Raw genomic sequence first — 115,343 nt, 5'->3', positions numbered from 1 at the left:
CCGGCGCCTCCCCAGTTTGTCCCCGGGCTGGCACTTCTCCGGAGGCACTTGCCGCCCGCCCGCGGAAGATGTCGTATCCGAGTACCGGCATGAGGATTCGGACCTGGTCGATGAAGTAGTCCATGTCGGAGGCGTCCGCTTCTGGAAGATCCGCTCCCCCGGTTGGCTCGTTGCCGTTCGCCAGTTCTACCCGCCCCACGTCTCTGGCGACCCGAAGCAGGCGGGACTCCAGGTAGCGAACGTGAGCGCTGGTGAGGTTCATGTCCTTGGACGTCACGATGACGACCTCATCCCAGAAGTCCTTCTTCGCGTCGTGGGAGATGAGGCGTTTGGCGACGTTGTCGCTCTCTCCGATGTACGCAAGGCGGTCGCCGTCGGCGCCGGTGCCGAAAAGTATGTAGATCCCGGTGCGCCCGGCCTCCGGTCGCTTGCGAATCTCCCCGAGTTCGATGCGTTTGCCCTTGAGGACATGGCCAGTCCAGTTGCCGATCTCGGCAGTCATCAGCCCGCCGGGTTTCCCATCGACGAGGAACAGTCGTACGTGCTTGCCAGTCATTGCTCGTCTGGCCTGATCAGTCCCAGGAGCTCACTCGGCTCCCGGTTCCACGCCACCGCGAGCTGGTCGCGCGCGCGAGTGGCCCCCACATACAGCAGCGAGCGCTCGTGGAGTTCTGCGGTCTCTCGCGCCTGTTCGTCGTACGCGAGGCGAAGCCCCGGCGCCTTGACGGACTCCTTGTCGATGCCGAAGAGAATCACGCGGGTGAACTCCATGCCCTTGGCGCGGTGAAAGGTCATCACCTGTGGGATCCCTCCGCGACCGACGACGTTACGGTCCACGTTCGCCACGCTGATCCCGCGTTCATCCAGGGCTTTGACCAGCAGGTCGCGGGTCTTTCCCCACCGCGTGAGCAGACCGATCGTGGAGGCACCTTCGCGGGCTTCGCGGTCAGGATCCGCGTTCTCTGCCGCGATCTCATCGATCCAGGTGCGCAGGAGCGCGGCCACCTGCTCGAACTCGTCCGAGAGCGAGTCCGCCTGAAGCCTGGTCACGGTCAGCCCGTTCCGCGCCGAGCGGAACGAGCGGTGATCGGAGACCGTGGACGCTCCCCCGGGGAGGGCTCGCCCGGCCTCGTCCTCATCCATTGCGGCGATGTCGAAGTTGCCGCCCTGCAGCACGGACACTCCGAAGTCGAGAATCTGAGCGGTAGTGCGGTAGTTCAGCTTAAGGCGGCGGGACCGACCTCGGATCGAGATTCCGTAGCGCCCCAGCTTCACGGGATTCGAATAGATGCGTTGGTGGGAATCCTCAGCGATGAACATGTCGTCCGCGCCCTCAGCGACCAAGGCGCGGAGGAACTGCCATTGAGTGGGCCGGAGGTCCTGGCCCTCGTCGATCACGACATGGTCGGCAGGGCGCTGTCCCGTCCCCTCCGCCTGGACATCGAGCACGGCCGCGGCGAGTGCAGAGGTTTCGTCCCAGTCGATCGAGTTCGCACGCCGACCACCGTCCCGGTACGCAGCGACGACTGCCCATACCTCACGGCGTTGTCCTCTTCCCAACCGTGTGCCTCGACCTGTCCGCGGTGCGCGGAGGTATCCGGCCTCATCCGTGATTCGAAGGGGCAGGATGACTTCGCGGTACTCGTCAGCGAGGAAGGCGGGCGTCAAATGCGCTTGGCTCTGGTCACGGACGGCGCCCTGAGCACTCGCCATGGCGACCGCATCGTCCCAGTCCTTCGCGGGACGCGAGAGGCTCGGCGCGCTCGCCTCCCAGCCCAATACGGTGCGCGCCGCGATTTTCAGGTCCGGGGCGCTGCGCAGAACAGCGTTGGCCATCTTGTCGACGCCCGCGACGTGTATGCCTGCCCCGCCGATCTGTTTCGCCCGCGTGACAGTCGGGTCGAGCAGGCGTACCTGATCTTCGAGGGCCTCGGCGAGATTTCTGGTGTAGGTGGTGAGGATGATGCGCGCGGTACGTCCCTCGTTCTCGGCCGCCCGCGCCAAGCGCACCGCACGGTGCACGAGCACGACGGTCTTGCCGGTTCCCGCCCCGCCTGTGAGCCGGTACGGACCACGGGTGCGGACGTTCACGTAGGCCTGCTGCTCGGGATGCAGAAAGACGCGCCATTCGTCAAAGCTGCCGGAGGCGAGCACACGTTCGAGCTCTTCGTCGTTCTCGATGAGATGCACAGTCGCCCCGGACTGCTGTGCCGTGATCGAGTCGACGAGCACATCGGTCTCCGACGGAGTGCCCAGATCGCTGCCACCGCTCACTTCCGTGAAATAGGCGCTGCGCACCTCCTCCAGAGTCTTACCGGTGGCGAGATCAACGAGCGCGAGCCCCTGCCACTTCGGGGCCGAATCGGCGATCTCGAGCAGCGCTTGTTCGTCGGCCTCAGCCGCGCGCCTCGCCAGATCGGCGTCAATGCCCAATTGCTGCATGAGATCGTTGGCGCTGACATCGAGGGCGGGGGCTGAGGGTGTCGGGGGCGCGGCTTTCACACCCGCGGTCGGAGCGTCGCTGTCGGGTTCCTCATCGCGATCGACGGAGTCCTCGTCGGCCGGTTGGTCGCCACCGGCGTCGGGCTCCGACTCCAGAATCTGCGCTACCTGTTCGGCGGCCATCTCGGCGGCGCGACGCTTCACCTCGGCTTCCGAGAGTCCTCCGCCGCCACCCCTCATGGCCTCTTCATCGGTGCGTATCTCGAATGCGCCCGAGATAGGATTCACCCGGAGGTACATCGAACGAGCGAGCCGGTACGTCTCGTCGTGGTCGTAGACCCCTTCGACCATCCAGTAGTCCTGCCCGGACTTATTGAGCCGGAAGGCCAGGATGCGATGCCCACGGGTGACACGGATCGAGCGGATCCGGTCATCCTTGGCCTGCTTGATCGGCTCGACGTGCAATCCGGGCATCTCCGGGTTGGAGCGCAGTTTCGAGAGGGTCGCGGAGACGGTCCCTGTGAGGTCTCGTGGGATCGACTTCAGGAACGTATCCGAGATCGAGATGATTCCTTCGCTCATGGCGACTCCCCTCCAGCTCTGGCCAGCGCCTCGATGGCATTCTCCACGGCGGGGCCGACAATCTGCCAACCATCCGCCTCCAGCGCGGTGCGGTCACGCTCCTCGAGCGGCTCGGCCACGTACGCGACCCTCCGATCCGGCCATGCCACATCGAGCGGGATCCCGCTGCCGAACTCTTCCCCCACGCGCGGAGGTTCGATCTCGAGTCGGGAGGCCTCCAGCACGACCTCGCGTTCCTGTTCGCTGGCCGCCTCGTCGTAGCTGTCCCGCCACGCGGGAGACAGCGTCGCTGGATCGATGTCGAATCCCTGAGTCTGGACGAAGTCCGCCGCGCCGCGGCTACGCGGAGCGGATGCTGCTGGGTCGTCGCCCTTCGGATCCGGCGAAGCCAGCAGCGCATCATGCTCCGGGCGCCCTTCACCGGATTCTGCGGTCACGTCGACGCCGTCGCGAACCAGCGTCCAGGTGGTCTGCCGGACGCTCTCCTCGCGCGGATCCCCTTGAGCGAGATTCGCCAAGCGTCCCCACGTGCGCCACGCCGCCTCGAAGCCGGTGGACTCCATTGCCTCGGGCCGGTCATCGAGCACGACCGTCAGGCACCGTTCTCCCAACCCCAACGCGCCGACCGCGGCAATCTCGCCGTCGCGCCGCGCAACAGCGAGCCGCAGCTGATCCATCGGTGGCAGGTCGCGGGAACCGTCCAAGAGGTCCATCGCACGCGTCTCCGAGGCCGCTGCCGTCGCAGAGGTGAGACCGGGGCCACCGCCGGGCGCGACCATGAGCTGCGGCAGCTCCACGGCGAGCTTCGCCAGGTGCCGGATCGATCCGGTGCCGATCACATGGAGGAGCAGGTCCATGGGGGTTCCCCGCAGGAGAGGAACCAGGTCGCGGTGGACGGCATTCTGCGCCGCCCAGATATCCGCCGTCTGTGCATGGAGGAACGGCGGGAGGTCCCCGAGCTCACCGTCGGCAGACAGCCGCTCGTAGTCGTCGAGGTCGGCATGGGTGACGCTCAGCGGCAGGTACCCGTGCCTGCGCAGTCGCATCCGCTTGATCGCATCGTCAGCAAGTCGATTGTGCGTACTGCTGGCGTGGAACGTTCGCCCATCGGTGAAGATCGCGATGCCTTCCACGTCTGCTCCCTGCCAGGTGAGGAGGAAGTCCGGTCTGGAGCCCGCCACATCAACCTGGGGAGCGAGCTCGAATCGCCGGCCGTTCAGCAGCACGGTCACGACTTCTCCGCCGGTGCTGCTGCGGGCGCTCACGCTGGCCCCGGGCAGTGACCGGACGGCGTCGCGGAACGCGGTCCGGAAACGTCGTTCGAGGTTCGATTCATGGACGCTGGCGGCGGTGAGCTCGCCTGCACGGACGGTCCAGAGCATCTGGCCCACGGTCGCGTCGGAGTCGCCGAGCAGGAGCTCGAGGACATCGATGGCTCGTTCACGCCGTAGCAGAGAATTACGCGTGGAGGGCACGTGCCCAAGCAGGCATCGGTGGCATGCCGGCAGCCCGTCAACCCGGCATGGGCACTCGCGCAGCTGTTCCAGCGCCCCCGCAAGAATGTCCCACACGACCTGCTCGGTAGCCAGCTCCATCAGGTATCCGGTACCGCCGGGAATCTGGTCGCTCAGGAGCAGGGCCTTCTCGCCGCTACGGCTCGGGTGCGAGATGACATCGGTGTCGATGCTCCCAATGCTCCCGCCGAAAAGCCTGGTGATTCCGAGCTGGAGGGCAGCCATCAGGTTCCAGATCAATTCGTCGTCACGGGAGGCCTGCAGGTCGGGCGGCAGTGTCAGCAACACGGTCTCGGTGGTCATCTCCCGGGCGAGCAGCACCGCACGGTTGTCGCCCTCCTTGGCCAGTCGCAGGCGACACCACGCCTGGTGGTCCATGGGGTGGTTGCCGGCGGTGTCGCCGTCGAGGTGGCCGCATTCGGCGCAGACCTGGAACCCGGGCGCGGAGCGCTCCTCCCCCGCGATGTGGATCTTCTCGGCGACCTGCCCGGGACGCCCCAGGTTCAAGCGAGTCAGCGTGGTGCCGCGGTCGAGCGCGACGGCGAAGCCGGTTCCGGGCACGCTCCACCGGCGCAGAGGCCGCGCCTGGTGGGCGGAGACGGACAGGGCCGTCTCGTAGCGGGTGGAGACGCGATCCTCGCGGCTGTCGGTGATGCGGGCGCGGTGACGCTGCATCGTCGAGTACACACGGTTGAGAGTGATGACGTCACGGTGCTGGCCGGCGTCGGCGATCTCGGCGGACGAGCAGGTGGCGCACTGCCGGGGCGGCCGGTCGCGGTCGAAGGTCTGCACGTGGCCGCAGTTCGGGCAGAAGGCGGTGGGTCGGAGGGCGTTGCCGTCCACGCCGATGTCCACGCCGTCGACGACGAGCTCGTGGCCGTGGGCGTAGAAGTGGGCCCCGGGGGCGAGTTCGGTCAGGGCGTGAGCGCCGCCGCGTTCGAAGGTGGCGCCGTCGTGCTGCCAGTGGCCGTCGTCGTCCTGCCAGATCACGGTGGCCTCGAGCGCGACGGAGTCGTCGACGAGGGTGAAGTTCGGCAGCAGGCCGTAGCGTTCCAGCACCGAGATCCAGTGCGCGGTGTCCAGGCCGGAGACCTCGGCGCGCAGGCGGGATGCGCTGGCACGCAGGCGCCGCTCGTGGTCGGCGCGCTCCTCGGCGGTGAGGGCCTGCTCCGAGCCGATGTCGAGCTGTTCTCCGTGGATGAGCCGGTCCTCGGCGCGCAGCTGCTCGAGCTGCTGGAGGTGCTCGTCGGTGGAGGGAAGCTGCTGGAGCTCGTCCATCCGCATGCCGATCTCGTGGCGGCGGCGCCAGAGCTCCTCGCGGGTGGCGTTCCAGTCCTGGACGGCTGCGTGCACGGTCTGTTCGAGGCCGCTGGAGCCGTCGTCTCCGGGCAGCGCCCAGGCGCGCAGGTCCTCGCGGGCCTGGTCGGTGAGTCCGTCCCAGGCGTGGGTGCCGGTGACGAAACGCGCGAGGAACCGGTCCAGGTGCGCGGCGCCGCGGCTGCGCACCTCCTCGAGGACGTGCCCGAGGAATGTCCCGGGGGCGGCCGAGCGCAGCACGGGCTGCTGCGGTGTCGGCGGGTCGATCCGGTCGTCGCCGGCGAGGGTGTCGATCACGGAGGCGAGGAACTGGCGGCGCAGGATCTCCTCGGCGGACAGGTACGCGCCGGGGGCGCGGACGGTGCCGCCGACGATGTCGAGCGGATCGGTGAAGATCCCGCCTGCCCGGCCGCGGCCCGAGACGAACGTGACGTCGAGGGCGTTGCCGGTGAGCCGCCCGGCCCGGCCGACACGCTGGAGGTAGTTGGCGACGGTACGGGGCACGGAGGCCAGCAGCACCGTGGAGAGGTCGCCGATGTCGATGCCCATCTCGAGCGTGGGCGTGGCGACGAGGACGTTGGGCGATCCGGGCGTCTGATCGCTGGCGGTGAAAGCCTTCTCGTACGTCAGCCGGTCATCGGCCTCCAGCAGCGAGGTGTGCTCGCGGGCGACGACGCGACGCATGTCCCCGCGGTAGAGCCGACGGTAGTAGGTCGCCTCGAGGTGGTGGCCGCGCAGGGTCCCTCGGCAGCGGTGGCGCAGGCACGGTCCGCCGCGCAGCTGGTCCAGGACGCTCTGGGCTCCGGTGACGACCTCGTGGCAGTCGGGGCACTGCAGCGCGGGGGTGGCCTCCTGCCCCGGGAGGCTCGCCTCCACGCGCGCGGGGTCGAGGGCGAAGCTGCGCAGGTTCTCGTCCTTGCTGGAGGGGACGACGTCGACGAGCCCTTTGTCGGCGAGAGCGTCGAACAGCGGGCGGATCGTGGCGGAGGCCCGCCCCCTGTCGAGGCCGAGAGTGCGGACGGTCCAGTCGGTGTACCAGCTTCCCCGGTCGGTGACGGGCTCGAGTTCGCTGGTGGCGGGACGCTGACCGATGCTGGGCAGGCCGGGTGCGGCGCGATCGGACGGGAAGGCGGGCATGACGTCCTTGTCGGGGCGGCCGCCCCAGAGCCGGTACCGTCTGCCGCCGTCCTTGCGGAACAGGTCGAGCCAGGTGTGGCTGAGTGCGCCGCGGATGCGCATCCGTTCGAGCACGCCGCGCACCCAGCGCCGACGGATCTGGGCGGTGTCCCCGAGCAGGGAGGATTCCGCGGCGCCGAGGGCGCGATCGGCGATCTGGTCGAGCTCGGCGTCGGTGGCCCGCACATGGGCGACGGCGGACCCGGTCAGCAGCAGGGTGCGCCCGACCTGCCCGGTCAGACCCATCTCCAGGCCCAGGTCGAAGCGGAGCCGGTCGGCGACGAGCCGTGTGGCTCGTTCCCGCTGGGCCGGTGTGTATCGCCGTGCGCCGTGGTCGGGCCGGGTCCTCCAGAACGGGAGCAGCCGCTGGGAGTCGGCGATGCTCGGGTGGAGGAGGCGGTATCGCATCTCGCCCGTTTCGGCGGCGTCGATCATGCGGCGGGCGATGGTCTCGACGGTCGCCGGCTCGTCGGTGAGGGCGTCATGGATGACGGAGCGCAGGGTGAGGCTGTGGGAGCGCGATTCGACGAAACCGGCGCGGTGGGCGGCGTCCTGCACCGAGTCGGTGAACACGAGCGCCTTCTTCTCGGCCACGTCCAGACCGGGGGTCCCGAAGAGGCTGGTGAGGCTGACGGACAGGAGGGTGGCGAGGCTGGTGCCGAGGTAGCGGATGCCGTTGGTGCGTTCGCAGGCGGGGCAGTCCTCGTCGCTGGCGTGCTTGGCCGCCTCCGTCCCGGTGAAGGCGAGGACCCACACGCCGTTCGATGCCTCGTCGCCCTCGTCCTCGTCGGTGGGCCCGTCCCGGTCCAGGGTCGCCGAATGCAGGTTCAGGAAGCGCCGGCGCGCGGAGTCCTCGGGCCCGCCCGTCTCGGCGGCACCGCGCTCGATCGGCGTGACGTCGAGGATCGCGGCGCGGACGCGTTCTGTGTGGTGGATCGAGTCCGAGCGGATCGTATCGGGGGTGAGGTCGAGGTCGTCCCCGACGGCACGGGTGGTCACCGCCCAGCCGGAGCGGCCGCAGTGGCGGCAGTAGATGGCCGGCAGCGCTTTGTCGCCGTCCTCGGGGGCCGCGTCGCTCCACACGAAGGTCGGGGAGGTGGCGACCACTCTGTCGACGCGGGAGACCTCGCGGATCCACAGGTGCGCCTCGATCGACGGGAAGGTGTTGCGGCTGGCTGTGGCGCGCTGGTGGGACAGGGCGGCGAGCAGCGCGGCGGTGAAGGAGCGAGCGGCCTGGTCGTCGGGGACGTGGGGGAACAGCGACCGCGCCAGGTCGGCCAGGCTGGTGGCCGCGCGTGTGCGCTCGAGCAGCATCCGGGTCAGCGGGTGGGCGAGCAGCAGGTCTCGTGCGGGCAGATCGTGCCGCGCCGCCAGTGCGCTCGCCGTGTCGGCGGATGATTCGTGTGCGACGCCGACGTGCCAGAGCACGTCGATCACATCAGAGGTGAGACGCTCGGGATCGAGGACCCGGCCGGGTTCGAGGTGCGGCTCGGCGGCATCCTCCAGGGCGCGTGCGCCCGGTGCCTCGAGGGCCTCGATGAGTGGTACGCCCTGGTCGTCGCTGAGCGTCGCCGCCGATGAGGACTGTTCGATGAACGCGTCGAGCTCGACCCGGGTCTCGGTGATGACGGCGTCCTCGTCGATGTCGGTGCCGAAGACGGTGCGGGCGAAGTCCAGCATGGCGCCGGCGGCGTCGTCCCCGTCGCCGAGGGTGGCGGAGGTCGCCACGGGGGTGAGGTGCACGCGGCCGGGCGCGATCGTCTCGAGGACGAGGCGCAGGCGCCGCAGGAGCATGGCGACGTCGGTGCCCTGGGCGCCGTCGTAGGTGTGGAACTCGTCCAGGACGAGGTAGCGCAGTGACTGGGCGGAGTTCTCCCAGAGCCGGCGGTCGGCCTTCCGCAGCAGCAGCTGGTCGAGCATCTTGTAGTTGGTCAGCAGCACGTCGGGGGCGCTGTCGCGGATCGTCTCGCGGGAGGTGATGAGGCCGTCCGCGCTCACGGTCGTGGATGGCTGCGTGCCCGCCTCCCCCGTGTACAGCGCCGCGGTGATGCCCTGATAGGCGGGGCTGTCGGTCAGCAGTGTGGCGAGGCGCCCCGCCTGGTCGTTGGCGAGCGCGTTCATGGGGTAGAGGATCAGTGCCTTGACCCCGCCGATGCCCTGCTCCCGGGTGCGGACGACGTGATCGAGCACCGGGTGGAGGAAGGACTCGGTCTTCCCGGAGCCGGTGCCGGTGGTGACGATGGCGGGCTGGGGCAGGCGCAGGCCGTGCTCGTCCTGTGCGCCGGGGACCGCGGGGTTGGTGGTCAGGCGCGCGAAGGCTGCGGCCTGGTGGGCGTAGGGCGCGAATCCGTCCGGGAGGGTGGGCAGCAGTTCCTGCGCGGCCGCGGCCCCGGCGCCGGCAGCGAAGGGCAGACGGGTTCGCACGTAGGGGCCCAGGAAGATCCCGGTCTGGTCATGGCCGAGGAAGGCATCGAGTGCGGTCTCCACCGACGGGTCCGCGAGGGACATGGCGGTGGTGACGTAGTCGGTGATGGCGCGGCGCAGATCCGCGGCCTGCCGAGTGGGCAGCAGTTCGGCCATGACTCAGGCCTCCTTCCCGGCCAGGCGGCCCTGGAACGCGGCGTAGGCGCGGCGCAGGTCCGCCTCGCGGTCGAGGATGCGGAAGGGCTGCTCGTAGACGATGGTGCGGCCCTCCCCCGTGGCGCTCGGGTGCACGGCGGTGCGGTCCTCGACCGGCAGGCCCGTCTCGGGGCGACCGGCCTTGTTCCAGACGGTACGGACGGCGCTGGGGATCTGCCGGCCATTGGCGTCGAAGATGTAGGCCTTCTTGCCCTCGCCGCGGTCGTAGTCGTTCAGCACACCGAACTGGGTGCGGTAGATCGTCACCAGGTCGTCGATCGAGATGCCGGTGACGATCGCCATGATCGCATCGATCTCCACGAGCGCCTGCCGACGGTCCTCGTCGACGCGCAGCGGCGTGGCCGACGACCACTCGGGGCCGACGTCGCCGAGGAGGGGGCGACCCGCACGGTCGCAGCCGCCGGTCCAGGAGTCGGCGGTGAAGGCCTGGTCGTAGCAGTCGCGCCAGAGGTCCGCGTAGGCGGTGGTGAGGGCGTTGAGCCGGAGGGTGCGGAGGATCGCGGCGGGGGCAAGCGGGTGGTTGGGGTCGAGGAGCGGTATACGCCGAGCCTCCGGCTCGCGGATGTTCGCACCCGCTGTCGAGCGGAGGAAGAAGTCAGCGAGCAGGGTGGACATGGACGCAGCGAGAAGCGCAACGTGCCGCGGTCCCGCCGTGGGAACTCCGAACGACGCCACGCCGTCGATATGGGCCACACCGGGAGGGAAAATCGCCGAGATGAAGGTCCGCTCACCGGTCGTGGCCGCCATCTTCCGCCACATCACCCGATAGTGGTCCCGCACCCGTGTGGTCTCGATGGGCCTGCCCTCGGCGTCGGTGGTGAGCGCCCACTCGCCATAGTCACGGTCGTAGCGGTGCGTGTCCGGCACCTCCCGACCGTCGCCGTCGACCGTGGTGTCGTAGATCGGCTTGTACTCGGTGATCGGCAGGGCATCCGCCGCGAGCTCCTCAAGGTCCACGGCGGAGTAGTCCAGATTGTTCGCCATGGACTCGTTGCGCGCACCGAAGAACGGGTTTCCGATGTGGAAGTACGGGCCCTGAAGGATGACGTCGCGCCACGAATCGGGGCTGCCCCAGCGACTCTCGAAGTAGCCTTTGGCGCGATCGATGGACTCGTCCCATCCTCGACTGAATTGCGGGCGGAGGCTACGAACCTGTGGGAGAACCGACAATTTCTCGAGCACGTTCGCGGACGCAGCGTTTACGCTCGACAGCATCCGGCTCGAGTGCGGCGCGACCTCCTCGTCTCCGGACTCCATCAACGCGTGCCACAGCCGCAACTGAGCCTGTCCGACCCGTTGTACGCGCGCTCGATGCGGGGCTAGGTCCCAGTTACCTTCCTTGTCCTTGAAGCCGGGCTGTGGACCGGACCCATCGTGACGGAGCGACCCTTCGAGCACTGTCGGATGGAAGATTGCCACAGCACTCAGGAAGTCCACGTCTCGGGCCGTGCCGTACACGTTGATCGAGTAACTCACCAGATGGTGTATTTCACTGAAGAGCTGCATCTCGTTGATGAATCGCCAATGCCGCCGCAGTCGCGGGTAGGTCGCGGAACGGAGGGTGTAGCCACGAGCGTCGGTGAGGTGGGAGGCGGGGTGGATCAGCGTCACGACGCCGCTATCACCCCGGTGGCTCCAGGTCCGCGCCATGAAGTTCCGGTAGAGATCCGGCTGGGTTCCCGCCATCTCCGGGTAAGTTGAACCCGACCCCACGAACGCCGCGAGTGATTCGACATCCCGGGAACCGAGCAGAACGGACTCAGTAGCGCCCTCTCGCGCGAGAGTCTCTTGGCGTCGCTCCTTCTTCAGCTTCTCACTCGGCTTGTTCGTCAGCACCCACCACGGATCGAACTCGGCGAGCAGCGCTGCGACGTCCGGACGGGGCCGCACCCACGGCGGGTTCCCCACCTGCAGGTCGAAGCCGCCGCGGTCGAAGGCGGCGGCGAAGTCGAGCTCCCAGTGGAAGAAGCGCTGATCCGCGGAGATGTCCCGGACGCGCTGCAGCCACGGCGTGCGGGCAATGAGCTGGTCGATGTCCGCCGCGCCGCCGGCGACGAACATGGCTTCGGTGGCGTTGAGCTCGTACCACTCCCCTGTGTCGCCGAAGCCCGGCTGCGCCTGGTTTAGCGGTTTCTTGCCCTGATGGGCGATGACCTCGAACGACCGGCCCAGGATCTGTTCGAGCGTGTCGATCCACTCGCCCAGCGTCGGCGGAGCGATGTCGTCGTCCTCGAGCACGGGCCAGAACCACATCGCGCACCAGGCATCCATCACCAGTCGCAGCCGCTGATACGCGGAGTTCGGGTCGTTCAGGCTCTCCTCGATCTCATCGCGCGTCACCTCTCCGCCTTCGGTGGTCTCGGTGCCCCAGACGGGGATCGCGCGGCGGGACGCTGCCTCGGCGGCGACGATGCGGCGCAGCGCCAGGCTCCAGAGGTCCTCGACCCGCTGAGTGAGGACCTCCAGCCGGTCCAGTTCCTTCGTGGTCGGCTTCTTCGCCCAGCCCTTCGCGTGGTCGCGCAGGGCCTTCGCCGACTCGGGTGCGAGGGTCTTGATCTCCTTGTCATTCGCAGCGGCGAGCCAGCCCTCCCCCGGCAGCAGGAAGTGGAAAACGCCGCCGGAGACGCTCGCCCGATTCCCGTCGGCCGCGGGCTGCTCGTGTACGGTGCCCAGCGACAGCGGCGTCGGCGCCGTCTCCGCGGTGTTCTTCAGCCGCTGCTTCTCCAGCGCGGCGCGGGAGTAGACACTGTGGCGGGCGCCGATGAGGGAGTTACCGGCGCGCAGGCGCAGCCCGAACCAGGGGGCCTTCAGGCCCGGGGCCATGGTGTCCAGCCACAGCGAGACCTCCGCCAGCTCCACCGCCGTGGGGTTGAGGTCCACGCCGTAGACGTTGTGCAGGGCGATGTAGGCCTTGACCCGCTGCAGCTCCTCCGCGTACTGCTCGGGGTCGATGCGCTCGCCCAGCTCCTGCTGCCTGCGGTCCAGGTACTCGGTGGCGAGCTGCCGCACCGCCTCGATGGCGAAGGCACCCGAGCCGAGGGCCGGCTCGCAGATCGACATGCTCAGGATCTCCGCGGCGGTAGTGCGCCGGCGGCGGATCGGCTGATGGTCGAAGTCCTCGTCGTCGAAGACCTCGGTGCCGTCCGGCAGGGAGGATTCGTCGGTGACCTGCGGGTCCAGCAGCTCCGCGAGGCCTTGCGAGACCGTGAAGCGGGTGATGACCTCCGGTGAGTAGTAGGAGGCCGACTGCTGGCGGGCCCGGCCCGAGAGCCGGAAGACGAACTCGCCGTGGCGATAGCGGCGCGGGGTCGGTTCCCCGTACTCGTCCTCGACCATCACCAGGTGCTTGCGCAGCGACTCATCGACCACGCTCTCCGGCACCACCCACGAGCCTTCCCTGGGGTTGCCGTTCTTGGCGACCTCCACGAGCTCCTGCTCCGCGAAGGAACCCGTGTAGCTCATGAGGGACTCGTACACCGCGCCCAGCTGGTTGATGCCGAGCGCGACGTAGCTGATGAAGCCGCGCGTTCTGCCCTTGGTCTCCTTGGACAGCAGCAGGTTCTCCAGCACCTTCTGCAACGCGGTATTGCCGAGCTGCACCTCGTCGATCAGTGCGGTCCGTTCCGGGGCGAAGAGATCCGCGTCGAGCTTCTCGAAGGTGAGGGTGCCCGCGCCGTGCTGGGCAGGCGGTGCCTCGGCTGCGGTCGCTAGCGCGTCGGAGGTACGTTCACCGCTTGCGGCTCGCGGGGAGTGACCCCGGTCCACCAGGTCGAACAGCAGGGCAAGGGATTCGTACAGGTACGTGCCGTGCTGCTTCTCCAGCGGTACCTCCCGCTGGACGAGGTCGCGCAAGCGGTCCACGGAGTATCCGGACTGGTACTCGGGCGCCAGAGCCGGCAGCACGCCCAGCTCCGGCGAGGCCTCCGCATATAGCAGGAACAGGATCCGGTACAGGTAGCGCAAGGACTGCAGCGCGAGCGGCTGCGCCTGGTCGGCGGGCAACGAGTCGCGGCCCTGGCGCCGACGGCGATCGATCACCTCGTTGGCGATGATCTCGATCGAATCCCGCACACCGTCGCGCAGGTCCGCGGAGACCCCGACGGCGTTGTCGATGGATTCCTTGATGGTCTCGGTCCACCAGATCTGCGAGTTCGCGTCCGGGGCGAGCGAATCGGCGGACAGGGCGGCGAGCATCCTGTCGACCTCACCGCCGCGCTTCGTGTCGGCGCGTTCGGCGATCGTCTGCACGTCGGCGACCAGGTAGCGGCCCTGTGGCCACAGTGCCGAGGAGGTGAGGACCGCGTACCGGCCGGCGAGGACGAGGAGGAACTCCGGGGCGTCGCGGCGGACCGCCAGCGCCGAGAGCACCTGCGGGACCGTGGTGAGGGTGCGTTCGACCTCGGTGCCTTCGTCGAGGATCACGTCATCGGGCAGATGCCCGGCGTCCTTGGACAGCACGTCCTCGACGTCCGCGGCCGCGAGCGCATCGAGCATCGCCAGGGGCGCCTCATCGACGCCGCGGGCTGCGACGAGGCGCAAGGGGCCGTGGCTCGTGACGTCCCAGCGGCCGGCGTCGGTCCCGTCCTCCTCTGTGTAGCCCAGCATGCTGCGCATGGCGTCGGCGAGGGCGACGGAGTCCTCGCCGAGCGCTTCGCGGCGGGTGTGCGTATCCGTCGCCTCGAGCGCGGCGGCCTCGGCCTGCAGGGCGAGCAGGGCGCTGAGCAGGCCGGTGCGGTGCGCTGTGAAGCGTTCGCGGGGGCTGCGCCATGCGGTCTCATCGTCGGCCGCGGCCCGCCACTGGTCCAGCAGTGCCTTGGTACGGGCGGCGAAGGTGCCGGCCTTGTCGTCGGAGGTGAAGTAGTGCTCACTGATCCAGTCGTCGACGACGTACAGCGCATCGCTCGTGGGCAATGGGGCTCCTCAGACTTCCGTGCGGGGGACGACGACCAGCAGGGGACGCACGAAGGTCCGCTCCGGCAGCAGGTCCGTGACGAGCTGCTTCTCGACCGCGATCGCCTCGCGGGTGGCCGCGAAGAGCGCGGAGTGGCCACGTGTCCCCTCCGCCTGCGCCTCCCAGCGGGCCTGTTCCTCGCGCCAGCGGTCGGCGCGCGCATGCGCGGTCTCGATGGTCGCGGGGGCGACCTGCCGCTCCATGTACTCCCGGGCCGTGGGCACGGCGGCGCGCAGCAGGCTCTGGTACTGCTCCGGCTCGGCGACGCGGGTGCCGATGGACTGCGGGCCCAGGCCGATCTCGGCGAACAGGGCCGAGGGGTCCATGTGCTCGAGGGCTCGGGGCGTGCCGTCGTCGTCGGCGATGCCGAGAACGGTCGAGGAGACGATCTGGCCGGTCGAGGTGGTGAGCGTTCCCTGGAAGATAACCCACGGCCGGTCCACAGCGCCGTGGATCGCGAAGACCTCCCCGCTGGGCAGGGTCGCGAGCATGCGGTCGCTCATCCAGTCCAGCACCGGGTGCAGGGGGCCTAAGTAGTGCACGTCCGGCCAGTTCGTGCCGGTGTCGTCCGTCAGGGCAGCGCGGAGGCGTTCGCCGGCGACCTCGCGGCGCGAGGTCAGTTTCATCGTCTCCTTCACGCCGCGGTCCTTCAGGTACGACTGGGGCAGATGGTCGAGCCTGCGCTTCAGGTCCTCATTCGGCGTGAACTGGATCAGGCCGCTCTCATCATCGACCTCCAGGTCGACGCCACCACTAGCTGGTGGCCGACCCGGCTCGGTGTGCAGTTCGGTCAGGCCGCTGAGCAGGAAATCCGCGTCGGAGCGGAACAGCCCGGAGGTGCCGGTCTTCGTCGTGCGGGCGCGGTGCCCCTCGCGGCGCCGCGGCGGGGCGGCGTCCATGGCCAGCAGAGCGTCGAGGAAGGAGTTGTCGGCCTGGAGCGCATCGACGCTCGGCAGGACCTCGTCGAGCTCTTTCGCGCTGCGCAGGACGTCGACCAGCTCCTTCTCCTCGGAAGCGACGTCGTACTTCTGCATGAGCGAGGCGGCATCGCCGAGCTGCTCGTGAGCCTCCCGTTCCCGATCGAGCAGACGCCGCAGCACGTAGATGTCTCCGTCGAAGCCCTCGATCTCCGACAGGTCCAGCAACAGCGCGGTGATCTGGGCCGGGGTGCGCTGACCGTAGCGGTCGATACGCCCGTTGCGCTGCTCGATACGGATCAGCGACCACGGCACGTCGAAGTGCACTAGTTCATGGCACTGGGCGTGGAGGTTCACGCCCTCGGAGGCGATATCCCCGGTCACCAGCACGCGGATCGGCGAGCTCGACTGCTTGAAGGATTCGACGACCTTCTGCTGGTCGACATCGGTCAGTCCGCCATGGAGGGTGGCGATCTGCTCGGGACGCAGCCCGAGGTCCGTCAGCAGGTGCTCGCGCAACCAGCTCAGCGTGGCCACTCGCTCGGCGAACACGACGACGCGCTCGGGCGAGGTCGAGGCGACGCCCTTGGATCTAAGCAGCCGCACCAGGTGCTGGTACTTACCGGAGCGGGGTGCGCCGTCGGGCGGGATGCATGCCTGGTTCAGCGCGGTGAGACGCTCGATGGCCTCAGCCTCACCAGCCAGGCTGCTCGTCGGCGCGATCTCGGAGAGTCCGTTCACCCTGGCCCGGGCCAGGAGCTTGCGTGTGCGTTCCTCGAGGGTCTCCCGCAGAGCGACCGGTGAGGACAGGAACGACTTCGCCAGGGTCCACGGGAACAGATGCGCCCCGCGTCCCGACGCCGGGCCGTGGCCGTGCTCGGGGTGGGTCCAGGTCGAGGAGATCTCCTCGGCGACCGCTCGCTCCTCCGGCGAGGGTTCGACCGGCAGCATCAGCGGCGGGCGTCGCTCTGCCCAGTTCTCGCCCACCACGTCTTTCACCGAATCCGAGTAACGGTGACGGCGGATCATCAACCGCTGGGTGGCGTCCTCGGCGATGCGCCGGCCCGGAGAGACGGCGGTGGGCTCAAGCAGGCTGATCAACTGAGCGAAGGATTCGTTACTACCGTTGTGCGGGGTCGCCGAGGCGAGAATCAGGGCATCCGTGTTCGGCGCCAGCACGCGGGCGAGCTGATTGTTCTGCGTGGCCTGGTTGGTCGCGTTGTGGGATTCGTCGATGACCACGGCATCCCAGCGGTGGTGGCGCAGGTCGTGGACGAATCGATCCTGCTTGAGAGTGTCCATCGAGATGATCGCCTTCTCGAAGAACGTGAAGGGATTCCGCGACGCGGGAAGCTTCTGCTTGACCTGCTGGACGCCTTCGGAATCCAGGCGCACGAAGGGGATCGCGAAGCGGGTCCACAGTTCATGCTGCATCTGCTCCAGCACGTGCCGCGGACAGACCACCAGCACACGGCGGCCACGCCCCCGGCGGATCAGCTCGGCGAGGATCATCCCGATCTCGAGAGTCTTGCCCAGGCCCACCGCGTCGGCGATCAGCACGCGCGGCCGGACGCGCTCGGGATCCAGCGCCAGCTCCACGGCCTCCCGCTGATAAGGCAAGTCGTCGCAGAGCATCTGCGGGGCGACAGTCAAATCCGGATGGTCGATCGGGACGGGAGTCTTGCGCAACGTCGACTCGATCCACAATCGCGTGCGACGGTACCGCGGGGAGTCGTCGGCGACGATTCGCGCATCCTCCGGGGCGAGCGCCACGATCCGGTCGATCGACGCGTAGAACTGCGCGGAGGTGTGCTTGACGAAGTCGCTCACTCCGCGGACCGTGTACAGCGGCCCGTCGGGCGTGTCCTCCACTGCAGTGACCAGCCACGTCTCGTCGCGGACGGTAACGAGCGAACCGGGAGCGATCTCGCTTGCGGCCTCTGGCGGGGCGATGGCACTCACTGGGACCTCCGAGTCGGACTTGATACACGCACCTTAATTGACACATGGACATGATGTTCGTCGGGGCTGACGAATCTAGGGTGGAACCGCGCCAGTACGCCGTGATCCGCGACCGGCGTGGCGTCGGCGGGGCTCGGTGCCTGTGCTGGCGACAGCGTGATGGACGCAATGTCCGATCCCATTCGTAGCACCCTGCCATGAAGGCCTCGCCTCACGCCGCTCAGAACTTCACAGCCATCGATTTCGAGACTGCGAATCCGAGTCGTGCCTCCGTATGCGCAGTTGGCCTCGCGAAAGGTCGAAGTGGTGAGATCGTCGACGAGCTCTCCCTCGTCCTCGCCCCTCCCGAGGGGCACGCCACATTCCCGACGCGCTCAAGCGCGCTGCGAAGCGAGCATGGACGAAGGCCGGCATCGCACGCCCAGATGCCCCGAGCTACGCGGAGTCGTACGGGCTCCGCTAAGCATCCGTACGACAGAACAGTTTGCGCCCGCTCGATGACCGGGATGCCGAAGATGCACCTGACCCGAAGGCCTCGGCGGATAATGCATAGACCCCAATATCCTGCTGTCCCGACGCCTCATGCTCGCGCGAACCGTCGCTCCGGGTCGGTACAGTCTCGGACATGGCGATACGTGAGGATGAGCTCGGATTCGCGTCGGTCGGCGAACTGCTCGGCGTCGATGCTCCCCCGCTGCGCATCCCGGACTTCCAGCGGCCTTACTCGTGGTCTGCCGACAATGCACGCCAGCTCTTCACGGACGTCAAGAACGCTGCACGGCAGGACAAGCCGTACATCCTCGGAACGATCATCCTTCTGCAACGTGCTCGGGAGCAACACCTCGAGATCGTCGACGGGCAGCAGCGGCTGCTGACTTTGCATCTGCTGCGCGGCCTCCTCCGCGACGGTCGGGAGCCGGTCCTCGGCAACGGGAACACGCCAATTCACAGAGCGCACCGGGAGCTTGCCGCCCAAGTAGGAGAGCTGGCCGCTCCCGGCGGCGACCCGAATCAGCTCGACCGCAATCGATTCCGCCTCTTCCTGGAGTCGAAGACCCTGCTGCTGCGGATCGTCACCGGCGACGAGGACGAGGCGTTCCAGTTCTTCGACTCCCAGAATTTTCGCGGCAAGGCTCTGCGCCCGCATGACCTGCTGAAGGCGTATCACCTCCGCGAGATGACCGGATCGAGCCGAGCCGAGCAGCGCGCGGTCGTCGAACAGTGGGAGGCGGCGGATGAGAACGAGCTCGACCGGCTCTTCGGCACGTACCTGGCACGGATCCACTGGTGGAGCAGGAATCTGCCTGCACACGAGTTCACCACCGCAGATCTCGCCCTCTTCAAGGGCATCAGTCGCTCCACTCCTCGGCTGCCCGGATTGGAATACCACCGGGCAGCCAAGGCGGTACTGCCCGGCATCCAGGAGTGGGCGCGGCCAAACGCCGACAGCCCTGCTGAACGTGACCTCAATCGCTCCCGGCACCAGCTGGACACTCCGCTGTCGGCCGGAAGACCCTTCTTCGACTTCGCCGCATTCATGCTCGAGGAGTCCCGGCGACTGGAGAAGGAGCTCTTCGACACCGATGATGCTCCGGCCGCTACCCAGCGACCGGACTCGAGCCCGTTCCGTGATGGGCCGCGATTCCGCTTCTGCCGAGAGCTCTACCTCGCCGCGGCCCTGTATTACACGAACAAGTACTCCGACGCCGGCCTGGCGGCGGTGCGCCGGCACCTCTTCCGGTGGGCATACGGGCCGCGCCTGGCGTACGAGCGGCTGACGTGGAGAACGATCGACAACTATGCCCGCGGGATCGATCCGAATCGGGACGGCCTCACCGCCGTGAACCTCTTCGCGATCATCCGCGACACCCTCGATCCCGCCGACGTCCCGCTCACCGACGTCACCGCGCCAACCACGGCCCGCGCCAGCAACACCGACGACGACACGCTCCTGAATCTGCTCACAGAGGAGTCCTGACGTGACGCGAACCGAGAAAGACGTGCATGCGATCCCCGTGGGCGACCTCTTCACCTCCACGAAGGACCGGTACTCGGTCCCGCTGTACCAGCGGAACTACACCTGGGGCGAGGAGCAGATCGAGCGACTCATCCACGATGTCCTGGACGAGGCCTCGCAGCCTGACCGGAAGGAGTACTTCCTAGGGAACCTGGTCGTCGCGCCGCCCGAACATGGCGCGACCCCGGAGTCCGTCTTCGACGTGATCGACGGGCAGCAGCGCCTGACTACGCTGTACATCCTGCTGACGAAGCTCCGGGACCGTCCCGAGTGGTCCGACCGGATCGGCGAACTGCACCCGCTCACCTATGAGTCACGGGAGAAGGCCACGCGCGCTCTCCGGGGCGTTGCCGACCCGGTCGACGAGGACGAGGAGCGCGAGCGAGAAGACGCCGGGATCCTCCGTGCCGGCCAGATCATCGGCAAGCAGCTCAATTCGCCCGAACTGGCCCAGCGCATCGCGCAGTTCGGGTTCGTCGATTACCTGCTGACCTCGGTCAAGCTCATCCGGATGCCGATCGACCGGTCGACGGACCTGAACCGCTACTTCGAGATCATGAACACTCGGGGTACTCAGTTGAGCCCCGTCGATATCGTCAAAGCGCGCCTGCTTCGCTGCCTCACGGTTCGCAGCGACCGCGCCCTGCTCAACCACGTGTGGACGGCGTGCGCCGACATGGATCACTACGTCGTCATGACGGCGACTCCAGGTGACACCTCCTGGCGCACCACTGTGTTCGGAGACTCATGGGATGAGGCCCCGACGTCGGACTTCTCCATCCTGCGAACGCAGCTGATCGACCGGGATGCAGAAGCCGCCATTGACACCACGGCGGCCAGCCCAATCGGAGCTTTGACCTTCGACGATGCGATAAGTCGCTACGCACAGACGCCTACCTCGGACGAGGACGACGAGATTCGCGATTCCGAACGCTTCACCTCGCAGATCACGTTCCCCACCTTGCTTCTGCATGTCCTTGCGATCCGCCATGAAGCTGGCACTTGGCACCAGGATCGCCAGCTCGACGACAAGCAGCTGGTGAGGAGGTTCGCTGAGCAGCTCGCGAACGAGGACGTCGCGGCACGGGAGCAGTGGGTACAGAACTTCACCACTGACCTGCTCCGCGTCCGCTTCTTCTTCGACCAGTACATCCTCAAGCGCGATGCGACGCTCACCAGCGGGCACGAATCCACCAGTGAGGACGAGCCCGGCGGCTGGTCGCTGTCCCGAGTCGAGAAGGGTGAGTCCACCAAGAAGAACAAGGTGGCCCATTCTCCGCGTTACCGGCCCACGTTCGCCGCCGATGATTCCGGAGCGGGACCGCGCAGCGTGCAACGCCGTATCCTCCTGCTGCAGTCAGCGCTACGTATCACCTACACGTCCCCACGCACCATGCACTGGATGACCGATGTCCTGCGGTACGTCACCGAACGCGCTGACCGCGGTGAGGCCATCACAGGACCGGGGCTCCTCGACCGCCTCGAAGCGCATACCCTCGAGCGTCTGGACGCCGCCCTCCACCCCGATCCCGCGCTGCACGACGAGCTGGACCCCGACGGTCATCCCGTCGGCTTCGCGATCCCCCGTATCGTCTTCACGTACCTCGATTACCTGCTGGTTCAGGCCGAGGGTCGCTGGGACTTCACCTTCAGCTACCGCACGTCGATCGAGCACTTCTCCCCGCGTACGGAAGATGCCGAGCATGCCTCGCCAGCGTTCCACGTCGATGACGACAGGCTTCTCGAGTGGCTAGGGAACCTTGCCCTCGTCACCGTGAGCGCGAACTCGAAGTTCTCGAACTACCAGCCGACCACGAAGGCGAACAACCAGGCAGCGCGTCGGCAGAGCGTGAAGCTCGCGCTCATGGCAGAGAAGGTGAGCTCGGGGGAAGGAGCCAGCTGGAACGACGGGGACATCCGTGAGCACCACTCTAAGATGATGAGCTTGCTGCACCGTGGTCTCACGCAGTCCTCGTGCACGTACGGACAGTAGGAGCGCAAGACACTCCGTCGTGAGGGCGTCTCAGTGACGACCCTTTTGGCCCGCGGAGCGTGGCTCAGGCACAACTGGCATGCGTCGAGGCCACCAAGGAGCGCACTGGCTTCGTCGGCCAGGGTTTCGCAGGGCCACGTCCTCAGCTGTCGGACGCCGTCCATACGGTGCGTTCCGTAGCACTATTGACGACGATCGGAACGCGCTCGGCGGTCCCGCAGTACTTTTCCGAAAGACCCACCGGCCCGGCGCAGCGGTCAGTACATTCTCCTCATCCGCGACGCACTCATCCTGCGAGGACGCCATCATGAGCCAAAGGAACACGCGCAACAATTCAGCCAGCACCCCGACCCAACCTGACCACGCCGATCTCTTCGAGACGCTGCCTGCCTCACTCCGGTACGACCCGGAGACCGTGCGCGCGGCGCTGCCGCGGTTCACCCCCGCCATGCGAGCCGATATGGCGAAGCAGCTGCGCATCGACCTCCGGAGAACCCATCGGCGCGGCCTGCCACAGGACCAGATCCGGGCCGTGGTGAAACGCGCGCGCCACCTGCTCGAGCTACTCGAAGAGCGAGTCATTCGAGGCCCCATCGTCGATGACCTCGCTGTGCCAGCGCCCGAGCGGACGTCCGCGAAGCCGGCCCACACCACGGAGAAGAAGCCGGCAGTCAAGCGCAAGAAGGGCAAGAAGCAGGCAGCGAAGTCCGGGACGCAGAAGAAGCAGACCGCCACGAGCATGACGAAGGCACGCAGCAAGAAGCAGGCCGACAAGCCAGCCAGTTCGACCAAATTTCGTTCCGTTCGGACCTATCGACCCTCGTCACCGTACTTGTACCCGGTGCGCGGACGCACGGTGAGTGGAGGGCTTCCGACCCTGGGTCGTCGGGGCTGAGCTGTCCGGAGAGTCGCTCCACACCGTGCACCAGTGCGTCGCGTTAAATTGCACCTCCCGCAAGCGGGCGAGCCACCTCTGCCCACACTCGAGCCCCCGGTAGCCTCGCGAGATGCCCACCTCTCGCCGATCCAGTACGCGTCGACGCAGCAGGTCCCCGCGCCGGAAAGCGTCGAGCCAGTCGCAGCGGCCACTGCCGTTCGTCGGCCCGGGCGAGCGGTTCTGGGTGCTCGACGTCCCCTACGGCACCCAGGTCGAGAACGCCGCCTGGCATCCCGCGGTGAAGATGCACCTCTACGTCGGCCGCGCACTCCCCGAGCATCTCGCGCCCTACGCTCCCGGCCCGCACACCCCCGGCCGGTTCCTCGAGAACACCCTCAACCCCGACGATCCCGCACCCACCGCCGAGCCGGCCGAGGACTTCGAACCTCGCCAGAACCAGTACGAGGCCGCCGATGCGATCGCGGAGTGCGCCGCAGCTGGCGGGCGACAGTTCCTGCTGGCCGACGAGCCCGGCGTCGGCAAGACGATCTCCGCCGTTCTCGGAGCGACAGCTGTCGGCGATCTGCGCGGCGCACAGCGCGTGCTCGTCGTCGCCGACCGGCCCGCGGCGATCACGATCGGGCACTGGTGCCGCACCATCTCAGCGCTGGGAGACGGCGGCCTGGAGTGGGTGGTGATCACGTGGGACCGGCTGGAGAAGATCACCGGCCACACGTGGGACGTGATCATCGCGGACGAGGCCCACGCGCTGCGTCGGACCACGACGAAGCGGTGGAAGCTCTGGGCACGGATCTCTGGGCACGGGAAGCCGCACGACAAGGCACCGTTCGTCATCGCGACCACCGCGACTCCCGGTCACACGCCGCTCGAGCTGACCTACCTGGCTCCGGCCTACGCGCAGGCGCACGGCGAGACCATGAAGGAGTGGACCTCGGCGTCCCAGCCCGGCGCCACGTTCGCCGCCGCGCTCGAACGCCACGGGGTCGGCGTGGAGCGGGGACGCTACGGCGCGACGTGGACCACCGACGCGGAGCGTCGCGCCGCGGACCTCGCGCGCGTGCGCGGCTGGCTCGAGGACCAGCGCCCGCCGTCCATGCTGCACCGCGCGGCGCCGTGGGGGCCGGTGCCGATCTCCGGGATGCCGGTGACGCTCACCCCGGCGGAGCGGGAGGCCTACGAGACCGAATGGGGAGAGTTCTGCCGCGAGATGGACATCGTTCGGCGCGGACGCAACACCGCCAAGGGCCGGGCGGCACTGCTGCGCTTTAGGCAGAAGGCCGGGCTGATCCGCGTCGACTCCACGGTCGCCTGGATCGTCCAGCAGGTCGAGGCCGGTCGCCAGGTGGCCTGCTCGGTCGAGTTCGTCGGCACCGCTGCCGACCCGATCGCCGAGCGGCTGCGCGATGCCAGCCTCAAGGTGGCCACGATCTACGGCCAGGACCGCTTCGACGTCGAAGCCGAACGCCTCCGCTTCCAGACCGGCCAGGCGAAGGTCTGCGTCTTCACCACAGTCGCCTCCATCAGCCTGCACGCCGGCGAGACTCTCGAAGGCGGACGTCAGGCGAGCACCGAGCCGCGGGTGGGCGTGTTCCACCAGGCCCGCTTCTCGGGCATCGCCGGCCGGCAAGTCACCGGCCGCACCCACCGCGACCAGCAGGTCTCGCCCTGGCACATCGCCTACGCCCAGGGCACCGTGGAGGAACAGGTCAGTAAGGCGATGATGGAGCGTATCGCCGCGGCCTCGGACACCGTGGGCGGTGACACGGACGGGCTTACCGACATCGCCCAACTGCTTGGGGCCGACTGGCTGCCGCCCGCGAGCATTACTGCGGGGGATGCGTGATCGAGCGGGACAGGTAGAGGACCTACCGTCACAGCCCATCAGGCCACTACTCATCTCGCCGCGGTAGCCGTCAGCGCGTACTCTCGTGCCGAGCTCGGGAGGGATGACGGGATGCACCGCCGGTCCGCGCTCACCCGGCCACACGGGGCCCCCAGCGCCCCCGACATGTCACCCAACGCACCCCGGAGGCCCTGTTGATCGACCCCATCGACCTCGCTGCGGATCTGGTCCGCATCCCCAGCCCCTCCACCGATGCCGACGGCATGCGCGCGGTCCAGCAGCGCGTCTCGAGCCTCCTCTGCGAGCACGTTCCCGACACCCACATCCGCACCGGCGGGGACGATCGACCGTGGACCCTGATATCTCTCGGATCGGATGGCCCTGCCCCGCTGTTCGCCTGCCACACCGACACCGTGCCCGTCGGGGACCCGCAGAGCTGGTCCCGCGACCCGCACAGCGGCGAGACCGATGGCACCCATCTGCACGGGCGGGGCGCGGTGGACATGAAGGGCGGGCTCGCCGCGGGGACGGCCGCGCTGGTGCGTGCCGCAGCACAGGGCGCGGGCGGGCACCTGCTGCTCACCGCTGATGAGGAGATCGGATCGCTCGGTGCGCAGCGCACCGAGGAGGCGATTGCGGATCTGGACCTGACGGGGATCATCGTGCCCGAGGCAACCGCTCTGGATGTGCGATGCGCGCATCGCGGCGCCAGCTGGCTGCGGCTGATCGCCCGGGGTCGCGCCGCGCACGGCTCCGCCCCGGCGCGCGGGGTCAATGCCGTGCTCCGGCTCTCCAAGGCCTTGGGGCCCGCCCTGGCCGCCGCGCCTCTGCGCCATGACACGGTGCTCGGCGAGGAGACCGCCTCGATCGGCACATTCGAGGGCGGCGATGCCACGAACATCGTCCCCGCCACGGCGTTCGCGACCGTGGACCAGCGGACCGTCGCGGGCTCGGCTCCCCTGCTGGAGCACTGGCGACAGGTCGACGGCATCGACGAGGTGGAGACGATCCTCGATCTCGCCGCGCTGCGCACCGATCCCCAGGCACCCTTCGTCCGCTCGCTGCCCGCACCCCTGGACCCGACTCCGGTCACATATTTCACCGACGGGTCGGTGCTGCAGGGTTTCTGTCCGGATATCCCGATCGTCGTCTGGGGGCCGGGCGATGCGACGCAGATGCACTCCGTGGACGAGCGTGTCGAGCTCGCTCAGCTCACGACCGCCACCGACCTGTTCACCCAGGTGCTGCTCTCACGCCGGTGAGGTCGCGTTCGCGCTGACGGACTCAGCGATCTTCAGGTCCATCGGCAGCAGGTGCGTCGCTGGCTCCCTACTGCTGCCGGCGGCCTCGACGAGGTCCAGCGCCTGCCGCGCGATCTCGGCCAGCGGCTGCACGACGGTGCTCAGCCGAGGCGTCACCCAGGAGCCCTGCTCGATCCCGTCGAACCCGATCAGCGAGAGGTCCTCGGGGATGCGCAGGCCGTGCATGGGCGCGGCTGCGGCCAGGCCGACCGCGACGATGTCACTCGCGGCGAAGACCGCCGTGGGCGGATCCTCAAGGCGCAGGACGCGGGAGAGGGCGCTGGCCCCGAACGACTCGGAGTACGTCCCCTCGAGCACCAGATGCGGATCCACCTCGAGGTGGGCGTCGCGCAACGCCCGCAGGTGACCTCGCAGCCGGTCCCGGGCCGAGTCGAGGCGGCCCGGACCGGCGAGGTGCGCAATACGACGATGCCCCTTGCTCAGCAGGAAGGTGGTCGCCCGGTAGGCGCCCTCGAAGTTGTCGGCGCCCACGAACGGTCGGTTCTCGGCCAGCGACCCGTCGAGCTTCTCGTCGACCACGACGAAGGGGAAATCGTCGGGCACCTCGGCGAGCAGGGCTCCGCTCCCAGTCATCGAGACGAAGAGGACGGCATCGGCTCCCAGGCCGCGGCCCTGGGTGCAGGCGGTTACGATCTTGCGTTCCCGGGCCTCCAGCCCGTCCGAGACGAGCACTGAGACCTCGAGGCCACGGTGGTGAGCGGCGTCGGTCAGGGCTTGGGTCAGCTGCGCGAAGTAGGGATTGGACAGCTCCGGGATGACCAGCGCGACGTGCTCTACCTTGCTGCGCGGCGCAACGAATCCGGTGGCCTCCATCGCCGCCCTGATACGGCTCTCGGTGTCTCCGCTGAGCCGGAGCTGCCCCTTGAGGAAGCGCGAGACGGTCGAGGTCGAGACACCCGCTTCCCGGGCGACGGCGGATATCGACATGGGTTCCCTTCCGGTGGCGATGCCTGGACAGGCTACGCGGGAGTGGCTTGCGATCCGAACGCCACCGCTCTAGTGTCAGGGCACACAATCATTGCGCAAGCGTTGCGCAACGCAGACACGGACGAGTCCGAGGAGGACCACATGGCGAAGGTGCTGTTGGCAGGAGAGTCGTGGGTCAGCGCGACCATCGACCACAAGGGGTACGACCCCTTCCCCCACACCCAGGTGCAGATCGGGTGCGCTCGACTTCTCGATGCACTGGGCTCCGAGGGGCACGACGTCACCCACCTGCGCTCCCACGATGTGGCCGAGTTCTTCCCCCAGACCCGCGAGGAGCTCGATGCCTACGACGTCGTCCTGCTCTCCGACATCGGCGCCAACACGCTGCTGCTGCCGCCGCGGGTCTTCGACCAGGGCCGCCCCGCTCCCAACCGTCTGCACCTGCTGCGTGACTGGGTCCGTGACGGCGGCGGGCTGATGATGGCCGGTGGCTACCTCTCCTTCCAGGGCTTCGGCGCCAAGGCGAACTACGCCGGCACCGCCGTCGAGGAGGTCCTGCCGGTGAGCATCCACCGCTGGGATGACCGCGTGGAGTCCCCGCAAGGCGTGCAGGGCACGCTGACCGGCACCGACCACCCCGTCGTCGCCGGCCTCGACGCGACCTGGCCAATCCTGCTCGGGTACCAGGAGCTGGTCGCCACGGACGACGCGACCGTGCTCGCCGAGGTCGAGGGCCACCCGCTGCTTGCGGTCCGCGCCGTCGGCGCCGGGCGCACCCTGGCCTTCGCCTCGGACATCTCCCCGCACTGGGCCCCCCAGGAGTTCATGGACTGGGCCGGCTATGCGACGCTGTTCAGCCAGGCCATGACCTGGCTGGCCGGCGACGACTCGGACGAGGTGGCGTGAGATGAACACGACCTCCGACGACGTCGTCCACGATCGCCCGCCCGTCGCGAAGACGGCCTCCCTGGGCCTGTTCGTTCTGTTCACCGTGCTCGCCGGGACACTGGGGCCGATGCAATCCGCCGTCAACGGGCGCCTCGGCGCCGATCTCGGTGACGGTCACCTCGCCTCGATCGTCTCCTTCGGCAGCGGCCTGCTGCTGATGTTCGTGATCATCCTTCCGCGGGCCTCGACGCGCCGCGCCTTCGCGAGCCTCCCCGGCCATCTGCGTCGGGGCACCATCCCGTGGCCGAATTTCTTCGCCGGGCTGTGCGGGGCGGTGATCGTCCTGTCCGAGGGAATCTCGGCAGGGCCACTGGGCGTCGCGACCTTCCAGACCGCGCTGATCTCCGGCATGGTCATCTCCGGCGTGGTGTGCGACCGCCTCGCCATCGGTGTCCAGTTCAAGCAGGCCGTGAGCTTCTTCCGGATCCTCGGTGCCGCTCTCGCCGTCGTGGCGACCGTGCTGGTCGTCTCCCCGAACTTCGAGACGCCCCACGCCCTGGCACTCGTCGCGCTGCCCTTCGCCGGCGGCCTGCTCGCCGGCTGGCAGCCCGCAGGTAACTCGAACGTCGGCAAGCTGGCCGGATCGATGCTGGTCTCGATCACGTGGAACTTCCTGATCGGTTTCGTGTTCCTCACCGCGGCGTACCTCATCCGCCTGGGCACGGGCCATGCGAGCTTCGCGCTGCCGGACACCTGGTGGATGTATCTGGGCGGCCCGCTGGGACTGGCCTCGATCGCTCTGATGGCGATCCTGGTGAGACGTCTGGGACTGCTGCTGCTCGCTCTGGCCTCGACGGCAGGGCAGCTGGTGGGCTCCATCCTCATCGACGCACTGATCCCGGGGATGGGCACCGTGCACGGCGTGACGATCCTCGGTGCCCTGGTGGCGCTGTGCGCCTCCGCGATCGCCATGATCCCCTCGAAACAGGTGCGCACGCAGGACGGCGCCCGGCAGCTGGCCGCGCACGACGGGCAGGAGCCCCTGTCGCAGGAGGCGCGCCCATGACGCAGTCTCCGCGAACGGTGCAGACGGTGGCGGGTGCCGTCGATCCCGCCGAGCTCGGCGTGGTCCTTCCTCACGAGCATCTGTTCAACGACCTGAGCTCGTGCCTCGTGGAGCCGACGTACTCCTTCAGCCAGGTCCTCGCCGATCGTCCCGTGGACGCCTCCCTGCAGTGGGCTCTCAAGCAGGATCCGTACTGCAGCGCCGACAACGTCGCCCCGAAGGACCCCGCCGGGGTCCGGGCCGAGGCTGTCGCCTTCCAGGGCGTCGGCGGAGGCACGATCGTCGACGCCACCGGGTCCGACGCGATCGGTCGCTCCCCCGCAGACCTCCTCCAGCTCTCCCGCGAGACCGGGCTGCACGTGGTGATGTCCACCGGCGCCTACCTGGAGAAGTTCGAAGGGGACCGCCTGAGCAGGCACAGCGTCGACGAACTCGCGGGCCACATCCTCGGCGAGCTCCGTGACGGCGTCGGCGAGGAGCGGGTGCGAGCCGGCATGATCGGCGAGGTCGGGGTCTCCCCCGACTTCACCGACGGCGAGCGGACCAGCCTTCGGGCCGCGGCCCTCGCCCAGCGGGAGAGCCCCGGCACAGCGATGAACATCCACATGCCCGGCTGGCAGCGCCGAGGCGACGAGGTGCTGGACATCGCCCTGGACGAGATGGGCGCCGATCCCGCACAGGTCTCCCTCGCCCACAGCGACCCCTCCAGGGCCGACCTCGACTACCAGCGCCGTCTCCTGGACCGCGGCATCTGGCTCGAGTTCGACATGATCGGCCTCGACATCTCCTTCCCCGGCGAGGGGGTCTCCCCCTCGATCGTGGACACGGCCGACGCCGTGGCCCGGTTGATCGAGCTGGGGTACGGCGACCAGCTCCTGCTCAGTCACGATCTGTTCCTCAAACAGATGTGGAGCCATCTGGGAGGGAGCGGTCTGGTCCTCGTACCGACCGTCTTCCTGGAGCTGCTGGCCGCGCGGGGCGTGGACTCCGAGCGAGCCGAACGGCTGATCACCACGAACCCCCAGCGATACCTCGGAGGGTCTGGACAGTGACCTCGACGATCGCCGGGCACAGCGGCACCGGGGAGGGCCGGATCCTCGTCGTCGGGTCCGTCAATGTCGACCTCGTCCTCGCGGTGCCGCGCCACCCGGCGCCGGGCGAGACGCTGGTGGGGACCAGATCGCGCCGTTCACCGGGCGGCAAGGGCGCGAATCAGGCCTGCGCCGCAGCGCGCCTGGGCGGCGACGTCCGCTTCGCAGGCCGCACCGGGGCCGATGCCGACCTCGCTCTTGACCTGCTCCGCCGCGCCGGCACGGACCTCAGCGCGACGACCCAGGTACCCGGATCCGAGACAGGATTGGCCGTAGTCACTGTCGATGACGTCGGCGAGAACAACATCGTGATCATCCCCGGGGCGAACGGCTCGTGGACCGCGCAGGACATTCACGGGCTCAGATCCGCCGTGGAGGACAGCGATCTCGTGGTCTCCCAGGGAGAGATCCCCGCCGCTGCGGTGGATCAGCTGGCACAGCTGAGCACCGAAGCCGGGACCCGCTTCCTGCTGAACCTCGCGCCGGTGATCGACGTCGACGAGACGACGCTCGCCGCAGCCGATCCCCTGGTCGTCAACGAATCGGAAGGACGCCTCGCGCTGACCGCTCTGGCCGGTACCACCGCCCCGGAGGATGATGCGGCCACGGTGCGACTACTGCGCGAAGCAGGCGTGCGCAGCGTGGTCATGACCCGGGGAGCTCGCGGCGCGCTCGTGGTGGCCGACGAAGAGGTCACCGAGATCGGCTCACCGGCGGTGCGGGCCGTCGACACGACCGGCGCCGGTGATGCGTTCGTCGGCGCACTGGCCGTGGGTCTCGCCCGGGGCGAGAGCGCGGCCCAGGCGTGTAGGCGAGCAGTGCGGGTGGGCGCCTACGCGGTGACGCGACATGGGGCGCAGCCGTCATATCCCCAGCAGGGGGACGAACTGCCGGCGTGACGCCCATACTCTCGGCCCGTACAGCCGCGGGATCCGGCGGGGTGAGCCGCGGCGGACGGCGGCGCCAGCGGACACTGTCCCGCCTTCAGCGCGCCTCGGCCGCATAGGTCGACTCGTCCAGGCCCGACTGAGTGGGGTCGTAATCGACCTCGCCCACCTCGAACATCGTCGTCATCCAGTGGTAGAAATTGTCGCCGCGATCGCGCAGGCGCCGGTAGAGCCTCGTGGTGAGCTTCCTGCGCACCTCAGCCATCTCCGGATGGCCGTGCACGTTCAGCAACTCGTCCGGATCGGTGTGCAGATCGTAGAGCTCGTTGACGGAGTCCGGATTGACCACCAGCTTGTAGCGGTCGGTGCGGAGCATCCGCTGGGGGTACGGGAAGTGGTGTCCGTGGAACTCGCAGACGATGTCCTCGTCCCACTCAGGATGCTCCCCGCGCGCCAGGGGCAGCAGACTGCGGGAATCCACCGCGGGAGAGGGGTCCAGGCCGGCGAGGTCCAGGATCGTCGCGGTGCAGTCCAGGAGGCTGACGAACTCCTCGCGCACCTGGCCCGCTGCCCCGCCCGGAACCCGGAGAAGCCCCGCGGTGCGGTAGATGTCCTCGTACATCGCAGGGCCCTTGTCGTGCAGACGGTGAGACCCGGTGAACTCGCCGTGGTCGCTGCTGAAGAACACCGCGGTCTCGTCCGTGAGTCCCAGGCGCTCCAGCGCCTCCATCACGCGGCCGATCTCGTGATCGATCATCGCCACGTAGCCCCAGTAGACGGCGATGAGCTTGCGCGTGGTCTCGATCGGCATGGTGTCGAAGGTCCAGTGCGCGCTGTAGTTGGCCTGCACCGGCGGCTTGGCCGCGAAGGTCTCCGCGATGGAGCGGGGAAGCTCCACCTGGGAGGGGTCGATCAGGTCGAAGTACTCATCGGGCAGCACGTAGGGCAGGTGGGGACCGAAGAAGTTGAGCTGGAGGAAGAACGGCGTCTCGCCGCGCCGGAGGTCCTCGGCGTAGGTCTCGAGCAGCTCGATGGTGCGGGTCGCGAGATAGTGCTCGAAGGTCGCCTCGAGCGGCTGGTGCAGACGCGCCGCGAGCAGATTCCCCGGGCCGCCGTTGGGGAGGGTTCCGCGGATGCGGTCGCTGATCTCGTACGGCGGCAGTCCGTGCTCGGCGAGGTGATCGAGGTAGTCCTGCGCCTCCACGGGGTTGTGCCAGGCGGAGCCGGGCAGCTCCGGGCCGTCGAAGCCGGCGTCACGCGCCTCCTGCTGCGCCCCGGCGTGCCACTTCCCCACCAGCCCGGTGTTGTAGCCGTGATCGCGCAGGGCGTCGACGAAGGTGAACGTGCCCGGGTCGAGATCCTCGAGGTAGCCGACGTTCCGCTCGCGGTTGGCCAGCACCCGGTGCCGGAACGGCGCCTGGCCGGTCAGCAGGCTGACCCGGGCGGGGGTGCAGATCGCGGTGGGGGTGTACCAGCGGTCGAAGCGGGTGCCGGTGCGGGCGAGATCATCGAGCACGGGCGTGCTCCCGCAGGGGTTCCCGTAGGCGCCGAGGGTGTCGGTCCGGTGCTGATCGGTCATGAGGAAGAGGATGTTGGTCCGCTGGCCGTCGGTCATGCGGGGCTCCTTCGGAGTCGGGGGACGGAGGGCGTGCTGCGCGCTCCGGGATAGTCGGCGAGCAGGGAGGTGCGATGGACCAGGGCGAGAATCGCGCCCGAGGCCCCACCGGAGTCGCCCAGTTCGGAGACGCGCACGTGGGGGCGGGCGCCGTCGATCGTGTGGACCTCGAACGTGATCGTCGAGGCCACCTGCTGCACGAACACCGGAGCGATCCGCGGCAGCGTCCCGCCCACCACGATGTCCGCCGGGTTCAGTGCGAGGATCGTGCCGGCGAGCACCTGCCCCACGACGGTCCCCGCCTCACGCAGGACCTCCTCGAGGATCGGCTCGGCGCGCTCGACCGCGCGCTCGAGATCGGCGAGGTCGTTCAGGGCGAGCCCGCGCTCGCGGCAGGTCTCGAGCACGGCGGGGACGGAGGCGACGGTCTCCAGGCAGCCGCGCTTGCCGCAGCGGCAGGCCACGCCGTCCCGTCGGACGCTCACATGCCCCAGCTCGCCCGAGAGGCCGCGGTCCCCGTGCACGAGGCGGCCGCCCACCACCACCCCGCCGCCGATCCCGGCGGCGATCCGCAGGTAGACGAGGTCGTCATCGACCGTGTCCCGGTGAACCGCTTCGGCCAGGGCGGCGAGCCGTGTGTTGGTGTCCAACAGCGGGGTGAACCCGAACCGTTCGCGCACGGCGCTCTCGACGGCGCGGCGAGCACGGGCGGAGGCCTCGCGGGCCACGGAGTGATTCCCGCTCCAGGACGGCGAGTACGGTCCGGGCAGTCCCACGCCGACGCCCTGGAGTTCCCCGAAGCGGGTGCCGCCCTGCTCCATCTCGTCGACGAGCGCGAGGGCGGCGGCGATGCGTTCCTCCCACGGGGCGCCGGTGCCGAGCGGCCGGTGCTGGGCGGCGATGATCTCGTAGCTGGCGTCGACGACCGCGACGTGCACCGCCGCGTGCGCGAAATCCATCCCGAGGTACTGGCCCGAGCGCGGGTCGAGCGCGATCAGTTCGGCCGGCCGGCCCGAGCCCTGCCGGGATCCCGCGTCGGTGGCGACCACCTGCACCGCTCCACGCCGCAGCAGGCCCCCGACGATGTCGGAGAGAGTGGTGCGGGAGAGTCCAACCTGTGCCGCCAGCTCCGCGCGGCGCAGGGCGCCCCGTTCGCGGAGCACGGCGAGCACTCGCTCCTCGTGCCGCCATCGCACGAGCACCTGGCCGCCTTCGGGTGTGGACATGCGGTCAGGCTAGGCACGCGGCTTTTTTCCGACAACCTTCCGACGGAAAAAATTTCGAATTTCCAGGGTCGCGCGACGGAAGTTTTCCGTCAGAGTCTTGCCGGAAAAAACTTGCGTTCCTACCGTCCCAGGGGTCGCGAGCGGTACAGCCGTCGCGGCGGCCCCCACGGACCGTGGCGGGTCCTGACACGAAAGCAGGTCGACGACGATGTCCGCATCCCCCACTGCCCCCACCCCCTCGGTCACCTCCCGACGGGCCACCTTCGCAGCCTTCACCGGCGCCTTCCTGGAGTGGTACGACTTCTGGATCTACGGGACCGCCGCCGCGCTCGTGTTCCCCCAGGTCTTCTTCTCCAACGCCTCCCCCACGGTCGCCCTCCTCCAGTCCTTCGGCACCTTCGCCGTGGCCTTCCTGACCAGGCCGCTGGGCGCAATCATCTTCGGGCACTTCGGTGACCGGATCGGCCGCAAGCCCGTCCTGCTGATCACCGTCTTCCTGATCGGCGGTGGCACCTTCCTGATGGGCCTGCTCCCCTCGTACGCGGTCGCGGGAGGCCTCGGAGCGACACTGCTGATCGCCCTCCGCCTCGTGCAGGGCATCGGCATCGGCGGCGAATACGGCGGCGGCTCGCTGCTCGCGCTCGAGAACGCGCCCCGGGGAGGACGAGGCCTCGCCGGCAGCTTCCACCAGCTCGGCACCCCCGCCGCCCTGCTGGCCTCCACCGGCATCTTCGCGGTCGTGACGATGCTGCCGGTCGAGGCGCTGTTCAGCTGGGGCTGGCGCATCCCGTTCCTTCTCAGCGGCCCGTTCCTGCTGCTGGGCTTCTACATCCGCAAGCACCTGCCGGAGACCGCGGCGTTCACCGAGGACAGCACCGCGCAGAAGCGCGCCCCTCTGTTCGCGCTGCTGGTCGAGCAGCCGAAGGTGGTGCTGATCGGGATCGGTGCCCGCATGGCCGATGCGGTGACCTTCAACATCATCAACGTGTTCGCCGTCTCCTGGGTGACGAGCACCCTGGGGATGGACAGCGGCCTGATCCTCACCGGGTTCGTGATCTCCGCTGCGGTCCAGCTGTTCGTCCTGCCCGCGGCGGGGAGGGTCTCGGACCGCTTCGGCCGCCGGCCCGTCTACCTCACCGGCATCGTGATCTGCGCGATCGGCGGCGGGCTGCTGTACTTCCCGGTGATCTCGCTCGGCAACGCGCTGTCCACCTGGGCGATCATCATCCTCGTCCACGCCTTCGGGACCGGGCTCATGTTCTCCATCCAGAGCGCCCTGTTCGCCGAGCTGTTCGGCACCCGTGTGCGCTACACGGGCCTCGGCATCGTCTATCAGGGCTCCGCGCTGATCGGCGGCGGACCGACCCCGGCGATCGCGGTGGGCCTGACGGCCCTGGCCGGCTCCTGGTGGCCTGCCGGCGCGTACCTGATCCTCGCCTGCGGTATCAGTGCGCTGTGCATCTGGTGGGCCGGCGAGACGTACCGCACCGATCTGGCGGACCGTGACGGCGAGCCGTCGACAACCGCCGGCGGCACCCGGGAGGTGGAGGCCCGATGAGGCTCGAGGCATCGACTCCGCCACCCCGGCCGGTGCAGCGGGAGGCCGCCGGCTCCACCTGGTCCGGCTGCCACTCCTTCACCGCAGGGGAACTGCTGGTGCCGAGCACGGTGGAGCAGCTGCAGGTGACCGTCGCCGCCTCCTCCCGGATCCGGGCCCTCGGCACCCGCCACTCCTTCAACGACATCGCGGACACCGACGGCAGCCTGGTCAGCGTGCTGGGCCTGCCGGAGCGGTTCGAGCTCGACGATGACGCCGGCACCGTCACCGTCTCCGGCGGGACCTCCTACGGCCGCCTCGCCGCACAGCTGGGTCCGACGAGGTGGGCACTGGCCAACATGGGGTCGCTCCCCCACATCTCGGTCGCCGGTGCCGTCTCCACCGGGACCCATGGCTCCGGGGTGGGCCATCAGAACCTGTCCGCCGCCGTGCGCGCGATCGAGACCGTCGAGGCGGACGGCGAGCTGCGTCGCCGCACCCGCGAGTCCGATCCCGACTTCGCCGGCCGGGTGCTCGCGCTCGGCGCACTCGGCATCACGACGGCCCTGACCCTCGACCTCGTGCCCTCCTTCGAGGTCCGCCAGGACGTCTGGTTCGATCTGCCGTGGTCGTCGCTGCTCGAGGGCGTCGAGGACATCATGACCGCCGCCTACAGCGTCTCGATCATGCCGGACTGGAGCTCGACCGAGCGTGCCGGGAAGGTGTGGCTGAAGTCCCGCACGGACCACTGGGACGGGACCCTGGACCCTGCGCGATACGGTGCGCGCTGGGCGCTGAGCGCCCCCGGCGAGGTCGCCGAGGGGCAGTTCCCCCATCAGACCGTCCAGGGCGGCGTGCCCGGCCCGTGGTGGCAACGGCTGCCCCATTTCCGGCCGGACGCGAACCCGAGCCGCGGCGACGAGATCCAGACCGAGTACTTCGTGGACCGCCGCCACGGGACGGAGGCCCTCGCGGCGCTGCGCGCCTGCGCGGAGCGCTTCGCGCACCTGGTGCTGGTCTCGGAGCTGCGCACGGTCGCGGCCGACGATCTCTGGCTGAGCCCGTCTCACGGGCGGGACTCCCTGGGGATCCACTTCACCTGGGCGAACGACGCCGAGTCGGTGCTGGAGGTGCTCCCCGTGGTCGAGGCTGCGCTCGCGCCCTTCTCACCGCGCCCGCACTGGGGCAAGTGGTTCTCGCTCGAGGGTGCTGAGATCCGGGCGCACTATCCGCGCCTGGCGGACTTCCGCCGTCTCGCCGAGGCCGCGGACCCGGGCGGGACGTTCCGCAACGGCTTCCTCGAGCGGACGCTGGGGCTCGTCTGAGGGGTGCCCGTCCGGCGCTTTGTGGCAGCACCCCTCCCCGAAACCGGAACAGCGACGCAATCCGAGACCCGAGTGCTGAGCATCCGCAGCACCATGGCGAACGGTGCGGCGATCCCCCGCTCACCACGGCGCCAACTGCACCTGCCTTCGGTCCTCCACCCCCGCCAGCACGTCCAGGAGCCGCTCCATGAGGTCGAGCCGGACCCCGCGATGCGCGTCGTCGGCCCACAGGTTCACCAGTTCCCCCGGATCGGTCTCGAGGTCGTACAGCTCCCCGGTGCGCTCGCGCGGCGTGCTGGGAGCCCCGTGGTGGGCGATCAGCTTCCACCGGTCATGGCGCAGCATCGTCAGGTGCGCCGCGGGGTTCGCGGGGTCCCCGCTGGAGCGGTACTGGCTGAGCGCCCAGTCCCGCCAGTCCACCTGCTCCCCGCGCACCAGGGGCAGCAGGCTCTCCCCCTGCATCGCGCGAGGTAGCTCGATGCCCGCGGCCTCGAGGAAGGTGGGGGCCAGATCCACCCACTGCACCAGCTCATGCCTGCGCGTGCCCTCCGGGACCACGCCCGGCCAGCGGATGATCAGCGGCACCTTCACCGAGCAGTCGTAGAGGAACGGGCCCTTGCGCATCAGCTGATGGTCGCCGAGCAGCTCGCCGTGGTCGCTGGTGAACACCACGATCGTGTTCTCCGCGAGGCCCTCCTCCTCGAGCACGGCGAGGATCCGTCCCACCTCGTCGTCGACCAGGCTCACCATCGCGTAGTAGGCCCGCCGCACCTCGTCCAGCTCCGCGTCGGTGTGCTCGACGTAGCTGGGCATCCCGCCACCGCGGTGCTCGGAGGTCAGGCGCTGGATCTCGGGCTTGTCTTCGAGCTCCCCCTCGCGGGTGTTCACGGGTGGCAGCTCCACGTCGTCGTAGCGGCGGAGGTACTCCTCCGGTGCGCCGAAGCCGTGGTGCGGGTCGAAGAAGTTCGCCACGAAGAAGAAGGGCTGCTCCTCCCGTCGGTCGGTGCGGAGGAAGGAGATGGTCTCCTCCGCGATCCAGCGGCTGTAGTGCGCCTCGGTGGGAATCGTGTCGAACAGGCCGTTCTCCGCCAGCGCCCGCTCGTACAGCTCCGGCCTGCTCGCCCGCAGCCAGCGGTGGTAGGCGTTCTCGCTGGAGCCCGGGTAGGGATCGTGCGCCCAGCGGAAGACCCGGAAGCCGTCGTCCAGGCGCGGCTCGGTGCGGCCGTGGTAGCAGGAATGGAGGTGGAACTTCCCCACCAGGGCGCAGTCGTACCCGACCTCGGCCAGATCCTTCGAGAACACGCGGGTGTCCGGGGCGATGTCGACGCCGTTCTCGTACAGGCCGTGGGAGGAGACGTAGGTGCTCGTCATGAGGCTGGCGCGCGAGGGGGAGCACACCGGGTTCTGCACGTAGCAGTTCTCGAACAGCGCACCCTGCGCGGCGAGCCGGTCGAGGTGCGGGGTGCTCACCGCCGGGTTGCCCGCCGCCGCCACCATGTCATAGCGCTGCTGGTCGGTCGAGATGAGCAGGATGTTCGGCCGTGGCATGGCCATCCTTTCCGTGGGGGTCACTGTTTCACCGCGCCTGCGATGGAGTCGACGAACTTCTTCTGCAGGATCACGAACACGATCACCACGGGAACCAGGGAGATCACGGCCCCCGCCGCCATCCCCGACCAGTCCTGGCCGTAGTCGCTGACGAAGGAGGTCATGCCGATCGCGAGGGTCTGCAGATCCGGCGTGCTGAGCGTGAAGACCAGCGGCAGCAGATAGGCGTTCCACGCCGCGAGGAAGGTCAGGATCGTGACGGTGGCGGTGATCGGCCACGACAGCGGCAGCATCACCTGGAAGAAGGTGCGGACCGCGCCCGCCCCGTCGAGCTTCGCGCTCTCCTCGAGCTCCTTCGGCAGCCCGCGGAAGAACCCCGCGTACAGAAGTGTCGAGGCGATGTGGCCCCCGGCGCCGAGACCCAGGATCACGCCCGCATGTGTGTTCAGGAGGCCGAGCTGGTCGGTGAGCTGGGTGACGGGAATGATCGTGTAGCCCTCCGGGAGGAAGAACGTCACCAGGAAGATGCCGATGAGGATCTTCTTTCCCGGGAAGCTGTAGCGCCCCAGCACGTACCCCGCCAGGGCGCTCCGCACCACCACGATGACGATGGTGCCCGCGGTGATGATCACGGTGTTGAGGAAGTACTGCGCGAAGCCCGCCTCGGTCCAGGCCCGGGCGTAGTTCTCCCAGCGGAAGGTCTCCGGGATCAGGTTCAGCCCGCTGGAGAAGATCTCCGAGGATTGCTTGAGCGATGCCGAGACGAGCCAGATGAAGGGATAGATCCACAGCAGCGTCATCAGTACCAGCAGTGCAAGGGTGACGAGGCGGCGCGCGCTCACCGGGCGCCGGCGGCGCCGCACGGGCGCCTGCGACTGTGCCGTCACGGGGACACGGGAATCGGTGAGCGTCATGACGTCCCTCCCGGCATCATGCCGCGGGCCGCGCGGATGCCGAGCGCCTGCACGATCGCGAGGATCACGGTGAGCAGCCCGAACAGCACCGCCGCAGCGGAGGCGTAACCGAGCTGCGGGGTGGTCGCCGCGAACGCGGTGCGGTAGATGAAGATCTCGATCACCTCGGAGGAGAAGGCCGGCCCGCCGCCGGTCATCGTCTGCATGAGGTCGAAGACGTTCAGGGCGCTGACCGTGTCGATCAGTGTGATGATGATCAGGAACGGGATCAGCAGGGGCAGGGTCACCCGCCAGAACTCCTGCCATGAGCTCGCTCCGTCGAGCTGGGCGGCCTCGTGGACGTCCGTGGGCACGGTCTGGAGCGCTGCCAGCCAATAGATCATCGTGATGCCGAGCCACTTCCACACCCACACCGCGACCCCCGCCCACAGTGACGTGCCGGGGTGGGCCACGAAGTTGACAGGCGACTCGATGAGCCCCGCCCCCACCAGCGAGAGGCTGAGGGGTCCCTGCGCGTCCAGCAGCAGGGTGAAGACGATGCCGATGATCGCTCCGGTGGTCACGACGGGAAGGAAGAACAGAGTCCGGAACACGCCCTTGAAGGGCGTCGCCCTGCTGTTCAGCCAGAGCGCGAGCAGCAGCGCGAGGATGACCCGCGTCGGCATCGCGACCACGAGGAAGAGCAGCGACTTCCCGAACGAGTTCCAGAAGAGGGGGTCGTTCCAGAGCCGGACGAAGTTCTCCAGTCCGTTGAACGTGCCGGTCATCGCGAATCCCGGCCAGTCCATGAACGCGTACACCCAGCTGGCCACGAGCGGGTAGACGGTGTAGAGGCCGTAGCCGACCAGGGTCGGCAGCAGGAAGAGGTAGACCCACCACTGCTCACGGACCCGGCGCAGGAGCGACCTCCGGGTGCGGGGCGCGGCCGTAGGCGCGCTCCGGGTCATGTCGGTGGAGACGAAGGTCATCGCTCACCTGCTCGCGTAGTCATCGGCGGTGTAGTCCGACTCGCGGTCCCAGTTGGAGAACACCCAGTCCTCGAGGCTCACGTCCTCGCCCTGCGCGGCGATGGCCTCGACGGCCCGCTCCCGTTCGGTGTTCATCGCGTCGTAGTACGCGGTGAGCTCTCCCTGCAGGTCGTCGGTCGCCCCCGAGAGATAGGACTGGGTGATCTCCCCGGCATCGGGATGGATGTCGCTCATCTCGGCGACGACCTTCCACATCGCGGGATTGCCCGACTCCGGGACGGGGGCGATCCGCACGTCCTCGGTGAAGTACTCGACCATGCGCGCGTAGGCGGGATGGACGTCGGCGTTCGTCACGGCGTCCGTGAGGACGGGAGGCTGGTCCATGGCCCCGGCGAGCTTCGCCTGGAAGTCCTCGCCGCTCATGAAGGCGAGCAGTTCTGCCGCCTCCTGCGCGTAGGCGGAATCGGCGTTGACCCAGAACTGTCCCGCCCCGGGGCCTCGCGTGAGCTTGTGCCGTGTCGAGTCCTGCCGCGGGATGCTCCAGGCCGCGATGCCCCGCTCCACCGACTCCGGCTCGTCGACCATGAGTCCACCGATGATCCACGAGCCCCACATGTAGATGCCGACCTCGCCCGCGGCCCAGCGCGCGCGGGCATCACGTGGCCCCATCGACGGCGAGGACGGATGCATGATGCCCTCGTCGGCGAAGGACTTGAGGAACTCGATGGCGTCGAGGTACGGCGCGGTCGTGAACTGGTACTCCCCCGTCGTCCAGTCGATCGCCCCGGGCGCCCCCGCGGACTGGGCGATCCAGCCCACGAAACCGTCCAGGAACTGCGTGTCCTTCTGCGGGAGCACGAAGCCGCTGGCCTCCGTCGCCTCGTCGATCCGCTTCGCCGCTTGTCGGAACTCGTCCCAGGTCGCCGGTGAGGTCTCGGGATCGACCCCCGCCCTCTCCGCGAGCTGCGTGTTGACCCAGGGAGTCGCGTCGTGGATGCGCCCGGAGAACATCGGCACGGTGTACAGGTCCCCGTCGAATCGGTGCACGCCGTCGTAGATCTCCGCACCGACCGGCCCGGAGTCGACGTCGACCTTGTCCCCGATCGGCTGGAACCAGCCCTGGCCGATGAGAGCGGCGGGGGTCGCGCCGAGTCCGGCATTCGAGTGGACGTCCGGCATCTGGCCGCTGCGTCGCGCAACCTGGAGCGCCTCGCCGAGGTCCGCAGCATCCAGTTGGCGGCGCTCGATGGTGACCTCGGAGTTCTCCTCCGTGTACGGGGCGAACAGCTCCGCCTCGAAGAGGTCGGTGAGCGGCCTGAACTGGTCCCACCACTGCAGGGTCCCGTCCTTGGTCTGTGCACTCTCCTGGGCGCTCTGACCGCCGCCCGTGCAGGCGGCGAGCAGGGCGCCCATCGAGACCGGGGCTGCGGTCCCCAGGAGTCGCCGCCGGGTGAATCTGGAGGCGGTTCCCTCATGGATGTTCTGAGTCATTGTTCCTGTCCTCTTCGTTGAGTGTCGCTGGGAACGGATGGTCTCGGTGGGTCACCCGTGGGTGGCCCGGTGGTTCGGTGCTCCGCTCCTCGGGCTTTCTGCGCCGGGGCGGGGGCGACGTCGTCGTCGCGTCGGTGAATCTCCTGTCGATCAGAGAGTGAAGGTCAGCAGCGTGACGCTGTGGGCGGGGAAGGTGTAGGTCCCCTCGTGCAGCGTCACCTCGCCCCGGTCCCGCAGGGCGCAGGCGTCGGGCTCGCTCAGCGTGTTCGACTGGAACAGGTCGGTCTCCGAGGCGCCGAGGTCGTGGCACGTCGCGACGCCGGGGAGGTCCCCGTCCTCCCGGGCGATCCGGGCGGTGAGGGGCTCGGTCGCCGAGCGGTTGATCGCCGCGACCGTGAGGGTGCGGCCGTCCCGTGAGGTCGACGCGCTCACGTCGAGGTGGCTGACGGCGGCCGGTCGCGTGTAGCGCGGGTAGGCGCGAGCATTCTGGCGCTCCGAGCCCAGTCGCAGCTGCCGCCAGGTCGCGGGGCCGGTGACGTCGGCGCGCACCGCGACCGGCTGGAACAGGTGCTGGTAGAGGCTCCAGACGTGGAACAGGGGCGTGCGGATCACGCCCTCCGGGCGCACCTGCAGGATGCCGTTCGCGTTGATGAGGTTGACGGCGTTGGCCATCGTCACGGGCACGTCGTGCCCGGCGGCGCGGTGGATAGCGTGGAAGACGCCGGAGTACATGAGGGCATCCGCGAGGGTGCGTGGGCTGTGCCGGTTCACGCGTTTGCGGTCCTCGATCGCCCCGGTCCCGTGCGGGGCGAACCCTCCCTCAGGTGCCGGCACGGGCTCGCTGAGCTCGGCGGACTCCATGTGACGGTTGTTCCACTCGTCCATCGCGATCGTCGGTGCGCTGTCCAGGTGGGCCCTGTCGGCGACGAAGGCGATCTCGTTCGCGTACTCGACGATCGACTGCTCGAAATAGACGGCCTGCGCGACGATGTCGTCGAATTCCGCCTCGGAGGGGTCCGTGAGGTGGTGGTCCAGGCCGTACAGGTGCAGGGAGACGGCGTCGACCTCGCCGCCGAGCCCGGAGATGACCTTCTCGGTGTACTCCTCGCGCTCCCAGCCGCAGCCGACGAACTTCAGCCTGCTGTCCACCATCCGCATGAAGCGGAGGTGCTCGCGGGCATCCTCGACGTAGCGCTCGACGCTGCGATGGCCCATCTGCCACGGCCCGTAGATCTCGTTGCCGACACCCCACCACCGCACGTCGTACGGTTCGGGGTGCCCGTCGGCGGCACGGAGAGCCGTCATCTCCGTGCGTCCCGCGTAGTTGGTGTACTCCACCCAGCGCACGGCGTCGTCGACGCTGCGCGCCCCGTGGTGGAGGTACGCCGCGGTCGGTGCCTCCTCGGTCGCGACGGCCTCGATCCAGGCGAGGAACTCGGGCGTTCCGAAACGGTTCGACTCCTCGGACCCCCAGGCCAGTTCGAGACGGCGAGGGCGCTCGTCGCGAGGGCCCGTCCCGTCACGCCACCAGTAGGCCGAGGTGAAGTTCCCGCCCGGCCAGCGCACGACGGGCAGACCCAGCTCCCGGCAGGCCTCGATGACATCGAGGCGGCACCCGTCCAGGGCACCCTGCCCTGTCACGGACAGCGGGGACCCCTCGTCGAAGACGCCGCCCTCGATGTTGCCGAAGAAGGCGGATTCGAGGAAGTGGCCGTAGACGTTGCGGTCGACCTCGGCGCGCTCGCGGGTCGAGAGGGTGATGGTGGCCTGCGTCGTCATGCGACGATCTCCTTGCTGTGGGGCGCGAGGGCTTGGCGTGGTTCAGCTCGTGCGGCTGCCGGAGCAGCGGATCGACGAATTCTCCACTGCGCTGGGGCGCCTGTGCCGGCGGCGACGTCCGCACGGCTCCGCCGACGGTCGGGCCGTTGGGTTTCCCGCGTCGGTGCGAGAACTCCTGTGTCGTGGGTCATGGAGAAACGCTAGAGTGGGCGAATTTTTCCGACAATCCTCCGGCAGAAAACTTCGCGGGACGCGGGTCAGGACCGCGCGGGCGGGACGCGCATCGCGTGAGCGCGCCGGAGGGTCTCTGCAACAGCGCCCTTGCAGAGACCGGCCAGGTCTATTTGATGCCGGTGGTGGCGAATCCCTTGACCAGGAATCTCTGGCCGAACAGGAACACCAGGAACAGCGGGACGAGGGACAGGATGGACATCGCGAACATGGCGCCCCAGTTCGAGGTGCCCTGCGTATCGAGGAAGGACTGCAGGGCCAGCGGCACGGTGAAGTTCTCGGGGGTGGTGAGGTAGATCAGGGACCCGAAGAAGTCGTTCCACATCCACATGAACGTGAAGATGGTCGTGGTCGCCAGTGCCGGCAGCATCAGGGGCAGGATCACCTGGATGAAGATCCGGAAGTGGCCGCAGCCGTCGATGCGCGCGGCCTCGTCGAGCTCGCGCGGGATGCCGCGGATGAACTGGACCATGAGGAACACGAAGAACGCGTCGGTGGCCAGGAACTTCGGCAGGATCAGCGGCAGCAGGGTGTTCACCCATCCGGTCTGGGAGAACATGATGTACTGCGGCACGATCACCACGTGGATCGGCAGCATCAGCGTCATCAGCATGATGGCGAACGCGATGTTGCGGCCCCAGAATCGCAGCCGCGCGAACGCATAGGCCGTCAGCGAGCATGCGATCAGATTGCCGATCACGCAGCCCAGCACGAGCAGCGTCGAGTTCATCAGGTAGTGGGAGAACGGCTGCGCGAGCGCGTTCCACCCTTCGACGTAGTTCTCCGTGTTGAAGCTGATCGGGAACAGGCCCGGGTTGCGGAAGATCTCGTCATTGGGCCGCAGCGAGGAGACCACCATCCACAGCAGCGGATAGACCATCGCGAAGCTGGCCGCGATCATCACCAGGTGCTTGAGGGTGCGGCGGACCAGCCGCCGGGGACGGGGCTTCGGGGTGATCGGCGCGGACGCCGTGACATCGCGGGAGGCGGCTGCCGGGCTCGGCCGGCTCTGCAGATCAGTCATCGTAGAACACCCAGAACTTGGAGACGAAGAAATTGATCGCCGTGAAGATCGCGACGATGATCAGCAGCAGCCACGCCATCGCCGACGCATACCCCATATCGAACTGGGCGAAGCCCTTCTGATAGAGATACAGCGTGTAGAACATCGTCGAATCCGACGGCCCACCGGTGCCACCCGAGACGACGAACGCCTGGGTGAACGACTGGAAGGCATTGATCACCTGCAGCACGACGTTGAAGAAGATGATCGGGGTCAGCAGCGGGATCGTGATCCGGAAGAACTGCGCCACCTTCGAGGCGCCATCGACCGAGGCCGCCTCGTAGTACATCTGCGGGATCTGCCGCAGCCCGGCGAGGAAGATGATCATCGGAGACCCGAACGTCCACACGTGCAGCAGGATGATCGTGCCCAGCGCCGTATCGGGATTGGACACCCAGCCGGGCAGGTTCTCGAATCCCAGCATCTCCCCGATCTGATTGACCAGGCCGCTGGCGCCGAACATCTGGCGCCACAGGATCGCGATCGCGACCGAGCCGCCCAGCAGGGAGGGCAGGTAGAACACCGAGCGGTAGAACGCCAGCGCCTTCATGCCCTGGTTCAGCACCACCGCCAGCAGCAGCGCCGCCAGCAGCTGCAGCGGCGTACCGACGAACACGTAGATGAACGTGACCACCAGCGAGTTGTGCAGGCGCGAATCACCGATCATCTCCTTGATGTTCGCCAGTCCCACGAACTCCGGCGGCGCCAGCAGGCTGTAGTCGGTGAAGGCCAGGGCGAACGAGGCGATCATCGGGATCAGCGTGATCCCGAGGAACCCCAGCAACCACGGCAGCATGAACAGCATCGCCGGCTTGTTGTCGGGGTGCTTCTCCTTGGCACCACCCTTCTGGCGGCGCCGCGACGCCAGCTGCGTCAGCTCTCCCACAGCGCTCATCAGTGGCCTCCTCTCCTACCGCAGTCCGACCTACGCCCAGCGCCAGTTGTGGGGCCGGGTTCGTGGGGTGTAGCTGCCGGTCGGCAGATCGTCGGCCACGCGCATCATCCATCGCACCAGTTGCCGATCCATAGCAGACAGCAGCTCTCGGCACTGCGCGTCCTCGCTGAGGTCGTGGAGCTCGGCCGGATCCGCCTCCAGGTCATACAGCCAATGCCGTCCTCGATCGTCGACGACGAGTTTGTGGCGCCCCTCGACGAGCATCCGCATCTCTCCGCCCATCGTCACGCTGTTGAGCTCGTCGAATCTCCTGCCGCTGTAGGGGAAGTGCAACGGTGGCCTGGAGTCCTCGTCGTAAGAGATCCCGCCGTAGCCGAGTTCGCCGTAGATGCTCCCGAACTCGTCGCGGGGCGCCTCGTCGCCACGCAGCAGAGGAGCGAGCGACCTGCCCTGCACTCCGACCGGGATCCCCCCCGTCACGCACTCTGCAAGAGTCGGCAGCAGGTCGACGATGGAGACCGGTTCACTGCGTGTCTGCCGGGCCACTCCCGGCCCGGTGAACGCGAACGGGATACGCATGAGGGCCTCAGGCATAGCGGCGCCTTTTCGCTGCAGGCCGTAATCGCCGACGAAGTCCCCGTGATCGGTGAGGAACACGAACATCGTGTCCTCGGCCACGGGCGCCAGATGATCCACGAGCCGGCCGATCTGATCGTCGATCAGGCGCAGCATGCCCATGTAGTTCGAGCGGTACCGCCGCCATAGATCGTCGTATCCGGGCCGCTTCTCCTCGATGAGATTACGCAGCCAGCGGAACCGCCAATCCAGCAGATGAAGATCGTCGGCGTCCGCGATGCGCTCGGGGACCTCGGAATCGAACATGCCGAAATACGGTTCGGGGACCTGGTAGGGGTTGTGCGGCTCCGGGAAGGAGGCGAACAGGAAGAAGGGCTTGCCCTTCGGCGCTGCGTCGAGGGAGGCGATCGCGCTGTCGACGATGCGGTGCGGCAGCTGCGCGCTCACGGGGAACGGCGTGGGCTCCTCGGCGACACCGTGGTCCAGTTCGTGCAGCCAGGCATCGAACTGCTCGTGCACGGCGGTATCTCGTGGCCCGCCGTCGTGGAAGTACGGGCCGGAGTAGCTCTCGAACCTCGACGGCTCGGCATGCATATGCGGCTTTCCGCTGAAGTGCAGCGAATAGCCTGCGTCGCCGAGGACGTCCAGAAGATCCTGCTCATACGTCGCGTGCTTCGCATTGCTGTTCTGGCGGACGCGATGGGCAGTGGGGAATCTCCCGGTCAACATGCTCGTGCGAGCCGGAACACAGAGAGGTGAACTGGTGTAGGCGCGCTCGAAGCGACAGCCGTCCGCCATGAGAGCGTCCAGGCGCGGCATGGTGTCGGGGCCGCCCTCGCCGGCGGTATAGCCGACGCGCTGCTGGTCGGTCATCAGGACGACGATGTTCGGGGACGCGCGGTGCTTCATCAAGGCCTCATTGCTCACGACGCGCCCCGCCGATGTGCGGCGGGGCATTTGCTCGGCGCGACGTTACAGCGCTGTAGGCCTGGCTGGCAAGCAGCAGATCCCATCGTGTCCGCGTCGTGCAACGAGCATGCGAGCGTAACCGGCTTGAGACGAACCCGTACCCGCAGGTCAGCGCCTCACAGTACGCATCACAGCAACCGCAGCACCGTGGTTGGTCGCAAAACTTCCTCCAGATACACCTTGCTCGCCCGATCTACAGCGCTGTAGATTGCCGTTCGACGAGCACCGGACGATCCCGCCGCGCTCGGACTTCGATGAAGACCAATGGAGGTCCACGATGACCACGCTCCGCCGCCGAGCCCTTCTCGGCACGTTCGCAGCCGCCGCCACCGCCGCTGGGCTCGCGGGCTGCAACCCGAACCAGGGCGGTGGCTCGAGCCAGGATCTGCGAATCTCCTGGTACGGCGGGCAGCCCGTCCACGAGGGCATGGAAGGGGCCCTCGATGCCTTCTCACAGGACCATCCGGACCTACAGATGACGACGGAGAAGGCGCCGTTCGACGACTATTGGGACAAGCTGGCCACGCAGGTGGCCGGCGGCGAGGGCCCCGACCTGATCCGTATGTCGATGAGCTGGTTCCTGGAGTACGCGGAACGCGGGGCACTTCTCGATCTCGAGTCGTACGCGGGCGATGCCATCGATCTGACCGCCCTCGATGAGGAGGCCGGGGAGAGCGGGCGCACCGATGACGGACTGTTCGGCGTCGGGCAGTCCTCGATCACGCAGGCGACCTTCCGCAATCCACAGCTCGCCGCTGAGTACGGGCTCGACCTGCCCGAGACCTGGGCGTGGACTGACTTCACGGAGTTCTGCCGCGAGTTCGCAGAGACCGCGGGCCCCGGCAAGTACGGAGCCACCGACTCCGGCGGTGACATGCAGCTCTTCGGAGTCTGGGCACGGCAGCACGGGACGGATCTCTTCGATGGGCAGGACCTGGCGGTCGAGGCCGACGTGATCGAGGAGTGGTGGGCGATGTGGCAGGAGCTGCGCGATGACGGAGCGGTTCCGCCACCCGAAGTGACCCTCGAGAGCTCCGGATTCGAGCAGTCACAGTTCGCCACGCTCAACGCGGTGATCACCTCCGGCTGGGTCCAGCAGGCGACCTTCTATCAGCCCGTGATGCCCGATCATCCGCTGGAGGTCGCCGATGTGCCCGGTCTGACGGCGGGCGCACTGGACGGGCAGTTCCTGAAAGCTCTCGATCTGTGGTGTGTGCTCAGCTCTGCGAAGAACCCTGACGGAGCCGCCGAGCTGATCGACTTTCTCCTGAACGAGCCGGCTGCCGCGACGTCCATCGGCGTCACCCTGGGAGTGCCCCCGTCGCAGGCCGCCCGCGACGCGCTGGAGCTCCCCGACGACTCCGCCGGGGGCAAGGCGATCGCGTATGTCGAGTCCGTGCGCGGGCGCACCGGCCCTCCGCCCGCGCCGTGGCCGACGGGGTACGGGGCGCTCCAGGGCTCCGAGTTCCCCAGGTTCAATGAGGCCGTCGCGTTCGGTTCGAGCACACCGGCCCAGGCTGCGGCAGAATTCCACGAGTTCGCGCGGACGGCTCTGAACGGGTGACACGTGCTCGCCCAGTGCGCGCCAATACACTGGGGACCGTGTCCCCCACCCCTCCGGATCGCCCACGGCTCGTCGACGTCGCCGAGCTCGCCGGGGTCTCGATGAAGACGGTATCGAACGTCATCAACGGCTACGCCTACGTCTCGGAGGACACCCGGGACCGGGTGCTGACGGCGATCGAGCGAACCGGTTACCGCCCCAATCTCTCCGCGCGGAGTCTCGCACGAGGACGTTCCGGCTTCATCGCCCTGGTGGTCCCGAGACTCGATATGCCCTACTTCGCCGTGCTCGCGGCGCGCGTGATCTCGGCGGCCGAGGCGCTCGGCTGGTTCGTCCTGATACATCAGACCGACGGGGACTCGCGCGCCGAGCGCGATGCGTTGGAAGGTCAGTTTCCCCAACGCGTCGACGGCCTCATCGTCAGCCTGCACAGCCTCGGCGCCGAGGACGTCGCCCGGCGCAGCTCCTCCATACCCTTGGTGGCGCTCGGGGACCGGGGTCTCGGCCCCGATGTCCCCCACGTCGGGATCGACAACATCGGCGCCGGCAAGCTCGCTGTGCGGCACCTCGTGGAATCAGGCTGTCGACGGATAGCCATGATCGGCTCGGACATGACCCATCGCAATCTGCGCGCCCAAGGGTTCTTCGAAGGGCTGCTGGATGCCGAACTGGCGCTGCTGCCGGAGCTCATGCGCCCGATCACGGGCAACTCCGGGGAGGAGGGCGAACGGGCGACCACGAAGCTCCTGGCCGAGGTCGACGAGCCTCCGGACGGCGTCTTCGCGGTCACGGACTGGGTGGCCTTCGGGGCGATGAGAGCTCTGGACCACCATGGATTGCGGGTCCCCGACGATGTCTGCGTGATCGGATTCGATGACATCCCCTACTCTCCGTCGTTCAATCCGTCCTTGACCACGATCGCGCCGGATCGCGAGGCCATCGCCTCCCGCGCGGTCGATCTGCTGGCCGATCAGATCGATGGCGGGTCGCGGAGCAAGGCCGTCCGGGAGCAGGCGGAATTCCGGCTGGTCGTCCGCGAGAGCACCCAGCGCGCGACTCGGTAGGGTCGCGGAACCGTCACCTCGGACCAGCCTCGCACGAGGCCGGACTCTGCACGTCCCCCGCCGGCACCCCTCAACTCGAAGCTACTCTAAACAGTTTAGAGTAGTGCCATGTCGACAGCGACTCTGCATGATCTCGACGCGACGCCGCCGCAGGACCGTCTGCGACGGCTCACCGAGGCACCAGAGGACCAGTGGTTCGATCGGAAGTCCGCCCGGATAGCCCCCAAGGATCTCGCCCGTGCGCTCATCGCCTTCGCCAACGCCGAAGGCGGCACGATAGCGATCGGGATCCGAGACGGCCGCTACGACGGCGAGCTGATCACCGCGGAGAAGGAGAATGCGCTTCGGCAGGCGGGGATAGACTTCACGATTCCTCCGGTACGAACTCAGGTGAGTCGGCTGTCCCTCGACGGCGATCGCTCCGTACTTCGCATCGACGTCCCTCCGAGCGAGCACGTGCACGAGACCGTCAACGGGGAGGTGTATCTGCGCGTCGGGGACGAATCGAAGAAGCTCTCCTACCCGCAGCGCCGCGAACTCGACTACGACCGCGGCAGCGCACAGTTCGAGTACGAACCCGCGGCCGACGCGGCCATCGAGGATCTGGACGCCGACGAGCTCACCGAGTATCGCGAGGCGATCGGGGCGACCGCCGACGACCGCACCGCTCTGCAGGCACGGAGCCTGCTGCGCCGGGACGGCACACTCACCCAGGCCGCCATCCTCCTGCTCGGCAAGCGTCCGCAGGAATGGCTTCCCCAGGCCCATGTCCGCGTCACGCGTTTCAGCGAGGACGTCGCGGGGACCGGCCGCCGGCAGACCGTCGAGTCCGGCATGGACGTGCGCCTCGAAGGACCGATGGCCCGTGTCATCGACGATGCTGCAGCCCGTATCGAGCAATGGATGCCGCACCGCCGCGCCCTCGGACCCAGCGGGCGATTCACTGACCAGTCCCTCGTGCCGAAGGATGCCTGGTTCGAGGGTCTCGTCAATGCCGTTGTGCACCGCAGTTACTCGATGGCCGGAGACCACATCCGCGTGGACATCTTCCCCTCGCGCATCGAGATCGAGAGTCCCGGGCGCTTTCCCGGGCTCGCGGACCCCACCAGGCCGCTCGACATCTCCCGGTACGCACGCAACCCTCGGATCGCTCGGGTGTGCTCCGACCTCGGCATCACCCAGGAACGCGGGGAAGGGATCCGACGCATGTTCGAGGAGATGCGCCTCCTCGGTCTCACGGATCCCGCCTATCACCAGACCAGTGGCAGTGTGCGCCTCACGTTGACGGCGCTGAGCCGCTTGAGCCCTGAGCAGCAGGCGACATTGCCTCGAGGGGCGGAAGAAATCCTCTCCGTACTTCGAGCCAGCGACCACCCCCTCGGCACCGGGGACATCGTCGCGGCGACCGGACGTTCCCGCCCATGGGTACGAGCGCTGCTCGAAGAGCTGCGCGCTAGCGGGGTCGTCCATTGGGACGGCAGATCACCTCGCGACCCGCGTGCCACGTGGTCACTTCCATGACGAGTGGGCTGCCGCCGACATCAGCTCGAAGCTACTCGCAACTACTCTAAATTTCTTCGAGTAGCTTCGAGTTCGGTCACCAGTCGACGCGACCGGTCTCGTCTTACGTCAGTTGCGATAATCCCGCTCGTGTGAACTCATTCCGCAGGGCAGGCCGACGCCGGCTGCGCTCGGATGATCCGCGTGCCCGACACTGCATAGGCCGCCGAGGCGCGGCACGCGACACGACGTCACCCCGAGCCTAACTCGCCTTCCAGGATCCCGATCACGCTGGTGACCGCGAGGAACAGGGCGAGGTTGCCCTCGTAGTGCCTCTCGCGGCCGTCCTCTGTCGGGCGCCCGTCCAGCAGTCCGTAGCCGACGAGCCGTTCGAGGTCGCTCTCGGTGCGCCGCAGGCGCATGAGCGCGTCGATGCTGCGACCACCCGAGGGGACAGTCATGAATCCCGGCAGGTCGAGTCCGTCGGGGTCTGCCGCGAGCATCAGGGCCGCGAACGTATCGGGGCCGCCGCGCAGCGCCATCTCCTCGTCCTCCTCCATGGCCAGCCTGAGCAGCAGCAGTGAGATCACGGCGTACCCGAACAGGGCGAAGTCCTCCGTGTCCTCGTCGACGGGCACGTACGGCACCGTTCCCGGGGTGCCAGGGCGCACGCGCGTGCTGGTCACGGCGATCCAGCCGCCGGTGACCAAGGCGACCCAGGGACCGGCGAGCTCGGGGACCTGCCACATCGTGGTCACCGGGCGCGGGCCGGTGTCGATCCCCCAGTCCTCCACGAGGGTGTTCACGTCGGCCCGGCGCAGCGCTCCCGTCGCCGTCACCTGCCGGCCCTCGCCGACGAACTCCAGCAGGCTCGCCGCCCGCCTCACGAGCGGGATCTGCTGATGCAGTGCGGCGAGCGCACGCGGGTCATCGAGCACCTCACCCGTCTCCTCCGAGCCGCCGAGGTCCTGCCCGTCCCGATCCGGCAGGAACCAGGGCCACTCCGCCATGTCGTCGTCCGGGATGGCTCCCTCATCGAACTCGTCGAACGGGCCGGCGCCGCCGGGCGCCGGCGGGAAGAAGGCCGAGCCACTCCCGGGCGCCGGCGCTCCCGCACCCGCGCCCCCACCGGGCGCCGGGGCAGCACTGCGGGCACCGGGTGTATAGGGCGTGGACGCGTGCGGCAGCTGTCCGGTGTCGGAGAGCTGGTGACGCTCCGCACTCGTGAGTGCGGTGTTGTACCACTCCATGAAGTCGGCGATCCCGTCCGGGTCCTCGAGCATGACGCCCTGGCTCGCCGCATAGGTGAGGATGTTCCCGCTGAACGAGCGCCGGCCCGGGTCGTCGGCCGCCTCGAGCACATCGAATTCGAGATCGGCCAGGACATCCTGCGCCTCACCCACGGTGAGCCCGTTTCGGTTCCAGCGCCCGGCCGACTCCAGGAATCCGAAGTACTCCCCCAGCGCCGGCACCTGCTCCATGGCGAGCTCCCGCGGCTGGATGACCTTGCGGGGCACCACCTGGGTGAGCAGCACCTCGATCAGCTCGTCCGTCCAGAAGGTCGGGTCCGGACTCTCGAGCTGATCGGCCTTGAGCTCCAGCAGCGTCTGCACATGCGAGGCCTCGTCCTCGGCGAGGCTCGCCGGGACGTACTCGGCGCGCCACGTGACGAACTGGGCCAGCAGCGCCAGGCGATCTCGCTCAGCACGTTTCGCGGAGATGTGGTGGCCGCTCCGCACCTGATCTCCCGTGCGCTGCGGACCGCGACGTCGCTTCTTCTTCGGCATGGGGCCATAATGCATGGTGCGGACGGTGCGACCCAGAACTCGCCACACCGGCCGAACGTCCGCAGGGCTCTACCCACGCTCGAGGCTCAACTCCAACCCGAACTGCTGCGCCGCGGCCGCCAGTTCCCTGTCGAACGTAGCCATCGCCTCCCCGTAGAGAAGCGCCGTGGACAGGTGCAGAGCATCCATCGCCCGCAGACCGGAGCGAAGCGAGAGGGCATGGTCGACGACCTCGCCTCCGACCGCACCCGCGAACTACTCGAAGTACACGTCGTAGTGCAGCGCGCATCCCGGGTTGAACCCGGCGCCGCATCGCGGGCACCGCTGCGACGAACCGACGTACTCATCGATCGTCAGCTCGCTCCAGCACACCCCGCACAGGATGGCCCGCTCACTGCGCGACCCCGCGGGCCACGGGAAGGAGGCGTGGCCGGCGGTCTCCTCGTGGCACAAATGGCACGGGTAGTACTCGCCGCAGCATGCGAAGCGGATCGCGATCACGTCCAGTGCCGTCCCGTAATGAACGCACCGCGTCTGCGCATCCACCGTGGGCCCGTGCACCACCGGTGCCTTCGCCTCGGGCTCGCTCATCGCGTCACCGCAGGGCACCACCGCGCCGACGGGTGGCTCTCCACCCGTCGGCCGGTTCGCACCATCCCGTCGGCCGGTCCTCGCCGCCCCGCTGCTCACGGCGTCAGCAGCTTCTCCAGATCCGACGTGTCCACCAGCGGATCATCCAGATCCACGGTGATCCGCGAGTGCGCCATCAGCCGGGCCCGGCCCGTGATCGTCGAGTCCCACGCCGGGAAGTCACCGACGGTGGTCTCGCCCATCACGGCGCCCACGAAGCGGTTGCCGCGCGGGGAGATCGTCTCCAGCGTGTCGCCGGGGGCGAGCTCTCCCTGCCCGGCCATGAGCGCGAGCCGCGCCGAGGTACCGGTTCCCGTCGGGCTGCGGCAGATCACGCCCGGATGCACGTACGTCGCCGAGCGGGACTCGACCTTGCCGCTCTCCAGCGTGCGCACGCGCCCCATGAAGTGGACGAACGGCAGCGGGCCCACGTCGCCCAGCGTCGGATGCTCCTGGCGCAGGCCGGGGCGGGCCTTGCGCACGAACGCGTCGCCGAAGGCGGCCAGCGCGATCTGTTCGTCGGCCATGAGCTCGAAGCCGTGGGCGCCGGCGTCGACCATGGCGAAATAGGCGCCGCTCCAGACCAGGTCGAACTCGACCCGGCCGTAGTGGGGGACGTTCACCGACAGGCCGCGTTCGGCGACGTAGGCGGGCTCGCCCTGAGTGGTGACCGACTCGACGCGGCCGTCGACATTGCGGGCGGTGATCCGGGCCAGCCCCGCGGGGGATTCCAGCACCACCTGCTGCAGGCCCTCGGTCATGGGGATGATGCCGCTCTGGAGCAGGGCGGTGGCGGCGCAGAGGGTGTTGGAGCCGGAGTACATCGGGTACCCCATCGCCTCCATGATGATGTAGCCGGCCTGGGCCTCGGGGTGGCCGGGTTCGACGATGAGGTCGACCGACATCGCCGGGTCACCGTAGGGTTCCGAGAGCAGCAGCCGGCGCAGCCCGTCGCCCTCCTGCTGGAGGAAGCGCGCCTTCTCCAGTGCGGTGCGTCCCGGCAGCGGCTCGATGCCGGAGGTGACGATGCGGCTGACGTCTCCGCCGGCCTGGGTGTCGATCAGTTCGATCACGCGTTCACGATGCATGCGGTGCTCCCACGTTCTCCCAGTGCCGGTCGGGCACGACCACCAGGTTGCCGATGTATGTCTTGCCCATGAAGGTGCGCTGGGCGTCGTGGAAGTCGGAGAGGCGGAAGGTGCGATCCAGCAGCGGCCGGATGGTGCCGTCGTTGATGTAGCCGGCCAGGCGCCGGAACGCGGTGCGGGTGCCCTGCGAGGAGCCGTGCAGCTCGAGCTGCTTGAGGTACATCGTGCGCAGGTCCAGGTCCACCACCGGTCCGCCGATGGCGCCGGCGGTGGAGTAGCGGCCCTCAGGCCGCAGGATCCGCAGCAGGTCGTTGAACATCGGGCCGGCAACGAGGTCGGCGACCACGTCCACGGGGGCATCGACCACGCGCTCGACTTCGGCGACCAGGTCTCCCGCGTCGCGGAGGATGACGTCCTCGGCGCCGATCTCGCGCATCGCCTCCTCCTTGCCGGGGCTGGTGACGGCGTAGGGGATCGCGCCGCGTGCCCGGGCGAGCTGGATGATGGCGGAGCCGACGCCGCCGGAGGCGCCGGTGACCAGCACCCGCTCCCCCTCGGCCAGGCGGCTGCGCACCAGCATCTGCTCGGCGGTGAGGTAGGCGCAGCAGAAGGTGGCCAGTTCCGCGTCGGTGATCTCGGCGCTCATCTCGTAGGCGTTCTCCGAGGGGACCGCGACGTACTCGGCGTAGCCGCCGTCGCGGCCGTGACCGATGTAGTCGATGTCCGCCAAGGACTCATCGCCCTCGGGCCGGTTGTAGATGCTGAAGTCGACCATCACCCGCTGGCCGATGCGGCCCTCGTCGACGCCCTCGCCCACTGCGACGATCCGGCCGACGATGTCGGTGCCCTGGATGCGCGGGAACTCCAGCGTGGAGCGGCCGCGCCGCCACGAGGAGACCTCCTGCGGGTCGGTGTCACTGCCGTAGGCGCCCTCGCGCACCCACACGTCGGTGTTGTTCATCCCGCATGCGTGCACATCGATCAGCACCTCGCCGGGCGCTGGGCTGGGCGTGGGGACATCACTGGAATAGACGAGCTGATCGAGCCCGCCGTGGCCCACGAGCTGGACCGCGCTCATTCTCTGCGGTATCGACGTCATCGATGGCCTCCCGTACTCGGATGGCGCGGCCATGCGGTCGCGCCTCATCAGGGACGATTCCCGCCTCTGACGATCGAGTCTAGGGGCGCGAGGTCACGATGTGGCACGCCCGCCCGCGGCCAGTCCGAGCGACAGCTGCCCACCGCCGCACGAGGCATCCTCGCAGCCGATGCAGGTCGTTCGCGGACCCCCGCGGGAGCCCGGACGTCAGCCCTCCACGGGCCCGCCCCGCTGGGCGAGCTTCTCCCGGATGCCCCGGACCGCACGCCCGAGGCCCGAGACGTTGTCCTCCTCCTCGGGCAGCTCGACGAAGTCGACGATCGAGCGCATGGTCGCCAGGTCGATGCTGGGCTTGCCCTCTGCGAGCTCCAGACCGATCCGCTCCCCCACCAGTTTCTCCAGTCTCTGGGCCGCCTCGGCGCCGCGCTTCTCGCGGGCAGTCTCGAGCCGGTCATGGAGCAGGGCGACGGCGACTTCGGAGGCAGGGAAGGGCTCGGAGTAACCGGCGATCGTGATGTGTTCCAAGGTGCGTCCCAACGAATCGAGGATCAGCGCGCGGCGTCCTCGGGCGCGCGCTGCCGGGCGGCTGCGGCCGGCACGTCAGCACAGTACCGCCGTCCGCGGGCGGGGCACGCGACGGTCCGCACCTCGTCGCGCAGCGGGCCGCGGTCCGCCCCGTCGGCCGGCCGTCCTCCACCCACCACCATCACCACCCGCGCCGATAGACTCGATGGGTACTCACCGCTTCCAGCGTCGGCAGCGAATCCCCGCCGACACGTGCTGGAGCCCCCGTGACCTCGCAACCCTCGACCCTGACCGCCCCGTTGCCTGCCGGTCGCCTGCGGCTGGTCATCCTGGCGCTGTCCCTGGGCGCCTTCGCGATCGGCACCACCGAGTTCGCCAGCATGGGGCTGCTGCCGCAGATCGCGGACTCGCTCGAGGTGAGCATCTCCCAGGCCGGCATGCTCATCAGCCTGTACGCTCTCGGGGTCGTCGTCGGCGCACCGCTGGTGACGATCGCCGCCGTGCGGATCCCCCGCGCCCGCCTGCTGGTGCTGCTGATCGGACTGATCGGCGCGGGCAACCTGCTCTCTGCCCTGGCGCCGGACTTCACGGTCCTCGCCGCGGCGCGCTTCCTCGCCGGGCTCCCCCACGGCGCCTACTTCGGCGTCGCCTCCCTGGTGGCCGCGCGACTCTCCCCCGTCGGCCGACGGGCCCGCTCCGTCTCGCTGGTAATGCTGGGCCTGACCATCGCCACGATGCTCGGCGTCCCGGCCTCCACGGCGCTCGGCCAGAGCATCGGCTGGCGCTCCGCCTACGTGATCGTGGTGGTGATCGCCGCGGCCAGCACGCTCGCCGTCTGGCGCCTGGTGCCGGAGCCCGAGGGCACCGGAGCGGCTGCGTCGATCCGCGGCGAGCTGCGGGCCCTGCGGCGCGCCCAGGTGTGGTTCGGGCTCGGCATCGGCTCCATCGGCTTCGGCGGCATGTTCGCCGTCTACAGCTACATCGGCGAGATCGTGCCGGGCGTGATGGGCCTCGGCGAGCGGGCGGTGCCCATCGCGCTGTTCGTCTTCGGGATCGGCATGACGGCGGGGAACCTGCTCGCCGGCCGCCTCGCCGATCGCAGCATCTACGGCACGATCTTCCTGGGCCTGGCCGGGATGATGCTCAGCCTCGCGGTGTTCGCGCTCGTCGCCCACCAGGCGATCGCCGGCATGGTCCTGCTGCTCGCGATCGCCGTGACCTCCCAGCTGATGGGGCCCTCGCTGCAGCTGTTCCTGCTGGACGCCTCCCCCGACGCCCCCTCGCTCGCCGCCGCACTGCATCACTCGGCGCTGAACATCGGCAACTCCCTCGGGGCCGCGCTCGGCGCCGCCGTGCTCGCCGCGGGCTGGGGCCTGGTCGCCCCGGCGTGGACGGGCGTCGTGCTGGCGATCCTGGGACTGGGGATCGCCGGCTGGTCGTATCTCGTGCACCGGCGTCAGGGGGCGGGAGATGAGGCTGTGACCGCTCCGGTCGAGGTGTCGGCGTCGAGTTGATTCGCACCACCTGAGGTTCCCGGCAGTACCGTCGTCGTCTGGCTGCTCATGAGCCGACCGAAGCGGGCGACATGGGTGCAGGTCGGGGCCCGAAGTCTCCTATGTCGTCCTACGTCGACGTTTCGCCACGTCGCCGTACGTCGACACAGCGTGACAAGCAGGCACTCCTTCCAGACTGCGCAATGTCGACATTTGTCGACAACTGCGCTTGTCGTAGTACCTCGACATTAGCGGTCGGCGCGCCTACTATCGCTGTATGACCAGCCGTCGACTGCGCACGCCCCAGGACATCGGGGCCGCCATCCGAGACGCCCGCACTACTCAGAACCTCACCCAGGCCGACCTCGCCCGCGCAGCCGGGGTCTCTCGCGACTGGTTGATCGGCGTCGAACAAGGAACCCGGCCCCGCGCGGAACTCACCAAGATCCTCTCCGTCCTCGAGACTCTGGACGTCCAACTCACCAGCGACGACGGCCCCCACGAGACGACGACCCGGCAGATTACGGTGCCGATGCCACAGGTTCAGATGCCCGTAATCCCTCAGGTCTCCACGAACGCGATCACGCAAGCGGCTATCGACGCCATCCGACAGACGCGACCGGACGAGATCGCCAGGATCATGCAGAAGAACACTGCCCCCGCCCTCGCGGCAGCGATGAAGGCCGCCTCCCCCCGGTCCACGGAGTCTCTGCTCAGAGCCATCGAAGCCAGTCGAGCCTCCATGGCAGCCTCGTTAGCGCGCGGGCCCCGCAGCGAAGCGCAGCACGACGACCACGAGAACGAAGCTGACGCGTGATCAAACGTCTGCACATGGTCACCAACGGGAGAGTGATCGGGTATCTCGACGAGATCCGCGGAGGAGCGCTCGAACTCGTCACCCCGCCCCTGGAGGACACCGCGCGCGTCTCTCTGGCCTTCGCGCCGAGCACAAAGCCAGTCCAGCGGCGCAAGGCGCGCGCCTACATCGAGGGACTGCTGCCAGATTCAGAAGATGCACGCAGAGCCATCGCCACCCAGTTCCACGTCTCCGCCAACAACCCCTTCGCACTGCTGTCGGTCATCGGCCGGGACTGCCCCGGCGCGATCCAGTTCCTCTCGGACGAGGTGATGGCTGACCTGGGCGCCGGTGGCCTGGAGCCTGTGTCAGAACAAGACATCGGCCAACGCATCAGAGCCCTCAGAGAGAACCCTGACCAACCGTGGCTGGGAGGACATGAGCACTGGTCCCTGGCCGGAGCACAGTCCAAGTTCACGCTTCGCCGGAAAGACGAGAGGTGGTTCGTGGCGCACGGCGCCGAGCCGACCACTCACATCGTCAAGCCAGGGGTTCGCGGACTCAACAAGCAGGCGCTGATCGAGCACGTCTCGCTGCGAACCTTCCAGATTCTGGGCATGCCCACCGCACCCTCGCAGTACATGCTCTTCGACGGCGAGCCTGCGATCGTCGTGGCGCGCTTCGACCGCGTCCCCACGCCGGACGGCCAGCTGCTGCGCGCCCATCAGGAAGATCTCTGCCAGGCGACATCCACCCTTCCCGGCGCCAAGTACAACGTGACCGCGAAAGATGTGGTGGAACTTCTGACCCTGCACGGCGCCTCGGGCATGGACATCATCACGTTCGTGCGGTCAGTGCTCGCGAACTGGTTAATCGGAGCTCCCGACGGGCACGCCAAGAACTACTCGGTGCTGCTGACGCCGGATGACGTGGCGCTCGCTCCCCTGTACGACGTCTCCACAGGTCTGGGATACGGCGCCGACTGGCCGAAGGTGGCGATGGGCATCGGCGGCGAGAAGGAATTTTCGCGGATACGTCGCCACCACGTGGAGAAGTTCGCCGCGGATCTGCTCGGCGAGGCTCTGGTTGATGACGTCCTTGAAATGGCGATACAAATGGCCCGAGCGATCCCGGATGCATTCCGGATCGCCTGCGATGAAGTCCCCGTCGACCCCGAGGGTGCGGCGCAGCTGGAACGGACCCGCAGAGACGTGGGCGCACATTGCTCACGCGCGTTGGCAGTCCTCACGGGCCCCGCCTAAGACTCACGCAGCAACGCCTGTCCTGATTGCCTACGTCACGAGCCGTCACCGGGATCCGTCGCGGCGCGCCGCTCGCGCATCCTGGCGACTGCTCCACGCACCTCGACAGGTGCACGATAGGTTCTCCCGAGATCTCGCTCTGCCTCATCGTCGCAACCCCCTCCGAGCACCAGCCCCCTGCTGACCAGATTGTCCATGCTCAGGGAGACGCGAACGAGCCGCCACAGCTCGGCGGCTACGACATGCCCGGTGCGACGGTCGATCGGCACGTCACGGATATGCGGATGGCGCAGAAGGCCGACCAGGAAGTGCACAGTCTCGGAGCAATGGATGAGCTCCGCGTCCCCGGGATGGTCCGGGAGCACCAGCCCGTCCGGTCCGCTCGCCACCAGAACGGCATCGAGACTGTCCTCGCTGAGAACTCCCCCCGTCCCGCCGAACCACAGGCCGGTGCCGACGTCGGCATGCTCGAGCCCGATCTCGATCATGGACTGTGCCTCATCGACGTCCAGACCGGGGACCGTGCCGGCCATCGAGGATGCTCGGTGCCCCTCGGAGACACGCACCGATCCGTCCGCGCGAAGAAGCACACCGTGCCGGATCAAGACGCTCCATACGAACTGCGTGAGTGAGTCGCCGCGGTGCCGCCACCACGTATCGATCGGTGCGTCGCCGAAGATAGACCTCTCGACCTGCCGGCGGTCCACCGCGAACAGGTCGCCCCGTTTGGTGAGCCGTCGGCCCTCCCCGATGAAGTCGACCAGATGTCGCATCGTCCGGAAGAACGGTAACTGGTCGAGCCCCACCGCCATAGCGGCCGGTCGGGCTGCGTCGGCCGGTTCTGTGGTCGACGTCGGAGCGTCCCCGAGGAACCATGGGACCTGCCGGACGCGCGGTTCGGGAATGTCACTGAGGTCGTCGGGACCGGTGCCGTGCGCATAGTCGATGGTCATTCCCCGAGCGTGGTGGCACCGCTGAGCGAGCGCCACGACATGGGCATCGCTGTGGATCGTGCATGTCTGGGGAGGAACGACGGGTTGGCCGCCATCGCGCTCACGTGCGGCCGACACGTACATGTGTCCGGGTCACTAGGTCCGCCCCGGCACAAGAGCGCGTGGGCCGACGAACACGAGCCGCCCACGGATCTGGCAAGGGTCGCCGGCGGCCGAGGCAGCGCACCCGTTACCCCTTCGTGATCTGCGTCGCTCCGTCGAGCCGGCATCCCCGCCGTGACCTCCCCTGATAACCCGACGGCCGCCCACTCGACCTGCCGCGCCAGACCCCTTCCGCATCCCGAATCGACGCCGCTCGCTTGCCCTCCCCCGCCCCGCCCTCTAGCGTCGACGACCAGCGGGGCGCCCCATGAACACCATCGGGGAGCTTCCGCATGCACGATTCCGACTGCATCCGAGACGACATCTGAGGCGCTTCTGTGAACATCGGCGAATTCGTCCGCTCTCGCTCCGGTGAGATCATCTTCGCCTCGTTCCAGCATTTCAGTCTCGTCGTCCAATCGGTCGCCATCGCGACGCTGATCGCCGTGGCGATCGCCGCGCTGGTCCACCGCAGTCCCACCGGCCGCGGCGTCGCGAACGCGGTCAGCGCGATCGGGCTGACGATCCCCTCCTTCGCCCTCATCGGGCTGATGGTCGCGCCGTTCGGATTCGGCGTGGCCCCTGCCGTGATCGTCATCGTCTTCTTCGCAACCTTGCCGATCCTGCGCAACGCGATCGTCGGCCTCGCCGGCGTCGACCCCGCCGTCATCGAATCCGCCCGCGGCGTCGGCATGAGCCGCCTGGGCACGTTCTTCCGCGTCGAGCTGCCGCTGGCCTGGCCGGTCATCCTCAGCGGCGTGCGGGTCTCGGCGCAGATGGTGATGGGCGTCGCCGCCATCGCCGCCTACGTGCTGGGACCGGGGCTCGGCGGGTTCATCTTCCAGGGGCTCTCGCGCCTGGGCGGTGCGGGAGCGATCGAATCCGTCATCACCGGCATCGTCGGCGTGGTGCTGCTGGCACTGATCCTCGACCTCATCCTGCTGGGCATCGGCAGGCTCACGACCTCGAAGGGCATCCGTTGACCGACACCGACCAGACCATCGCACCCGCGGACCACGAGATCAGCGGACGCTCGATCCGCCTCGAGGACGTCACCAAGCGCTACCCCGGGCAGGCGCGCCCCGCCGTGGACGGCGTGACCCTCGAGATCCCCGAGGGCCAGGTGGTGATGCTCGTGGGCCCCTCGGGCTGCGGCAAGACCACCACGCTGAAGATGATCAACCGCCTGATCGAGCCCAGCGAGGGCCGCATCATGCTGGGCGATGAGGACGTCACCTCGATCGACGGCGACCAGCTGCGCCGCCGCATCGGCTACGTCATCCAGGCCGGCGGGCTCTTCCCCCACATGAGCGTCTCCCAGAACATCGCGCTGGTGCCCAAGATGCTCGGCTGGGACAAGGCCCGCATCACCGCCCGTATCGACGAACTGCTCGAGCTGGTGGGCCTGGACCCCGACGTGTACCGCCACCGGTACCCCAAGGAGCTCTCCGGCGGCCAGCAGCAGCGCGTCGGCGTGGCCCGCGCCCTCGCCGCCGATCCCCCGGTGCTGCTGATGGACGAGCCCTTCGGCGCGGTCGACCCGATCACCCGCCAGCGCCTGCAGGACGAGCTGATCCGGATCCAGCAGGAGGTGCGCAAGACGATGGTCATCGTCACGCACGACTTCGACGAGGCCGTGAAGCTCGGCGACTGGATCGTCGTCTTCCGCGACAGCGCCCAGATCGTCCAGTACGACACCCCCGAGCGGATCCTCGCCGAGCCCGCCGACGAGTTCGTCGAGGACTTCATCGGCTCCGGCGCGGCGCTGAAGCAGCTCGCCCTGCGCCGGGTGCGCGAGGTCGAGACGATCGAGGCGGTCGTGGCCCCCGCCGGCGGAAACGCGGCCGAGGCCCTGGAGCGCGCGAAGCAGATCGGACACAACCACGTCGTGGTCACCGACAAGCGCGACCGGCCGATCGCCTGGCCCTCCCGTCGGGCCCTGTCCCGCATGCAGCAGCTGCCCACGGAGCTGGACCCGGCGCTGCCGGCCGTGGGCTCCGGCGCCACCCTCAACGATGCGCTGGACACCATGCTCGTCTCCAGCGCCGGCGCCTGCCTCGTCACCGGCCGCAACGGCGTCTTCGAGGGCGTCGTGGACGTCGAGACGGTGATGGACGCGATCACCGCAGCCCGCGAAGCCGCCGCCGAGCGCTCGACCGATGCGCCGGTGGGCACCAACACCGGCACGGTCGCGGCCGTTCCCGCCGAGGACGCGGAGGCTTCCGCCGATGACTGAGGTCGGGACCCCAGCAGAAACCTCCACGGCCACGGACGAGTCCATCCGGGGCTGGCGGGCGCTCGGCGTGCAGATCGCCGTGCTCCTGGCCATCCTCGTCGGCTTCGGGATCTGGCTCGCGTTCGCGCCGCTGTCGGAATCCGAGCGAACCACCCTGAACCCGTCCTCGCTGCTGGAGCTGACCGGGCAGCACCTCGCGCTCACGTTCGTGGCCACGGTGATCGTGCTGGTCATCGCCATCCCCCTGGGCATCCTGCTCACCCGAGGCCCGATGCGGGCCGTGGCCGAACCCGTGCTCGCGATCGCGAACGTCGGCCAGGCGGCCCCCGCCGTCGGCCTCATCGTGCTGCTGGCGGCGCTCATCCCCAACGGCTTCCGGGCCGCGGTGATCGCGCTGGTGCTCTACGCCGTCCTCCCGGTGCTGCGCAACACGATGATCGGCATCCAAGGCGTCGACCAGCGCCTGGTCGAGGCCGGCCGCGGCATGGGGATGACCTCCCTCGCGGTGCTGCTGCGCGTGGAGCTGCCGCTGGCCGTGCCCGTCATGCTCTCCGGCGTGCGCACCGCACTGGTGCTGCTGGTGGGCACCGCCTCGCTGGCCGCCTTCGTCAACGGCGGCGGCCTCGGCCTGCTGATCACCACCGGCGTGAACCTCTACCTCTTCGACGTCCTCATCGCCGGCGCCCTGCTGGTCGCGCTGCTCGCCCTGTTCATCGACTGGCTCGGACGCGTCGTCGAGCACATCGCCCGACCGAAGGGACTGTGATCGAGCATGCTGCCCCGCACCACCTCCGCACCCTCCAAGGCCGCCCCCGCCGCCCGCTCCCGCCTGGGTCGCCGCGAGTTCGGCGCCCTGGCCGGGCTCGCCCTGCTCCCCCTGGCCGGCTGCGGTCTGCGTCCGGCCACCGCCTACACGCCCGAGGTCGCCCCCGGCTCGATCCAGCCCGTCGACGGCCTGCCGGATGACGCCACCATCACCGTGACCGGGAAGAACTTCACCGAGCAGCTGATCCTCGGCAAGATCGGCGTGCTCGCCGCCCAGGCCGCCGGCTTCACCGTCAACGACCTCACCAACGTGCCCGGCAGCGTCCCGGCGCGTGAGCTGATGACCTCCGGCAGCGCCGACATGACCTGGGAGTACACGGGCACGGCCTGGCTGACCTACCTCGGTGAGACCGAGGGCATCCCGGACAAGCATGAGCAGTGGGAGGCCGTGCGCGAGGCGGACGCTGCGAACGGCCTGACCTGGCTCGAGCCCGCGCCGCTGAACAACACCTACGCCTTCGCCGTGCGCACCGAGGCCATCGAGGAGCTCGGCGGAGTGAGCACGCTCAGCGACCTCGCCGAGCTTCCCGTCGAGGAACGCACCCTCTGCGTCGAGGCCGAGTTCAACTCCCGGGCCGACGGGCTGCTGCCGATGCTGGAGACCTACGGCATCCCCCGCGGCGACGCCGACGGGGTGCCTGCGGACAACATCAGCATCTACGACACCGGCGCCGTGTACACCGCGACCGACCGGGGCTCGTGCAACTTCGGCGAGGTCTTCACGACCGACGGCCGCCTCGACAGCCTCGACCTGACCGTGCTCGAGGACGACCTGGGCTTCTTCCCCGCCTACAACGTGGCCCCGGTCCTGAACTCCACCACCTTGGAGACCTACCCGCAGCTGGCCGACGTCTACGCCCAGGTCACGCCCTTCATCACCGACAAGGCGCTGCGTGCGCTGAACCTGCGGGTCGACGAGGGCGGTGAGCTCCCGGCCGACGTGGCCTTCGAGTACATGGTCGAGCAGGGGCTGGTCACGGAGCCCTGAGCGCGGGGTGCCGCGCACGGGCCGCTCAGCGTACCGGGCTCGTCACGGAACTCTGAGCGGGCGTTTCCTCTGGTCACGGAGCGCCCCTGGTACCCGAACCCCTCCACTCACCGTGTATTCCTCAAGACACCAAGCACCCCCTCGTTGAGGCCGCTTAGGGGTGGCCATTGCGGCCTCAACGAGGGGGTGCTCGTGGCGGCGAGGGGTACCCGCAGCGAAAGGGCCCCGTGGCGGCGAGGGGTACCCTCAGCGACGGGCCCGCGCCTCGCTCAGCCCACCACCGTCGTCACAGCCGAGTAGATCCCCAGCGCGATGATCGCGACCGCGCTGACGATCAGGGCCACCTTGATGAACCCGCCGCCGCGCAGCTCGGGCTCGATGCGTCCGCGCAGGTACAGCGCGGAGACGGCCACCGCAGCCAGGAAGATGCCGCCGGCGATGCCGCCGACCATGATCATCACCAGCGGTTCGTTGATCCACAGGAAGGTCAGCAGCCACACCGTCGGCAGGGCGGCGATGAAGAATCGCATCCACCAGTTGCGGCGTCGGCTGTCGGTCCAGTCGAAGACGCCCACGATGGACAGCGCGTTGGTCCAGGACCGCGACCAGGAGGGGATCGCCGCCCAGATCGTCGAGCCGAGCGCCGCGAGGGCGCCGATGAGGAAGACGATCCGGCCGGTCTCGCCGAAGACGCCGCTGAAGGTCTCCGAGAGGGTGCGGATCATCTCGTTGCCCTCGGGCACGAGGCCCTGCGGGTTCAGCACGGCTGCGCCGAGGATGTAGAACGCCGCCGTGGAGACGGTGTAGATGACCCAGGAGACGATGGCGTCCTTCTGCATCACGGCGATCCAGCCGTTGGCGCGGCGGCGGTAGGCCTCTGAGCCGTCGTTGGGGCCGGACCAGCGGGCGTAACCCTTCTCCAGGCACCAGTAGGTGTAGGCGGTGATCTCCTCGGAGGCGACGCCGGTCAGGCCGAACATGGTCATGGCGATGCCGAGTGCGCCGAGCGGCAGCTGGAAGCTGAAGCCGGAGGCGAGGTCGCCCCCGCTGTAGGCGAACTCGCTGAAGGGCAGGCCGATCACCACGAAGATCGTGACCACCACGAACGCCATGGTCAGGAAGGTGGCGACGTTCTCGATCAGCCCGTAGCGGTTCGCGATCAGGGTGGCGATCGCGGCGGCTGTGACTACGATGCCCCAGATCGTCATGGCCGCCGGTGAGAGGGGGCCGAAGCCCAGCGGCAGCAGGATCGACAGGGCCGCGGCCATGCCGCCGATGAGTCCGCCGGTCTGGACCAGTTTGCTGATCGCCATCAGCGCCCACATCGCGAAGACCCAGCTGATGCGGCCGAACCGGGGCGGGACGCGGTTGTAGCCCTCCATCGCGCCCTCGCCGGTGACGATCGCGTAGCGAGCCATCTCCACCTGCACCGCCACCTTGACGATGGTCGAGATGAATACCAGCCACAGCAGCACGAACCCGGCCTCGGCACCGAGTGAGGTGGCCGTGATCAGCTCGCCGGCGCCGACGACGGAGGCCGAGACGATCAGGCCAGGGCCGAAGAACTTCGAGGAAGCGATCCAGCCCGTCGGCGGATCCTTCACCTCCGAGTGATCGAGGTGGTACGGGTCACCGCGGACGAACCGCGCCGGGGGCGGGCCGTCGTGGCTCGGGGCGGGGGAAGAGGCAGTCATCGATGACTCCTTTGTCAGCACGGGCGCATGAGTGGTCAGGGCATCAGAAAGGGTAGCTTCCGGTCGCGCTCCGCTTCAGACGGCGGCGCCGAGATTTGGCGGATCATCGCCGTCGCGCTAAACGGTCGACAAGCTGAGTCGGTTACGTTTCGGCTACCGCCGCGTTCCGGACATGTCCGACTCCGTACGATTCTCGAGTCAGCACGCAACCAACCCGGAGGTCCACAACGCATGAGCGCTCAACCACTCAAGGAGGGGCGGCGGGACGCCACTCGAGCACTTGCAATTGCTCTACTGTCGGTCTTCCTCGGCTTTATCGGCATTGACCGATTCGTCAACGGCAACATTCTGGCCGGCGTACTCAAGCTCCTGACAGTCGGCGGCGCCGGAATTTGGTGGCTCGTCGATGTCGTGATATTCGGCTGGCGAGCCTACTTATCATGGAGAGCGACTCAAAGAACGGATGACTACCGGCCCGACGCGACTCCCGCACGCTCAGTGGCTGCTGCCGGCCAGAAACGGGGCCACGTGCCGCCGTCGCCGCGCGGAGCGGCCGTGTCGCCGTGGGTTCCGACCACGCGCCACGTCGACATCGTCGGCGAGTACTACCGCCTGGAGTCGTACGACAAGATCCTCGCGACGGAGCCGCGAACTGGACAGACGGTCCGGCTCGAGAAGACGGCAGCTCTCTATCCCGACCCCCATAATCCTCATAGCAGCGGCACCGCAGTGGCGGTGTGGATCGATGGCCTCCGCGCAGGATTTCTTCCCGCCGAACTGTCCAGTCGCTACTCGACGGCTCTGCGCGAGATGGCTGAGAAATCTGGCACCTACCTCGAGGTCCCGGCCCGCGTCGCCGCGTGGTACCAGACTCGAAATCGTCGCTGGGATGTGCAGACCAGCATTGGGTTGCCGGAACCCGAGGATCTGAGGCCGCACAACGCAATGCCGGTCGGGGACTGCGAGATCGTCCCGACCGGCCGCGTCATACAGGTGACCAAGGAGAACGAGCATATGGACGTGCTCGGACCTCTCACAACGCCGGGTCACGCAGTCCCACTTGCGGCAACACTGCGCCCAGCATGGTCGGGAGCTCGAGGCACTGTCCGCACCGTGGAGGTCATGATCGACGGAAAAGTCGTCGGTGAATTCTCAAGCCAGACGGGTGCACAGACGGTTGACCTTGTTGAACTTATCTTAGATGCGGGCCGCATTCCTGTCGTGCGAGCGACCCTTGAAGGCAATAATCTCGGAGCCGAGCTGAAGGTACGCATGCAACGGACGGCCGAGTTCGACCATTCCCGGGTTGAGCAGCTTCGTGAACTCGCTCGAGTACGGCGTGCCAACACGACGCATCGCGGTGAAGAGTTCGACTGGAACGACTAGTACTACGTGGCGTCCGCCATTCCCGTGAGCACATCGGTCGTAACGTACTTGCGGGTCAGTGAGGGCCTGGTGAACTCAAGCTGACCCCAGAGGGCTCACAGCGCCCACGCCTCGAACTGCGCCTCCACCCCGGTGCTGTGCGCTCGGTCCGCCACCGCCCGCGCGATCGCGCCGGGCGCGTCGAGTTCGAGAATGGTCGGCGCGGCTACGGCTGCATTGCCCTGCGCTCCGGACTCCGGCCGCCGCCCCAGCAGGATCGCGCTGTCGAGCACCCGATGTTCGCCCAGCACTCCGGCCCGCGGCTCTGTCCCGGACAGCGCCAGGTCCTCGAGCAGCAGGGGCGCGCCCAGGGCAGTGCGAGCGTGCATGCGCGCCACGAGCTCGCCACCTCGCTCCCCCGTGCGACCCAGCACGAGCGTCTCCCGCAGCAGCAGCCACGCATCCTCCCCCAGGGCGATGGTGGTGTCGCGGTCCACCGCGGCGCCGTCGGTGACGACGAAGGGTTGCGCCCGCCAGATCAGCGAGCCGCCGTACTCCACGACGATGCGCACGTCGAAACGACTGCGGGAACCGCGGCTCTCGTAGGCGACGGTGCCGCCGACGTCCTCGATCTCCAGGGCGCAGCCTGCCCCGACGTGGACGTCCACGGTCACACGATCGCCGCCGAGGAGCATCGCCCCGCCGGCGACGAGGGCCACGTGCGCCGAGTTCCGGCCCCGGGTGACGAGCCGCGGCTGCAGCAGGCCGGCTTCCAGGTCGAGCCGGACCGCTCCGCCACCCGAGGGCTCGATACAGATCCGCGTCATGCGGAGGCAGCCGGAGCCGGTGCGCTGCCTTCCGCCTCGCTCGTCACGGCCCCGTCATATCCGGCTCGCTCACCCGGGTGGGCGTGGTCGTGCCCGCCGCCGGCGCTGTCGCCTGCATGGGCATGGTCGTGATCGCCGTCCTCATGCGAATGGAGCACTCCCCCGTCCTCGTCGGCGTGGAAGTGCGGGGCCATCGGGCCCGGATCCTGCGGCTCGTGTGTGCCGGCGCGCTGGGCGGCGAGCACCTCGAGGACCCAGGCCTTCAGCGCGGCGACGGTGTCCTCGAGCTGGCGGGAGACGGCCAGGACGGGCCCGCCCTCGCGGGCCTCGGTGGCATCGGCGACCATCTGCTCGACGTCCACGCCGACGTGCGGCGCAAGGTCGACCTTGTTGACCACGAGCAGGTCCGCGCGGCCGATGCCGGGGCCACCCTTGCGGGCCACGTCCCCGCCTCCGGCCACGTCGAGCACGAAGATCTGGGCGTCGACCAGCGCCGGCGAGAACGTGGCGGTGAGGTTGTCGCCGCCGGATTCGACGAGCACCAGATCCAGCGGGGCGAAGTCGCGTTCGAGGTCCTCGACGGCAGTGAGGTTCATGGTGACGTCATCGCGGATCGCGGTGTGCGGGCAGGCGCCGGTCTCCACGGCCCGGATGCGGTCGGGATCGAGCACGCCGGCGGAGCGGAGGAAGCGGGCGTCCTCGTCGGTGTAGATGTCATTGGTGATCACGCCGATGCGGATCTCGTCGGCCAGGGCGCGGCAGATGGTCGCGATCAGCGAGCTCTTGCCGGTGCCGACGGGGCCGGCCACACCCAGGCGCAGTGCGCGCTGGGGTGTCTCTCCGGGAGCCGGAGCGCGGGTCGCGGCGGCCGTCGTGGATGCGGCGGAAGTCGCGGACGCGGCGGGAGTCGTGGACGCGGCGGCGGTGTTCTCAGGCACGGAAAAGCCTCCTGGGCAGTTGCGTCTGGGCTTCGGCCCAGCCTTCGGTCAGTGGAGCCCCGGTGCAGGGGATCTGCGCCGGGTCGGTGAGCGCGGCGAGCGCGGCCACCTGGGGGTCAAGCCGCCCGCAGGCCTCGAGGACGAGGCGGGTGGCGGCGCGGGGATCGGACGGTTCGAGCTTCAACCCGGCGGCGACGACGGTCTGGGCGTCGTCATAGGCGACCAGGCGGACGAGATCGGCGGCGCCGAGACCGGCCGCGGCGGCGATGAGGCCGAGCACGATCGGTCGGGGCAGGCCGGCCGCGGGGACGGCACCCGGCCAGAGCACGTCGGCCAGGCGGCGCAGGCCGTCGCCGAGGGCCACGGTGATCTCGCGCTGGGCGCGGCTCGGAGTGCGGGCGGCCCATTCGGCGTGCAGACGCTCGATCCGCGCGTCTTCCGGCGCCGCGGACGCACGCAGGCCCTGCAGCCCCAGCTGCCGGGCGACCACGGCGGTGCCCGCCTCGACCGGGACCACCGTGAGCATCCGCGAGGTGAGGTAGTCCCCCACCTGGGCAGGCTCGAGCTCAGTGCGCAGAGCTGCCTCGAGCGCGTTGGAGGTGACATGGGCGCCGACGGGCAGACGGGAATCCGCCAGCAGCATCGCCAGGGTCGAACTCATCGATCAGAACATCTGGTACAGCTGGGCGAGGGGCAGCTCTGTGGCGGGCGCGGGCTCGACCGGCTCACCGTCGATGCTGATCTCGAAGGTGTCCGGCCGAATGTCGATGCGCGGCAGGGCATCGTTGTTCTTCAGGTCCGCCTTGGTGACCTCGCGGGTCGAGGCGACCGGGAGCAGCTGCCGCTGCAGCCCCAGGCGATCGCGCAATCCGTCCTCGAGGGCCGACGGCGCGACGAAGGAGACGGAGGTGCGTGCCCCGATCGCGTCGCCGAAGGCGGGTCGCATGAGCACCGGCTGCGGGGTGGGGATCGAGGCGCCCGGGTCCCCGAGCGCTGCCCAGGCGATAGTGCCGCCCTTGAGCACGAGCGAGGGGCGGGAGCCGAAGAACCTCGGATCCCACAGCACGAGATCAGCCATCTTCCCCGGCTCCACGGATCCGATGTGCGCATCGACGCCGTGGGCGACCGCGGGGTTGATCGTGTACTTCGCGACGTAACGGCGGGCGCGTTCGTTGTCGGCCGGGAGGGTGTCCCCGAGCGACCCGAGGCGCTGCTTCATCACGTGGGCGACTTGCCAGGTGCGGGTGATGACCTCGCCGATCCGGCCCATCGCCTGGGCGTCCGAGGACGTGATCGACAGCGCGCCCATGTCGTGCAGGATGTCCTCTGCGGCGATGGTGGCGGCGCGGATGCGGGACTCGGCGAAGGCGAGATCCTCGGGGACGGACGCCTTGAGGTGGTGGCACACCATGAGCATGTCCAGGTGCTCAGCGACGGTGTTCACGGTGTGCGGAAGGGTCGGGTTCGTCGAACCCGGCAGCACGTTGGGCAGGGAGGCGATCTCGAGAATGTCCGGGGCGTGACCGCCGCCGGCGCCTTCGATGTGGAAGGCGTGGATGCTGCGCCCGCCGATCGCCTCGATCGTGGACTCGACGAACCCGGCCTCGTTCAGCGAGTCCGAGTGCAGGGCGACCTGCAGGCCATGCTCCCCGGCGGCTCGGAGCGAGGCATCGATGGCGGCGGGCGTCGCGCCCCAGTCCTCGTGGACCTTGTACCCGGCGGCGCCTCCGAGCGCCTGCTCGGCGAGCCCCTCGGCGGAGACGGTGTTTCCTTTGCCCAGCAGCAGCAGATTCACCGGCAACTGATCGAAGGCCTGGTGCATGGTGGCCAGGTGCCAGGCACCCGGCGTGACGGTGGTGGCGCGGCTGCCCTCGGAGGGGCCGGTGCCTCCGCCGCCGACGGTGGTGATCCCGGTGGCGAGGGCCTCGTGGATCTGGGACGGCGAGAGCAGGTGTACGTGCATGTCGAAGCCGCCCGCGGTGAGGATCTTGCCCTCCCCGGCGATGACGTCGGTCGACGGGCCGATCTGCAGATCCGGGTGGATCCCGTCGGAGACGTCGGGGTTGCCTGCCTTGCCGAGCGCGACGATGCGCCCCTCGCGCAGGCCGACGTCGGCCCGCACCACACCCCAGTGATCCAGCACCACAGCATTCGTGATGACCGTGTCCGGTGCGCCCTGGGCACGGGTCGTCCCGCCCTGGCCCATCGATTCACGGATCGACTTGCCTCCGCCGAAGACGGCTTCCTCACCGCCGACGGTGCGGTCCTCCTCGACCTGGATCCACAGGTCCGTGTCACCCAGGCGCAATTGGTCGCCGGCGGTGGGGCCGTACAGGGCGGCGTAACGTGCAGCACTGATCGTGACCATCACTCACACCTCCTTCTTGCGAGCGGGCGACGGGGCGGATCCGCCGTTCGCCGACGGGCCGGCCCCGTCAACGGCTGGGGCCGACTGCCTGCCGTCGGCCGAGGGCTCCCCTGGTCGGATCTGTATGCCGGGCACGCGGCGCGCCCCGCCGAGCCGCACCAGGTCCAGCTCGCGGGAGGCGCCGGGCTCGAAGCGCATCGAGGTGCCGGCAGGGATGTCGAACCGGAACCCCCGGGCGGCCTCGCGGTCGAAGGAGAGCGCGGAGTTCACGTCCGGCAGGTGGATGTGCGAGCCGATCTGGATCGGCCGATCCCCCGTGTTCTCGAATACCAGGGTCAGCCGGTCCTCCTCCGCGCGCTGGTTCAGGACGCGCTCCCCGTCGGCTGTCCTCAGCGCGCCGGGGCCGTCACCGGCGCCGGCTCCGTCGATGGGGTCGTGGATGGTCACCAGCTTGCGACCGTCGGGGAAGGTCGCCTCGATCTGGACGTCGGCCAGCAGAGAGGGAACATCGTCCATCACCTGCTCCCGGGTCAGAACACGCCGGCCCTCCACCATGAGCTCCTCGACGCTGCGGCCCTCACGGGCACGCTCGATCACCCAGCAGCTCAGCAGCGCGACCGTCTCGGGGTGGTTCAGACGCACCCCGCGCTCGAGACGGTCCCGTGCCACCATGCCCGCGGTGGCCAGCAGCAGCTTCTCGGTGTCGGCCGGCGTGAACTTCACGAATCACTCCTTGGGGAGAACATGCTCTCCGGTGCGGTCGGTGGTCAGGGCGAGGGAGCTGAGGTAGAGCTTCTCACCCTCGGGGCCCACCTTGGCGGAGGCGATCATGTCCGGCCGCTCGAAGTCCATGCCGGTGACATGGCAGTACAGGGTCTCGCCCGACGGGTTGCCGTCCTCGTCGTACATCGGCTCCTCGATGCCGTCGTCGGTGCGGCGGAGGTAGAAGCGGCCCTGGGTGGCGATCGCCATCAGCGGCGTGACGACCACGGCGATGCCGACGGCGAACAGCGGGGAGAAAGGCTGGACGGCCGGGCCGAAGGCTCCGAAGAAGATCGCGATCGAGACACCGGCCGAGAGCACCAGCGCGACGATCCCCACGGGATTCCAGTCGTGGATCATGCCGCGGCGGAACTCCGGCTTCTTCGGCGAGAGCTTCAGGATGTACTTGTTGATGACGATGTCGGTGGCCACCACGATGATCCAGGACATGGCCACGTTGGCGTAGAAGCTGAGGATCGAATCGAGGAAGTCGAACATGTTCGCTTCCATGAGGATCAGCGCGATCCCCAGGTTCACGCCCAGGAACACCAGCCGGCCCGGGTAGCGTTTGGTGACGCGGGTGAAGGAGTTCGTCCAGGCCAGGGACCCGGAGTAGGCGTTGGTGACATTGATCTTAATCTGCGAGATGACCACCAGGATCACCGCGAGCACCAGAGCGATCCACCCGGGCATGAGCTGCTCGTAGGTGGTCAGGAACTGCTGGACGGGCTCGTTGGCGTACTCGCGGGCGCCGGGGATGTTGGCGACCAGGTACACAGCCAGGAACATACCCAGGATCTGCTTGATCGCTCCGAAGATGACCCAGCCGGGCCCGCCCAGGATCGTTGCCGCCCACCACGAACGGCGGTTCGCCGCGGTGCGCGGCGGCATGAACCGCAGGTAGTCGATCTGCTCGGCGATCTGCGCGATCAGTGAGAGGCACACGCCCGCGGCGAGCATCGCGGCGGCGAAGCTGACACCGCCCTCACCGTCCTCGCCGCCGTAGTCGAAGAAGGTCTCGACCGAGCCGGGATGGGAGAAGACGAGGTAGGCGACCGGGATAACCATCAGCACCAGCCACACCGGGGTGGTGGCCACCTGCAGTTTGGACAGAGCCTTCATGCCGTACATGACCAGCGGGAAGATGATCAGGGTGGAGACGAGATAGCCGATCCAGCGAGGGATCCCCAAGCCGAGGAAGAGACCCTGGGCCATGATCGAGCCCTCGGTGGCGAAGAAGATGAACGTGAACGAAGCGAAGATGACGTTCGTGATCACCGAGCCGTAGTAGCCGAACCCGGAGCCGCGGGTGATGAGGTCCAGATCGAGGTTGTAGCGGGCGGCGTAGTAGGCCAGCGGGAATCCGCTGAGGAAGATGATCCCGGCGGCCACGAGGATGCCGATCAAGCCGTTGATCGTGCCGTGGTTCAGGGCGATGTTCGCGCCGATGGAGAAGTCGGCGAGGTAGGCGATGCCTCCGAGGGCGGAGGTCGCGACCACGGCCGGGGTCCACTGGCGGTAGGAGCGCGGGGCGAAGCGGAGGGTGTAGTCCTCGAGGCTCTCGGCGGTGGCGGCGCGGGCGTCGGCCGACACCGTCGGGGCCGGAGCGCCGGGCGGTGGGCTGGCGGGGGTCGCGTTGTCGGCGTCGATGCTCATCGCGCCTCTCCTTCGGGGGACGGGGCCTGCGGGGACAGACTCTGCGGGGGACGGATGCTGCGGGGAGCAGTGCGGGGACGTGCCGCGGGCGAGAGGAGGAACCGCCTCGCCCGCGACCTGGGAACCGTAGGGATGTTGTGAAGCCGACGCCTCCCGCGGAATGCGCCGTGACCCGACCGTGACCCGCCGTCTCATGAATGCAGCTCTTGAATCGATCCGGCGACGTGCTGCGCGCTTTCCGAGAGCCCGCCGGCCTGTGTGCTCCGTCGCGGGAAGCGGCACCCTGCGCTGTGACGTCACGGAGCGCTATGCCAGCCGGCGTCTACAGTGACCGTCATGAGCAGCCCTGCGCCCACCGGCCCTCTCCCCGACTGCCCGACGCACACCCGCACGGGCGAGAGCGCCGCCACGGACGACGCACTGGTGGGCGAGCTGCGCGACATGCTCGCGAGCGTGGGGAGCATGGAGGAGATCGCCTCTCGGATGGCGCTGCTCTCCGATCCGCGCCGGCTGCAGATCCTGTTCTGCATCCACGCTCATCCCGGAGTGCGCTCGACCGATATCGCGCGCGCGATCGAGGCTCGGGAGTCGACCACCTCCCACGCCCTCGCCCTGCTGCGTGAGGCCGGATGGGTGAGTGCCGAGCGTGCCGGCCGGGAGATCCGCTACGAGATCAGTGATGGCCTCGCTCATGAGCTGTTGCACCGTCTGGGTTCGGCGCATCTGCCAGGAGTGCATCACCCCGAGTGAGGGCGTGGTGCCGCGCCGGTCACGTTCGGGTCACGGCGCGGACGGAGCCGGTGCCCCGGCGGCGATATTTGTACCCTCATGCAAGTGACCTCGAACCTGCCGTCCGTCCCGCAGCCGCCGGACGCGGTTGCCCCGGGACGTGCAGCCCGCTCCCCAATCGCGCTCCCGTCCGCGCACGACCCTGTCTCACCGCCGCGCGATAGGGGTCCCGCCAGGGATCGCCCCACCCAGGACTCCCTGGGCGTCCGCGCCCGCGACCGCCGCTCAACCCTCCTGCTCCTCGGCCTCGCCCTCGCCGTGCTGGCCAGCCTCGTGCTGACCATGGGCGTCGGCCCCGTCGCGATCCCCGCGGCCGCCACCTGGCAGGTCCTCACCCACCATCTCGGCGCTCCCGCCTGGCTTTCGCCGCAGGCCGCCGCCGCGGCCGATCCGGCGACCGACGCGATCGTCTGGACTGTGCGCCTGCCCCGCGTGCTGATGGGCGCGGCCGTCGGCGCCTGCCTGGCGATCTGCGGCGCGACGCTGCAGGCTCTGGTGCGCAACATGCTGGCCGACCCTTACATCCTGGGCATCTCCGGCGGCGCCTCCACCGGGGCTGCCGGGGCGATCCTGTTCGGCGTCGGCGCAGCGCTGGGCGACTATGCGCAGGGAGTGCTCGCCTTCGCCGGAGCGCTGGGGGCGGCGCTGCTGGTGTTCCTGATCGCCCGCACCGGCGGACGCGTCACCTCGCTGCGGCTGCTGCTGTCCGGCGTGGCGGTGGGCTACGCCCTCTCGGCGGCGACGAACCTGCTGATCTTCTCCTCCGACTCCGCGGAGGGCTCCCGCTCGGTGATGTTCTGGATGCTCGGCTCCCTCTCGCTCGCGCAGTGGAACGCGTTCCTCGCCCTCGCCGCGGCGGCCGCGGTGCTCGGCGCCGCCGTGCTGACCTTCTTCTCCACCACCCTCGACGCCCTCAGCGCCGGCGACGAGACCGCCCACGGCCTGGGCATCGACCCCGACCGCGCCCGCATCGGATTCGTGGTGGTGGTCTCGATGTGCACCGCGGCGGCGGTCGCCGGCGCCGGCGCGATCGGGTTCGTCGGCCTGGTGATCCCGCACCTTGCTCGCCGGGTGGTCGGCGCCCGGCACCGGGTGCTGATCCCGGCGAGCGCGCTGCTGGGCGCGCTGTTCCTGCTGTGGGCCGACGCGCTGGCCCGTGTGATCATGCCGCCGCAGGAGCTGCCGATCGGCGTGCTGACCGCGGCCGTCGGCGCCCCGTTCCTACTGGTCCTCGTGCGCCGGCTCTACGCCCAGCGACACTGAGCCGGCCCGCGCGGCTCATCTCTCGCACCGTCCCGCCCCCTCCCGCCCCAGACCTGTCGCATCCCACTCCGCTCCTGACTCTCCCCGCCCCGCACACCCTCGCCCCTCACTCCCGCCGCACCGTGATCGGAGGTCCCATGGACCGTCGCCGCTTCTCCCTCACCGCTCTGACCGCCCTCGCCACGCTCGGGACGGCCGCCTGCTCCGGCGGCTCGGCCACGGAAGCTTCGGACGCGGGCGGCACCGGCGCGGGTGGCACCGGCGCGGGTGGGTCCGCTGCGGAGGGGTCCGACGACCGCGGCAAGACCACCGCGACCCGCTTCCCACTGCAGATCGAGAACTGCGAGAGCCAGCTGAGCTTCGATGCCCCGCCGCAGCGGATCATGCTGCTGGAGACCGCCCCCGTGACCACACTGGACGGCCTCGGGGCGCTCGATCTGGTGGTGGGCCGCGCGGGGACCTTCTCCCCCGGCTACTACAGCGAGGAGCTCTCTGCCCGCATCGAGCAGATCCCCGCGCTGTCGGAGGACGTCGACGCCGCAGGCCACCTCCAGATCTCCCAGGAGCTGGTCATCGCCCAGCAGCCGGACCTGGTGCTGGGCCTGCCCGATGGCATCACCCGGGAGGGCATGCGGGCCGCGGGCGCCGAGGTGCTGGTCCAGAACGTCTTCTGCGCCGGCACCGAGCGCGCGAGCTTCGAGCAGCTCGACGAGGAGATCGCCGTGTACGGGCAGATTCTGGACCGCGCGGAGCCGGCCGAGCGGCTTACCACCGAGCTGCACGAGCGCATCGACGCGGTCACCGCCGCCGCGCAGCAGAGCCCGTCGGCCGCCCGCACCGCCGCGGTGCTGTACCCGTCGGTCGGCGGCGGCCCGCTGTACGCCTACGGCGCCGCCAGCATGGTCACCGCGCAGCTGGACGCCCTGGGTCTCGCCAACGTCTTCGAGGACACCGCCGAGCGCGTCTTCGAGGTCGGCGCCGAGCCGCTGCTGGAGGCGGATCCGGACGTCGTCATCGTGCTCCACAAGGGACAGAGCGATGGCAGCGAGATCGCCGAGGAGATGGTCGCCTCGGACCGGCTCTCGAACCTGCGCGCCGTCACGGAGCAGACGGTGCTGCCGCTGCTGTTCAACTTCTGCGAACCAGCCTCACCGCTGGTCGTCGACGGCCTGGAGCGGATCCACACATGGCTGGCCGAGCAGGAGCCCGCCGCGTGAGGCCGCTGCTGGAGGCCACCGGGCTGCACCATGCTTTCGGGGCCCACGCCGTGCTGCGCGGGGTGGACATCACCGCCGGCGAGGGCGAGGTGGTGGGCCTCGTCGGCCCCAACGGCAGCGGCAAGACGACCGCCCTGAGAATCCTGCACCGGGCACTGGTGCCGCGGTCCGGAAGGGTGCTGCTGGACGGCCAGGATCTGGCTTCGTGCACGAGCCGCGAACGCGCCCGGCAGATCGCGGTGATGGCGCAGGAGGCGCCCGGCGATGTCCCGCTGACCGTGGCCGACGTGGTGCTGCTGGGACGCATCCCCCATCGCGGATCCTTCGGCGGCCGCACCGAGGAGGACCTCGCCGTCGCCGCCGACGCCCTGCGCCGCACCGGCGCCGAGCAGCTGGCCCGCCAGGAGTTCGGCAGCCTCTCCGGCGGCGAGCGCCAGCGCGTGCTGATGGCGCGCGTGCTCGCCCAGCAGGCACGCTTGCTGCTGCTGGATGAGCCCACCAACCATCTGGACATCGGCTCCCAGCACCAGGTGCTCACCCTCGTGCGCGAGCAAGGCGCGGCCACCGTGGTGGTGCTGCACGATCTCAACCTCGCCGCCCGCTACTGCGACCGGGTGATCGTGCTGGCAGGCGGCCGGGTCCAGGCCGACGGTCCACCACAGGACGTGCTCCGCCCGGAGCTCGTCGGCTCCCTGTACGGCGTCGGCGTGGACCGTCGCATCGCCGAGGACCTCGTCCCGCAGTTCCTGTTCCGTCCGCCGACGGAGACCTCATGACGGGTCGAGGGCCCTCGCAATCCTGGTGATCGCCTCGACCATCAGCGGGCGCGGCATGGCGTAGATGAATCGCACGTACCCGTCCCAGGCCCGCCCGCATGCCGTGCCGTCGGTGCATTCGACCCGCGCGTGCTCGAGCAGGTACGAGTGCAGGGACCCGTCGACGTCGTAGGCACGCAGATCGAGCCAGGCGACGTAGGTGCCTTCCATCGTGGTGACCGTGGCGCGGGGCAGCAGCTCCGCGACCAGGGCGGAGAGCTCGTCGCGGTTGCGCCGCAGATACTCGACGATGTCGCCGAGCCAGCCTTCGCCCTCGGTGTAGGCGGCAGAGGTCGCGGCCAGGCCCAGGTTCGCGGCGCCGTGCTCGACGAAGTGGCCGACGGCCCGCCAATGGTTCCGGTCGGCGTCGTTGCTGGTGATCATCTGGGCGCACTTCAGGCCCGGAAGGTTGAAGGCCTTGGAGGCGGCGACGGCCGTGATGGTGTGGTGCGCAGTGGTCTCGCTGAGGGAGGCGTAGGAGATGTGGGAGCCGCTGAGCACCAGTGGCATCCAGATCTCGTCGGAGAAAACCCGGCCGCCCTTGCGGTCCACGAGCTCGGCGATCTGCTCGAGCTCCTCGCGGGTGAGCACGCGCCCGGTGGGATTTCCCGGATTGCACAGCACGAGCAGCTCCCCGCCGGCGTCGAAGGCCGCTTCGAGGGCCTCGAGGTCGTAGCGGTACTGGTTCGTCTCCGCATCCAGCGCCATCTCGACCTCGATGACCTCGCGCCCGATCAGCGGCGGCAGCAGCAGGAAGGGCATGTAGGCCGGGGTGGGGACGATGATCTTCGAGTCCGGAGACGTGAACGAGTCGATGGCCGCCTGGTACACCGTGATCACGTCAGGCATCTCGTGGATGTCCTCGGGCGCGACCTCCCAGCCGGCATGGCGCCGCACGAGCTCCGCCGTGGCCGCCTGCATCTCCGCCTTCAGGTCACCGGGCAGGTATCCGAACGCGCCGCGGTCGACCTCGCGGTGCAGACGGTCGGTGATGGGCTGGGCGACGCCGTAGTCCATCTCGGCGACGAACGCGCCGATCACGCCGTCGCCCCGGACCCATTTGGTGGCGCCGGTGGCGGTCAGATCCTCATAGGTGATCGCGTCGAGCTGTTCGGTGGTGGGCACTGGGGCTCCTGGGGTCGAGGCATGCGGCGCACAGAGGTGGCGGTTCCGACGGCGCATCTTCTCACGGAGCCCTCGGTTGCGGTCCCTTCGGTGCGCGCAGTCGGGCTCTCCCGCCCTTCGCCGGCCGTATTCGGCCAGGCGAGCGGACGATAGCGCTCACAGTCGCGAAGCGACCTCGCGGGCCGAGAGCGGCTGCTCCCCGGAGCATTCGATGCCGATCCTGCCCTGGTAACCGCGACGGCGCAGATCCTGGAGCCAGGTCCGCAGAGGAAGCTCGCCCGTACCTGGCCACCCGCGTCCGGGGGCGTCGGCCACCTGGACGTGGCCGATCAGCGCCGGGTCGGGCATGCCCCCCTCCAGAACGGCATCGCGCTGGACCGCCGCGTGATAGATGTCGAGCAGGACGTCCACATCGGAAGCTCCCGCGCCGCGGGCCTCCACAGCGAGCGTCCGGGCGTCCGCGAACGAGGTCAACGCGGCACGGGCGAACCCGGAGAGCGGCTCCAGCACGATCCGCGCCCCGCTGGCGGCGACCATCGGGGCGATGCGCACCAGGTTGTGCAGCGCCGTCTCGAACTCTTCCGGTGTCGGCGGCCCCGGTTCGGCGAGGTTGCCCGCCATGGGGTTGTACCGGCGCACGCCCAGGCGCCGGCCGACGCCGATCGCCGTCTCCGCCGCACGGGCGAAGTCGTCCTCCCGCCCCGGCACGCACAGCAGACCGCGGTCGTCGACCGAGGGCCCGCCACCCGGGAAGTTCAGCAGCACCAGCTCGACCTCGGCGCGGCGGATGCTGTCGACGAAGGTGGCGATCTCGCTCTCGTCGGGGTGCTGGGCCGCGAACGGCCACCAGAACTCGACGGCCTCGAAGCCCAGGTCTCTCGCCCGAGCGGCGCGCTCACGCGGTGGCGTGGACTGCAGCGACAGCGAGCAGTTCAGTGACAGGTCACGAGCGTCCATGGCTCAGAACTGGTCGATCAGCGTGACGATGCCGATGCCGAACGCGACGACGGCGGAGAGGGCGAAGTAGACCGTGAAGGCCCATCCGTCGCGCAGCCGCGCGTCGGTCTGCGTCCGTCCCAGGTAGACCACCGCGATCACCACCGCCATCAGCCAGAAGGCGTTGACGATGCCGGCGACGATCACCATCGTCAGCGGTGCCTGCAGCCCGTAGGCGAATCCGCCCCAGACCAGAGGCAGGCCGACGATGAAGATCCGCACCCACCGGTCACGCGCCGCGGCGTCCTCCCACCGGAACGCACCGACCATGGCGAGGGTGTTCGTCATCTGGCGCGCGAAGCCGGGCGTGTTGGCCAGCACCGTCTTGAAGAGGGCGACCCCGGCGCCGAGCAGGAAGAACACCTCCGCCCAGGTGCCGAGGGTGTCGGTGAAGATCCGCGAGATCGTCGCCAGGACGTCGGTGCCCTCGGGCCGCAGTCCCTGGGGGTGCAGCACGGCGGCGCCGAGGACGTAGAACGCGACCGTCGAGACGGTGTAGATGACCCACGAGAGCCAGGCGTCCTTCTTCATCACGGAGATCCACCCGCGGGCGCGGTCGGCCCACTCCTGGGAGCCGTCATTCGGTCCCGCCCAGGCGGCGTAGCCCTTCTCGACGCACCAGTAGGTGTACTTGGTGATCTCGTCGGCGCCGATGCCGGTGAAGCCGAAGACGGCCAGGGCCAGACCCATCGCGCCGGCCGAGAGCTGGAAGGACAGCCCCTGGCCGACGTCCATCAGGGTCCAGGAGAACTGGGTGAACTGCAGGCCGATGACCAGAGCCAGCACGCAACCGGTGACGACCACGACCAGGACGGTGCACAGCCGCTCGACGAGCTCGTACTTGTTGGTCACCTGGATCGCGATGGTGGCGGCGACGATGGCGATGATCCAGAACGCCAGGGACGGGGCCGACAGCGGTGCGCCGAGCACGGGCAGGGCGGCGGAGAACGCGAAGGCTGCGGCCGACAGCACCCCGCCCTGCCCGATGATGCCCTGGGTGAAGTTCAGCAGACCCAGGTAGGTCATCCAACTCCTGCCGAACAGCTTCGGGGCGACGTCGTTGTAGCCGGTGACCGAGGACTTCCCGGTGGAGATGCTCCAGCGGGCCAGTTCGATCTGGACGCCGACCTTCACGATGGTCGACAGCAGGATCACCCACAGCAGGATGAACCCGACCTCGGCGCCGAGCGCGGTGGCGGTGATGAGCTCACCGGAACCGACGACGGCGGCGCTGGTGACCATTCCGGGACCGAGGAATCTCAGCGAGGGTCTCCAGCCCCGTGGCGGCTCGAGGATCTTGCTCGTGTCGCGCACGTAGGGGTCGGCTTTGATGACGGGCATGGTCGCGTCGGTCACGTCGTCTCCGTTGATCGCGTGGAAATCTGGGCTGGGCTGGGGTGGGAGTGGGTCAGTGCTGGGTGGCGCCGGCGGAGGGAGGGGCGCCGAGATCGTCCTGGAGTCCCTGCATCCGCACGTACGCGTGGTCGCGGTAGCCCTGGATCGCGGCGCGGGTGTCCTCGTCGTACTCGCCGAGCAAACCCCGGCCGGACTTCATGCCGAGCGCGCCCTCGGCGACTGCCGACTCCAGCGCGGCAGGCGGGGCCATGCGGTCGCCGAACGCGTCGCGGAGTATCCCGAAGCACTTGGCGTAGACGTCGACACCCGCCTGGTCGACCATCGAGAACGGTCCGACCAGGCCGAGCCGGAATCCGAAGCTGTTGCGCACCAGGGTGTCGATGGCCTCCATCGAGGCCACGCCTTCCTCCACGACCCGGAAGGCCTCGCTGACCATGGCGTACTGGATGCGGTTGACGACCATGCCCGGAGTGTCCCCGACCACGGCGGGGCGCTTTCCCGCGCGTTCGAGCACACGCACGACGGCCTCGACGACGGCCTCGTCGGTGTCCTCGCTCGCGACCACTTCGGCTCCCGGCACGAAGGGTGCCGGGTTGAAGAAGTGGATGGTCAGGAAGCGCTCCGGGGCGGTCACGGCGGATCGCAGGGTGTTCACCGAGATGGTCGAGGTGTTCGTGCCGATGATCGTGTCTGGGCGTGCATGGGCGGAGGCCCGCTCGAGGACCTCGCTCTTGACGTCGACGTCCTCGAACACGGCCTCGATGATGAGGTCGGCCTGACCGGCGGCCTCCTCCACGGAGTCGGCGGCGTGCAGATGACGGTCGACCGCGTCTGCCGCGCCCGAGGCGAAGAGCTCACGGGCCTCGAACTGGCGGCTCTGGGCGACGAGGCGGTCGCGGGCAGCCGCGGCCACCTCGGCGCTCTGGTCGGCCAGCTGGACGGTGAATCCGGCCGCGGCGAAGACCTGCGCGATCCCTCCTCCCATGTAGCCGGAGCCGAGCACGGCGACCGTGCGAACCTCGCGTGGCATGGTGTGTCCTCTCGTGTGCTGTTCGGCGCGGGGCGCCGTGCTGACGGTGCGACCGACCGCCCTCGATGTCTGCAGGACCGCCTGCACGGGACGGCGAGGACGAACGGCTGAGCGACTCCGGCACGGCCGGCTCGACGGTGAGTGCCAGGGGATGAGTGCGCGATGCGATTCGCGGCGTGCGCCACGCAACACGATCTCGTAGAGAATATACGATCTACGATCTACGTCAAGCGCGATGACGCCCGTCCGACCATCGGGACACGGCTACCCTCATGGGCATGGAAACTCGCGACGAGCCCGGGGTGCCGGCCAGTTCCCTCATGCCGACGTCCCGCAGTCCTGCTCGCTCTGACCTGCGTGAATACGTCTACGACAGCATCTTGGAGATGCTGCTGCGCGACGACGCCCCTCCGGGCGCGCGCCTGTCGATCAGCACCATCGCCGAGCAACTCGACGTCTCCCCCACCCCGGTGCGCGAGGCCCTGGTCCAGCTGGAGCGCACGGGCCTGGTCACGCGCACGGTCCGCAAGGGATACCGGGTCTCTCCGCCGCTGGGACAGGATCAGCTGGCCGAACTGTTCACGGCGCGCGAGATGCTCGAATGCACCGCCGTCCGGCTCGCCGCGGCCGCGTCCCCGGCGGCGCTGCTCCCCGAGCTGCGCGCCGCACAGGAACAGCACCGCCGCGCCGGGGAGGCCGTGATCACGGCGCTCGACTCCGGGCGGCGCGACGTGTCGCTGGCTGCGGACTACTTCGCCCGCGACCGCGAGTTCCACGAGGTGATCTTCCGTCACTGCGGGAACCGCTACCTGATGGAGATGTCGCAGGATCTCGGTTCGCTGGTGCATCGGCTGCGACGCATGGTCCACCGGGGCGTCACCGACGTCCGGGAAGCGATCGGCGAGCACGAGGCGATCATCGACGCTCTCGAGAGCGGCGACGCAGCGGCCGGCGAATCGGCCATGCGTGAGCACATCCGGAACGTCATCGAGCGGTCGACGAGCGACCAGGCGTAGTCCGGAGCCGCCGGGCTCGGCTCCCGGTGCGCGGCTACGTGCTGTCGTCGCCCGGGCACCGCCCCTCAGCGCCCTACACGTCAGTACCCCGCATCCCGATCCACGATGTTGCGCAGCTCCTCGCCCCGCACCCACCGCCGGACGTTCTCGAGCATGATCTGCCGGCCGCGTTCGACCGTCGCCGGTGTGGTCGCCGCATTGTGCGGGGTGATGATGGCGCCCGGGGCGTTCCACAGCGGGCTGCTCACCGGCAGGGGTTCGACCGCGTGGGCGTCTATGCCGGCCCCGCCGAGGTGACCCGAGCGCAAAGCATCGACAAGGGCGTCCTCGTCGACGATCCCGCCGCGGGAGGTGACGATGATCGCGGATCCCGGCGGCATCAGCGCGATCTCCGCGGCGCCGATCATTCCCGTCGTCTCAGGGGTCAGCGGGGCCGTCACCACCAGCATGTCGCTGGTGCTCAGCAGATTGCGCAGCCCGTCGGCGCCGTACCGCAGACTCACCAGTCCGTCGCACTCCGCTTCGCCCCGGCGGCGCAGGGCCGTCACCTGCATGTGGCAGGCCCGGGCCTTGGCTGCGAGATCCTTGCCGCTGTGGCCGTACCCGATGATCCCGAGGCGCGTCCCGGCGAGTTCTCCGTGCACACGCCGCTGCCAGACGTGACGCTGCTGCGCCGCGGCCCAGGCGGGGGCATCGCGGCTGATCATGAGCATCAGCATGAGGGCGTGCTCGGCAAGGGGGATCGCTCCGTTGCCGGCTGCGGAGGTCAGCGTGACCATGGCGGGCACGGAGCCGGGCCGCAGCCACGCGTCGACTCCCGCGGCAGTGCTGTGGACCCATTCGAGGGACGGGAAGGCTCGCAGGTCGCTGCTGGGAGACGCCCCCAGCAGCGCGCGGACGTCGTCCGCGGGCTCGCCCGCGTCCAGGTCCGCCACGCTCTCGCCGGCGGCCTCCCGGATCGCCTCGAGGTCCGCACGAGCGCTGCCGGTCACCCCGATCCGCGCCGGGCTAGCGGCCCACGCGCTCATGCCGCTGCCGCTGCTCAGCCCGCTCACTTCAGCCCCGTGGTCGCGATACCGCGGATCAGGTGTTTCTGGGCGAACGCGAAGAACAGTAGCAGCGGGATCAGCGACAGCAGGGACATCGCCATGAGAGTGCCGGTCCCCTGCTGTGACTGGGAATCCACGAGCGCGTTGAGCGCGATCGGGACGGTGAACACCGAGGAGTCCGTCAGGTAGATCAGCTGTCCGAAGAAGTCGTTCCAGGTCCAGATGAACGTGAAGATCGTGGTGGTGATGAGGGCGGGCTTCATGAGCGGCAGGATGATGCTGCGGAACACCCGGAACGGTCCAGCGCCGTCGATCGCGGCCGCCTCGTCCAGCTGGCGCGGGATCCCGCGGATGAACTGGACCATGAGGAAGATGAAGAACGCGTCCGTGGCGAGGAACTTGGGCAGGATCAGCGGCACGAACGTGTTCACCAGCCCGAGGCTCGAGAAGACGATGTACTGCGGGATGATGACTGCGTGCATCGGCAGCATCACCGTGACCAGTACGATCGCGAAGTAGACGTTTCGTGCGCGGAACTCGAGCCGGGCGAGGGCGTAGGCGGTCAGCGAGCAGGACAGCAGATTCCCCAGGATGGCGCTGACGGCGACCACCGCGGAGTTGCCGAAGAACACCCAGAACGGAAACCCTCCCACCATCCAGCCGTTGATGAAGTTCTCGAGTGTGAGCTCGGTGGGGATGATGCTGGGGTCGGTGAGCACCAGGTGCGAGGGCTTGAATGCGCTGACCGCCATCCAGATCAGTGGGTAGAGCATGAAGAGCCCGAAGAGGACCAGTCCGCAGTGCCGGATGATCGCTCCACGGGTCCGGGATCGGCGCATCGAGGGCGCCGCGGCGAGCCGTGGCGCGGTCTCCCCGGCGGCCGGGGCGGGGTCAAGGGTGGAAGTGGCCATATCAGTCTCCGTAGAACACCCAGTACTTGGACAGGGTGAAGTGCAGGGCGGTGATCAGCGCGATTGCGAGCAGCAGCACCCAGGCCAGAGCTGAGGCGTACCCCATGTCGAAGTTCACGAAAGCCTGCTGGTAGATGTACAGGGTGTAGAACAACGTCGAGTCGACGGGGCCGCCCGTGCCGCTGCTGATCACGTGGGCCTGCGTGAACGCCTGGAACGAGCCGATGGTCTGCAGGATCAGGTTGAAGAAGACGATCGGAGTCAGCAGGGGGATGGTGACGTGACGGAACATGTGCAGCTTCGAGGCCCCATCCACTCTCGCCGCCTCGTACAGCTCCTCCGGGATCTGCCGCAGCCCGGCCAGGAAGATCACCATCGGCGAACCGAAGGTCCAGACGTTGAGGACGATCAGCGTCCACAGGGCGCTGTCCGGATTCTGCAGCCAGTTCGCGCCGTCGATGCCGATCAGGGCGAGAGCCTGATTGACCAGGCCCTCCTGTCCGAAGATCTGCTTCCACAGCACCGCCACGGCCACACTCGTGCCCAGCAGAGAGGGCAGGTAGTACGCGCTGCGGTAGATGGACAGCCCGCGCAGTCCCCTATCCAGCACGAGAGCCAGCGCGAGCGCGAAGACCAGCTGCAGCGGCACCGAGACCAGCACGTACATACTGGTCACGCGCGCCGACGCCCAGAACCTGTCGTCGCCGAGCATGCGCTGGAAGTTGTCGAGCCCGATGAACTCGGGCGCGGTCATGATGTTGTAGTCGGTGAAGGAGAGGTACAGCGAGGCCAACATGGGCGCGGCCGTCACCAGCAGCAGTCCGGTCAGCCACGGCGACATGAACGCGTGCGCCGCGAGCTCCTGATTGTGCCGCGTCTTCCGCCGCGGCCGCGGTGAGCCGGCCGAGGCCTCCTCCGCCGCCGGCGCCGCCGCGGGCGCGCTCATCCGTCCTCCTCACCGCTGGCGGCGCGATCGATGCCCTGGTTGATCTCAGCGATCATGTCTGCGGCCCCCTCGGGGATCGTCGAGCTGCCGCTGGTGATCTCCTCCAGCACCCGGGTCATGACGGTGCGCCAGGTGCTCGATCCGGCGGGTGCCTCGTACCGGGGCTGGCGATCCACGTCGCGATCCTCGGTGACCACGTCGAGCATCTTCTTCTCGTTGTCGCTGGCGAACTCCCTGTACTCCTCGGTCACCCTCGGGTTCACCGGAGCACCCATCGTCAGGCCCACGATCTTCAGCATGTCCACGGTCCCGTGGGTGAAGTTGAAGACTTCACCGGCCAGCTCGGCCTTCTCGTCACTGGCGTCGGCGTAGATCGCCTGGCGGGGATAGTAGAGGAACTGGTGCCCCTCGGGCGCCGATGGGTCCACGGGCAGGTGCGAGAGACCGAACTCGAAATCGGGGAACATCGTCGCGTCGTCGACGATGTGGTTGGAGTTGCTGAACCAGGCCAGGCAACGGTCGCCCACGTCCTCCCAGCCGGCCGCCACGCCGTCCTGCTCCCCGATGCTGGGGGTGGCGCCGGCCTCGCGGAGGTCCTCCCACCAGGCGAACCAGCTCTCGAGACCCTCCTGGGTGTAGCCGATGCGGCCGTCCTCGGTCCACAGCTGTTCGCCGTGCTGGCGCAGCCATCCCTCGAAGGGCAGGTCGGCGTCGGCGGCGTAGGCCACGGCCCAGCGATCCTCCGTGTTCGAGGAGTAGTCCTTGGCGAACTCGGCGAAGCCGTCCCAGTCCCACGACTCGGGCCAGTCCACGCCGTCCTCTTCGGCGAAGGTGGCGTTGTAGCGGATCACGGGCACGAAGATGCCGAACGGCATCGTGTTGTGCTCGCCGTCCAGGGAGAAGTCCTCGATGTCCTGCTCGGAATAGTCACTCAGGTCCAGGCTCCCGACGCTGTCCAACGGCCGGTAGAGGCCATTGGCGTAGTAGGTCATGACCTGCGCGGAGGGGATCCAGAAGATGTCGGCGACATTTCCCGCCGCCATCTGGGTCGTCATGCGCTCCTGGAACGCGGAGTATTCGGCGAACTCCACCGTGAGGGTGAGGTCCTGGTTCTGCTGCTCCATCAGGTCGAAGGCTTCCTGATAGTTCTGCTGCCTGACGTTGTTGCCCCAGAAGGCGTAGCGGACGCCGCCGTCAGCGCTACCGCCTCCACCTCCTGCCACACCGCCGCAGGCGGCCAGCGCGCTCGTGCCGGCTATCGCGCCGGCTCCGGTGAAAAGACTCCGTCGGCTGAGGTGACGCATTGCTGTGCTCCCGTCGTTGGAAGGACCGAGGGCTTCGTAGCCCCCATGTGGACAATCCTCGCGAATGACAGATTGTCTGTCAAGAGTACATGCCTATCTGGCTCAGCTTCCTTGGGCCGCACGGTATGGCCGTGCCTCAGCACCGGACGGAGAGAGCCTCGAAGACGTCGACCGGGGGCGTGCGCACGCTCAGCGTCCCGGCCGACCAGTCCCACTCGAGGTCCTCACCGGCCACGAGCGCGCGGACTGCCCGCGGCTCGGCCTCGCACGGGATGTCCAGCTCCGCCACCCCGGTGGTCACGGGGTCGACGAACCGCTGGGGTCGTTCCCCGCTGCGGTTGATCAGGTGGATCAGCGGGCCCTTTGCGCCGCGACCCGGCACGATTCGCACGAACGAGGGCACGGTCGCCGACCACCGGAGGTTCGCAGGCCCCGCGGTCGCCACCGTCTCTGCGAGCGCCGCGGCCACGGCCGACAGGCCGAGCTCGCGCAGCACCTGTCCGGGCAGCCAGGGCAGCACCGTCACCGATCCGCCCGTGGGGCACCGCCGGCGGATCCGGCCGGCATGACCGGTGGGTTCGTTCCCATAACACTTCTCCGGCGGGCCGTACAAGGAACGGCCCAGAACGGGCCAGTCGACCTCGAGCGCGGCGGCATCCCCGGCCGTGCCGTCTGCCCCATCGTCGCCCGACGAAGCAGTCCCATCGATCACGCCAGTCACACCGATGGCCCGGAACTCCCCGATCACGGGCACGTGGAGGGGTGCCGCATCCCCGGACTGCGGCCCGTGGGAACGCGTGGTACTTTCCGTCGGCCGCATACCGCCGGCGACGGACCGACCGATGTCCAGGTGCAGAGAGCGCAGCGATTCCTCGGTGTCGAACACCGCCTTCTGCGCGAGGTGCTCGCCACCGGCATCGAACTGGTGCCCGTTCGGGGACCAGCCGGAGCTGCCGGTGGCGATCACGGCTCCGCCGGCGGCGACGAAGCCGGTCAGGGCGACAGTCGCCTCCTCGGGCAGGTCGCCGAGGTCGGGCAGGACGATCAGGTCCACCCGGTCTCGGGAGATCGTCGCGAGTGCAGGCTCCGCGAGCACCACGAAGGGGATGTGGTTCTCGCTGAGAGCGCTGTGCCACCCCTCGAATTCACGGCGGCTGCGGACGTGCCCGCCGCGCGGCCGTACCAGTGCGGTGCGCGCCGTGGCGACGAGATCGGTGTATTCGCTCTGATGGTCGCGGTGGAAGCGGGTGATCGCCTCGCCGGCCTTCAGAGCCTGGAACGGACTGTCGGCCGGCGTACCCATGATGTAGGTGGACGGCTGGGCGCCATGGGCGATGGACTGCACGGCGTACTGCTCCATGTGCCGCGGGTCCTCCCCCGCCCAGCGGTACGGCATGTCCATGAAGGCCACAGCGTTGACGAAGACCGTTCGGGACGGGTCCTCGGAGCGCGCGACGTCCACGGCGTCGGCGGTGGCCTGGTGCCACAGCTCGCGGCCGACGGCGTTGTTGGCCTCGTGGAACGTGATGTCGGCACGATCGCCCTGGATGAGCGCGGCGCCGGGGGCGAGCCGGCGCACGTGTGCCCGCATCCGCTGATTCAGCTCGGCGAGCACGGCCGCGGTGTATACCTTCCACGTCCCATAACCCTCATCCTCGGGCCCGGCCGGAAGTGGCACGCCGGGGGCGAACCGCGCGAAGCCGCGACGGCACGCCTCGCACTGGCACACACCCCAGTAGCGGCGGCTGTAGTCGACCTCGTTGAAGGACATCCAGTTGAAGAAGAGCCCGCAGATGGGGTACCTCTCCAGCACCTCCGCGACGACGTCGAACATCTCGCGCTGGTAGTACTCGCCGCTGGGGCAGACGCTGCGATAGCCGTTGTACACCTGGGGCCGCCCGTCCGGGGCGACGAAACACCACTGCGGATTCCGCTCCGCGCGCCGCGCGTCGACCTTCGAGAAATCCATGCGGGCCAGGACGCGGATGCCGCGGGCCTCTGCGGCACGCGTCGCGTCCCCCACGAGGTCGCCGGAAGGGCGCCGGTCCAGCCGCGGGTTGACCGTCTGGGCCTCGAGGCGACTGGGGTAGTTGGCGATGATGCCGCCGACGCTCAGCAGCCAGGTGTCCGCCCCGTAGGACTCGATGGCCGTGAGCACGGCCTCGACGTCCAGCTCGGCGTCGATCTCCCGCAGGTTTGTCTGGAAGGTGCGGAACGGCTGGTGCCACCACTGCGCCCCGTCGCGGGGGTCCTGGCCAGCAGCGGGCTCGCCCCCTGCCATCTCGCCTGTCATCGAAAGTCCTCGCCGAACAGACGGAACAGCGCGGAATGGTCCAGCTCCTGCCATTGGCGGGAGATGGCCTCGTCCATCTGGGCGGCGACGACCTCAATCCCCGGCAGCGTGAGGCCCCGGTGCGCGGCAACGTCCTCGGCGAGACGCAGGTCCTTGCGGTGCAGCCGCAGCCGGAAACCGGGGTCGAACGCGCGCTCGACCATCCTCTGCCCGTGCAGTTCGAGGATCCGCGAGCTCGCGAAACCGCCGTCGAGAGCGGCGCGCACCCGTTCGGGATCGATGCCGGAGGCCTCGGCCAGTGCGAGCCCCTCGGCGACGGCCTCGATGGTCATGCCGACGATGACCTGATTGACGACCTTCGTGGCTTGGCCGGCGCCGGGTGGTCCCATGTGGGTCACGCGGGCCCCGAGGATCTCCAGCAGGGGCATCGCCCGCTCGACGTCGGCGTCCTCACCGCCGACGAAGATGGTCAGGGCACCATCGCGCGCGCCCACCTCGCCACCGGAGACGGGAGCATCGACCCAGCCGCCGCCGGTCTCGCGCACGGCCGCGGCCAGCCGCTCGGTTCGCACGGGGGAGATCGAGCTCATGTCGATCACCAGCGCACCGTCGGCGAGCCCAACGAGCACACCGTCCTCGCCGCGGAGCACGGTCTCGACGTCGGGAGTGTCCGGCAGCATGAGGATCACCGCTTCGGCCTCCGCGGCGGCTGCGGCTGGCGTCGACGCGGCGGTGGCTCCGGCGTCGACGAGGTGCTGCGAGCGTTCCTTGACGCGATGGACCTGCAGGTCATGTCCGGCGTCGAGGAGGTTCTTCGCCATGGGGGTGCCCATGACGCCGAGTCCGATGAATCCGATTCTCATGCTTGCCCTCCGTGTTGCACCGCATCGGTGCGGGTCGGTGTCCAGGTCACGTGGACGACCTCGAGGTCGTCGACAGTCTCGAGCGGGATGTGCAGCCTGCCGTCCCGCTCCTCGGTGCGGGCCGGCCCACCGGCAATGACGAGATCGGCGGTGCCGAGTTCAGCGCCGTCGGGGATGGTCAGCACGACCTCCTGGTCATGCAGAGGCAGAGCGTCGTGGCGCTGCCCGCGCATCGCCATGGGGTCGGTCAGGTTCACCACGGTCACCGCGATCTCGTCCTCGCCCTCGCGGACCGCGAGGTCCACCAGGCCCTGCCCGTTCACGCTCACGCGCGAGGGCTGCTGCCCCTGTGCCCAGGTCACGGAGTCGGCGATCAGACGGCCGTGGTCGGACTGGAGTGCGCGCCAATAGACCTCGCCGATGTCGAAGGCGATGTGCACGGTGCGCCCTCCACCCGCATGCTGACGTGTCACCACGGCGGGCGGAGTCGGGCCGGGGCGGGGGTAAACCTCCTCCATCGGCAGGTCGGGATAGTCCGGGACGAAGCGGAAGGCGACGTCCGCGTCCGGCAGCGCTTCGATGTCCAGTACGTGGGCGCCGGCGAGTATGCGCTGGGCGCCGTCATATCCCGCGGTGAGCGGGTGGCCGGCCTCGAGGCTCATGTACTTGTTCTTCAGCGGGCCACGCACGCCGCCGGTGAGCCGGACCCCGAGCAGGTCCCCGAGGGCCAGTCGGCCCGGGCTTTCGTCCGAGCCGCCGGTGAGCCCGGCGTCGTACCCGGCCACCAGGCCGCCGCCGTCGGCGACGTACTGCTCGATGGCAGCCACGGTCGCCGGGACGAGATCGGCACCTGTGGGGATCACGAGCACCCGCACGCCGCGCAGGCGCTGGGCGGTCAGTGCCTCCTCGGCGATGTACTCGAAAGGGATCCGGGCCTCGATCAGGGCCTGGTAGACGCCGTCCTCGTGCGCTCCCCCGCCGTGGCCCTGCCCGAAGGGGGTCGCCGAGGCGCGGTCCACGCAGTCCAGAAGCGCTACCTCCGCGGTGTGGCGCAGGTGGCCCGTGGCCTGCTCGACGCGAGCGTGCAACCGGAAGGCGTCGGCCATGGGCTGGACCCACCGGGTGTCGAAGCATTCGCCCTTGAACTTCGTGAACCACGGGAGGGCCCCGTGCGCGAAGCCGTCGACGACGAGCCCGCGGGTCTCGTGGGGGTCGGCGACGGAATCCTTCCAGCGCAGCTCCCCGTCCTCGGGGCCGACGGAGGTGATCAGGGCGACGGGCCGGTCGGGGTACAGTCCGCGCGCACGCTTGCCCACGCGACCCGGAGTCCATGAGGCCTCGAGCCCGGACCGCCCCTGCTTGTCGACGAAGAACATAGGATACCGGTCCTCGACGAGATCGCTGTCCAGATCGCGGGTGAGGGCGCCTCCGCGGTTGGGGATGAACCGCACGTGAGGGCGGATCTCGCGGACGGCGTCGTCCCAGTGGACGACGAGCTCGCTGAGCTGTCGGCGCCGCCACGCGGTGAAGGCGGGCCAGGCGGGATCGGAGGGGTCCGTCTCTACGGGCAGCTCCTGCCCGGTGGCCGAGAGGAAGGCGGCGCGGGTGAGCGGGTTGTAGCTGACGCGGCGGCGCCCCTCCCAGCGGTTGGCGAAGACGGCGTCCACGTCGTACTCGCGCACGATCTCCTGGGCGATCTGCGTGGTGAACTCCCAGTGCGAGGGGCTCATGGGGTCGGTCCACCACAGGCCCGGCATCGACTCGTGCTCCACGGGCGCTCCGTCGAGACCGTGGTCCAACCACTCGGGATGCGCCTGCGCGGCTTCGGCGTGGACGGCGTGCGGGTCCACACGTGCCATGACGTGCATGTCGAGGCCGCGAGCAGCCTCGACCAGCTCGCCGAACACGTCCCGGTCCCCCAGGTGCGTACTGCGGTAGTGGTATGGGATCTGCGTGGGATAGAAGGCCATGTACCCGCCGGCGCTGAGACACAGCGCATTGGATCTGGTCCGCGTCATGACGTCGACCCAGAAGTCGACGTCGAGCGCGGAGGGGTCGTCCTCCGTGAGTGTCAGCTGCGTCCATCGTGTCGCGCTGAGGTACCACTGCGGGCTGCGCACTGCACTGGTCAGCTCGGGCTGGGCTTCGTCGATCGTCACTGATCCCCCTTGAGATGAAGTAATTGTTAGACATGCTGACATGTATAGCTTCATGTGACAAGATGGCGGCATGGATTCCCACGTACAGACAGGATTGACCTGGCATCGATATGACGTCAGCGCGAACGTCTCCCTGCTCTTCACCGAGCTGCCCCTCCTTGAGCGCTTCGCCGCGGCACGGCAGGCCGGTTTCACGGCCGTGGAGTGCTGGTGGCCCTTCCCCACCGCCGACCCGGACCCCGGTGCGGTCGAGGAGATCCTCGAGACGATCGAGGACTCGGGCGTGAGACTGACCGGCATGAACGTCTTCGCCGGGGACATGGCCGCCGGCGAGCGCGGCATCGCCTGCGCCCCGGAGCGCGCGGACGAGCTGGAGGCTTCCCTAACCGTGCTGCGCACCATCGCCCAGCGCACGGGCTGCCGCGGCTTCAACCTGTTGCACGGACAGGTGCCGCCGGACGCCGACCAGGGGGCGCAGGAGGCGGCGCAGGAGGCGGCGCGCGAAGCGGCCGTGCACGCCTACCGTCGGGCCGCCGAGACCATGTCGGGCCTCACCGCGCGCGACGGCAGCGACATCAGCGACGGAGTGATCCTGGTCGAGCCGCTCGCCCGCGGCCTCAACGGCGCATACCCCCTGGAGACCGCGCAGGACGCGCTCGAGCTGATCGACGAGGTCGGCGCGCCGAACGTGATGCTGCTGCTGGACACGTTCCACCTCACCCGGAACGGGGTCGACATCGTGGATCTCATCGAGGGCGCCGCCGACCGCATCGGTCATGTCCAGCTCGCCGACTCCCCGGACCGCGGCGAGCCGGGCGGCGGCTCCGTGGATTTCGCGGCGATCGGCTCGGCTCTGCGCGCTCACGGCTATACCGGCACCGTCGCCGCCGAGTACCGGCCCACCGAGGAGACGCTGCGCACTCTGGACTGGCTGACTCCGGCACCGGACTCGCAACCGCTGGCATGATGTAAGCCCGGGAAACATGCCGGACATGTGTAGTGTCCGCAGGGAACGTCGCCGGTGTTGGCGGCATGGACGGAAGAGGAGTCGCCGTGTCGACACCATCGAGCCAGTTCAAGCTCGGGCCAGCGTCACTGACCGAGGCCCTGTTCGCCTCGTTGCGTGAGCGCATCATCAACGGCGAGATCGTCCCGGGCGAGAAGGTCACCGAACAGCGGGTGGCCGGCGAGTACGGCGTGGCCCGTCCCACGGCGAAAGCATGCCTCGAGCGTCTCACCTCCCTCGGCCTCCTGCGACGCACCGCGCACCGCTCCGCCTCCGTGCCCGTGCTCGACGCGAGCGAGATCGAGGACCTGTTCTTCAGCCGGGAGACGTTCGAATCCGCCGCGACGGCGCACCTGGCGCAGGCTCGGAATCTCACCGACGACGTCGCACGTGCCCAGGCAGCAATGACCCAGGCCGCCGAACGAGCGGATTTCCGCGATCAGGTCCAGTACGACATCGACTTCCATTGGGCTCTGGTCAACGGCGTCGCCAGCGACCGGCTCAGCCGCATGTACGAGATCATCGCCGGGGAGATCCACTTGACGATGGGGCAGTACGCGGCGCATCGACGCACCTCCCCCACCACCGTTGTCAGCGAGCACGACGCCATCATGACGGCGATCCGCGACGGCGATGTGGACGGTGCGCGAGCCGCACTGGCGACCCATCTGAGCCGGGCGCGCGAGAGAGTCCTAACGCAGGTCGCGGGCGGATCCACTCCGGCGAAGAGCGGCGCTGGGCCCGGGGATGACTGACACCGGAGCGCGAGCGCGGTAGCCTCACCGGCCCACCCGGTCACCGCACGCCGCGCGGCGCTCCCAGGGTCCGGCCCGTCAGGAACTCACCCGCGAATCTCTCATGCTCCAGCGAGAGCGGCTCGCCGCGCATCAGTGCTGACATAACGTCCACGGACCGCTCGGCGACCGCCTCGATGGGGATCCGCACCGTCGCCAGACCGATCTGGTCGAGGCCGGGCAGGATCCCGTCTCCCCCGGTCACCGAGACATCCTCGGGGACCTGAATCCCGCGGGTACGGCAGGTGCCCAGGAAGTCGAGGGCGCGCTCGTCCGTGGGGAACAGTGCTGCGGTGATGCGGCCCGCTTGCACGAGGTCGGCCACCTCCTCGCTGCCCTCGGGGCCGATGCCGAACGTGGTCGCATGCACCTCGCGCACGCTCGCCCCGCGCTCGCGCAGCCGCCGCATCATCGAGGTCGACCGAGTGTTCTCGGGCACCGAGACCGAGGCTTCGGTGACCAGCACCGCGACGTCCCGGTGCCCGTGCGCGAGCACGGCGTCGGCGACGAGCTCGCCGTTGCCCTCCTCGTCATAGGACACCCCTCGGATCCGGGGATGTGATTCGGGGCGGCCGACGGAGAGCACGGGGACCACGTTGAGGAAGGGGGCGAGGTCCTCCGGCCGGATGACGCCGGTGGCGACGAACAGCCCTCCCACTCGCAGGCCCAGCAGCCGCTGCAGCGCCCGCCGTTCCTCGTCGACCCCCTCGGAGGACGTGGGCGTGACGGTGATCAACTCGAGTCCGGCCTCTCCCGCACGGTTCTGGACCTCCGAGTGGAGCAGCCCGTACGACGCCTTGCGCGGGTTGCGCAGCAGCAGCCCCACCAGCGAGGAGCCTCGCGCTGCAACCGCCTGGGCCATCATGTTCGGTACGTAGCCGAGCCGGGTGATCGCGGCGAGCACGGTCTCCTGAGTGCTCTCGTTGACGCGGGCGGTGCCGGCCAGGACGCGGGAGACGGTGGCGCGGGAGACGCCGGCCTCGCGGGCGACGTCCTCCATCGTGACCCGGAGGACCTCGGTCTCCTCGCCATCTTCCATGGCCCTGACCCTACCGATCCGCAGGCCGCCCACCGTTCACGCGTCGCGGGCGGCGCGATACTCGCGCAGCAGCGCCGGCCAGTCCGTCTGCACGAGATCGGCGCCGTGGTCGATGAGCCGGCCCCAGCCGACGTCGGGCCCGTCGGCCAGTGATGTCTCGTCGTCCCAGCCGCGGAACATCGGCACCCGGTTGCCGAGGTTCAGGGCGTTCAGCTGCACCAGCAGTCCGCGGCCGTGCAGCTCATCGATCAGTCCCGGGTCGGCGAGCTCGTGATCGACCGTCGGGGCCAGCAGCTCGATGGCGACGGTGTTGAGCTCGGGACGGGCGAGGACCGCGTCGATCTCCGCGCGGCTGCGCACGATCGGCATGTACGGGAAGGGCGTGGGGCTCGCCGCCAGCGCGTCCAGAGCGACGGTCTCGACCGGGCTCTTGAGCACCAGTCGCTGGGCGACGTCGAAGGAGGCGAGGTGCCCCAGCAGCTCGGGCCAGTACCACCAGGAGCGGTCGAGGTTGAACAGCTCGTCCTCGAAGCCGGTCAGGATCGTCTCCAGGGGCTCGAGACCGTAGTCGCCGGCGCCCGGTTCCACGCACCACCGGTAGCGCAGAGCACGCAGCTGCGCGGTGGAGAGCTCGCGGATGTCCTGCTCGAGACCGAAATGCATGTGCTCGTAGCCGTTATGGAACAGGAAGTAGTCGCCGTCCGTCGAGCGCAGGACGTCGGTCTCGATCATGTCGGCGCCCTCGCGCAGCGCGGCGGTGAACGCCGGCCCGGTGTTCTCGGCGATCGAGCCGCCGGCGGAGCCGCGGTGGACCACGATCATCGGCGAGGCCGTGGCGGCGCGCTCGGTCAGGAGATGGTTGACCTCGGCGAAGCGGTTCTGCCCGATCGCGGTATCGGTCGTGGTCATGAGGGGTCTCCTGCTCTCGGGCGCGCAGTGCGCTCGCTCGGGGTCGGGGTGGGTGTCGTCGAGATCGGGGCCGGGGTCGCGGCCGGGGTCGTCGTCGAGGTGGGCGCCGGGGTGAGGGATGCCGGGGCCGACGCGCGGGAGCGTCGGCGTCGGACCGACCTGCCGGCGGTGGCCGCGCTGCGGCCGTAGACCAGCCAGAGGACCACGCCGGAGATGACCATGAGCAGAACCGTGTACACGAACGTCAGGGCGGTGGTGTCGTTGATGGTCTCGGCCGTGGTGGCGCTCTGGATGAAGATGCCCAGCGGCTGGTGGAAGGGGTGGGCGAGAAAGACTGCTGTGTCGTAGTTGTCCAGCAGAGAGTTGAAGTTCAACGCGGCGATCGCCGTCGCCGCGGGGATCACCAGAGGCAGCAGCACGGTCGCGAGCGTGCGCAGCTGGCTCGCCCCGAGCAGGGAGGCGGCCTCCTCGACATTGTCGGGGATGCCCATGAAGCTCGCCTTGAGCATGCGCAGCGTGAAGGGGATCTTCTCGATGAGGTAGCCGATCGCGAGCAGGATGACGGTGCCGGTGAGGACCCGGCCTCCGACCAGTGGCTGCGGCTGCCCGAATGTCATCACCAGCGCGAGCGCGATCATCGTGGCCGGGAGGATCCAGGGCAGGTGAAGCAGGTACTCGATGCCTCGCATGACGGGGCTCGGGAAGCGCTGGAGGAGCCGCGCGACCAGCAGCATGGCCGCCACGACCACGGCGGAGGCCACGGCCGAGTAGAGGATCGAGACCACGAAGGGCTCGTAGGCGGCGGGCTGGGTGAGGACGGCGGCGTAGTTGTCCAGGGTGAGACTCTCCCAGCTCAGCCGCCCGGCGGCGATGGCAGAGGCGTCGGTGAAGGAGAAGACGACGATGAGCACCGGCGGGACGATGTATACCAGGAACAGCAGGTATGCGGCCCCGTGCACGGCGGCATTGGCCAGCGGGTTGCGGATCTTCTGCTTCGGCAGGGCGACCGGCACCTTGGAGACGGAGAAGTACGTTCCGCCGCGCTCGATGCGGTTGAGGATCGCCAGCAGCGCCATCGTCGCCAGGCCCAGCACCATGGCGAGGGTCGCAGCCAGATCCCGTGAGCCCATGCTGTGGGAGAAGGTGAGGATCATCGGGGCGATGGTCTGGAAGTCCGGCCCGCCCAGCACCAGCGGGATCGCCATGGCTCCGAGCCCGCCGAGGAAGGTGAGCACGGTGATGGAGAACAGGATCGGCCGCAGCACCGGCAGCACGATGGACCACAGGATCTTGCCGGTCGAGGCGCCCAGCTGACGTGCCGCCTCGACGGTCTGGAAGTCGACCTTTCCCAGGGCGTTGGTGAGGAACAGCAGGTGGGTGCCGGTGCCCGCGAGGGTCGAGACCAGCACGACGGCCAGCATGCCCGTGAACCACTGCGGGTCCATCCCGGGGAAGATGCGCAGCAGCGTGGTGGTGATGAATCCGCGGGGGCCGTAGATGAGGTTGTACCCGGCCGCCATCACCACGCCGCCGTACAGCAGGGACGTCGCGAACCCCGCGAACAGGATCCTCGATCCGCGCACGTCGAAGAACCGGGTGGCCAGCACGATGAAGGTGCCCACCAGATTCACGCTGAGCGAGAGGATCACGGCCAGCAGGAAGGAGTTGCGCAGCGAGGTCATCGCCCGCTCGGAGCTGAGCAGCTTGGTGAACACCTCGGCCGACCACTGCCCCTCCGGGCGGAACACCTGCGCGAGCAGCGTGAGGTTCGGCCACACCAGGAACGTCACGATGAACCACACCACCACCAGCACGACGCCGACGAACAGCGGTGAGCGGGCGAGCTGACGCAGCGAGCTGCGGGCGGAGCTCATGCCACAGCCTCCGCCGAGGCGTGCGGAGAGGTGACGGGTGCGGTGCCAGGTGCTCCGAGGCCCGGGTCATCGACGGTGCCCGCGGTATCTGTGGCTTCCGGGGTATCCGCGGCACCTGCCCGGTAGCTGCGGATCCAGGCCGGATCCAGACCTAGTTCCACCTCGTCGCCGACCCGGAGCTCTCCTCCGTCGCCGTGCTCCTGGGCGATGACGCGGAGGATGCCGTCGGCGGTGGTGACGTCGTAGGAGGAGAAGCTGCCGCGGTAGGAGCGGGCGGCCACGGCTCCTGGGACCGTCGGCATCCCGGCCTCCGGAGGCCCGGCATCCCCGGCGGGCAGCACGCGAACCTTCTCGAGGCGCACGTAGTGGCGTCGGCCGGGATCGAGACCGGCACCCTGGGCATTCAGGCGCTCCACGTGCCCCGGGGCGAGACGGTTGGCGTCGCCGAGAAACGTGCACACGAACTCGGAGGCAGAGTGGTCGTAGAGCTCCTGCGGGGTGCCGGCCTGGGCGATGCGCCCACCCTCGAGCACGGCGAGCCGATCGCTCATCGACAGCGCCTCCTCCTGGTCGTGCGTGACGTAGAGGGTGGTGATGCCGAACTGCGTCTGGAGCTCCTTGAGCTGGACGCGCAGCTGCTGGCGGAGCTTGGCGTCGAGGTTGGACAGGGGCTCGTCCAGCAGCAGGATCTCGGGCTGCATGACCAGTGCGCGGGCTATCGCCACTCGTTGCTGCTGGCCACCGGAGAGCTCCGCCACGCCCCGGCTCAGCTGCTCGTCGCTGAGGGAGACCTGTTCAGCGATCTCGTGCACTCGCCGTCGGACCTCGCCGCGCGGGACCCGGGCCGTGCGCAGGCCGAAGGCGATGTTGTCGTGGACGTTCATGGAGGGGAACAGGGCATAGTTCTGGAAGACCATGCCGACTCCGCGGCGGTGGCTGGGGGTGCGGGTGACGTCGCGTCCCCGGATGCGGATGCTGCCCCCGGTGGGGTCGACGAATCCGGCCAGGGTGCGCAGGGCGGTGGTCTTGCCGCAGCCGGAGGGACCGAGGAGGGTGAAGAACTCTCCCTCCTCGATCGTGAGGTCGAGGCCGGGGATCGCGACGAAATCGCCGTAGGCGACGCGGATGCTGTCGAAGGTGATCATGGTGGCTCCTCGGAGACGCAGGGCGGGCAGGGACGCCGGTCAGCCGAGGTACTGCAGCTCGACCTTCTCGACCCAGTCGCCGAGGTTGGTCGCGACCGTCGGCCAGTCGATCTCCTGGGCCGTGAACGAATCGGTCTGCTCCACAGCGTCCTGGTCGGCGCTCTCCAGGGCGTCCTGGTTCGTCGGCGCGGTGAAGAACTCCTTCGACCAGGCGGCCTGCACCTCGGCCGAGCCGAACCAGTCGATGAACTTCTGGGCGGTCTCCGCGCGCTGGGAGTCCTTGACCAGCGCGACGTGCTGGGTGGCCATCGGGACGCCGACCTCGGGCTGTGCGGCCTCGGTGGTGATGCCGTACTCCTGCTCGCGGCTGGCCTTGCCTGCCAGCCACATCTGGCCCGCATCGACCTCGCCCGCGGACATCCGGGCGTAGAGGTCCGTGCCCTCGACCGCGGGGGAACCGTGGGCGAAGTATTGCTCCACGGCGCTCCAGCCCTCCTCGGAGACGCCGAGATCGCCCGTGGGGTCCAGGTGGCGCGAGAGGATCCCGGCCAGGACCATCTGCGTGGTGGCTCCGCCCATCGACGTGGGCGTCTCGTAGCGGCTGTCCAGCGCGGGGTCGGTCCACAGGTCGGGCCAATCCTGCGGGATCACGGCGGCGTCGGTGGTGTGGACCAGCATGATCGGTTCGCGCACGATGGGCCAGAAGGTGCTGTCATCGCCGATGCCGGACTCCACGGCATCTGCCCACGCGGGGGTGTAGGCCTCGAGCACGTCGGCCGACCTGAGGTTCTCGAAGTAGACGTTGTTCAGGCCGAAGACGACATCGGCCATGGGGTTCTGGGCCTCCGCGACCAGCCGGTCATGGACGTCGCCGCCGCCGAGGTCGACGAACTCGAACTCGAAGCCTTCCTCGGCGGCCCGCTCCTGCAGCCACTCCCCACGACCGTCGGAGACCGAGTTGGAGTAGATGACCAGCGGACTCGACTCACCGCCCGAGGCGGCACCCCCGCTGCTGGAGCCGCAGGAGGTGAGCGCTGCAGCGCCGCCGACGGCTCCGCCGGCGGCGAGGGACAGGGACAGGAAACGGCGACGATCCATCAGGATCTCCTTCGAGGCAGAAGCGGGGACCGCGTTCGCACGGGCTTCCCTGCGGGCCGCCACATCATGAACGCGCGTTCATCGGTAGCGTGCGCTGACCGTCTGTCGGCGAGGCAATGCCGCCGGGAACCGCGGATGAACGCGCGTGGAACAGTCATGCACGCGCGATCATGGCGCGTGAGTCGCAGCGATTCCCCACCCCGGAGCAAGCGGACCGCTCCGAGCGCCGGCAGTGCATCGAAGGCTCCCGGCGGTCATGTCAGGTCCTGCCGGGCACCGTCGACTGCGTCCGCGCGGTGCCACACCGGGCGTACGTCCTACCTGTCGTGCGCGGCGGCCGACGCATCTGCGGGCGCAGCGGCACTCGCCGCAGCACGGGCCCCCACCGGCACCATCGCGGCGCGGTCAGCGGCGCTCGCGCCCACGCTGGGCGCGACCACTGCTTCCCCCGCCACAAGAGCACGCTCGGGAACGCGCACTCCGCTGAGCGTGGGCCACGAGTACAGGAACGGCGTCCAGTGCCGCAGCCGGATCGCCAGCAGGCAGACGCCGAGCGTGACGGTGAAGGAGATCGCGAAACCGGTGCGCCCGGCGGGAAGCCCGAGGTAGCGGGCCAGGACCTCGGCGACCGGCAGGTGGACGAGGTATGCCACGACCGAGTTGCGGCCGATCCAATCTAGAGCCCGCACGGGCCAGAGCCTCGGCAGGCGCTGCGCGATGCCGATCGCCGCGACCACGCCCACCAGCATCGCGGCCTGGGACACCACCGGCGTCTCCGGCGCGCGGTCGAGCCAGAAGGCGTATGCCGCCCATCCCAGAGCCACCACGGAGGCGGGAACCAGAACCGGGATCGGCACGTTGCGCGCGGTCAGCGGCGCGCGCAGTGCGGCACCGGCGAAGAAGAAGACCGCGTAGAGCAGGAACTTATCGGGCCGGTAGATGTAGGGGTCCAGATGCACCCCCAGCGGCGGCAGCAGCGTCCACAGCGCCACACTCGCCACCGCGATCCAGGCGGGGTTGATCCGCTGGGTCACGAGTCCGACGAGGTAGTACACGAACAGGGCGAGCAGGAACCACGTGTACATCCCGTTGCTCCACCAGTACGGGTCCGTCGCCATCTGCCAGCCTGCCAGCGGCAGCATCACGAAGGACCACAGCAGCCACGGCCACAGCAGGCTGCGCGCCTTGCCGGCCAGGAATCGCGGCGTGGGCTTCGCCAGCGCCCGCGACAGCAGGATCCCGGAGGCGAACAAGAGGATCGGCATCCGGAAGGGGGCCGCGGCCTCGGAGACTAGGACGGCTCCGTAGGGCGGGGGACCGTTCCACGCTTCCTGGATGAGGCTGATGTGGAGCGTGATCACCAGCAGGATGGCCACTCCGCGCAGGAGGTCCATCCAGTGCATCCGCCCGCGGGCAGCAGCCGGTTCGGTTCCATTCATGGGGAGTCAGCGTAAGAGCCACACGGGCTCCCTGGGCGGCGCCACGGCGTCGCGAACCCCACAAAGCCACCTGCCGAAACAGGACAGATCACGCCACAGGAGGACATTTCGCGCGCGAGGCACGGCCGAGGTCCGGCCACGGAAGCGGTGAGTCGCACGCCGGCCCGACGGCGCGCACCTGCACACGAGCCCGCCGTACTGCGCGAGGCGCGTATCAGCGACTGCGGTCTGCCGACGCCTCACGCACCATTGCCACGATCTCCGCAATGACTCGCTCACGCTGACGCCCGGCGTAGGGAGTCTGTTCCATCGCCTCGTCCGCCCAGATGCCGTCGGCCGCGGCGAGCGCGACCTGCTGACGGGGTGCGAGCGCGGAGAGATCCCCGACCCACTGCTCGCGCAGCCGGGCCCAGCTGCGGGAGTGCTGCTCCTCGCGCATGACCTCCGCCAGGATCGACAGGTCACCTGCGTCGCGGACCTCCGGGTCCGGCGTACTGGTGCTACGGACATAGGCGACCAGGCGCTGCTCCCGGGTGGCCTCATCGAAAGGAATGGCGAGCACCCGATGCAGATCAGCTTCCCACCTCGCGAAGATGCGCGCGACCACGGCTCGCACCAGCGCTTCCCGGGAGGGGAAGTGGTACAGCACCCCACCCTTGGTCTTCCCGGCACGCTCTGCAACCGCTTCAAAGGTGAGCGCGCCGACTCCGATCTCGCCGGCGAGCTGCAAAGCGGCCTCGACGACCTCTTGCTTGGCACTGGGTCGACTCATGCGTTCCACAGTAATGCAGGCCACGTACACGCGCCCTAGTTTCTGTACTATACGGTCGGTACAGTAACTACCATGATCGAGACCATGCGGACCACGGGTCCCCAGCGCGCCGGAACCCGTGATTGGGTAGCACTCATCGTCCTCACCCTCGCCATCGCACTGCTCGCGGTCGATGCCACCGTGCTCTCGCTCGCGATCCCTGCCCTCACTGACGCGCTCTCTCCCTCGGCCACCCAGGTGCTGTGGATCGGCGATGTCTACTCCTTCGCGATTGCCGGCCTGCTGGTGACGATGGGCAACATCGCCGATCGCGTGGGCCGCAAGCGATTGCTCCTGATCGGTGCAGTCGCCTTCGGCCTCGCCTCGGTGCTGGCCGCCTTCGCCCCGACGCCCGGGCTGCTGATCGCCGCCCGGGCGCTGCTCGGCATTGCCGGGGCGACCATCATGCCCTCCACCCTGGCGATCATCCGCGACCTGTTCCGCGATGACCACCAGCGCACCCTCGCGATCGCAGTGTGGTCCATCGGCTTCACCGCCGGTTCCGCCGCCGGACCGCTGGTCGGCGGCGCTCTCCTGGAGTTCTTCTGGTGGGGCAGCGTATTCCTCATCAATGTCCCGGTCATGGTGCTCGTCGTCGGCCTGGGCCTCGCCCTGCTGCCAGAGTCGCAGAACCCCCGTCCCCTACCGATCGACCTGGTCTCCTCAGGACTCTCGTTCCTGGCGATCGTGCCGGTCGTCTACGGGGTCAAGCACCTCGCCAAGTCCGATCTCGGGGCGGTGACCTGGGGTGCGATCGCTCTGGGACTGCTGGCCGGATGGATGTTCGTCCGGCGCCAGCGCCGACTGAGCGTGCCCCTGGTCGATATCTCCCTCTTCGCCAACCCTGCCTTCTCGGGGGCGATGGCCGCGAACGTCGTCTCGATCTTCGCGGGCGCCGGCCTGCTGTTCTTCTTCTCCCAGTACCTGCAGCTGGTCCGAGAGTTCTCCCCGCTGCAGGCGGGGCTCGGTGAACTGCCGATGGCGATCGGCGCCACTGCCGTGGTGGCCGTCATCAGTGTGTTCGTCGCCCGCCTCGGTCGCGGCAATACCCTGGCGCTCGGTCTGGCGGTGATGGCCGCCGGGCTCGCGGCGCTCGTGATCGTCGAGATGCTTCCCGGCTACGGGTGGTTCGTCGTGACGCTGGTCGCGGTGGGCCTCGGGATGGGGCTCGCCGGCGCCGTCGCGACCGACTCGATCGTCAGCGCGGTGCCGCGCGAACGCGCGGGCGCCGCCTCCTCGATCTCGGAGATGGGCAATGAGCTGGGCGTCGCCCTCGGAATCGCCATCCTCGGGTCCACCCACACGGCGATCTACCAGCGAGCACTCGACATGCCCGCGGGCTCGCCGGAGCAGTTGCTGCCCGCCGCCCGCGAGTCGCTGCCCCAGCTGGCGCACGCCGCCCGCATGACGCCGGGCTCGGAGGCCGCCCTGCAGGCGGGCCGGGAGGCGTTCACTGTGGCGATGCAGTCGGCCTCGGCGGTCGCGGCCGTGCTCGTCGGTCTCGCCGCCGTCATCGCCTGGCGGTTCGTGCCCTCACAGCGCACGGAGCGGCTCGCGGCCGGGCACTGAGCACGCCGCGGCCGCGAGCCGCCTCCGGGCTCAGCCCTCCCGCAGCACGGTCTCCGCTCGGTTGCCGGCGTAGTCCTCCAGCACTGCGACCACACGGGACTCCGCGGAGGCGAGTTCCTGGACCAGGGAGCCACGGTCGGCGCGCCCGCGGATCCAGTGGTCGCGCTCGCCCTGGCTGTAGGTGGTCTCGAAGCGCAGCGGCTCGCCGTCCTCGGTCACGGTCAGAGTCGACCAGTCATCCAGCGCGGGCCGGCGCAGGGTCAGGGTGGTGCCGTCGAACTCCGCGAAGTCCTGCGGGTAGGGCTCGATCTCGGTGTCGGCGAAGGCAGCGATCACGGAGACCGGCGTGACCCGGCGATCGTCGACGGTGGCCAGGAACCGTCCCCCGGCCGTGGGAGCGCCCGTGATCTGCACGCTGGTGGCACCCTTGGCGGGCTTGACGGTCGCCGTGAAGGGGCTCGTGCCGGCGTCCAGGGCTTCCACGGTGACGCGGGTGCTGGGGTGTCCGGGCTGCGACCAGCGGATGGTGATGGTGCCGTTCTCGGCGGCCTCGGCCTCGACCTCGCCGGCACCGGCGCTCAGGTCGTAGTCGAGAGTGGCGGGGCGGCTGCGCTGCCCGTCGTGCCCGACGGCGACCAGCTCGAGCGTCCCGCTGGTGCCAGCGAAGTCCTTGACGTACAGCACGTCGGAGAACACGGCACCGAGGTGCTCCCCGTCGGCGGAGACCTCGTAGCGCGAGATCTTCGCGAAGTCACCGAGCTCCCAGCCCAGCAGCAGCTCCCCGGTGGCGGTCAGGGCCTGACGGACCGCGAAGCCGTGAGGCCGCTTCGGGGCCTTCAGGGTGCCGGGGGCCACGGTCAGGGCGCCGAGGTTGATCTGCACTGTCTGCTCCTCGGCAGTGTGCAGACCGGCCGCGAGGGCGATGATGGTGCGGCCGGCGTGCTCGGCGAGGTCCACGCGGAGACGGCCCCACTCCCCCGCCGCGAGCTCGCCGTCCAGCGGCAGCCGGACCAGCGTGGCCGGGTCGTCGGCGAAGGCCACGGCCAGAGACAGCTCCACATCCCCGGCGGGCACCTGGGCGGTCAGCTCGGCAGCGCTGGTCGCGGTGACCTCGAGCTCGGTGCGGAATAGTCGCAGGGTCGCCTCGCCCTCCAGGGTGCCCTCGATCACCAGGGAGGAGCCGCCCTCGTAGGCTCCGACGGGCGCGTAGCCGAAGCGGTCTGCGGGCACGTAGTCCGGCCCGTAGTCGAAGTCGGCGCGCAGGTCGCCGTCGCCCTCGAACCACCACTGCCAGGTCACCGGGTGGTCTTGGACGCCGATGTTGCCCCACTCGGCGTCGGAGACCTGCTCGCCCTCGCGCCAGTACCCGAGGCCGTGCCCGGTGGAGAAGCCGGTGTGGAAGGCGGTGCCTGTGATGGCGCTGCGCTCGGCGATGTAGGCGCTCATGCCCTGCCACGCGTCCTCGGCCGGGGCGCCGGCGCCCTCGCGGCTGCCGGTCCACCACTGGCGCGCCCGATCGAAGGCCTCGTGCTGGAGGGCGTTGTCGGTCTTGCCGTCCATGTCGGAGTGGGTGAAGTCGCTGCCCAGGGTGGCGATCGCCGTCATCGGCGTGCCGTCCTCGCCGCGCACGTCACGCAGGTCGTAGGGCTGGTCGAACTGGTACATGCCGGCCTCGACGCCGGTGAACACGGCCTCGCGCGGCGCGAGGCCGAGCGAGCGGGCGTGCTCGGCGGAGTCGGTGAGCATCTCATGGTCCCACCAGTAGTTCAGGAAGATCGAGTCGGCCACGCGGCCCTGCTCGTCGTTGATCACCCAGGGGCTGTTGTTCGCGTTGAACTCGTTCTGGTAGTCGATGGTGCCGGCGTCGGTGACCGAGTCGTACCACTGCACGTACAGTCCCTCGGCGCGCAGGGCGGCGAGGAACTCGCGGTAGGTGGTCCGCTCGCTCTCGTCCATGGACACGCTGACCTGCTCCTGGTTGACGAAGTACCCGTCGAACCCGAAGTACTCGGCCATGCGCGCCAGCTGCCGCACCGCGGGGAAGCTGCCGTCCTCGTCCCGCACCAGCAGCTCGGCGTAGTGCTGGGAGCCGCGGTCGTTGTCGGAGAAGAAGACGGTGCCCAGGATGCGCACGCCATTGCGGTGGGCGGCGTCGGTGTAGCCGGGGTTGGGGAGGTTGACCGCACCGAACTCGAACCAGCGCTCGGTCCACTCCTCCTCCGGGTCGTAGAGCTCCTTCGGGGTGCCCACGGCGGCCATGCCGTGCCAGGAGGCGTGGACGTCGGCGTACTGCCAGTACTCGAACAGGTGCTGGGCGAAGACGTCGGTGTAGGGGTGGCTCTCGAAGAAGGCGTTGCCGTAGTCGCCTGCGAGGACGAGGGACTGCGTCTCGGCCGGCAGCTCCGGATCGCGCTGCGCGGCGGCCAGCGCGGCGGCGCGCTCCTGCAGCGGCACGCGGGCGCGCAGCAGCTCGGCATCCGGATCGGTGCTGGGATCCCAGGCCAGGACCTGGTCGGGGTTGTAGGCGCGCTGGGAGGGCTGGTTCTGTCCGGGGGCGCGCTCCCCGGTCCACGGGAGGGTGTCGGCGGCGAGCACCTCGGTGGCGGTGGCGCCGAAGGCGGCCAGGGCCGCCGCGGTGGCGGTGGCACCGACCAGCAGGGTCCGGCGCGAGCAGCGGGCCCCGAGCGGGCCGCGGGCAGCGGCCTGCACCGAGGAGACGGCGGAACGGGAGGCGGGCGCGCCGTGGACGGTCGCGGGGTTCGAGGGGGTGGGCTGAGGCATGGGTACTCGGTCCTTCCGGAGTTCAGGCGGGGACGACGGTGCGGGTGCAGCCGTCGGCGTCGAGCTCGGTGACACAGGTCGGGTCGGTGGGATCGGCGAAGAATCGCTCGAGCGGGCAGGTCAGCTCGATCCGTCGGGACTGGCCGGGCTCGAGCTCCACCCGGCCCAGGGCCAGCAGCTCGCGCCGGCGGGGGATGCGGGTGCCGCCGCGACGATGGCCGAAGACGGCCACGGGGGCCGCGGTGGGCCGGTCGGCGCCGCTGGTCACGGTGATCGTGAGCCGAACCTGCTCGGGGCCGACGGTCGCCTCCAGCGCGGTCACCTCGACGCGGTGATGGCGCAGACCGTGCCCGAAACCGAACAGCACCGGATCCGGCACGTCCTGGTAGGAGGCCTCGTGACGGTCGTTGTACCGCAGCGGCAGCACCGCGGGGTGCCGCGGCAGCGTCATGGGCAGGCGGCCCGCGGGCTCGGCCCGGCCCAGCAGCAGGTCGGCGATCGCCTCGCCCCCGAAGGGGCCGGGGTAGCCGGCCCAGAGGGTGGCGTCGGTCTGCTGGACCACCTCGGTCAGCACGTGCGGGCGCCCCGCCACGATCACGGCCACCACGGGCACCCCTGCGGGGGCGGCCGCGCGGACGGCACGGATCAGGGCGTCCTGCTCACCGGGCAGGGAGATGTCGGCACGGTCGACGCCCTCGCCGCCGGTGGCGCTGCCGGCCCGGCCGGCGATCGCCCCGTTCTCGGCGAACTCGTCGTCGTAGGAGCGGTGGCTGGTGCCGCCGAGGACGGCCACGATCGCCGAGGCGCCGGAGAGGTCCGCGCGGGCGAGCTCGCCGGGAGCGGCCGACGGGATGGCCTGGACGTCGGCCTCCGGCAGAGCCGCGGCCAGCGCCGCGGCGACCGAGAGCGCGCTGCCGGCGGGCTGCGGGGCGACATAGTCGCCGAGCAGGCAGGGCACGTCGTCCGCGTAGGGGCCGACGACGGCGAGACGCTCCAGGACCGAGGGGTCCAGCGGCAGGGCCCCGTGGTCGTCCTCCAGCAGCACCAGGGAGGAGCTCGCCAGCTGCCGCGACGCCGCGCGGGTGTCTGCCCGGGCGACCTCGAGACGCTCGGCGGCGGCCTCCGCCCCCCGCTCCGGCGGCGGCGCGAGCAGACCGAAGCGGTCCTTGAGGGCGAGCACGCGCGCGGCGGCGACGTCGACCTGGGCGGCCACCCGCTCGTCCGTGGCCGCGATCTCGTCGAGCGTGGTGAAGCCCTCGTCGCACAGGGACAGGTCCACCCCCGCCAGCAGGCCGGCACGGCCCGCGGTCGGCAGGTCACCGGTCATCCCCGTCAGGCGGTCCACGGCGAACATGTCCGCCATGACGATGCCCTCGAAGCCGTGCTGCTCGCGCAGCAGGCCGGTCAGCAGCTCGGGATTGCCGCAGCAGGGGACGCCGTCGATGTCGTTGTACGCGGCCATGAACCCGGCCGCGCCAGCCTCGATGCCGGCCAGCACCGGCGGCAGGTGGATGTCGGCGAGGTCGTACGGGCCCAGGTGGGCGGACTGGCCGTTGCGGCCGCCGACGGCCTCGCCCTGGGCGGCCAGGTGCTTGAGGACAACGCCGACGCCGTCCCCGCCCAGACTCGCTCCGCCGATCCCCTGCATGCCGCGGACGATCGCGGCGGTGAGGGTGGCGGCCAGCAGCGGGTCCTCGCCGAAGGTCTCCTCGGATCGTCCCCAGCGGCCGTCGCGCAGCATGTCCAGGGCGGAGACCAGGGCCAGGTGCACGCCGCTGGCGGCCAGCTCCGCGGCCACGGCACAGGACGCCTCCTCGAGGGCATCCGGGTCCCAGCTCGCCGCGGCGGCGAGGTTCACCGGCAGCACGGTGCCGCCGAGCGCCTGGTGGCCGTGCGGGGCCTCCTCGGCGATCAGCGCGCCGACGCCCTGCGGGTGGGCGGCGCGCACGGCGTCCTGGATCGTGGCCATCGCCTCGGCGCGCTCCTCGGGGCGGATTCCGCCGTTGGTCCAGGAGCGGCCGGACCACGCGTCGGCGCGCATCGGGGCGTACAGGGCGCCCATCCCCTGCCAGTGCTCGATCTCGGCGAGGGCCTCGTCCGTGAGGGCGAAGCCGTCGGCGCTGCGGCGCAGGGCGTGCCATCCCAGCAGCCGCTGGTTCAGCTGGCCGACCTTCTGCCGGGTGGTCATCGCCGCCAGCGCGGACCGGACCCGGGGCGCGGAGGCGGCGCTCATGAGCCCACCCCCAGCGCCTCGGAGTCCGACACGGCCGAGTACCCGCTCCCCTCGCCGGGCTCGACGCGGTGGACGCGGTCGATGCCGCGCCCGGCCAGGGCCTGCGGGTCGGCGGCCACGCGAGAGGTGACCACGGCGGGCCGGATCCCCTCGGCGGCCAGGTCGTTCCAGGCGGTGAACACGGCGCCGCCGGGGGCGGCGTCGGCCCGCCGCAGCGGGACGTCCTGCTCGTCGACGTCGATGACCACGGCCTCGCGGCGCGCGGCAGGAGCCTCCGGGCGGCCCCGCAGCTCCGCGGCGACCTCGGCGAAAGCCCGACCGATGGGCTTGACCTCCCCGGCGGCGTCGATGAGACCCAGGGAGTACTCCAGCGGCGGGAAGTCCGCCAGGGAGCGGTCCACGTCGTGCGAGCACCACCAGGTCACGCCCCACAGGTCGGGGCTATCGGCCGCGTGACGGGTGGCGGCGGTGCAGAAGGCCGCGGCGTCGGACTCCTCGAGCACGCTCAGCGGCGCGCCGATCTCCTGAAGCCACACCTGGCGTCCGGGAGCGGCGAAGGCGCTCGAGAGCTCGGTGAGGTACTCACCGTGGCGCAGGCTCTGTCCCGACATGCCGCCGTACTGCTGGGCGGTGCCGTTGAAGATCCAGGAGTGGATGGCGGTGACGTCCCCCAGGCGCGAGGCGTGGGCGGGTTGGAAGGGATGGTCGTCGAGGTACCACACGGCGTCGTACTCGGCGTGCAGCCGCAGCCGGCCCTCCTGGGAGGGCACGGCCCCCAGCAGGGAGGTGATCCAGTCCTCGGCCTGCTGGGCGTCGGCCCTCATCGGCGAGGGATGAGGATCCCCGGAGAACTGGTTGACCTCGTTGCCGAGGGTGAGGGCGAAGTAGGCCGGCAGGTCCGCGAGGGATTCGTGGACCCGGGCGGTCAGCTCGACCTGCGCCTCGACGACCTCTGGGTCGGTGAACATGTTGCGCGCGTGCCAGGAGGTCAGCCACGCCGGCAGGAAGTCGTAGCTGGACATGTGGCCCTGGATGACGTCCACGGCCACGTCCAGCCCCGCCTCGGAGGCGATCTCCGCCATCCTGCGCACGTCGGCCAGAGCCTCCTCGCGCACCAGGGTGCGGTTGGGCTGCAGGATCGGCCAGAAGGGGAAGATGCGCACGTGGTCCATGCCCAGGGAGGCGATGGTCTCCAGGTCGCGACGTACCTCCTCCCAGCGCGGGCTGAGCCAGGAATGGAACCACCCATCGCGGGGCACGTAGTTCACGCCGAAGCGCAGGGGTGAGGCAGGGGTCGTCATCCCTTGATCCCTCCTTGTTCGAGACCGCGCATGAAGTACCGCTGCAGTGCCACGAAGAGCACGATGATGGGGATCAGCGCGATGATGGTGCCGGCGGCGATGAGGCGCGGGTCGTCGTAGAACGTGCCCCGCAGGTAGTTCAGGCCCACCGTCAGGGTGTAGTTCTGCTCGCTGGTGAGGATGATCAGCGGCCACAGGAAGTCGTTCCAGGAGCCGACGAAGGCGAAGATCGCCACCACGGAGATGACGCCCTTGACCTGGGGCACGCACACGCGCAGGAAGCGCTGCCAGGCGTTCGCGCCGTCGATGACGGCCGCCTCCTCCATCTCGTCGGGGATGCCCAGGAACGCGTTGCGCATCAGCAGCACGTTCAGCGGTGTCACCAGCATCGGCAGGGCCACGCCCAGCAGGGTGTCGGTCAGGCCGGCCGAACGCACCAGCAGGAACTGGGCGATGATGATCGCCTCCAGCGGCACCAGCATGGCCGCCACGAAGGCGCCGGTCGCCACCGGGCGCAGCTTCCAGCGCAGTCTCCCCAGGGCGAATCCTGCAGCCGTGGCCAGCACGATGTTCCCGCCGATCACCAGCGCAGCGACGATGAAGGAGTTCGCCACGAAGGTCAGCACCGGGATCCGCTCGGCCACTCCGGTGAAGTTCTCGAACGTGGGATCGGAGGGGAGCAGTTGCGGTGGTCGCTGGTAGAGGTCGTCGTCCGGGCCCTTGAAGGACAGCGACAGCTGCCACAGCAGCGGTCCGGCGAGCACGACCAGCATGATCGTCAGGACCGTGTAGCGCAGGACCGTCGGGCTGCGGAGCGTCGGCCGGGGGCGCCGGGTCGGGCGGGTGGCCTCACGGCCGGTCTCCTGCCGGGCGGGGCCGTCCGGGGACCGCCGGTCGACGGTCTGCGGCGTAATGCCGGTCATGACTTCTCCCCCTGTCGGTTCTGCACGACGATCTGGATCGTCAGCAGCACGGCGAGGATCACGAACATCACCAGGCTGATCGCGCCGGCGTAGCCGGTGCGCGCCTGCAGCCCGGTGCCCTCGCGCTGGATCAGCATGGTCATGGTCAGGACGCCGCCACCGGGGCCACCGGTGCCGCCGGTGAGCACGTAGACCTCTCCGAACACGCGGAAGGCCGCCACCGAGGAGAACATCGCCACCAGGGTCATGGTGTTGCGGACCCCGGGAATGGTCACCGACAAGAACTTCCGCACCACCCCGGCGCCGTCCATGGCGGCCGCGTCATACAGCGAAGGATCGATGCTCGCCAGGGCGGCGAGATAGATGACCATGTAGTACCCCAGACCCATCCACACCGTGACGAACATGGCACTGAACAGCAGCAGCCATCGATCGGTGAGGAACGGGATCGGCGCGGAGATCACCTGCAGCCACTGCAGGGTCTCGTTGACCAGGCCGCGGCGCTCGAGCAGGTTGGTCCAGATCAGACCCACCACCACGGCGGACATCACCACGGGCATGTAGTACGCCGTGCGGAAGAAGCCCATCAGCCGCCCGTCGCCGGCAGCGAGAGCGGCCAGGATCAGCGGCAGCACCACGATCACCGGGACCACGACGATCACGTACAGGGTGGAGTTCAGCAGGGCGGTGGCGAAGCGTTCGTCACCGAGCAGGTCCCGGAAGTTCTGCAGGCCGACGAACCGGCCGCCGCGGAGCATGGTGGCATCGGTGAACGACAGCGCCAGCGTGTTGAAGAACGGGAAGATCGTCATCACGGTGACGACCAGCAGCGCTCCTCCGCTGAACAGCAGCGGGACGTACCAGGGCGAACGCGCCCAGTGACGGGACCGGCGCCGACGGCTCGCCGGGTGCGGCGCCGCCCGCTCCGCCCCGGCGGTTGCGGGCCGGGACGGTTCGGTGGTGGTGGGTGTCTGACTCACAAGGACCTCTCTCGATGGCGCACGATCGATGTCAGGACTGCTCGCCCTCGATCCGCTGATTCGCGTACTCGACCGAGGCATCCAGTGCCTCCTGCGGGGTCTGCTGCCCGAGCACGGCCTGCGCGATCTGCTCGCGCAGGTACTCCGCGGAGCTCTCGCCGGAGAACGCCGGCGGCCACCACACGACGGCCTCCTTCACCTGCTGGGCGGACTCGACCCGGATGGTCGCCTCGTCACTGCCGTCGTCCTCGGTGAAGTACGGGTCATCCAGCGAGCCGGCGGTCGAGGGGAAGACGGAGGCCTGCTTGGCGAACTCCATCTGGTTCTCGGGGTTGGCCACGAAGGCGGCGAAGGCCAGGGCCGTCGCCCGGTTCTGGGACTGGGCGCTGACCGTCAGCGACTCGATGTACATGTTCGGCGCGGAGTCGGCGATCGCCGGAGCCACCGCGACGGTCTCGTACACGTCGGGAGCGGTCTCCTTGAGCTCGTTCATGGTGTACGAGCTGCCGGGCAGCCAGCCCAGCTCGCCGGCCTTGAAGGAGTCCAGCTCCCCGGTCTGCAGGGCATTGAGGGACTCCTCGGTGAAGCCCTGGCCCTCGTAGAGGTCGACGTACTTCTGCAGCAGCTCCACGCCGCGCGGCTCGTTGAACGTGAAAGCCGTGCCCTCCTCGTTCATGAGCTGGACGCCGTAGGTGCCGAAGGTCTCGATCGCGGGCAGGCGCCCGATCATCGAGGCACTGGTGTTCTCGGCCATCACGGCGGCCTGCTCGAACAGCTCGTCGTAGGTCGCCGGCAGGTTGTCCGGGTCGAGCCTGGCCTCCTCGAACAGGGCAGTGTTGAAGAAGGAGGGGCCGGTGTTGAGGTACCAGGGGAAGCCGTAGGTGCCCCCGTCGATCCCGGCGAAGGTCATCGACTCCCACGCCGCCGGCAGGAAGTCCGACTCGAGGGAGGAATCCTCGGCGGCGATGTCCAGCAGCATGCCCGCGGAGGCGAGACTGTAGGCGGCCTCAGGCCCCATATCCACGACGTCGGGCAGGTTCCCGGCGGCGGCATCGGCCGACAGGCTGTCCTGGTAGCCCTCGGCCGGCTGGTCGATCCACTCGATCTCGGTGCCGGGGTGCTGCTCGGTGAAGGCGTCGATGAGGGAGGTGAAGTACTCCTCGTAGCTGCCTTTGAGGTTCCAGGTCTGGAACCGGATGGATCCTCCGATCTCGCCCGAGCCGCCGGCGGAGCCGGACGAGCTCCCGCCGATCCCACAGGAACTGATACCGAGGGCCGTCAGGGCGGCGGCGGAGCCGGTCAGGGCGGTACGACGTGCGATGCGATGGTGCATCGTGAAACTCCTTCGTTCAGTGATGGTCGAAGCCGGTGTCACGAGTGGGTCGGGAATGGTCGGGACGGATCACGCCGGTCGGGGCAGGCGGATCCGCACGGTCAGCAGTTGGAACGGCCGCAGGCTCACCCGCGCCCCTGCGGACGGGCCGTCCCGGTCCAGTCCGCGTGGCAGCTCACTCGCCGGGGCGGGCCGTTCGAGCAGATCGGTCTCGTGGACCTCTGCCCCGTCCAGGTCTGCCGCTACCCGCAGGCGGCCGCGGGCACGTCCGCCGGCGAGCTCGGCGATGCGGGCGATGACGTCGCCGGAACCGTCCTCGGCGGGCTTGATCCAGTCCACGGCCGCAGTGCCCTCGTCGAGATCGAGCTGGACCAGCGGGTCGAAATCCGGGACGTCGGCGAGCGCCGGCGCGTTGAGGCGATAGGCCTCCTCGAGTGTGGCGGACAGGCCCCCGGCCACCAGCGCGAAGCGCATCCGGTGCGTGCCGAGATCACCGCCCGGGTCGGGGAAACGGGCGGCGCGCAGCAAGGATGGCCGGACGACGGTGCCGCCGGACACAGCCCGCACGTCCAGACCGTAGGAGGAATCGTTGACGACACCCACGCCGTAGCCGGGCTCGTTCAGGTGGACGTACCGGTGCTGGCTCACCTCGTACTGCGCCTCGTCCCAGCTGGTGTTCGCGGTGACCGAGCGCTCCACGAACCCGTACTGGGTCTCGTAGCGGGCGGTGCGGGTGTGCAGGTCCAGCGGCAGGGCGAGCTTGAGCAGGTGCTCGCGCTCGTGCCAGTCGACCTCCACGGCCAGGTCGAGGACGGGGGCGTCCTCCCGCAGGGAGATCGTCATCT

The 115,343-nt window shown here is 69.2% G+C and carries 84 protein-coding genes and 1 pseudogene (2 of these 85 only partly in view); 30 read left to right on the top strand and 55 right to left on the bottom strand.

The features are described from left to right. The 5 genes in view from AC5020_RS01740 to AC5020_RS01720 are tightly spaced (at most 9 nt apart) and all read right to left on the bottom strand, a layout consistent with a single transcriptional unit that may run on beyond the window. Window positions 1-556 carry the 5' portion of a GIY-YIG nuclease family protein gene (locus AC5020_RS01740; protein WP_464986984.1) on the bottom strand. The gene continues 392 nt to the left of window position 1, outside the view, so the window shows 556 of its 948 coding nt (coding positions 1-556); its start codon is at window positions 554-556; the stop codon falls past the left edge of the window. Then, a complete protein-coding gene (locus AC5020_RS01735) occupies window positions 553-3,024 on the bottom strand; it encodes a UvrD-helicase domain-containing protein (protein ID WP_464986983.1) in 2,472 nt (823 codons plus the stop codon). The genes AC5020_RS01740 and AC5020_RS01735 overlap by 4 nt, the downstream gene beginning before the upstream one ends. Next, complete coding sequence (locus AC5020_RS01730; protein ID WP_494564379.1) at window positions 3,021-9,611, bottom strand: DEAD/DEAH box helicase; 6,591 nt, start codon at window positions 9,609-9,611, stop codon at window positions 3,021-3,023. The genes AC5020_RS01735 and AC5020_RS01730 overlap by 4 nt, the downstream gene beginning before the upstream one ends. A 3-nt stretch (window positions 9,612-9,614) precedes the next feature. Continuing rightward, entirely contained in the window at window positions 9,615-14,582 is a 4,968-nt protein-coding gene (locus AC5020_RS01725) for a restriction endonuclease (RefSeq protein WP_494564378.1), read from the bottom strand. Between the two features lie 9 nt (window positions 14,583-14,591). Beyond that, the gene (locus AC5020_RS01720) at window positions 14,592-17,501 is read right to left on the bottom strand and encodes a DEAD/DEAH box helicase (protein ID WP_494564377.1); all 2,910 of its coding nucleotides are present in this window, start codon (window positions 17,499-17,501) and stop codon (window positions 14,592-14,594) included. Between the two features lie 625 nt (window positions 17,502-18,126). Between AC5020_RS01720 and AC5020_RS01715 the strand changes: the two genes are divergently transcribed. The 5 genes from AC5020_RS01715 to AC5020_RS01695 all read left to right on the top strand — a co-directional run bounded on the left by AC5020_RS01715 (window position 18,127) and on the right by AC5020_RS01695 (window position 25,514). Beyond that, window positions 18,127-19,479 carry a DUF262 domain-containing protein gene (locus AC5020_RS01715; RefSeq protein WP_464986982.1) on the top strand — a complete coding sequence of 451 codons (1,353 nt, stop codon included), beginning with the start codon at window positions 18,127-18,129 and terminating at the stop codon, window positions 19,477-19,479. A 1-nt stretch (window position 19,480) separates the two neighbouring features. After that, window positions 19,481-21,511 (top strand): GmrSD restriction endonuclease domain-containing protein, encoded by a 2,031-nt coding sequence (locus AC5020_RS01710; RefSeq protein WP_464986981.1) that lies wholly within the window; start codon window positions 19,481-19,483, stop codon window positions 21,509-21,511. A 307-nt stretch (window positions 21,512-21,818) separates the two neighbouring features. Beyond that, a complete protein-coding gene (locus AC5020_RS01705; protein ID WP_464986980.1) occupies window positions 21,819-22,406 on the top strand; it encodes a hypothetical protein in 588 nt (195 codons plus the stop codon). A 112-nt stretch (window positions 22,407-22,518) separates the two neighbouring features. Further along, window positions 22,519-24,252 carry a DEAD/DEAH box helicase gene (locus AC5020_RS01700; RefSeq protein WP_464986979.1) on the top strand — a complete coding sequence of 578 codons (1,734 nt, stop codon included), beginning with the start codon at window positions 22,519-22,521 and terminating at the stop codon, window positions 24,250-24,252. Between the two features lie 194 nt (window positions 24,253-24,446). After that, window positions 24,447-25,514: a M20 family metallopeptidase gene (locus AC5020_RS01695; RefSeq protein ID WP_464986978.1), complete on the top strand. Its 1,068-nt coding sequence runs from the start codon at window positions 24,447-24,449 to the stop codon at window positions 25,512-25,514. Here AC5020_RS01695 and AC5020_RS01690 read toward each other — a convergent pair. Then, complete coding sequence (locus AC5020_RS01690) at window positions 25,503-26,501, bottom strand: LacI family DNA-binding transcriptional regulator (RefSeq protein ID WP_464986977.1); 999 nt, start codon at window positions 26,499-26,501, stop codon at window positions 25,503-25,505. The two genes, AC5020_RS01695 and AC5020_RS01690, sit on opposite strands and share 12 nt — an antisense overlap. A gap of 102 nt (window positions 26,502-26,603) precedes the next feature. On the opposite strand from AC5020_RS01690, the gene AC5020_RS01685 reads away from it, so the two are divergent. From AC5020_RS01685 to AC5020_RS01670, 4 genes are read left to right on the top strand one after another with little or no spacing between them, the layout of a single operon-like run. Beyond that, entirely contained in the window at window positions 26,604-27,407 is an 804-nt protein-coding gene (locus AC5020_RS01685) for a glutamine amidotransferase (RefSeq protein WP_464986976.1), read from the top strand. Window position 27,408: 1 nt separating this feature from the next. Beyond that, the gene (locus AC5020_RS01680) at window positions 27,409-28,455 is read left to right on the top strand and encodes a DMT family transporter (RefSeq protein WP_464986975.1); all 1,047 of its coding nucleotides are present in this window, start codon (window positions 27,409-27,411) and stop codon (window positions 28,453-28,455) included. Continuing rightward, window positions 28,452-29,507 carry a phosphotriesterase family protein gene (locus AC5020_RS01675; RefSeq protein WP_464986974.1) on the top strand — a complete coding sequence of 352 codons (1,056 nt, stop codon included), beginning with the start codon at window positions 28,452-28,454 and terminating at the stop codon, window positions 29,505-29,507. The genes AC5020_RS01680 and AC5020_RS01675 overlap by 4 nt, the downstream gene beginning before the upstream one ends. Further along, on the top strand, window positions 29,504-30,445 hold the full coding sequence (locus tag AC5020_RS01670) for a ribokinase (RefSeq protein WP_464986973.1): 942 nt from the start codon (window positions 29,504-29,506) through the stop codon (window positions 30,443-30,445). Before AC5020_RS01675 ends, AC5020_RS01670 begins: the two co-directional genes overlap by 4 nt. An 85-nt stretch (window positions 30,446-30,530) precedes the next feature. On the opposite strand, the gene AC5020_RS01665 is transcribed toward AC5020_RS01670, so the two are convergent. Further along, entirely contained in the window at window positions 30,531-32,048 is a 1,518-nt protein-coding gene (locus AC5020_RS01665; RefSeq protein ID WP_464986972.1) for a sulfatase family protein, read from the bottom strand. Continuing rightward, window positions 32,045-33,274 carry an ROK family transcriptional regulator gene (locus AC5020_RS01660; RefSeq protein ID WP_464986971.1) on the bottom strand — a complete coding sequence of 410 codons (1,230 nt, stop codon included), beginning with the start codon at window positions 33,272-33,274 and terminating at the stop codon, window positions 32,045-32,047. The genes AC5020_RS01665 and AC5020_RS01660 overlap by 4 nt, the downstream gene beginning before the upstream one ends. A 208-nt stretch (window positions 33,275-33,482) precedes the next feature. Here AC5020_RS01660 and AC5020_RS01655 point away from each other — a divergent pair, with 208 nt between their 5' ends. Both AC5020_RS01655 and AC5020_RS01650 read left to right on the top strand, forming a co-directional pair. Further along, window positions 33,483-34,832 carry an MFS transporter gene (locus AC5020_RS01655; RefSeq protein WP_464986970.1) on the top strand — a complete coding sequence of 450 codons (1,350 nt, stop codon included), beginning with the start codon at window positions 33,483-33,485 and terminating at the stop codon, window positions 34,830-34,832. After that, the gene (locus AC5020_RS01650) at window positions 34,829-36,136 is read left to right on the top strand and encodes a D-arabinono-1,4-lactone oxidase (protein ID WP_464986969.1); all 1,308 of its coding nucleotides are present in this window, start codon (window positions 34,829-34,831) and stop codon (window positions 36,134-36,136) included. Before AC5020_RS01655 ends, AC5020_RS01650 begins: the two co-directional genes overlap by 4 nt. Before the next feature lie 120 nt (window positions 36,137-36,256). Here AC5020_RS01650 and AC5020_RS01645 read toward each other — a convergent pair whose 3' ends face one another. The 8 genes from AC5020_RS01645 to AC5020_RS01610 form a co-directional block, all read right to left on the bottom strand. Beyond that, window positions 36,257-37,684 carry a sulfatase family protein gene (locus AC5020_RS01645; RefSeq protein WP_464986968.1) on the bottom strand — a complete coding sequence of 476 codons (1,428 nt, stop codon included), beginning with the start codon at window positions 37,682-37,684 and terminating at the stop codon, window positions 36,257-36,259. A 20-nt stretch (window positions 37,685-37,704) separates the two neighbouring features. Continuing rightward, window positions 37,705-38,598 (bottom strand): carbohydrate ABC transporter permease, encoded by an 894-nt coding sequence (locus AC5020_RS01640; RefSeq protein WP_464986967.1) that lies wholly within the window; start codon window positions 38,596-38,598, stop codon window positions 37,705-37,707. Next, window positions 38,595-39,566 carry a carbohydrate ABC transporter permease gene (locus AC5020_RS01635; RefSeq protein WP_464986966.1) on the bottom strand — a complete coding sequence of 324 codons (972 nt, stop codon included), beginning with the start codon at window positions 39,564-39,566 and terminating at the stop codon, window positions 38,595-38,597. The genes AC5020_RS01640 and AC5020_RS01635 overlap by 4 nt, the downstream gene beginning before the upstream one ends. A gap of 3 nt (window positions 39,567-39,569) precedes the next feature. Further along, on the bottom strand, window positions 39,570-41,057 hold the full coding sequence (locus tag AC5020_RS01630) for an ABC transporter substrate-binding protein (protein ID WP_464986965.1): 1,488 nt from the start codon (window positions 41,055-41,057) through the stop codon (window positions 39,570-39,572). Window positions 41,058-41,207: 150 nt separating this feature from the next. Beyond that, entirely contained in the window at window positions 41,208-42,836 is a 1,629-nt protein-coding gene (locus tag AC5020_RS01625; RefSeq protein WP_464986964.1) for an alpha-L-arabinofuranosidase family protein, read from the bottom strand. Between the two features lie 340 nt (window positions 42,837-43,176). After that, window positions 43,177-44,091, bottom strand: a complete 915-nt coding sequence (locus AC5020_RS01620) for a carbohydrate ABC transporter permease (protein WP_464986963.1) — start codon at window positions 44,089-44,091, stop codon at window positions 43,177-43,179. Beyond that, complete coding sequence (locus AC5020_RS01615) at window positions 44,084-45,025, bottom strand: carbohydrate ABC transporter permease (protein WP_464986962.1); 942 nt, start codon at window positions 45,023-45,025, stop codon at window positions 44,084-44,086. The genes AC5020_RS01620 and AC5020_RS01615 overlap by 8 nt, the downstream gene beginning before the upstream one ends. Before the next feature lie 30 nt (window positions 45,026-45,055). After that, window positions 45,056-46,510, bottom strand: coding sequence for a sulfatase-like hydrolase/transferase (locus AC5020_RS01610; RefSeq protein ID WP_464986961.1), 1,455 nt, complete (start codon window positions 46,508-46,510; stop codon window positions 45,056-45,058). A gap of 337 nt (window positions 46,511-46,847) precedes the next feature. On the opposite strand from AC5020_RS01610, the gene AC5020_RS01605 reads away from it, so the two are divergent. The 3 genes from AC5020_RS01605 to AC5020_RS01595 all read left to right on the top strand — a co-directional run bounded on the left by AC5020_RS01605 (window position 46,848) and on the right by AC5020_RS01595 (window position 50,719). Beyond that, window positions 46,848-48,134 carry an ABC transporter substrate-binding protein gene (locus tag AC5020_RS01605; RefSeq protein ID WP_464986960.1) on the top strand — a complete coding sequence of 429 codons (1,287 nt, stop codon included), beginning with the start codon at window positions 46,848-46,850 and terminating at the stop codon, window positions 48,132-48,134. Window positions 48,135-48,172: 38 nt separating this feature from the next. Further along, complete coding sequence (locus AC5020_RS01600; RefSeq protein ID WP_464986959.1) at window positions 48,173-49,198, top strand: LacI family DNA-binding transcriptional regulator; 1,026 nt, start codon at window positions 48,173-48,175, stop codon at window positions 49,196-49,198. A gap of 108 nt (window positions 49,199-49,306) precedes the next feature. Further along, on the top strand, window positions 49,307-50,719 hold the full coding sequence (locus tag AC5020_RS01595; RefSeq protein WP_464986958.1) for an ATP-binding protein: 1,413 nt from the start codon (window positions 49,307-49,309) through the stop codon (window positions 50,717-50,719). 230 nt (window positions 50,720-50,949) lie between these two features. Here the strand turns inward: AC5020_RS01595 and AC5020_RS01590 are convergent, their stop codons facing one another. From AC5020_RS01590 to AC5020_RS01565, 6 genes and pseudogenes are all read right to left on the bottom strand, one after another. Beyond that, the gene (locus AC5020_RS01590; protein ID WP_464986957.1) at window positions 50,950-52,485 is read right to left on the bottom strand and encodes a hypothetical protein; all 1,536 of its coding nucleotides are present in this window, start codon (window positions 52,483-52,485) and stop codon (window positions 50,950-50,952) included. Between the two features lie 69 nt (window positions 52,486-52,554). Further along, window positions 52,555-52,707, bottom strand: a pseudogene (locus AC5020_RS01585) (PIN domain-containing protein); the annotation flags it as partial. Window positions 52,708-52,740: 33 nt separating this feature from the next. Next, the gene (locus AC5020_RS01580) at window positions 52,741-53,076 is read right to left on the bottom strand and encodes a CHY zinc finger protein (protein WP_464986956.1); all 336 of its coding nucleotides are present in this window, start codon (window positions 53,074-53,076) and stop codon (window positions 52,741-52,743) included. A 95-nt stretch (window positions 53,077-53,171) separates the two neighbouring features. Next, a complete protein-coding gene (locus AC5020_RS01575) occupies window positions 53,172-54,203 on the bottom strand; it encodes a proline racemase family protein (protein WP_464986955.1) in 1,032 nt (343 codons plus the stop codon). Next, window positions 54,193-55,302 carry an alcohol dehydrogenase family protein gene (locus AC5020_RS01570; RefSeq protein ID WP_464986954.1) on the bottom strand — a complete coding sequence of 370 codons (1,110 nt, stop codon included), beginning with the start codon at window positions 55,300-55,302 and terminating at the stop codon, window positions 54,193-54,195. The genes AC5020_RS01575 and AC5020_RS01570 overlap by 11 nt, the downstream gene beginning before the upstream one ends. Window positions 55,303-55,509: 207 nt before the next feature. Next, the gene (locus AC5020_RS01565; protein ID WP_464986953.1) at window positions 55,510-55,827 is read right to left on the bottom strand and encodes a hypothetical protein; all 318 of its coding nucleotides are present in this window, start codon (window positions 55,825-55,827) and stop codon (window positions 55,510-55,512) included. Between the two features lie 266 nt (window positions 55,828-56,093). Between AC5020_RS01565 and AC5020_RS01560 the strand changes: the two genes are divergently transcribed. From AC5020_RS01560 to AC5020_RS01550, 3 genes are all read left to right on the top strand, one after another. Further along, the gene (locus AC5020_RS01560) at window positions 56,094-57,341 is read left to right on the top strand and encodes an MFS transporter (RefSeq protein ID WP_464986952.1); all 1,248 of its coding nucleotides are present in this window, start codon (window positions 56,094-56,096) and stop codon (window positions 57,339-57,341) included. A gap of 256 nt (window positions 57,342-57,597) precedes the next feature. Continuing rightward, a complete protein-coding gene (locus AC5020_RS01555; RefSeq protein WP_464986951.1) occupies window positions 57,598-58,137 on the top strand; it encodes a helix-turn-helix domain-containing protein in 540 nt (179 codons plus the stop codon). Then, window positions 58,134-59,378, top strand: a complete 1,245-nt coding sequence (locus AC5020_RS01550; protein ID WP_464986950.1) for a HipA domain-containing protein — start codon at window positions 58,134-58,136, stop codon at window positions 59,376-59,378. Before AC5020_RS01555 ends, AC5020_RS01550 begins: the two co-directional genes overlap by 4 nt. Before the next feature lie 35 nt (window positions 59,379-59,413). On the opposite strand, the gene AC5020_RS01545 is transcribed toward AC5020_RS01550, so the two are convergent. Beyond that, complete coding sequence (locus AC5020_RS01545; RefSeq protein WP_464986949.1) at window positions 59,414-60,331, bottom strand: hypothetical protein; 918 nt, start codon at window positions 60,329-60,331, stop codon at window positions 59,414-59,416. A 485-nt stretch (window positions 60,332-60,816) separates the two neighbouring features. Between AC5020_RS01545 and AC5020_RS01540 the strand changes: the two genes are divergently transcribed. Genes AC5020_RS01540 through AC5020_RS01525 form a run of 4 tightly spaced genes read left to right on the top strand, consistent with a single transcriptional unit; the run spans window position 60,817 to window position 64,521 of the window. Next, a complete protein-coding gene (locus AC5020_RS01540) occupies window positions 60,817-61,455 on the top strand; it encodes an ABC transporter permease (protein ID WP_377019700.1) in 639 nt (212 codons plus the stop codon). Continuing rightward, window positions 61,452-62,708, top strand: coding sequence for an ATP-binding cassette domain-containing protein (locus AC5020_RS01535; protein WP_464986947.1), 1,257 nt, complete (start codon window positions 61,452-61,454; stop codon window positions 62,706-62,708). Before AC5020_RS01540 ends, AC5020_RS01535 begins: the two co-directional genes overlap by 4 nt. Beyond that, window positions 62,701-63,474 carry an ABC transporter permease gene (locus AC5020_RS01530; RefSeq protein WP_464986946.1) on the top strand — a complete coding sequence of 258 codons (774 nt, stop codon included), beginning with the start codon at window positions 62,701-62,703 and terminating at the stop codon, window positions 63,472-63,474. The genes AC5020_RS01535 and AC5020_RS01530 overlap by 8 nt, the downstream gene beginning before the upstream one ends. Window positions 63,475-63,480: 6 nt before the next feature. Then, window positions 63,481-64,521, top strand: coding sequence for a glycine betaine ABC transporter substrate-binding protein (locus tag AC5020_RS01525; protein ID WP_464986945.1), 1,041 nt, complete (start codon window positions 63,481-63,483; stop codon window positions 64,519-64,521). A gap of 269 nt (window positions 64,522-64,790) precedes the next feature. On the opposite strand, the gene AC5020_RS01520 is transcribed toward AC5020_RS01525, so the two are convergent. Further along, the gene (locus AC5020_RS01520; RefSeq protein ID WP_464986944.1) at window positions 64,791-66,215 is read right to left on the bottom strand and encodes an Nramp family divalent metal transporter; all 1,425 of its coding nucleotides are present in this window, start codon (window positions 66,213-66,215) and stop codon (window positions 64,791-64,793) included. 231 nt (window positions 66,216-66,446) lie between these two features. Here AC5020_RS01520 and AC5020_RS01515 point away from each other — a divergent pair, with 231 nt between their 5' ends. Further along, window positions 66,447-67,601, top strand: a complete 1,155-nt coding sequence (locus AC5020_RS01515; RefSeq protein ID WP_464986943.1) for a TM2 domain-containing protein — start codon at window positions 66,447-66,449, stop codon at window positions 67,599-67,601. A gap of 95 nt (window positions 67,602-67,696) precedes the next feature. On the opposite strand, the gene AC5020_RS01510 is transcribed toward AC5020_RS01515, so the two are convergent. From AC5020_RS01510 to AC5020_RS01485, 6 genes are all read right to left on the bottom strand, one after another. Then, window positions 67,697-68,407, bottom strand: a complete 711-nt coding sequence (locus AC5020_RS01510; protein WP_464986942.1) for an urease accessory protein UreD — start codon at window positions 68,405-68,407, stop codon at window positions 67,697-67,699. Further along, window positions 68,404-69,228 (bottom strand): urease accessory protein UreG, encoded by an 825-nt coding sequence (ureG, locus tag AC5020_RS01505; RefSeq protein ID WP_494564381.1) that lies wholly within the window; start codon window positions 69,226-69,228, stop codon window positions 68,404-68,406. Before ureG ends, AC5020_RS01510 begins: the two co-directional genes overlap by 4 nt. Window positions 69,229-69,337: 109 nt before the next feature. Continuing rightward, the gene (locus tag AC5020_RS01500; protein WP_464986940.1) at window positions 69,338-70,006 is read right to left on the bottom strand and encodes an urease accessory protein UreF; all 669 of its coding nucleotides are present in this window, start codon (window positions 70,004-70,006) and stop codon (window positions 69,338-69,340) included. Window positions 70,007-70,009: 3 nt separating this feature from the next. Continuing rightward, complete coding sequence (locus tag AC5020_RS01495) at window positions 70,010-71,713, bottom strand: urease subunit alpha (RefSeq protein ID WP_464986939.1); 1,704 nt, start codon at window positions 71,711-71,713, stop codon at window positions 70,010-70,012. Window positions 71,714-71,716: 3 nt separating this feature from the next. Beyond that, window positions 71,717-72,436, bottom strand: coding sequence for an urease subunit gamma (locus AC5020_RS01490; protein WP_464986938.1), 720 nt, complete (start codon window positions 72,434-72,436; stop codon window positions 71,717-71,719). Between the two features lie 3 nt (window positions 72,437-72,439). Beyond that, the gene (locus AC5020_RS01485) at window positions 72,440-74,131 is read right to left on the bottom strand and encodes a purine-cytosine permease family protein (RefSeq protein ID WP_377803914.1); all 1,692 of its coding nucleotides are present in this window, start codon (window positions 74,129-74,131) and stop codon (window positions 72,440-72,442) included. A gap of 336 nt (window positions 74,132-74,467) precedes the next feature. Between AC5020_RS01485 and AC5020_RS01480 the strand changes: the two genes are divergently transcribed. The 4 genes from AC5020_RS01480 to AC5020_RS01465 all read left to right on the top strand — a co-directional run bounded on the left by AC5020_RS01480 (window position 74,468) and on the right by AC5020_RS01465 (window position 78,176). Continuing rightward, window positions 74,468-74,881 carry an ArsR/SmtB family transcription factor gene (locus tag AC5020_RS01480; RefSeq protein ID WP_377792776.1) on the top strand — a complete coding sequence of 138 codons (414 nt, stop codon included), beginning with the start codon at window positions 74,468-74,470 and terminating at the stop codon, window positions 74,879-74,881. Between the two features lie 84 nt (window positions 74,882-74,965). Beyond that, entirely contained in the window at window positions 74,966-76,183 is a 1,218-nt protein-coding gene (locus AC5020_RS01475) for a FecCD family ABC transporter permease (RefSeq protein ID WP_464986937.1), read from the top strand. A gap of 137 nt (window positions 76,184-76,320) precedes the next feature. After that, window positions 76,321-77,400: an ABC transporter substrate-binding protein gene (locus AC5020_RS01470; protein WP_464986936.1), complete on the top strand. Its 1,080-nt coding sequence runs from the start codon at window positions 76,321-76,323 to the stop codon at window positions 77,398-77,400. After that, on the top strand, window positions 77,397-78,176 hold the full coding sequence (locus tag AC5020_RS01465) for an ABC transporter ATP-binding protein (RefSeq protein WP_464986935.1): 780 nt from the start codon (window positions 77,397-77,399) through the stop codon (window positions 78,174-78,176). The genes AC5020_RS01470 and AC5020_RS01465 overlap by 4 nt, the downstream gene beginning before the upstream one ends. Here AC5020_RS01465 and AC5020_RS01460 read toward each other — a convergent pair. The 4 genes from AC5020_RS01460 to AC5020_RS01445 form a co-directional block, all read right to left on the bottom strand. Continuing rightward, window positions 78,171-79,340 carry a MalY/PatB family protein gene (locus tag AC5020_RS01460; protein WP_464986934.1) on the bottom strand — a complete coding sequence of 390 codons (1,170 nt, stop codon included), beginning with the start codon at window positions 79,338-79,340 and terminating at the stop codon, window positions 78,171-78,173. The genes AC5020_RS01465 and AC5020_RS01460 overlap by 6 nt on opposite strands. Window positions 79,341-79,496: 156 nt before the next feature. Further along, entirely contained in the window at window positions 79,497-80,297 is an 801-nt protein-coding gene (locus AC5020_RS01455) for a TIM barrel protein (protein WP_464986933.1), read from the bottom strand. A gap of 3 nt (window positions 80,298-80,300) precedes the next feature. Further along, window positions 80,301-81,692 carry an Nramp family divalent metal transporter gene (locus AC5020_RS01450; protein ID WP_464986932.1) on the bottom strand — a complete coding sequence of 464 codons (1,392 nt, stop codon included), beginning with the start codon at window positions 81,690-81,692 and terminating at the stop codon, window positions 80,301-80,303. Between the two features lie 52 nt (window positions 81,693-81,744). Further along, window positions 81,745-82,722 (bottom strand): 3-hydroxyacyl-CoA dehydrogenase family protein, encoded by a 978-nt coding sequence (locus tag AC5020_RS01445; RefSeq protein WP_464986931.1) that lies wholly within the window; start codon window positions 82,720-82,722, stop codon window positions 81,745-81,747. 278 nt (window positions 82,723-83,000) lie between these two features. Here AC5020_RS01445 and AC5020_RS01440 point away from each other — a divergent pair, with 278 nt between their 5' ends. Next, window positions 83,001-83,738 carry a GntR family transcriptional regulator gene (locus AC5020_RS01440; protein WP_377018978.1) on the top strand — a complete coding sequence of 246 codons (738 nt, stop codon included), beginning with the start codon at window positions 83,001-83,003 and terminating at the stop codon, window positions 83,736-83,738. Window positions 83,739-83,818: 80 nt separating this feature from the next. Here AC5020_RS01440 and AC5020_RS01435 read toward each other — a convergent pair whose 3' ends face one another. The 7 genes from AC5020_RS01435 to AC5020_RS01405 all read right to left on the bottom strand — a co-directional run bounded on the left by AC5020_RS01435 (window position 83,819) and on the right by AC5020_RS01405 (window position 93,263). Further along, window positions 83,819-84,766, bottom strand: coding sequence for a D-2-hydroxyacid dehydrogenase (locus tag AC5020_RS01435; protein ID WP_377018977.1), 948 nt, complete (start codon window positions 84,764-84,766; stop codon window positions 83,819-83,821). Window positions 84,767-84,789: 23 nt separating this feature from the next. Further along, window positions 84,790-85,698: a carbohydrate ABC transporter permease gene (locus AC5020_RS01430; RefSeq protein WP_377792780.1), complete on the bottom strand. Its 909-nt coding sequence runs from the start codon at window positions 85,696-85,698 to the stop codon at window positions 84,790-84,792. Window position 85,699: 1 nt separating this feature from the next. Further along, a complete protein-coding gene (locus AC5020_RS01425) occupies window positions 85,700-86,644 on the bottom strand; it encodes a carbohydrate ABC transporter permease (RefSeq protein WP_377018974.1) in 945 nt (314 codons plus the stop codon). Next, window positions 86,641-87,948 carry an ABC transporter substrate-binding protein gene (locus AC5020_RS01420; RefSeq protein ID WP_464986930.1) on the bottom strand — a complete coding sequence of 436 codons (1,308 nt, stop codon included), beginning with the start codon at window positions 87,946-87,948 and terminating at the stop codon, window positions 86,641-86,643. Before AC5020_RS01420 ends, AC5020_RS01425 begins: the two co-directional genes overlap by 4 nt. Before the next feature lie 136 nt (window positions 87,949-88,084). Beyond that, window positions 88,085-90,241: an alpha-amylase family protein gene (locus AC5020_RS01415; protein ID WP_377018972.1), complete on the bottom strand. Its 2,157-nt coding sequence runs from the start codon at window positions 90,239-90,241 to the stop codon at window positions 88,085-88,087. Beyond that, window positions 90,238-91,104, bottom strand: a complete 867-nt coding sequence (locus tag AC5020_RS01410; protein ID WP_464986929.1) for an NAD(P)-dependent oxidoreductase — start codon at window positions 91,102-91,104, stop codon at window positions 90,238-90,240. Before AC5020_RS01410 ends, AC5020_RS01415 begins: the two co-directional genes overlap by 4 nt. After that, entirely contained in the window at window positions 91,101-93,263 is a 2,163-nt protein-coding gene (locus AC5020_RS01405) for a family 10 glycosylhydrolase (RefSeq protein ID WP_464986928.1), read from the bottom strand. Before AC5020_RS01405 ends, AC5020_RS01410 begins: the two co-directional genes overlap by 4 nt. Before the next feature lie 70 nt (window positions 93,264-93,333). Here AC5020_RS01405 and AC5020_RS01400 point away from each other — a divergent pair, with 70 nt between their 5' ends. Continuing rightward, entirely contained in the window at window positions 93,334-94,230 is an 897-nt protein-coding gene (locus AC5020_RS01400; protein WP_464986927.1) for a hydroxypyruvate isomerase family protein, read from the top strand. An 86-nt stretch (window positions 94,231-94,316) separates the two neighbouring features. Further along, window positions 94,317-95,024 carry a GntR family transcriptional regulator gene (locus AC5020_RS01395; RefSeq protein WP_464986926.1) on the top strand — a complete coding sequence of 236 codons (708 nt, stop codon included), beginning with the start codon at window positions 94,317-94,319 and terminating at the stop codon, window positions 95,022-95,024. A gap of 40 nt (window positions 95,025-95,064) precedes the next feature. On the opposite strand, the gene AC5020_RS01390 is transcribed toward AC5020_RS01395, so the two are convergent. From AC5020_RS01390 to AC5020_RS01360, 7 genes are all read right to left on the bottom strand, one after another. Further along, window positions 95,065-96,102, bottom strand: coding sequence for a LacI family DNA-binding transcriptional regulator (locus tag AC5020_RS01390; protein ID WP_464986925.1), 1,038 nt, complete (start codon window positions 96,100-96,102; stop codon window positions 95,065-95,067). Window positions 96,103-96,138: 36 nt separating this feature from the next. Continuing rightward, the gene (locus tag AC5020_RS01385) at window positions 96,139-97,011 is read right to left on the bottom strand and encodes a glycerophosphodiester phosphodiesterase family protein (protein WP_464986924.1); all 873 of its coding nucleotides are present in this window, start codon (window positions 97,009-97,011) and stop codon (window positions 96,139-96,141) included. Beyond that, window positions 97,008-98,885 (bottom strand): ABC transporter permease, encoded by a 1,878-nt coding sequence (locus AC5020_RS01380; protein WP_464986923.1) that lies wholly within the window; start codon window positions 98,883-98,885, stop codon window positions 97,008-97,010. The genes AC5020_RS01385 and AC5020_RS01380 overlap by 4 nt, the downstream gene beginning before the upstream one ends. After that, window positions 98,882-100,030, bottom strand: coding sequence for an ABC transporter ATP-binding protein (locus tag AC5020_RS01375; protein WP_464986922.1), 1,149 nt, complete (start codon window positions 100,028-100,030; stop codon window positions 98,882-98,884). Before AC5020_RS01375 ends, AC5020_RS01380 begins: the two co-directional genes overlap by 4 nt. A gap of 39 nt (window positions 100,031-100,069) precedes the next feature. Beyond that, a complete protein-coding gene (locus AC5020_RS01370; RefSeq protein WP_464986921.1) occupies window positions 100,070-101,128 on the bottom strand; it encodes an extracellular solute-binding protein in 1,059 nt (352 codons plus the stop codon). Between the two features lie 317 nt (window positions 101,129-101,445). After that, the gene (locus AC5020_RS01365) at window positions 101,446-102,567 is read right to left on the bottom strand and encodes an acyltransferase family protein (RefSeq protein ID WP_464986920.1); all 1,122 of its coding nucleotides are present in this window, start codon (window positions 102,565-102,567) and stop codon (window positions 101,446-101,448) included. Between the two features lie 214 nt (window positions 102,568-102,781). Then, window positions 102,782-103,339: a TetR/AcrR family transcriptional regulator gene (locus AC5020_RS01360; RefSeq protein ID WP_464986919.1), complete on the bottom strand. Its 558-nt coding sequence runs from the start codon at window positions 103,337-103,339 to the stop codon at window positions 102,782-102,784. A gap of 72 nt (window positions 103,340-103,411) precedes the next feature. On the opposite strand from AC5020_RS01360, the gene AC5020_RS01355 reads away from it, so the two are divergent. Next, window positions 103,412-104,947, top strand: coding sequence for an MFS transporter (locus AC5020_RS01355; protein ID WP_464986918.1), 1,536 nt, complete (start codon window positions 103,412-103,414; stop codon window positions 104,945-104,947). Window positions 104,948-104,977: 30 nt separating this feature from the next. Here AC5020_RS01355 and AC5020_RS01350 read toward each other — a convergent pair whose 3' ends face one another. The 7 genes from AC5020_RS01350 to AC5020_RS01320 all read right to left on the bottom strand — a co-directional run. Next, a complete protein-coding gene (locus tag AC5020_RS01350; RefSeq protein ID WP_464986917.1) occupies window positions 104,978-107,728 on the bottom strand; it encodes an endo-beta-N-acetylglucosaminidase in 2,751 nt (916 codons plus the stop codon). A 22-nt stretch (window positions 107,729-107,750) separates the two neighbouring features. Continuing rightward, window positions 107,751-109,961: a glycoside hydrolase family 3 N-terminal domain-containing protein gene (locus tag AC5020_RS01345; protein ID WP_464986916.1), complete on the bottom strand. Its 2,211-nt coding sequence runs from the start codon at window positions 109,959-109,961 to the stop codon at window positions 107,751-107,753. Next, window positions 109,958-111,262, bottom strand: a complete 1,305-nt coding sequence (locus tag AC5020_RS01340) for a glycoside hydrolase 5 family protein (RefSeq protein ID WP_464986915.1) — start codon at window positions 111,260-111,262, stop codon at window positions 109,958-109,960. The genes AC5020_RS01345 and AC5020_RS01340 overlap by 4 nt, the downstream gene beginning before the upstream one ends. Continuing rightward, window positions 111,259-112,185 (bottom strand): carbohydrate ABC transporter permease, encoded by a 927-nt coding sequence (locus AC5020_RS01335; protein WP_464986914.1) that lies wholly within the window; start codon window positions 112,183-112,185, stop codon window positions 111,259-111,261. The genes AC5020_RS01340 and AC5020_RS01335 overlap by 4 nt, the downstream gene beginning before the upstream one ends. Beyond that, window positions 112,182-113,165, bottom strand: coding sequence for a carbohydrate ABC transporter permease (locus AC5020_RS01330; RefSeq protein WP_464986913.1), 984 nt, complete (start codon window positions 113,163-113,165; stop codon window positions 112,182-112,184). Before AC5020_RS01330 ends, AC5020_RS01335 begins: the two co-directional genes overlap by 4 nt. 31 nt (window positions 113,166-113,196) lie before the next feature. Beyond that, window positions 113,197-114,498 (bottom strand): ABC transporter substrate-binding protein, encoded by a 1,302-nt coding sequence (locus AC5020_RS01325; RefSeq protein WP_464986912.1) that lies wholly within the window; start codon window positions 114,496-114,498, stop codon window positions 113,197-113,199. Window positions 114,499-114,567: 69 nt separating this feature from the next. Next, window positions 114,568-115,343: the 3' portion of an alpha-mannosidase gene (locus AC5020_RS01320; protein WP_464986911.1), read on the bottom strand. 2,461 nt of this gene lie beyond the right edge of the window; only the last 776 of its 3,237 coding nucleotides appear in the window; its start codon lies off the right edge, out of view — the gene reads right to left on this strand; it ends in the stop codon at window positions 114,568-114,570.

The sequence above is a fragment of the Brachybacterium sp. SYSU DS0246 genome (genome assembly GCF_059391765.1).
Note: the sequence above shows the minus strand (reverse complement) of the source record. Positions and strands in the feature narration are given on the sequence as shown.

What these genes read in the sequence shown, in the direction of transcription:
- AC5020_RS01735 (WP_464986983.1), bottom strand. Translation starts at nt 3,024, where the DNA reads ATGAGCGAAGGAATCATCTCGATCTCGGATACGTTCCTGAAGTCGATC.
- AC5020_RS01730 (WP_494564379.1), bottom strand. Translation starts at nt 9,611, where the DNA reads ATGGCCGAACTGCTGCCCACTCGGCAGGCCGCGGATCTGCGCCGCGCC.
- AC5020_RS01715 (WP_464986982.1), top strand. Translation starts at nt 18,127, where the DNA reads ATGGCGATACGTGAGGATGAGCTCGGATTCGCGTCGGTCGGCGAACTG.
- AC5020_RS01705 (WP_464986980.1), top strand. Translation starts at nt 21,819, where the DNA reads ATGAGCCAAAGGAACACGCGCAACAATTCAGCCAGCACCCCGACCCAA.
- AC5020_RS01700 (WP_464986979.1), top strand. Translation starts at nt 22,519, where the DNA reads ATGCCCACCTCTCGCCGATCCAGTACGCGTCGACGCAGCAGGTCCCCG.
- AC5020_RS01690 (WP_464986977.1), bottom strand. Translation starts at nt 26,501, where the DNA reads ATGTCGATATCCGCCGTCGCCCGGGAAGCGGGTGTCTCGACCTCGACC.
- AC5020_RS01680 (WP_464986975.1), top strand. Translation starts at nt 27,409, where the DNA reads ATGAACACGACCTCCGACGACGTCGTCCACGATCGCCCGCCCGTCGCG.
- AC5020_RS01675 (WP_464986974.1), top strand. Translation starts at nt 28,452, where the DNA reads ATGACGCAGTCTCCGCGAACGGTGCAGACGGTGGCGGGTGCCGTCGAT.
- AC5020_RS01665 (WP_464986972.1), bottom strand. Translation starts at nt 32,048, where the DNA reads ATGACCGACGGCCAGCGGACCAACATCCTCTTCCTCATGACCGATCAG.
- AC5020_RS01660 (WP_464986971.1), bottom strand. Translation starts at nt 33,274, where the DNA reads ATGTCCACACCCGAAGGCGGCCAGGTGCTCGTGCGATGGCGGCACGAG.
- AC5020_RS01655 (WP_464986970.1), top strand. Translation starts at nt 33,483, where the DNA reads ATGTCCGCATCCCCCACTGCCCCCACCCCCTCGGTCACCTCCCGACGG.
- AC5020_RS01650 (WP_464986969.1), top strand. Translation starts at nt 34,829, where the DNA reads ATGAGGCTCGAGGCATCGACTCCGCCACCCCGGCCGGTGCAGCGGGAG.
- AC5020_RS01645 (WP_464986968.1), bottom strand. Translation starts at nt 37,684, where the DNA reads ATGCCACGGCCGAACATCCTGCTCATCTCGACCGACCAGCAGCGCTAT.
- AC5020_RS01640 (WP_464986967.1), bottom strand. Translation starts at nt 38,598, where the DNA reads ATGACGCTCACCGATTCCCGTGTCCCCGTGACGGCACAGTCGCAGGCG.
- AC5020_RS01635 (WP_464986966.1), bottom strand. Translation starts at nt 39,566, where the DNA reads ATGACCTTCGTCTCCACCGACATGACCCGGAGCGCGCCTACGGCCGCG.
- AC5020_RS01630 (WP_464986965.1), bottom strand. Translation starts at nt 41,057, where the DNA reads ATGACTCAGAACATCCATGAGGGAACCGCCTCCAGATTCACCCGGCGG.
- AC5020_RS01625 (WP_464986964.1), bottom strand. Translation starts at nt 42,836, where the DNA reads ATGACGACGCAGGCCACCATCACCCTCTCGACCCGCGAGCGCGCCGAG.
- AC5020_RS01620 (WP_464986963.1), bottom strand. Translation starts at nt 44,091, where the DNA reads ATGACTGATCTGCAGAGCCGGCCGAGCCCGGCAGCCGCCTCCCGCGAT.
- AC5020_RS01615 (WP_464986962.1), bottom strand. Translation starts at nt 45,025, where the DNA reads ATGAGCGCTGTGGGAGAGCTGACGCAGCTGGCGTCGCGGCGCCGCCAG.
- AC5020_RS01610 (WP_464986961.1), bottom strand. Translation starts at nt 46,510, where the DNA reads ATGAAGCACCGCGCGTCCCCGAACATCGTCGTCCTGATGACCGACCAG.
- AC5020_RS01605 (WP_464986960.1), top strand. Translation starts at nt 46,848, where the DNA reads ATGACCACGCTCCGCCGCCGAGCCCTTCTCGGCACGTTCGCAGCCGCC.
- AC5020_RS01595 (WP_464986958.1), top strand. Translation starts at nt 49,307, where the DNA reads ATGTCGACAGCGACTCTGCATGATCTCGACGCGACGCCGCCGCAGGAC.
- AC5020_RS01590 (WP_464986957.1), bottom strand. Translation starts at nt 52,485, where the DNA reads ATGCCGAAGAAGAAGCGACGTCGCGGTCCGCAGCGCACGGGAGATCAG.
- AC5020_RS01580 (WP_464986956.1), bottom strand. Translation starts at nt 53,076, where the DNA reads ATGAGCGAGCCCGAGGCGAAGGCACCGGTGGTGCACGGGCCCACGGTG.
- AC5020_RS01575 (WP_464986955.1), bottom strand. Translation starts at nt 54,203, where the DNA reads ATGCATCGTGAACGCGTGATCGAACTGATCGACACCCAGGCCGGCGGA.
- AC5020_RS01570 (WP_464986954.1), bottom strand. Translation starts at nt 55,302, where the DNA reads ATGACGTCGATACCGCAGAGAATGAGCGCGGTCCAGCTCGTGGGCCAC.
- AC5020_RS01555 (WP_464986951.1), top strand. Translation starts at nt 57,598, where the DNA reads ATGACCAGCCGTCGACTGCGCACGCCCCAGGACATCGGGGCCGCCATC.
- AC5020_RS01545 (WP_464986949.1), bottom strand. Translation starts at nt 60,331, where the DNA reads ATGACCATCGACTATGCGCACGGCACCGGTCCCGACGACCTCAGTGAC.
- AC5020_RS01530 (WP_464986946.1), top strand. Translation starts at nt 62,701, where the DNA reads ATGACTGAGGTCGGGACCCCAGCAGAAACCTCCACGGCCACGGACGAG.
- AC5020_RS01525 (WP_464986945.1), top strand. Translation starts at nt 63,481, where the DNA reads ATGCTGCCCCGCACCACCTCCGCACCCTCCAAGGCCGCCCCCGCCGCC.
- AC5020_RS01520 (WP_464986944.1), bottom strand. Translation starts at nt 66,215, where the DNA reads ATGACTGCCTCTTCCCCCGCCCCGAGCCACGACGGCCCGCCCCCGGCG.
- AC5020_RS01515 (WP_464986943.1), top strand. Translation starts at nt 66,447, where the DNA reads ATGAGCGCTCAACCACTCAAGGAGGGGCGGCGGGACGCCACTCGAGCA.
- AC5020_RS01510 (WP_464986942.1), bottom strand. Translation starts at nt 68,407, where the DNA reads ATGACGCGGATCTGTATCGAGCCCTCGGGTGGCGGAGCGGTCCGGCTC.
- AC5020_RS01500 (WP_464986940.1), bottom strand. Translation starts at nt 70,006, where the DNA reads ATGAGTTCGACCCTGGCGATGCTGCTGGCGGATTCCCGTCTGCCCGTC.
- AC5020_RS01495 (WP_464986939.1), bottom strand. Translation starts at nt 71,713, where the DNA reads ATGGTCACGATCAGTGCTGCACGTTACGCCGCCCTGTACGGCCCCACC.
- AC5020_RS01485 (WP_377803914.1), bottom strand. Translation starts at nt 74,131, where the DNA reads ATGAGCATCGACGCCGACAACGCGACCCCCGCCAGCCCACCGCCCGGC.
- AC5020_RS01480 (WP_377792776.1), top strand. Translation starts at nt 74,468, where the DNA reads ATGAGCAGCCCTGCGCCCACCGGCCCTCTCCCCGACTGCCCGACGCAC.
- AC5020_RS01470 (WP_464986936.1), top strand. Translation starts at nt 76,321, where the DNA reads ATGGACCGTCGCCGCTTCTCCCTCACCGCTCTGACCGCCCTCGCCACG.
- AC5020_RS01455 (WP_464986933.1), bottom strand. Translation starts at nt 80,297, where the DNA reads ATGGACGCTCGTGACCTGTCACTGAACTGCTCGCTGTCGCTGCAGTCC.
- AC5020_RS01445 (WP_464986931.1), bottom strand. Translation starts at nt 82,722, where the DNA reads ATGCCACGCGAGGTTCGCACGGTCGCCGTGCTCGGCTCCGGCTACATG.
- AC5020_RS01440 (WP_377018978.1), top strand. Translation starts at nt 83,001, where the DNA reads ATGGAAACTCGCGACGAGCCCGGGGTGCCGGCCAGTTCCCTCATGCCG.
- AC5020_RS01435 (WP_377018977.1), bottom strand. Translation starts at nt 84,766, where the DNA reads ATGAGCGCGTGGGCCGCTAGCCCGGCGCGGATCGGGGTGACCGGCAGC.
- AC5020_RS01430 (WP_377792780.1), bottom strand. Translation starts at nt 85,698, where the DNA reads ATGGCCACTTCCACCCTTGACCCCGCCCCGGCCGCCGGGGAGACCGCG.
- AC5020_RS01425 (WP_377018974.1), bottom strand. Translation starts at nt 86,644, where the DNA reads ATGAGCGCGCCCGCGGCGGCGCCGGCGGCGGAGGAGGCCTCGGCCGGC.
- AC5020_RS01420 (WP_464986930.1), bottom strand. Translation starts at nt 87,948, where the DNA reads ATGCGTCACCTCAGCCGACGGAGTCTTTTCACCGGAGCCGGCGCGATA.
- AC5020_RS01415 (WP_377018972.1), bottom strand. Translation starts at nt 90,241, where the DNA reads ATGACAGGCGAGATGGCAGGGGGCGAGCCCGCTGCTGGCCAGGACCCC.
- AC5020_RS01410 (WP_464986929.1), bottom strand. Translation starts at nt 91,104, where the DNA reads ATGAGAATCGGATTCATCGGACTCGGCGTCATGGGCACCCCCATGGCG.
- AC5020_RS01400 (WP_464986927.1), top strand. Translation starts at nt 93,334, where the DNA reads ATGGATTCCCACGTACAGACAGGATTGACCTGGCATCGATATGACGTC.
- AC5020_RS01390 (WP_464986925.1), bottom strand. Translation starts at nt 96,102, where the DNA reads ATGGAAGATGGCGAGGAGACCGAGGTCCTCCGGGTCACGATGGAGGAC.
- AC5020_RS01385 (WP_464986924.1), bottom strand. Translation starts at nt 97,011, where the DNA reads ATGACCACGACCGATACCGCGATCGGGCAGAACCGCTTCGCCGAGGTC.
- AC5020_RS01380 (WP_464986923.1), bottom strand. Translation starts at nt 98,885, where the DNA reads ATGAGCTCCGCCCGCAGCTCGCTGCGTCAGCTCGCCCGCTCACCGCTG.
- AC5020_RS01375 (WP_464986922.1), bottom strand. Translation starts at nt 100,030, where the DNA reads ATGATCACCTTCGACAGCATCCGCGTCGCCTACGGCGATTTCGTCGCG.
- AC5020_RS01370 (WP_464986921.1), bottom strand. Translation starts at nt 101,128, where the DNA reads ATGGATCGTCGCCGTTTCCTGTCCCTGTCCCTCGCCGCCGGCGGAGCC.
- AC5020_RS01365 (WP_464986920.1), bottom strand. Translation starts at nt 102,567, where the DNA reads ATGAATGGAACCGAACCGGCTGCTGCCCGCGGGCGGATGCACTGGATG.
- AC5020_RS01360 (WP_464986919.1), bottom strand. Translation starts at nt 103,339, where the DNA reads ATGAGTCGACCCAGTGCCAAGCAAGAGGTCGTCGAGGCCGCTTTGCAG.
- AC5020_RS01355 (WP_464986918.1), top strand. Translation starts at nt 103,412, where the DNA reads ATGATCGAGACCATGCGGACCACGGGTCCCCAGCGCGCCGGAACCCGT.
- AC5020_RS01350 (WP_464986917.1), bottom strand. Translation starts at nt 107,728, where the DNA reads ATGCCTCAGCCCACCCCCTCGAACCCCGCGACCGTCCACGGCGCGCCC.
- AC5020_RS01345 (WP_464986916.1), bottom strand. Translation starts at nt 109,961, where the DNA reads ATGAGCGCCGCCTCCGCGCCCCGGGTCCGGTCCGCGCTGGCGGCGATG.
- AC5020_RS01340 (WP_464986915.1), bottom strand. Translation starts at nt 111,262, where the DNA reads ATGACGACCCCTGCCTCACCCCTGCGCTTCGGCGTGAACTACGTGCCC.
- AC5020_RS01335 (WP_464986914.1), bottom strand. Translation starts at nt 112,185, where the DNA reads ATGACCGGCATTACGCCGCAGACCGTCGACCGGCGGTCCCCGGACGGC.
- AC5020_RS01325 (WP_464986912.1), bottom strand. Translation starts at nt 114,498, where the DNA reads ATGCACCATCGCATCGCACGTCGTACCGCCCTGACCGGCTCCGCCGCC.